76 protein-coding genes, 5 tRNA genes, 1 rRNA gene, 1 pseudogene and 1 riboswitch are annotated in these 83,401 nt (G+C 37.9%); of the genes and pseudogenes, 73 read left to right on the top strand and 10 right to left on the bottom strand.

What is annotated here, in order from left to right; genetic code table 11:
- Positions 1-92: 92 nt before the first annotated feature.
- From rrf to RWP19_RS03205, 3 genes are all read left to right on the top strand, one after another.
- Positions 93-209: ribosomal RNA gene (gene rrf, locus RWP19_RS03215) — 5S ribosomal RNA — on the top strand.
- Positions 210-1,450: 1,241 nt separating this feature from the next.
- Positions 1,451-1,526 (top strand) — tRNA-Trp (locus RWP19_RS03210).
- 113 nt (positions 1,527-1,639) lie between these two features.
- A tRNA-Arg gene (locus RWP19_RS03205) sits at positions 1,640-1,716 on the top strand.
- A 148-nt stretch (positions 1,717-1,864) separates the two neighbouring features.
- Here the strand turns inward: RWP19_RS03205 and RWP19_RS03200 are convergent.
- Positions 1,865-2,308, bottom strand: coding sequence for a hypothetical protein (locus RWP19_RS03200; RefSeq protein WP_314356437.1), 444 nt, complete (start codon positions 2,306-2,308; stop codon positions 1,865-1,867).
- Between the two features lie 12 nt (positions 2,309-2,320).
- On the bottom strand, positions 2,321-2,596 hold the full coding sequence (locus tag RWP19_RS03195) for a helix-turn-helix transcriptional regulator (RefSeq protein WP_314356436.1): 276 nt from the start codon (positions 2,594-2,596) through the stop codon (positions 2,321-2,323).
- A 141-nt stretch (positions 2,597-2,737) separates the two neighbouring features.
- A riboswitch (cobalamin riboswitch) is annotated at positions 2,738-2,910 on the top strand.
- Positions 2,911-3,385: 475 nt separating this feature from the next.
- Here RWP19_RS03195 and RWP19_RS03190 point away from each other — a divergent pair.
- The 6 genes from RWP19_RS03190 (at position 3,386) to RWP19_RS03165 (ending at position 10,898) form a co-directional block, all read left to right on the top strand.
- Positions 3,386-3,470, top strand: a tRNA-Leu gene (locus RWP19_RS03190).
- A gap of 173 nt (positions 3,471-3,643) precedes the next feature.
- Positions 3,644-6,940 (top strand): transcription-repair coupling factor, encoded by a 3,297-nt coding sequence (mfd, locus tag RWP19_RS03185; RefSeq protein ID WP_314356435.1) that lies wholly within the window; start codon positions 3,644-3,646, stop codon positions 6,938-6,940.
- On the top strand, positions 6,937-8,544 hold the full coding sequence (locus RWP19_RS03180) for a polysaccharide biosynthesis protein (RefSeq protein ID WP_314356434.1): 1,608 nt from the start codon (positions 6,937-6,939) through the stop codon (positions 8,542-8,544). Before mfd ends, RWP19_RS03180 begins: the two co-directional genes overlap by 4 nt.
- On the top strand, positions 8,528-9,310 hold the full coding sequence (mazG, locus tag RWP19_RS03175; RefSeq protein ID WP_314356433.1) for a nucleoside triphosphate pyrophosphohydrolase: 783 nt from the start codon (positions 8,528-8,530) through the stop codon (positions 9,308-9,310). The genes RWP19_RS03180 and mazG overlap by 17 nt, the downstream gene beginning before the upstream one ends.
- 51 nt (positions 9,311-9,361) lie before the next feature.
- On the top strand, positions 9,362-9,661 hold the full coding sequence (locus RWP19_RS03170; RefSeq protein ID WP_005385694.1) for an HU family DNA-binding protein: 300 nt from the start codon (positions 9,362-9,364) through the stop codon (positions 9,659-9,661).
- A gap of 82 nt (positions 9,662-9,743) precedes the next feature.
- Positions 9,744-10,898, top strand: a complete 1,155-nt coding sequence (locus RWP19_RS03165) for an MGDG synthase family glycosyltransferase (RefSeq protein WP_314356432.1) — start codon at positions 9,744-9,746, stop codon at positions 10,896-10,898.
- Between the two features lie 180 nt (positions 10,899-11,078).
- On the opposite strand, the gene RWP19_RS03160 is transcribed toward RWP19_RS03165, so the two are convergent.
- Positions 11,079-11,399 (bottom strand): hypothetical protein, encoded by a 321-nt coding sequence (locus RWP19_RS03160; RefSeq protein WP_295208337.1) that lies wholly within the window; start codon positions 11,397-11,399, stop codon positions 11,079-11,081.
- A gap of 114 nt (positions 11,400-11,513) precedes the next feature.
- Between RWP19_RS03160 and RWP19_RS03155 the strand changes: the two genes are divergently transcribed.
- The 5 genes from RWP19_RS03155 (at position 11,514) to RWP19_RS03135 (ending at position 17,627) form a co-directional block, all read left to right on the top strand.
- Entirely contained in the window at positions 11,514-13,529 is a 2,016-nt protein-coding gene (locus tag RWP19_RS03155) for an ABC-F family ATP-binding cassette domain-containing protein (protein WP_314356431.1), read from the top strand.
- Between the two features lie 133 nt (positions 13,530-13,662).
- Positions 13,663-15,129, top strand: a complete 1,467-nt coding sequence (locus RWP19_RS03150) for a [FeFe] hydrogenase, group A (protein WP_314356430.1) — start codon at positions 13,663-13,665, stop codon at positions 15,127-15,129.
- A gap of 282 nt (positions 15,130-15,411) precedes the next feature.
- A complete protein-coding gene (locus RWP19_RS03145; protein ID WP_105089528.1) occupies positions 15,412-16,041 on the top strand; it encodes a DUF47 domain-containing protein in 630 nt (209 codons plus the stop codon).
- Positions 16,034-17,032, top strand: coding sequence for an inorganic phosphate transporter (locus tag RWP19_RS03140; RefSeq protein WP_295257386.1), 999 nt, complete (start codon positions 16,034-16,036; stop codon positions 17,030-17,032). Before RWP19_RS03145 ends, RWP19_RS03140 begins: the two co-directional genes overlap by 8 nt.
- Before the next feature lie 421 nt (positions 17,033-17,453).
- Positions 17,454-17,627: a hypothetical protein gene (locus RWP19_RS03135; RefSeq protein WP_295208326.1), complete on the top strand. Its 174-nt coding sequence runs from the start codon at positions 17,454-17,456 to the stop codon at positions 17,625-17,627.
- Positions 17,628-17,865: 238 nt separating this feature from the next.
- Here RWP19_RS03135 and RWP19_RS03130 read toward each other — a convergent pair whose 3' ends face one another.
- From RWP19_RS03130 to RWP19_RS03120, 3 genes are read right to left on the bottom strand one after another with little or no spacing between them, the layout of a single operon-like run.
- Positions 17,866-18,870 (bottom strand): ABC transporter substrate-binding protein, encoded by a 1,005-nt coding sequence (locus RWP19_RS03130; protein ID WP_314356429.1) that lies wholly within the window; start codon positions 18,868-18,870, stop codon positions 17,866-17,868.
- 20 nt (positions 18,871-18,890) lie between these two features.
- Complete coding sequence (locus RWP19_RS03125; protein WP_314356428.1) at positions 18,891-19,637, bottom strand: ABC transporter ATP-binding protein; 747 nt, start codon at positions 19,635-19,637, stop codon at positions 18,891-18,893.
- 26 nt (positions 19,638-19,663) lie between these two features.
- Positions 19,664-20,671: an iron ABC transporter permease gene (locus tag RWP19_RS03120; protein WP_314356427.1), complete on the bottom strand. Its 1,008-nt coding sequence runs from the start codon at positions 20,669-20,671 to the stop codon at positions 19,664-19,666.
- A gap of 358 nt (positions 20,672-21,029) precedes the next feature.
- On the opposite strand from RWP19_RS03120, the gene RWP19_RS03115 reads away from it, so the two are divergent.
- The 9 genes from RWP19_RS03115 (at position 21,030) to RWP19_RS03075 (ending at position 30,218) form a co-directional block, all read left to right on the top strand.
- Complete coding sequence (locus RWP19_RS03115) at positions 21,030-21,494, top strand: PTS sugar transporter subunit IIA (protein WP_314356426.1); 465 nt, start codon at positions 21,030-21,032, stop codon at positions 21,492-21,494.
- A 12-nt stretch (positions 21,495-21,506) separates the two neighbouring features.
- A complete protein-coding gene (locus RWP19_RS03110) occupies positions 21,507-21,782 on the top strand; it encodes a PTS sugar transporter subunit IIB (protein WP_295208311.1) in 276 nt (91 codons plus the stop codon).
- Positions 21,783-21,813: 31 nt separating this feature from the next.
- Positions 21,814-23,181 carry a PTS ascorbate transporter subunit IIC gene (locus RWP19_RS03105; RefSeq protein WP_314356425.1) on the top strand — a complete coding sequence of 456 codons (1,368 nt, stop codon included), beginning with the start codon at positions 21,814-21,816 and terminating at the stop codon, positions 23,179-23,181.
- A gap of 215 nt (positions 23,182-23,396) precedes the next feature.
- A complete protein-coding gene (locus tag RWP19_RS03100; RefSeq protein ID WP_314356424.1) occupies positions 23,397-24,395 on the top strand; it encodes a carbohydrate kinase family protein in 999 nt (332 codons plus the stop codon).
- Positions 24,396-24,399: 4 nt separating this feature from the next.
- On the top strand, positions 24,400-25,761 hold the full coding sequence (locus tag RWP19_RS03095) for a potassium transporter TrkG (RefSeq protein ID WP_314356423.1): 1,362 nt from the start codon (positions 24,400-24,402) through the stop codon (positions 25,759-25,761).
- A gap of 34 nt (positions 25,762-25,795) precedes the next feature.
- A complete protein-coding gene (locus RWP19_RS03090) occupies positions 25,796-26,446 on the top strand; it encodes a TrkA family potassium uptake protein (RefSeq protein WP_295208299.1) in 651 nt (216 codons plus the stop codon).
- A gap of 113 nt (positions 26,447-26,559) precedes the next feature.
- Positions 26,560-27,366: a hypothetical protein gene (locus tag RWP19_RS03085; protein ID WP_314356422.1), complete on the top strand. Its 807-nt coding sequence runs from the start codon at positions 26,560-26,562 to the stop codon at positions 27,364-27,366.
- Positions 27,367-27,379: 13 nt separating this feature from the next.
- Positions 27,380-28,480 carry an AAA family ATPase gene (locus RWP19_RS03080; protein ID WP_314356420.1) on the top strand — a complete coding sequence of 367 codons (1,101 nt, stop codon included), beginning with the start codon at positions 27,380-27,382 and terminating at the stop codon, positions 28,478-28,480.
- A 94-nt stretch (positions 28,481-28,574) separates the two neighbouring features.
- Positions 28,575-30,218 carry a VWA-like domain-containing protein gene (locus tag RWP19_RS03075; RefSeq protein ID WP_314356442.1) on the top strand — a complete coding sequence of 548 codons (1,644 nt, stop codon included), beginning with the start codon at positions 28,575-28,577 and terminating at the stop codon, positions 30,216-30,218.
- Positions 30,219-30,343: 125 nt separating this feature from the next.
- Here RWP19_RS03075 and RWP19_RS03070 read toward each other — a convergent pair whose 3' ends face one another.
- Entirely contained in the window at positions 30,344-31,021 is a 678-nt protein-coding gene (locus RWP19_RS03070) for a metal-dependent hydrolase (RefSeq protein WP_295208288.1), read from the bottom strand.
- A gap of 108 nt (positions 31,022-31,129) precedes the next feature.
- On the opposite strand from RWP19_RS03070, the gene moaC reads away from it, so the two are divergent.
- The 9 genes from moaC to RWP19_RS03025 all read left to right on the top strand — a co-directional run bounded on the left by moaC (position 31,130) and on the right by RWP19_RS03025 (position 39,740).
- The gene (moaC, locus tag RWP19_RS03065) at positions 31,130-31,642 is read left to right on the top strand and encodes a cyclic pyranopterin monophosphate synthase MoaC (RefSeq protein ID WP_295289008.1); all 513 of its coding nucleotides are present in this window, start codon (positions 31,130-31,132) and stop codon (positions 31,640-31,642) included.
- 28 nt (positions 31,643-31,670) lie between these two features.
- Positions 31,671-32,156, top strand: coding sequence for a tRNA (uridine(34)/cytosine(34)/5-carboxymethylaminomethyluridine(34)-2'-O)-methyltransferase TrmL (trmL, locus tag RWP19_RS03060; RefSeq protein WP_005385766.1), 486 nt, complete (start codon positions 31,671-31,673; stop codon positions 32,154-32,156).
- Positions 32,157-32,259: 103 nt separating this feature from the next.
- Complete coding sequence (locus tag RWP19_RS03055; protein ID WP_295208279.1) at positions 32,260-32,625, top strand: YlbF family regulator; 366 nt, start codon at positions 32,260-32,262, stop codon at positions 32,623-32,625.
- Positions 32,600-33,529, top strand: coding sequence for a UDP-N-acetylmuramate dehydrogenase (gene murB, locus RWP19_RS03050; RefSeq protein ID WP_295208276.1), 930 nt, complete (start codon positions 32,600-32,602; stop codon positions 33,527-33,529). Before RWP19_RS03055 ends, murB begins: the two co-directional genes overlap by 26 nt.
- A 235-nt stretch (positions 33,530-33,764) precedes the next feature.
- Positions 33,765-35,576, top strand: a complete 1,812-nt coding sequence (typA, locus tag RWP19_RS03045) for a translational GTPase TypA (RefSeq protein WP_314356419.1) — start codon at positions 33,765-33,767, stop codon at positions 35,574-35,576.
- 256 nt (positions 35,577-35,832) lie between these two features.
- Positions 35,833-36,555, top strand: coding sequence for a DUF4198 domain-containing protein (locus RWP19_RS03040; protein ID WP_295257412.1), 723 nt, complete (start codon positions 35,833-35,835; stop codon positions 36,553-36,555).
- Between the two features lie 166 nt (positions 36,556-36,721).
- Complete coding sequence (locus RWP19_RS03035; protein WP_314356418.1) at positions 36,722-38,968, top strand: autotransporter outer membrane beta-barrel domain-containing protein; 2,247 nt, start codon at positions 36,722-36,724, stop codon at positions 38,966-38,968.
- Between the two features lie 67 nt (positions 38,969-39,035).
- Positions 39,036-39,494, top strand: a complete 459-nt coding sequence (locus tag RWP19_RS03030) for a low molecular weight protein-tyrosine-phosphatase (protein ID WP_314356417.1) — start codon at positions 39,036-39,038, stop codon at positions 39,492-39,494.
- Positions 39,495-39,665: 171 nt separating this feature from the next.
- Positions 39,666-39,740 (top strand) — tRNA-Arg (locus tag RWP19_RS03025).
- A gap of 44 nt (positions 39,741-39,784) precedes the next feature.
- Here the strand turns inward: RWP19_RS03025 and RWP19_RS03020 are convergent.
- Positions 39,785-40,129 (bottom strand): annotated as a pseudogene (locus tag RWP19_RS03020) (hypothetical protein); the annotation flags it as partial.
- Positions 40,130-40,485: 356 nt separating this feature from the next.
- Here RWP19_RS03020 and RWP19_RS03015 point away from each other — a divergent pair.
- Both RWP19_RS03015 and RWP19_RS03010 read left to right on the top strand, forming a co-directional pair.
- The gene (locus RWP19_RS03015; protein WP_295207841.1) at positions 40,486-41,301 is read left to right on the top strand and encodes a class I SAM-dependent methyltransferase; all 816 of its coding nucleotides are present in this window, start codon (positions 40,486-40,488) and stop codon (positions 41,299-41,301) included.
- Between the two features lie 9 nt (positions 41,302-41,310).
- Positions 41,311-41,640, top strand: coding sequence for a nitrous oxide-stimulated promoter family protein (locus RWP19_RS03010; RefSeq protein WP_314356416.1), 330 nt, complete (start codon positions 41,311-41,313; stop codon positions 41,638-41,640).
- A gap of 50 nt (positions 41,641-41,690) precedes the next feature.
- On the opposite strand, the gene RWP19_RS03005 is transcribed toward RWP19_RS03010, so the two are convergent.
- The gene (locus RWP19_RS03005; RefSeq protein ID WP_295207835.1) at positions 41,691-41,969 is read right to left on the bottom strand and encodes a glutaredoxin; all 279 of its coding nucleotides are present in this window, start codon (positions 41,967-41,969) and stop codon (positions 41,691-41,693) included.
- Between the two features lie 193 nt (positions 41,970-42,162).
- Between RWP19_RS03005 and ilvB the strand changes: the two genes are divergently transcribed.
- From ilvB to RWP19_RS02940, 13 genes are all read left to right on the top strand, one after another.
- Positions 42,163-43,890, top strand: a complete 1,728-nt coding sequence (ilvB, locus tag RWP19_RS03000) for a biosynthetic-type acetolactate synthase large subunit (RefSeq protein WP_314356415.1) — start codon at positions 42,163-42,165, stop codon at positions 43,888-43,890.
- 8 nt (positions 43,891-43,898) lie between these two features.
- The gene (gene ilvN, locus RWP19_RS02995; protein ID WP_156719064.1) at positions 43,899-44,411 is read left to right on the top strand and encodes an acetolactate synthase small subunit; all 513 of its coding nucleotides are present in this window, start codon (positions 43,899-43,901) and stop codon (positions 44,409-44,411) included.
- A 162-nt stretch (positions 44,412-44,573) separates the two neighbouring features.
- Positions 44,574-45,161, top strand: coding sequence for a carbonic anhydrase (locus RWP19_RS02990; protein WP_314356414.1), 588 nt, complete (start codon positions 44,574-44,576; stop codon positions 45,159-45,161).
- 12 nt (positions 45,162-45,173) lie between these two features.
- Complete coding sequence (locus RWP19_RS02985; protein WP_314356413.1) at positions 45,174-46,496, top strand: metallophosphoesterase family protein; 1,323 nt, start codon at positions 45,174-45,176, stop codon at positions 46,494-46,496.
- 344 nt (positions 46,497-46,840) lie between these two features.
- Positions 46,841-48,028 (top strand): M20 family metallopeptidase, encoded by a 1,188-nt coding sequence (locus tag RWP19_RS02980; RefSeq protein WP_314356412.1) that lies wholly within the window; start codon positions 46,841-46,843, stop codon positions 48,026-48,028.
- Positions 48,029-48,047: 19 nt separating this feature from the next.
- Complete coding sequence (gene argF, locus RWP19_RS02975) at positions 48,048-49,058, top strand: ornithine carbamoyltransferase (RefSeq protein WP_314356411.1); 1,011 nt, start codon at positions 48,048-48,050, stop codon at positions 49,056-49,058.
- A gap of 122 nt (positions 49,059-49,180) precedes the next feature.
- On the top strand, positions 49,181-50,131 hold the full coding sequence (gene argC, locus RWP19_RS02970; protein ID WP_314356410.1) for an N-acetyl-gamma-glutamyl-phosphate reductase: 951 nt from the start codon (positions 49,181-49,183) through the stop codon (positions 50,129-50,131).
- A 10-nt stretch (positions 50,132-50,141) separates the two neighbouring features.
- The gene (gene argB, locus RWP19_RS02965; protein WP_314356409.1) at positions 50,142-50,999 is read left to right on the top strand and encodes an acetylglutamate kinase; all 858 of its coding nucleotides are present in this window, start codon (positions 50,142-50,144) and stop codon (positions 50,997-50,999) included.
- 90 nt (positions 51,000-51,089) lie between these two features.
- Positions 51,090-52,277: an aspartate aminotransferase family protein gene (locus RWP19_RS02960; protein WP_314356408.1), complete on the top strand. Its 1,188-nt coding sequence runs from the start codon at positions 51,090-51,092 to the stop codon at positions 52,275-52,277.
- 138 nt (positions 52,278-52,415) lie between these two features.
- A complete protein-coding gene (locus tag RWP19_RS02955) occupies positions 52,416-52,598 on the top strand; it encodes a hypothetical protein (RefSeq protein ID WP_005385822.1) in 183 nt (60 codons plus the stop codon).
- Between the two features lie 95 nt (positions 52,599-52,693).
- Positions 52,694-53,872, top strand: a complete 1,179-nt coding sequence (locus RWP19_RS02950) for an amidohydrolase (RefSeq protein WP_314356407.1) — start codon at positions 52,694-52,696, stop codon at positions 53,870-53,872.
- 263 nt (positions 53,873-54,135) lie between these two features.
- Entirely contained in the window at positions 54,136-55,491 is a 1,356-nt protein-coding gene (gene dcuC, locus RWP19_RS02945) for a C4-dicarboxylate transporter DcuC (RefSeq protein ID WP_314356406.1), read from the top strand.
- A gap of 234 nt (positions 55,492-55,725) precedes the next feature.
- Complete coding sequence (locus RWP19_RS02940) at positions 55,726-56,910, top strand: MFS transporter (protein ID WP_314356405.1); 1,185 nt, start codon at positions 55,726-55,728, stop codon at positions 56,908-56,910.
- A gap of 141 nt (positions 56,911-57,051) precedes the next feature.
- On the opposite strand, the gene RWP19_RS02935 is transcribed toward RWP19_RS02940, so the two are convergent.
- Complete coding sequence (locus RWP19_RS02935) at positions 57,052-58,038, bottom strand: GMP reductase (protein WP_314356404.1); 987 nt, start codon at positions 58,036-58,038, stop codon at positions 57,052-57,054.
- A gap of 186 nt (positions 58,039-58,224) precedes the next feature.
- Between RWP19_RS02935 and thiT the strand changes: the two genes are divergently transcribed.
- From thiT to RWP19_RS02805, 26 genes are all read left to right on the top strand, one after another.
- A complete protein-coding gene (gene thiT, locus RWP19_RS02930; protein ID WP_314356403.1) occupies positions 58,225-58,755 on the top strand; it encodes an energy-coupled thiamine transporter ThiT in 531 nt (176 codons plus the stop codon).
- Entirely contained in the window at positions 58,748-59,872 is a 1,125-nt protein-coding gene (gene mobB, locus RWP19_RS02925) for a molybdopterin-guanine dinucleotide biosynthesis protein B (RefSeq protein WP_314356402.1), read from the top strand. Before thiT ends, mobB begins: the two co-directional genes overlap by 8 nt.
- Positions 59,853-61,088, top strand: coding sequence for a molybdopterin molybdotransferase MoeA (locus tag RWP19_RS02920; RefSeq protein ID WP_314356400.1), 1,236 nt, complete (start codon positions 59,853-59,855; stop codon positions 61,086-61,088). The genes mobB and RWP19_RS02920 overlap by 20 nt, the downstream gene beginning before the upstream one ends.
- 131 nt (positions 61,089-61,219) lie before the next feature.
- Positions 61,220-62,287 carry a zeta toxin family protein gene (locus RWP19_RS02915; protein ID WP_314356399.1) on the top strand — a complete coding sequence of 356 codons (1,068 nt, stop codon included), beginning with the start codon at positions 61,220-61,222 and terminating at the stop codon, positions 62,285-62,287.
- A gap of 14 nt (positions 62,288-62,301) precedes the next feature.
- Positions 62,302-63,324, top strand: a complete 1,023-nt coding sequence (locus RWP19_RS02910) for a helix-turn-helix domain-containing protein (protein ID WP_314356398.1) — start codon at positions 62,302-62,304, stop codon at positions 63,322-63,324.
- 368 nt (positions 63,325-63,692) lie between these two features.
- Positions 63,693-63,959, top strand: coding sequence for a SemiSWEET family transporter (locus tag RWP19_RS02905; protein WP_295216247.1), 267 nt, complete (start codon positions 63,693-63,695; stop codon positions 63,957-63,959).
- 150 nt (positions 63,960-64,109) lie between these two features.
- On the top strand, positions 64,110-65,138 hold the full coding sequence (locus RWP19_RS02900) for an AraC family transcriptional regulator (protein WP_314356396.1): 1,029 nt from the start codon (positions 64,110-64,112) through the stop codon (positions 65,136-65,138).
- Between the two features lie 371 nt (positions 65,139-65,509).
- Entirely contained in the window at positions 65,510-66,412 is a 903-nt protein-coding gene (gene ttdA, locus RWP19_RS02895) for a L(+)-tartrate dehydratase subunit alpha (RefSeq protein WP_021148394.1), read from the top strand.
- Positions 66,412-67,023 carry a L(+)-tartrate dehydratase subunit beta gene (gene ttdB / locus RWP19_RS02890; protein WP_314356395.1) on the top strand — a complete coding sequence of 204 codons (612 nt, stop codon included), beginning with the start codon at positions 66,412-66,414 and terminating at the stop codon, positions 67,021-67,023. Before ttdA ends, ttdB begins: the two co-directional genes overlap by 1 nt.
- A gap of 282 nt (positions 67,024-67,305) precedes the next feature.
- On the top strand, positions 67,306-68,976 hold the full coding sequence (locus tag RWP19_RS02885; RefSeq protein ID WP_314356394.1) for a formate--tetrahydrofolate ligase: 1,671 nt from the start codon (positions 67,306-67,308) through the stop codon (positions 68,974-68,976).
- 150 nt (positions 68,977-69,126) lie between these two features.
- On the top strand, positions 69,127-69,744 hold the full coding sequence (locus RWP19_RS02880) for a cyclodeaminase/cyclohydrolase family protein (protein WP_314356393.1): 618 nt from the start codon (positions 69,127-69,129) through the stop codon (positions 69,742-69,744).
- Positions 69,745-69,979: 235 nt separating this feature from the next.
- Entirely contained in the window at positions 69,980-71,308 is a 1,329-nt protein-coding gene (locus RWP19_RS02875) for a nucleobase:cation symporter-2 family protein (RefSeq protein WP_295259262.1), read from the top strand.
- A 218-nt stretch (positions 71,309-71,526) separates the two neighbouring features.
- Positions 71,527-71,967 (top strand): MOSC domain-containing protein, encoded by a 441-nt coding sequence (locus tag RWP19_RS02870; protein ID WP_314356392.1) that lies wholly within the window; start codon positions 71,527-71,529, stop codon positions 71,965-71,967.
- 25 nt (positions 71,968-71,992) lie between these two features.
- A complete protein-coding gene (gene moaA / locus RWP19_RS02865; RefSeq protein ID WP_314356391.1) occupies positions 71,993-72,958 on the top strand; it encodes a GTP 3',8-cyclase MoaA in 966 nt (321 codons plus the stop codon).
- 1 nt (position 72,959) lies between these two features.
- Positions 72,960-73,262 carry a hypothetical protein gene (locus RWP19_RS02860; protein WP_295287052.1) on the top strand — a complete coding sequence of 101 codons (303 nt, stop codon included), beginning with the start codon at positions 72,960-72,962 and terminating at the stop codon, positions 73,260-73,262.
- Between the two features lie 74 nt (positions 73,263-73,336).
- A tRNA-Lys gene (locus RWP19_RS02855) sits at positions 73,337-73,412 on the top strand.
- Between the two features lie 88 nt (positions 73,413-73,500).
- A complete protein-coding gene (locus RWP19_RS02850) occupies positions 73,501-73,704 on the top strand; it encodes a helix-turn-helix domain-containing protein (RefSeq protein ID WP_314356390.1) in 204 nt (67 codons plus the stop codon).
- 276 nt (positions 73,705-73,980) lie between these two features.
- On the top strand, positions 73,981-74,922 hold the full coding sequence (locus tag RWP19_RS02845) for a Dyp-type peroxidase (protein WP_314356389.1): 942 nt from the start codon (positions 73,981-73,983) through the stop codon (positions 74,920-74,922).
- 181 nt (positions 74,923-75,103) lie between these two features.
- Positions 75,104-76,603 (top strand): threonine synthase, encoded by a 1,500-nt coding sequence (gene thrC, locus RWP19_RS02840; RefSeq protein ID WP_314356388.1) that lies wholly within the window; start codon positions 75,104-75,106, stop codon positions 76,601-76,603.
- 140 nt (positions 76,604-76,743) lie between these two features.
- Positions 76,744-77,631, top strand: coding sequence for a DMT family transporter (locus RWP19_RS02835; RefSeq protein WP_314356387.1), 888 nt, complete (start codon positions 76,744-76,746; stop codon positions 77,629-77,631).
- Between the two features lie 316 nt (positions 77,632-77,947).
- Positions 77,948-78,415, top strand: a complete 468-nt coding sequence (gene mscL / locus RWP19_RS02830) for a large conductance mechanosensitive channel protein MscL (protein ID WP_314356386.1) — start codon at positions 77,948-77,950, stop codon at positions 78,413-78,415.
- 179 nt (positions 78,416-78,594) lie between these two features.
- A complete protein-coding gene (locus RWP19_RS02825) occupies positions 78,595-79,644 on the top strand; it encodes a D-glycerate dehydrogenase (protein ID WP_295289372.1) in 1,050 nt (349 codons plus the stop codon).
- 82 nt (positions 79,645-79,726) lie between these two features.
- Complete coding sequence (locus RWP19_RS02820) at positions 79,727-81,415, top strand: glutamine--tRNA ligase/YqeY domain fusion protein (RefSeq protein WP_314356441.1); 1,689 nt, start codon at positions 79,727-79,729, stop codon at positions 81,413-81,415.
- Between the two features lie 128 nt (positions 81,416-81,543).
- On the top strand, positions 81,544-82,179 hold the full coding sequence (locus tag RWP19_RS02815) for a hypothetical protein (RefSeq protein WP_314356385.1): 636 nt from the start codon (positions 81,544-81,546) through the stop codon (positions 82,177-82,179).
- A 101-nt stretch (positions 82,180-82,280) separates the two neighbouring features.
- Positions 82,281-82,868 (top strand): DUF3793 family protein, encoded by a 588-nt coding sequence (locus tag RWP19_RS02810; RefSeq protein ID WP_314356384.1) that lies wholly within the window; start codon positions 82,281-82,283, stop codon positions 82,866-82,868.
- Positions 82,869-82,878: 10 nt separating this feature from the next.
- Positions 82,879-83,298: a flavodoxin gene (locus RWP19_RS02805; RefSeq protein WP_314356383.1), complete on the top strand. Its 420-nt coding sequence runs from the start codon at positions 82,879-82,881 to the stop codon at positions 83,296-83,298.
- Positions 83,299-83,401 lie beyond the last annotated feature (103 nt).

Here is an 83,401-nt window from a genome sequence, read left to right as displayed (position 1 = left end):
AGCTGACGACGAAAACAAATTAGTCTAGAATTTCTAGTGCAAACAAATATATATAACTTCTATGTGGTTTTCAGAGTACAAACTCTGACAGATTCAGTGGCGATGGCTATGAGGATCCACCTGTTCCCATCTCGAACACAGTAGTTAAGCTCATAAACGCCGAAAGTACTTGGCTGGAGACGGCCTGGGAGGATAGGAAGCCGCTGATTAAGCATAAAATAGAGGGTCAACCCTAAAGGATTGGCCCTCTATTTTTGTGCTCTAACGAGCACATTCTAATTCCTTCTAGAGCCGTCTCCAGCCAAGGTTGTACAGGTAATATCTATGTGTATTTAACAATACAGACGGCATGGGAAGCCTAGGGCAATAGGGCGTAAAGGAGCGCAGCGACGCGTACGTCCATTGCATCAGGTTCGACGAAGCCCTATAGTTAAGTTTGTACATTGGCATAATGTATTATATGTCGCCATGGGCGAGTGTGATAGGAAGCTGTGGCTAGTGGTAGGAGGCTAACTACATCTAAACGATACCGCGGTGCGTAGCACCTATGGTATCGAACCGTATAGTAGCTGAGAAATTTAGATTTATGTAAATAATAAATCAAAAAGCAATTGAGTAACTCCAAATTTATGTATTCCATAAATTCTATTATATACAATTATCTTTCATTTTCACCTTTAAATATTTATCCGTAAACGTTAGTTGTATTATTCAATAGGTATAGACTTCTTAGCGATATAAAAACAACAGTATAACTCAAATATTACTGTTTTAATGGATATATCTATACATAATACTTGATTGATCAAAACAGTACATAAGATATTCTTTAATAAAATTTCCTAATTCATCATTTTTATGTAATTAATAGTACTCTAATTATAAATTTTAATAATCAGTATCTACTACATATTTTATTCATGCATAGTTTTATCTAAAAATTATATATATGTCGATAAATATAGATGAATACTGATTTTACAGTTATCTTTGCAGTAATTAAATATGTACCAAAATTTACTCGTTTCATATATGTCTCATAATACTTTCACTATGTTTTCACATACAATTTATATACTAGCAATAGTTGATTGAGATCAACTAAGGAAATGGAGGTCTACTGCAAATAACTTTTACCTGTCCCTTTTACAAATAATACAAACAACACAACACAAAACAAAACAATACAACACATAAAACAACACTTAAATACACAACAATACTCTCCCTGTGTATAAACAAAACAATACATATACAAAACTCTCTAATTATATATACTATCTCCCGTATATATAAAGGTAAAAGTTAGGTAGACAGAAGAGCCCTTGAAAAAGGGCTCTTTTTCCTTTTAAATTCACTATTATTTCATTATTTATAGATGCTTTATTTCTTGACATAGTATCTAATTTTTGTTAAACTAATCAAGTATTAAGTACAGCTTGATAAACATAGGGGTATAGCTCAATTGGTAGAGTAGCGGTCTCCAAAACCGTTGGTTGTGGGTTCAAGTCCTACTGCCCCTGCCAAACTTTGGAGTGCGGCCTTCGGGTCGCATGTCCATAAAATTACTCAAAAAATATTAAAAAAATACTTGCATAGATGTAAGCATTATGTTAATATAAGTGAGTACCAAGTACATGACTCAGTAGCTCAGCTGGATAGAGCGTTTGACTACGAATCAAAAGGCCAGGGGTTCGAATCCCTTCTGGGTCACCAAATGAATGCATCACAGTAATGTGGTGCTTTTTTATTTATTTAAAATTGAAAACTATTTATCTATTAAAAAGACTCTACACATAATTGTGTAGAGTCTTTTGGTTTTGGAGTTTTAAATTTAATTAGACTTAAGCTAAAATAAATTCCTTTATTTTAACTGCCCTGCAGCAATAGCAAGATCTCTCCAATAGATAGCTTGCATATAACCATATGTATCTGGTTTTAAGGTAATTAATTTAGCTTTAGGGCGTTTTTCTTCGCGTAATACTTTGCCTGTACGGGCATCGATAATATTACGTTGTTCTTGAACCCATTGAATTGTGTCAGCATCTTGATCAAAGTAATAATGATTTATATACTCTGTCATATAATATTGAGCCCCTTGATGGCTATAGGTGCGACCGATAATTTCAAATTTATTACCTTCACCAGCGATAACTTTAACGCGTTGTTCTGCGTAATAGTTTTGACCATTCATACGATATAAGTAGGCATAACCTCTTGCATTCTCTAAGTCAGCAATATTGACTGCTTGAGAGGGCAGGATGCCTAAGATTGTGAAAGCTGCTGCAATTAATAAACTACGCTTCATTTATTCTCCTTATTACTTTGCATGGGGCTGATCAGACTCAGCCACTACATGGACAACTAATTCTTGATCGGAAGGAATCTGAGCTAAAACTACAGGCATTGGTGCACTCATAGCTGCGGCGATACCTTTGATTTGTCGCATCGCAACTGGTATTACAGTACCATCTTCTTGTAAGTTATTTTCTAAGGCTTCAATTTCTGTAACTGTTAAGCCTGCTTTTGTGGCGAAGTCTTCAACGGATACATCATTGGCTTCACGATATTCTTTAATGAAATCTCCGATATACATAGATTCCTCCTATTTTTAGATACCTTTATATTGTAATTAAAAATATCATATATAGCAATAGATGAATAGAAGATGAATTAATAAAATTACGAAAATAAATTGACTTAATACAGAAGTGGTGTTAATATTAACTCATAGAAAACATCATATTTGGGAATAGGTGCTGAGAAGCATAATAGAGAAGCTGGTTAAATGCCAGCACGGTCCCGCCACTGTATGGTCGAGCGAGTCTAAATTAAGTCACTGGGAAACTGGGAAGGCTAGATAAGCGATGACGCCGAGTCAGGAGAACTACCTATTCAACATTCACCATTTGACCTACGAGAGATAGGGAGGAGAAGTTAGTAGCTCCTTTTTACGTACCCGTAAAAAGGATTTTTTAGTTCTATACGATTTTTATCATAAATGATTTTAATTGTATTCAGAAGACCTTAATGTCGATGGCATGGTCGTGGTGAAAATACCTTTTGGTATTACCAGCATGACATGTGTTATGACTGTTAATATATTTTATGGTAAATGTAGGGCATGCATTTATTCATCATCATCCTAAAAAAGAGGCTGACCCAGGATTCTAGTAGTTCGGATTCTGGGTCAGTCTCTTTTTTGTTTTACTATTTAATTAACGTTACTATTTACATCACTATTTATGTCTAAGTGACAATATATAAGGCTAAATAGAAATGATTATGCAATAGATATTTATAGAGGATACATGAAATTTACGTTAATTCTAAAAAAATGATTGACGATGCATTCTATACATGATATTATTATTTCAGTTGAGACGCGGGAGTGGCGGAATTGGCAGACGCACCAGACTTAGGATCTGGCGCCTTACGGCGTGGGGGTTCAAGTCCCTTCTCCCGCACCAACTTTATTGCACCTTTTGAGGTGCTATTTTTTTTACCTAAAATTAGGTGTTTTTATGGATATAGTATTAAAGCTTTTACAATTAAGTACAAAATTAACTACTTCGTAATATGTTATAATAAATTGTTAGAACTATTTAATTAATATAATCATAGTAATACTATATGGTGCAGTATGGATAATACATTAACTAAGCTGCTTTCACAGAACCCATCCTTTGTGGATGGGCTAAACGCATTTCAGCGGAAAGGAAAGTCAGTCATATATGGTCTTAGTGGTTCTCAAAAGAGTTTCCTCTTAAACCAAGCTTTTGCTACTGGCCTTACAAGGCCTGTAGTTATCGTAGTCCATGATAAGGATCATAAAGAGATGTGGGAACGAGATTTAGCCTTTTTTTTGCCTAATATTCCAGTCCTATCATTTCCTATAACTGATCATGTGGACTTTACAACTGTAGCGCGCAGTCTTGAGGTCCAAGGTGCACAAATGCGTGCCTTAGCTTTGCTCGCATGGCAAGAACCTGCTGTAGTTATAGCGAACGCAGAAGAGGTTACACAGTATGTAGTAGCTCCACAATATTTAAAAGGTCAATCGTTACATTTTTCTTTGAATCATACGATTGAACGCGATACAGTTCTTGAACAGCTTGTCACAATTGGATATGAACGTGTAGACCAGGTGGAACAACGTGGTCATTTTGCCGTGCGCGGGGATATCTTAGATATTTATCCGGTTAATAGTGAACATCCGATTCGAATTGAGTTCTTTGGCGATGAAATCGATACATTGCGGTTCTTCTCTGTAGAGAACCAACGTTCCGTTGAACAAATTGATTCGTATACGGTGACACCTTTCTTCCTTGGTAAAAGTGATGCAGATTGCACCTTATTATCTTATGTGAAAGAAGGTACTCTTATTTACGATGAACCGGGTCGCATTCAGGAAGCATTAAAGAAGTTCCTCAAGGAGGACCCAACACATCGTAAAAATCATTGTGACTGGAGTGAATTGCAACGTACTGTAGAAGCGACGAATCAAGTGGCTTTCACATTTATGCAACAACGTTCTATCGGTTTAGCTGGATTTACCCCAATTGGTATTCAAGGCAAGACGATGACGAGCTTTGAGCGTCAAATTCCTTTATTAACGGATGAAATTAAGCAATGGCATCGTCTAAATCATCAAGTTGTATTGGTATTAAATAACCAACAACGACGAGAAGGTATTGAACGAGCTCTTGAAGGTGAAGGGATTGCCTTTGTTCATAGTGAGAAATGGATTGCAAAACCTAATACGGTTGTTATATTGCAAGGTTTATTGACAGATGGTTTTGAATTACCTAATAGCCATCTCGTAGTTGTTGTAGAAGGCAATATTTACGGACAACAAAAACGTAAGCTTCGCAACAAGCCTAAAAAGGGCCAAGAAATCAATTACTTTACGGACTTAACGCCAGGTGACTATGTGGTTCATAGCATGCATGGTATTGGTAAGTATATTGGACTTAAAACAATAGAAACAGAAGGCATCCATCGGGACTATATTGAGATTGCTTATGCGGGAACGGATAAACTATTCTTACCTGCCAACAATTTAGATCAATTACAGAAGTATATTGGCAATGAAGGTGATGTACCTCGTATTCATAAGATGGGGGGACGTGACTGGGCTAAAGTTGTTACAAAGGCAAAAAAATCCATTGATGATTTGGCGGATAAACTTGTTGAGATATATGCACAACGAGAAATTACAGAAGGCTTTGCATTCTTACCCGATCAACCATGGCAGCAGGAATTTGAAGACGCCTTCCCTTATGAAGAAACGGAAGACCAATTACAGGCTACAGCAGAAATCAAGGCATCCATGGAAAAACCTGTTCCTATGGATCGCTTGTTGGCAGGTGATGTAGGCTTTGGGAAAACAGAAGTGGCCATGCGTGCCATCTTTAAGGCTGTTATGAGTGGCAAACAGGTTGCGGTGCTCGTACCGACAACAGTTCTTGCACAGCAACACTTTCAAACCTTCTGGAACCGTTTTGCTCCATTTGGGGTCAAGGTAGATGTGCTCAATCGTTTTCGTAGTACAGCCGAGAAGAAACAAGTTCTAAAAGGTGTAGAGGACGGTTCTATCGATGTTCTCATCGGTACCCATTCACTCCTTAATAAAAAAGTAGTCTTTAAAGACTTAGGCATGCTTGTTGTTGATGAAGAACAACGCTTTGGAGTAGCACAAAAGGAAAAATGGAAAGAGTGGGCTAGTAATATTGATGTGCTCACCTTGAGTGCAACCCCAATTCCTCGAACCTTACATATGTCTCTTGTAGGTGTTCGGGAGATGTCTGTTATCAATACTCCACCAGAAGAACGGTTACCTGTTCAGACCTATGTGGTGGAATATGATATGAATCTCGTTGCTGATGCTATTAAACGCGAATTGGCACGGGGCGGACAGGTATACTTCGTATATAATCGTGTTGCATCTATTAATCATATGGGTGAATTATTAGAGGCGGCCTTACCTGGTTTACGCTATGCTATTGCTCATGGTCAGATGACGGGCCGTCAAATTGAAGAAATTATGACTGATTTCTATGAAGGTCATTATGATGTATTATTGTCTACAAGTATCATCGAAACAGGCCTAGATATTCCAAATGCCAATACTATTATTATTTATGATGCGGACCGATTAGGTTTATCTCAGCTATATCAAATGCGCGGCCGTGTAGGGCGTTCTCGTAGACGAGCCTATGCATACTTTATGTATCGCCCTGACAAAATGCTTTCAGAAGCAGCAGAAAAGCGCTTAAAAGCTATTGAAGAATTCACTGAGCTTGGTGCCGGGTTTAAATTGGCTATGCGAGACTTAGAAATTCGCGGTGCTGGTAATCTCTTAGGCTCACAGCAACATGGTAACATCGCCTCTGTCGGCTTTGGTATGTACGTAAGTATGTTAGAAGAAGCCATTGCGAAGGCTCAAAATAAAGAGGTAGAACGCGAGGTCTCTATTGATCCAGCCATCGATTTAGAAGTAGATGCCTTTATCGATGATGCGTATATCAAAGATAGTGCTCGTAAGATTTCTATATATCAACGATTGTTACATATTAAATCCAAAGAACAGCTTGATGATATGACGGACGAACTCATTGACCGGTTCGGTACGCCAACAGATCCGGTGGACCGCTTATTGCGTATTGCTCAAATCAAAGAACAAGCACGTTTACTGGGCATTAAAAGTATTGTTCGTAGAGAACAGCAGCTTACTATTCATTGGCATGATGATTCCAAGATGGGTGACTGGGATATGGGAGCTGTAAGGGAAGACTTATGGAAAAAGATGAAATTTGCGGATACTAAGCCAGCCACATTATATGTGAGTCTTAATGGCATGAAAGGTTCTATTTTGACCATTACGGAAGCGGTGATGAAGGCTCTTAGCTACAAATCATCGCCTAAGGGGGGCCTATGAATCGATTTTTAAAGGGCGCTATGATTTTAACCTTAGCTGGGATTATCGTTAAAATTATTGGGGCTTTCAGTAAAGTCCTTATTGCACGTGTTCTTGGTGGCGAAGGGATTGGCCTGTACATGATGGCTTATCCGATTTATCAAATTATTGTTAGTATTTCCGCTGCAGGTATTCCTGTTGCCATATCTATAATGATTGCGGAAAAGCTAGCTAATGATGATATGCGTGGTGTACAACAAGTATTTTCCGTATCGTTAAAGGTATTAACACTGTTAGGCTTTGTATTTAGTGTTGCTTTATACGGTAGTGCACAGTGGCTCATAGATTCTCATATTATTACAGATCCTCGTGCATTGCTTGCTATTCAACTATTATCACCAGCAATCTTTGTCGTTACAATTTTGAGTTGTTTTAGAGGTTACTTTCAAGGCTTCCAATACATGGTTCCTACTGGGACTAGCCAAGTCTTTGAACAAATATTCCGTGTATCCTCTATGGTAGGCTTAGCCTATTATTTCATTGATAGAGGGTTACACTTAGCGGCCGGTGGTGCAACTTTTGCTACCTTCCCAGGTGTATTAGTGGGATTACTCGTATTAATTTACTTTTACTATCGTCAACGTCGTGTACGAGCGCAAATGTTGGTACAGCAGAATCCGAATGCTGTTGGTGAAAGTAATAGTTCTGTAGTCAAACGACTATTTAGTTTGGCCATACCTGTTTCGATGGCCAATATTATGCTGCCTATGGTATCCCTTATTGATACATTCATCGTACCAAAGCGTTTGATGGATATTGGGTATTATCTCAATGAAGCGACTACACAATTTGGGTATCTTACAGGGATGGCTACATCGTTGATCGGGTTGCCCATTATTTTGACTACATCTCTAGCAGCTAGTCTTGTACCGGCAGTATCGGAAGCGCATGCCCAAGGTGATGTACATCGTATTGTGCAGCGCGCTGGGATAGCCATTAAAATTGCAAATATGTTTACTATTCCAGCCTGTATCGGGCTCTGTGTATTGGCGACACCTATATCTAAACTGATATATGCAACGCCTCATGCAGGTCCTGTTATTGCTGTTATTAGCTTGAGCATTATATTCTTAGGTTGGCAACAGATTACAGCAGGCATCTTACAAGGGTTAGGCAGAACTGTTATTCCTATGGTAGCCATTTTTATTGGTTTGTTGGCTAAGACCTTCTTAGACTATGAATTAACAGGTACTATTGAGCTAGGCATTAATGGTGCTGCATGGGCAACGAATTTGAATTTTGCCATTGCGGCGCTCATAAACTATATATTTGTAAAAAAATATGTAGGAACTGTACTTAATAAATTAGAGCTATTAAAAATTGTAGTATCTGCCATGGCTATGGGCGGTGCTACACAGGTAGTGTATGTGACTACCGTAGAGTTATTTGGCAATGGTGGTGCAGTGGCAGCATCTATTATTGTAGCTGTATTTGTATATGGTTTATCCTTATGGTTAACAAAGGCCGTTGTAAAAGCTGATATGTATTATTTTCCAGTTATAGGTAAGCGTTTACAAGCTCGCCGAAATAAGGAGGAGGCTAAACTATATGAAGAACAATACTAATAAACCAGTATCGGTACAGCCATTGGTAGATGTAGTAAAAGCTTTACGTGCTCCTAATGGTTGTCCATGGGATCAAAAACAGACTCATGAATCGTTGCGTCGATACTTCATTGAAGAAACTTATGAAGTAGTAGATGCTATCGACAATAAAGATATGCCTAATCTTCGTGAAGAACTAGGTGATGTATTATTACAAGTTGTCTTTCACAGTCAATTAGCTGAAGAAGCTGGTCAGTTTACATTAGAAGATGTAATTAATGATGTGACTCAGAAGATGATTCGCCGTCATCCTCATGTATTTAATCCTGAAAATAATGAAAAAACATACACTTGGGATGAATTAAAGGCACAAGAAAAGAAAAATATACAACATTCAGTATTAGATGGCGTATCTAAGGGGTTACCTGCTTTAGTGGCGGCGTATAAATTACAAGAAAAGGCTGCAAAGCTAGGATTTGACTGGGATGAGCTCGATCCGGTTTGGGCGAAAGTTTCCGAAGAAATGGATGAATTTAAGGAGGCTATTGCCCAAGAAGATAGAGAAAATATGGAAAAAGAAGCGGGGGACGTGCTTTTTTCCTTGATTAATCTATTAAGATGGTATAAAATAAGCGGTGAAAATGCACTAAATCGCACAAACACAAAGTTCCGACAGCGTTTTTTACATGTAGAAGCTTGTGTTAACCAAAGCGATCGCTCATGGGAAAACTTTTCATTGGCTGAGCTGGATGCTTTTTGGGAGGAGGCTAAAGTGCAGGAAAAGTAGCCTAGAGGTTTGCATGCTTCTTAGGTATAGTATTTTTAAGGAGGTTCTGTCATGAACAAAACAGAATTAATCGCAAGTGTTGCACAAAAAACTGAATTAACTAAAAAAGACGCTGAAAAAGCGGTAAAAGCTGTATTTGACACAGTTGCTGAAGAATTAGCTGCTGGGGGTAAAGTACAAGTTATCGGCTTCGGTACTTTCGAAGTTCGTGAACGCGCAGCTCGTGAAGGCCGTAACCCACAAAACGGTAAAACTATCACTATCGCAGCTTCCAAATCCCCTGCATTCAAAGCTGGTAAAGGTTTGAAAGAACAAGTTAACGCTGCAAAAGCTAAAAAACGTAAAAAATAATCCCTAATGGATTGTAAAGAGGCCTTTCGAGGTCTCTTTTTTTCGTCTATTTATGGTATAATGCACAGAGAAAGGGTGTACTATGAATAACGAAAGATCACGGAAGGTTCTCATCGTGTCCGCTTCTATTGGAACGGGACATATGCAGGCCGCCAGAGCCATAGAAGAATATTGGAAAGAGAAAGAACCACAAGCCTCAATTACACATGTGGACTTTCTTGATACAGAAACCATGTCTGTCGAGCATTTGATCAAGGGTACATATATCAAGATGATTGATGTATTTCCTATGTTATATGATATGATTTATCGCGTATCAAAAGGGGAAAAACGAGGTACGATTATGCAAACTGCATTATCATACCTATTGAAAAGCCGTATGCTTAAGTTGGTACAACAAGAAGAGCCAGATGTAATGGTATTTACTCATCCATTTCCTTGCGGTGCAGCATCTATATTAAAACGTCAAGGGCATATCGATGTACCTTTAGTGGCTATCATGACGGACTTTAGTAGTCATCAATTTTGGCTTTATCCACAAATTGATACATACTATGTAGCCACCGAATCGATGGTGGATGAAATGGTGGCGTCTGGTATCGATGCATCTCGTATTCATGTATCTGGTATTCCTGTGCGTCGTGCTTTCTTCCGTGATGCTATTGAAGACTATAGCTTAGAGGAACCTGTAAAAGTACTTGTTATGGGCGGTGGTCTTGGTTTAGGTTCTCTTGAAACTGCATTAAAACATTTAGATGAAGTAAATGGTATTGATGAAATTACAGTTGTAGCTGGTCAAAATACGTCTCTATATGAATCTTTAGTTACTCTTAGTGAATCTATGCGAACTAAGACAATTGTGTACGGATATACTACGAATATTTCAGAGCTTATGAAATCGTCTTCTTTGCTTGTGACGAAGCCTGGTGCATTAACATGTATGGAGGCGGTTACAATTGGTTTGCCTATGGTATTCTTTAATGCTATACCAGGGCAAGAAGAGGCTAATGCGGAGCTATTAGAACAACGTGGCTGTGCTCGTTGGGCCCGTGATATTCATAACTTGGAGGACGTTGTGACGGCGCTTCTAATTAATTCTCCACGACTTCAACAGATGTCTGAACGTGCTCGTGAATGGCATGTGGATGGTGCTGCTAATATCGTAAATAGTCTTATAGACATATTAGATGCTGAGACGCCAGTAGAAGTCGTGAAGGTAGAGGAATCCATTAGTTAATAGTCTAATATCTTTTGTTAATATTAATAGGTTAATATTAACTGAATAATGAGATAGTAACATCTATATGTGTATATAGTTAATGTCTATATGCCGTAGCGTTTATATATTTAAAGCATAATATATGTTCTATCGTAAAATTATAAAAGCGATGACCTGTATAAGGTCATCGCTTTTGTGTTACTGGTACTGTTCAATATGTTCTTGTCGAATTTTTTGAAGTGTTTCTAAGAATGTATTTGTACTTTCGGCACTGTCTAACAAGTCTTTTAATTGGTAAGAATCATCTAGGGTTACACTCCATTGGAAGGAGTCGTTATCGTCGTATACATTGAATACAATTGGTGTTTCTAAATCTTCCGGCAGATGACCATCGTCATCGGACACAGTTGCATAGGTGCCATCTTCCAAGAGCTCAGTAAATAATGTGTCATACCCATCGATATCGATAAGTTCAAAGTTGATAGTTTCATAAAAGTCTAAAACGATATCTGCTGCCATGTGAACCTCCTCATGAATATATAATGTTACGTTTATTCTACTGAGGAGGACCTGTTACTGTCAATGGTAATGTGTAGTATAATAAATAACAGAATGACATAATAGGAGCATACGATGAACGTTATTAGTTTACAAAATATAGAAAAATCATATGGCACACGACTGCTTTTTAAGGATGTAAATATTACTTTTACTACCGAAAAACGGCTAGGTCTTGTGGGAATCAATGGGACAGGTAAGTCTACTTTTTTAAAAATCTTAGCGGGTCAAATGGAAGCCGATAAGGGAACTATAGAGCGCAATGGGAAAGCGAGTATTCATTACTTGGCGCAAACCCCTGATTTTGATGCGGAGTCAACCTTGTTAGAGGCTGTACTCGATGGGGACCATCCACGGTTACAGATGGTTAAGGACTTTGAAAGGATTAGCCGTGAATATCGTCAAATGCAGGAGTCTGGTGGTGATGATGCCAAAATCTCCAAGAACTATATGAATGCTTTGGAGCGAATGGATCAACAAGATGGGTGGCAAGTGGAGCAAGAGGCGCGTATCATTCTATCTAAATTAGGATTTCCTGATGTGGAGCAAAAGGTAGCCTTATTATCAGGTGGTCAAAAGCGCCGTTTAGCACTGGGACAGGCCTTGTTATATCCATGCGATTTATTGTTGTTAGATGAACCGACTAACCATTTAGATGAGGATAGTATCGATTGGCTTGAGTCCTATTTAAGTGCTCGTCAAGGTGGTCTTTTAATCAGTACTCATGATAGATATTTCCTTGATTCTGTATGTAATGGGATTTTAGAATTATCTAATCGACGTATGTATCAATACGATGGTAATTATGAAGAGTTCATCGCATTAAAAGCGGAGCGCGAGGCTCGTGAAGCCGCTACAGAAGAAAAGCGTCGCCAGTTTTTAAAACGAGAAATCGAATGGGTACGCCGTGGTGCATTGGCGAGAACCACCAAACAAAAGGCTCGTCTAGATCGGTATGAAAAACTCAAGAATATGGAGAAAACTCGGCGCCCCGACCAAATGGACCCAATCTCCTTAAAAACACGGTTAGGGAAAACCATCTTTGATATTGAACATTTAGCATTCTACTTTGGCGAGAGACCTATGATTAAGGATTTTACCTATCACGTGGTGCGTCATGATCGTATTGGTATCGTAGGTCCTAATGGAGTTGGTAAGTCTACATTTATGAATATCCTTGATGGCATCTATGAGCCTACTAAGGGTACCATTGGTAAAGGTGAGACGGTTCGCATAGCTCATTTCAAACAAGAGCTACCAGAATTTGATGAAGATATGCGTGTTCTTGATTACATTCGGGAGGACCATTCCTATATGGTTCTTGGCGATGGTTCTACCTTGAGTGCTGGGCAGATTCTTGAGCGGTTCCTCTTTACTCCAGAACTTCATGGTGTACCTATTCGTAAATTGTCCGGTGGTGAGCGTCGTCGTTTGTATCTCTTAAAATTACTCATGAGTGCGCCTAATGTATTGTTGCTAGACGAACCGACAAATGACTTAGATATTCCTACACTAGAGGTCTTGGAGGACTTCCTTGATTCCTTTAGTGGTGTCATAATCACCGTATGTCATGATCGTTATTTTCTAGATCGCGTTGTAGATAAACTATTTGTCTTTAGTGGTGATGGTCAAATTGAAATTGTTCACGGCTCCTATTCGGATTATAAGGATGCTCTTGATGAAAGTTCAATCGGTAAACGACCTTTCTATATAGCAAATACGAATGCTGATTCTAGAGCTAATACTAATGATAACTCTAAAAAGGTCATAGTTGAAGAGGTTGATTCTACACAGCATCAGTCTGATATGAAATCTGTATCAGACGATATTACTAAAGTAGATAATGATGGGATTGATACTTTCAAAGGCATACCAAAAAAAGGTCTCAATAAAGCCGAAGCGGCGGAGTATGCAAAAATCATGGATGAATTGCCTAAGTTAGAGCATTTAGTGAAAGGCCTTGATGTCATGATTAGCCAAGTTGCTACGGATTATGAGAAGATGCAATCTTTGATGTCTGAGCGAGAAGAGACTCAGTCCCAAATAGATGCACTCACAGAGCGGTGGATGGAATTGGAAGAGCGTCTATAAATCCCCTGTATCATACTATTTTTTAATATCTGCTATGTAAACGAATTGCATGTATATTTATTGATAAAAATCACAATGTATAGTATAATTTCTACGATTAACGATAACAACGTTACCTAAGTAGGAGGAACTTATGAGTAAGTACCAATTTTTAGACCGTCGCGTACCAATTGAAGACGGAAATATTGCATTAGTACAAGATTTGTCTAAATGTAAAAACTGCTCCTTATGTCGTAAAGCTTGTGCTGTAGATATGGGTGTATTTGATTATTATGATTTAACAACTAATGGAGATCATCCAATTTGTATTCATTGCGGTCAATGTGCATCTATTTGTCCATTCGATTCCATCAATGAACGTTCTGAAATTGATGAAGTAAAAGCAGCTATTGCTGACCCTAATAAAATCGTCGTTTTCCAAACTGCACCTGCTGTACGTGTTGGCTTAGGTGAAGAGTTTGGACTTGATGCGGGTACATTCGTAGAAGGTAAAATGGTAGCTGCTCTTCGTAAATTGGGTGGCGACTATATTTTAGATACAAACTTTGGTGCTGACATGACTATCATGGAGGAAGCATCTGAATTGTTGGAACGCGTTATCAATAGTGATGCGGTATTGCCTCAATTCACATCTTGCTGTCCTGCTTGGGTTAAGTTTGCTGAAACCTTCTATCCAGAATTCTTGCCAAACTTGTCTACAGCTAAGAGTCCAATTGCAATGCAAGCGCCTACACAAAAAACATATTTTGCTGAAAAAATGGGCCTTGATGCAAAACAAATCGTTGCTGTTGCAGTAACACCTTGTACAGCTAAGAAATTCGAAATCCGTCGTGACGAAATGAATTCCTCTGCTGAATACTGGGATGTACCAGAAATGCGTGATACAGACTACTGTATTACTACACGTGAACTTGCAAAATGGTTACGTGCAGAAGAAATCAACTTTGATGAATTAGAAGATTCTACATTTGATCCATTGATGGGTGAAGCATCTGGTGGTGGTATCATCTTCGGTAATACTGGTGGTGTTATGGAATCTGCTATGCGTGCGGCTTACAAATTAGCAACTGGTGAAGATGCACCTCAAACATTGATCCCATTTGAAGCCATTCGCGGTATGGATGGTGCTCGTGAAGCAGACGTAGTGATTGGTGATAAAATATTACATGTAGCGGCTGTTCATGGTACAGGCAACTTGCGTAAATTTATCGAACACATGCGTGCAGAAAACATCCATTATGATTTCATTGAAGTAATGGCTTGCCGTGGTGGCTGTATCGGTGGTGGTGGTCAACCACGCGTTAAATTACCGATGGCTGATAAAGCTCGTGAAGCTCGTATTGCGTCCTTGTATACTCGCGATGCAGAGGTACAAGTGAAAGCAGCTTGTGATAATCCAGATATCCAAAAATTATATGCTGAGTTCTTCGATGGCAAACCTATGAGCCATAAAGCACATCACATGTTACATACGACATTTGTAAATCGCTCTGAAGACTTGGGTCCTAATGGTGCTTGTACACCTGCTACATGCCCAACATCTGTGCCTAACTTGAAAAAGGCCGCAGAAGCAGCTAAAGCTGCAGAAGCTAATAGCTAAATATAGCTTAAATGATATAGTGTAATACATAATGTAACTATAAAAAGCAGATAGTTGATAATTCATCAGCTATCTGCTTTTTACCTTGTATAGGGAATCTAATCATTTATCATTACCATATAATTTTAGTGTAGACATTTTCATGTTAGTGAATAGTATATATGCCATATACGCATAGGGGTTAGAATATAGAAAATGGTAAATTGTTTAGGAATTATTGTTAGTGTGCTATAATTAAATTATATTTATAGAAGCAATCGATACTGTTTCAGGAGGATCTTCATGGCTTTTAAATTAAAAGGAAAAGAAGAAAAATTTTTCAGTATTTTAGAAAATCATGCTGCTCTTACATATGAAAGCGCAGAGATGATGGAACGTGTGTTTAAAGGCGAAATTTCTAAAGAAGAGGCTTTTCTTGAAATTGATACAAAGGAAAAAGCTGCCGATGAATTAGTAACCGAAACTGTAGAACGTTTGCGTAAAACATTCATTACCCCTATGGATCGTGAAGATATTCAGCTTTTAATCGATCAATTGGATACTACTTTGGATAATATTAAAGAAATCATGGATAAAATGGTTATGTACCACGTTGGTAATCCAAGTGATGGTGCTATTCGTATGAGTGAAATCGTTGTGAAATGCGTTAAGCATATTAACAAATCTATTGGTTATATGGGTAGCCTTAAAAAGGATCATGTAAAGGTAGAAGGCCGTGTGCACCAAGTTTTGAAACTTGAGTCCGAAGCGGATAATATTTACCATGAAGAGATGGCTAAACTCTTCACTGAGTGTACAGATCCTATTGAAATTATCAAATGGAAGGAAATTCTTAGCGCCATGGAAGATGTAATTGATGGTTGTGAAGATTTGGTTGGTACATTCCGCCGGGTAGTATTGAAATATGCTTGATGCTCATTATTTAGTATGGCTAGTTGTATTTTTAGCAATAGCCTTCGACTATATCAATGGATTCCATGATACAGCGAATGCTATTGCCACATCTGTTTCGACACGTGCTATTGCGCCTAAAACAGCAATTTTGATGACTGCGGCGCTTAATTTCTTAGGTGCTATGGTTAGTACAGGTGTTGCTAAAACAATTGGTGGAGACATTGTAATGTCTGCATCTCTTATCAACAGTGCTATCATCTCAGCAGCTCTTATCGGTGCTATAACATGGAACTTACTTACATGGTACTGGGGTATTCCTAGTTCTTCATCTCACGCTCTTATCGGTGGTATCATCGGTGCTGTAGGTTGGTCCGTAGGGTTCGATGCTTTAAATGAGGCAGGGATTATAAAGATTTTCTTATCCCTCATTTTATCTCCCATTGTAGCCATGATTGGTGGCTATATTGTGATGAAAGTATTGTTGCTTATCTTTGGTAGATTTTCTCCAATCGTACTAAATGATAGATTTAGATCCATGCAAATTGTGTCTGCCATCATGATGGCTTTCTCTCATGGTTCTAATGATGCGCAAAAGGCGATGGGGATTATTACATTAACATTACTTAGTGGTGGTTTTATCGATACATTAGATGTACCATTATGGGTTAAACTTTGTTGTGCTACTGCTATGGCTATGGGGACAGCAGTGGGCGGTTGGAAGATTATCTCCACTATGGGGACTAAGATTTTCAAACTAGAAACTATCAATGGTTTTGCGGCTGATTTAAACTCTGCTATCACTATTTTTACAGCAACGTTCTTACATTTACCTGTAAGTACTACACATGTAGTAAGTGGTTCTTTACTAGGTGTAGGTTCTTCTAAACGTCTTAAAGCTGTTAATTGGGGTGTAGCAAGATCTATGGTGTTGGCTTGGTTTGTAACAATTCCACTATCTGGTATTGTAGCAGCTATTGCTTATGAAGTAGGTCACTTACTATTCGGTTAATATAATTTTACTATATATAGATAAAAAAGACTGCGAAAGCAGTCTTTTTTATTTTGTATTGTTCTATATTTTAAGTAGTGAATTATTCAAGTTAGTAAGTAAATTTTAAGGTTTTCATATTAATCAATCATAATTGGATGTACTCGAATGTATAGGAAATACACTAGATCTCTAATTCTATATTCTATAAAAGCGATTTATCTATATTTGGCAACGTTGATGTTGCAATTCAAGTCTAATATAGAAAGATACTTATAAATATGTGGTTTTCTTAATTATGCATTTTATTAATAAATGCGGTTTATTAATCGTTTAAAAGGTATTGCAAGATTATTTATAATGAATAACTATTGCATACTTATGTAGTGGAGGTTATACTATCGATAGAAGGAGTTGTTCTTGTGAAAAGTGAGGTATGTATATGGCATGGGGTGGAACTAGACGCGGTGCCGGGCGCCCACGTAACCCGATTAAACGTATTGGTAGAACTATTCGACTTAGTGATGAAGAGTTTCTTTCACTCAAACCATTAATTATGGCTATTAAGGCAAATAATGATAAACGCTATAGGCAACAATATAATCGAAATGGATAAAAAGGCATTGTCACAGCATATACAACTTAAAATTTATATTTAATTTACAATAACTCATTATTTAAATCTTTCAACTACAACACATCTCTACTCTCTAAAATAATATGCTGTGTGCAATACAAGCAGTACGAAGAAGGTCCCAATTTATAGAATTGGGACCTTTTTCGTATATTATATTACATATGTAGTTTTTGAATTATTACGTTGATTTAGGTGACTTTTAAATAGTTATATTGTCTTAGTCAATCTTTACACCGTGAATTTCTTCAGCCAAACGTTTTAGAGCATCCACTGTACGTACACCTGGTGTAATTTCAGAAAGTTTTACACGGATAAAGTGGTTTTCTTTAACAGCTGTAATGTCTTGAAGTTGAGGGTTAGATTTTATTTTTTCAATTTTTTGTTGGAAATCATCATCGTTGCGAATGGAGTTACCATAGTCAGCGATAATAATATAATCAGGATTTTGAGCAATTACAGTTTCCCAAGATCCTTTAGCCCATGTTTTATCTACACCTAAGCCGCTCATTACATTGTCAGCGCCAATGAGTTTTAAGATGTTAGTTGTGTAACCTTCAAAGGCAGTGAATGGTTGGCCATCTTCAGAGTCATAAATGAAGACCCGTTTATGAGGTAAGTCTTTTAGCTTATCTTGGATAGCAGCTAATGTTTTACGTTGACCTGTAACCCATTCTTCAGCTTTTGCTTTAACACCGAAGATTTCCCCTAACTTAATCATGTCATTAAAGTTAGTCTCCAAGTCAGCCTTTGTAGATAACATAGACTCTGGAAGCCAGATGTTAACTTTTTGTGCAATCATTTTGTCTGCAGGAATGGCGCGTTTGCTGAAGGAGTCAGGCCAGCCTGTTGCAAAGTCAGGTTTTACAGACATGAACACTTCGTAGGAAGGCCATTTATCAGATAATACCTTTACTTTGTTGTATGCATCTTGGAGCGGTGGATAGATTTCTTCTTCTTTGAAAGCTGTACCAACCATCTTATCTTCAAGACCTAGTTGTAGCATCATTTCTGTAGTTGCTTGCGACATAGATACGGCATGCGTCGGAGAGGATTTTACAGCAAAGTCAGTTTTAGTACCGTCAAATGTTTCACTCCACGTTACTGCATTGCCATTGTCAGCGGCGTTCTTAGTCGTATCAGACCCACACCCTGCAATAGCAAAGGTTGCACATGCCATAGCGACTAATAACAATTTTTTTGATTTTCTTAATTTCTGAAACATAGTAAGCCCTTTCTTTTAACTTAATAATATAAATGATAGCGCCCTTCATCCCAAGATGTTTTGAAAGGAACTTCAAATATGGGTTCAAGAATTTTAGGTGTTAATACCTCAGTAGGAGAACCCTCTCTTAGGATTGCTCCCTGGTTCATAACTACGACATGATCACAATATTGAGCAGCTAAATTCAAATCGTGTAGGACTACAATAGTTGTGCCTTTGAAAGCTCGCAATTGTTTCATTAGCGCCACCTTATACTTCATATCTAGATGGTTTGTTGGCTCATCTAAGAGGAGAATCTGAGGCTCTTGTGTTAAAGCTTTAGCAATGAATACACGTTGTTTTTCACCACCGGATAGGTGATGAATTTCTTCTTCCTTTAAATGAGTGATTCCAACTTCCTTCATATAGTGTTCTGCAATTTTTACATCTTCGGAGCTATAGGTACCGAAATGTTGTTTATATGGATAGCGTCCCATAAGGACGATGTCTTTTACGAGGAAGTCATCGATCATAGCATCTCTAGTTTGTGTTAAGACGGCTACTAGTTGGGCAAATTCACGCCCCTTATAAGATTCTAAGGGTTTTTCATTTAATATGATTGTATTATTAGTTGGTTGTAGTCGATATAGATGGCTAAGTAGTGTAGACTTACCACATCCATTTGGACCAATGATGGCTGTAATCTTATTCGTAGGAAAGGTGACAGAAATATTTTTTAATACTTTCTTTGTTCCATATGAAAATGACAGCTGATTAATTTGATACATAGTATCTCCTAAAGATATGATACATACTAACCATTATGTTTATAACGGTTCATAATAATCCAGATGAAGAGTGGTGCACCTAATAAGGATGTAAGGACACCAATAGGAATTTCTTCAGGACTATAGAGGGCTCTTGATAATACGTCGGACCAAATCATGACAATACTACCTATGAGGGCACTAAATAATAATGTATTCTTATGCTTAGGGCCGCCTATAATTCTTGCTAAATGAGGAATAATAAGACCAATAAATCCTACAACGCCTACCTTAGATACTAATATGGCAATCACAATAGAGGATATAACGACGATACTCAACTGCAATTGTTTTACAGATAAGCCCATTTGAGCTGCTTCGTGATTACCTAGTAGTAGCACATCTAAGTCTTGGTTAAATAGGTAGATATACAACATAAATAACGTAATAATTATTACTGTTAGAGGTAGGTCACTCCATTGGATACCTGCAAAGCTACCTAACAGCCAGAACATGGCACTACGAACTTGAGCCTCGTGTTTAGCTCCGTAGATAATCATCATCGTTAATGCTGAGAATATTCCAGTCATGCCCATACCGATGAGTATGAGTTTTACAGGGCTGTTGCTTTTACCAACACATAGTAATACCAAGATAATAGATAGTGCCGCACCTAGGGCCGCAAAGATAGGCGTATTATATGCGCCTAATAGGGGTAGACCTCCCATGATGATGGCAAAGACGGCACCTGTACTAGCACCCGATGAAACGCCTAGTACATAAGGATCTGCTAGAGCGTTCCTAGTTACTGTTTGCATTAATAAACCTACAAGGGATAGGCCTATACCTGTTAGTACTGAATAGATGAGTCTAGGCAAACGAATATCCGTAATAATTGTGTTTGTCATAGTCGTGGTGATATTTGGGTCCATCATAGCCATAAGTGCTGGAATGATTTGATCTAAAGAAATAAATGTAGATCCAAATTGCAAGGCCGTTACCAATGAAATACATAGTATTACACATAGTATTATTGCTTTTATAGAAGTTTGCATAAAATCTCCTTATTCTATTGTATAGGTAATATAACCTTATCTAAGTATAGAGAACTTTCTATATATATACAATATACATACGCGTATAGGTATTGATTATGATAAGTATAACTCTATAGAAAATCATGTTAGTATCGAGTTCGAAGTAAAATTTAAAATATGACTTTGTTACTAATAAAAATCTAGAACTAAGGATAAATATTCGTTCGTTAATTTTGGATAATCTATTAATAAAATGATAGAAAAAAATATTAAATTTATTTGTTTTTATTACGGTATTCCTATTTTGTTGTATGAAAAAACTGTAAGAATGGATATAATACAAGTATATACGTGAGTAAATTCAGGAGGTGTTAGCTTGTTACAAGATTTACTATCTGAGGATAATGTATCCTTTCATTATCCGGCAGAAACGTGGGAAGAGGTAATTCGTCACGGTGGTCAACTTATGGTTGATGCAGGGTTTACTGATCCATCTTATACGGAGGCTATGGTAGAGGTCGTACGTGAAATGGGGCCATATATTGTATTGGCACCAGGTCTCGCTATGCCACATGCTCGCCCAGAAAATGGTGCAAAACATGTAGGTACTGCACTGGTGACTTTGGAAAAACCGTTAAATTTTGGTAGTCCTGATAATGATCCTGTTTCTGTTGCATTGTTTTTGTGTGCACCTAACAAGGATGAACATATTCAGTTATTGACGGATATTGCTACCTTATTTGAAGATGATGAATTTTTAGATGCGGCAGCTGACTTTGAAAGTATCGAAGATGTACAAGAATTCTTGGCAGAGCATTTAGAAGATCAAGAATACGTTTAGTAGGAGGTAAGTATGATTTCTGTATTGACTGTATGCGGTAATGGGATTGGTTCTAGCTTAATGCTAAAAATGAAAATTGAAGAAATTTGTGCTGAAAATGGTATTGATGCACAAGTTGAATCTATTGATTTTAATGCCGCACAAGGTCGTAAAGCAGACCTTATTGTAACTGTAAAAGAATTGGCTGAACAATTTGAAGATAAGAATGTCGCTGTTGTTCGCAGCTATATTAATAAAAAGAAAATTACTGAAGATATTCTTGAAGCTTTAAAACAAGCAGCCCAATAAAATGTAACAACTATATATAGGAGGTAGTGCCATGGAAATGGTATTAGAGTTCTTACGTGATGTGCTGTCTCAACCAGCACTTTTGATTGGTATTATGTCATGCGTAGGTTTAATTGCCTTGAAACGTCCGTTTCATAAAGTAATGACCGGCACATTGAAACCTATTCTTGGATACTTGATGCTCGCGGCTGGTGCAGGAGTTATCGTTAATAATCTTGATCCACTTGGTAAGATGATTGAACATGGTTTCCATATTACTGGTGTAGTACCTAATAACGAAGCTATTGTGGCAGTAGCACAAAAAGTTCTTGGCGTTGAAACGATGTCTATTCTTGTTGTAGGCTTATTGATGAATTTATTAATTGCTCGTTTCACTAAGTTCAAGTATGTATTTCTTACAGGTCACCACAGCTTATTTATGGCTTGTTTAATGTCTGCCGTACTTGGTACCGCAGGCTTATCTGGTATGGAACTTATTCTTGTAGGCGGCTTCTTAATGGGTGCTTGGTCTGCTATTTCTCCAGCCATTGGTCAAAGTTATACTTCTAAAGTTACTGATGGTGATGAAATTGCACTTGGCCACTTTGGTAGTTTAGGGTACTACCTATCGGCATGGGTAGCAAAGTATGTAGGTAAGGCAGAAGACAGCACGGAAGATATTGAAATCCCTGAAAAATGGGGTTTCTTGCGTGACTCTACATTATCTACTGCATTGACTATGATTGTATTCTATTTGATTGCAGCCTTTGCTGCAGGTTCTGAATTTGTAGCTACATTGTCTGGTTCTATGAGTCCATACTTATTCGCCGTTATGAGTGCTATGAACTTTGCCGTAGGTGTAGCTATCGTATATTCTGGCGTTCGGATGATCTTGGGTGACTTGATTCCGGCCTTCCAAGGTATTGCTACAAAAATTATTCCTAATGCAATCCCAGCAGTTGACTGTGCAGTATTCTTTACATACGCGCCAACTGCAGTAGTATTAGGTTTTATTAGTTCCTTTATTGGCGGTATCATCGGCATGCTCATCCTTGGTGCTGTAGGTGGTGTATTGATTATTCCTGGTCTTGTACCTCATTTCTTCTGCGGTGCAACAGCAGGTATTTATGGTAATGCTACAGGCGGCCGTCGAGGTGCGGCAGTAGGTGCATTCCTTAATGGTTTGGCTATTACCTTCTTACCAGCATTGGCATTGCCTGTTCTTGGTCAATTAGGTTTTCAAAATACAACATTTGGTGATGCGGACTTTGCTGTTATTGGTCTCGTATTAGGTCACGCATTTGAATGGATTGGCATGGCTGGTATTTATGGTGTTGTTGCTATTGCTGCGTTAGTATTAATTATTCCAAACTTCATTAAAACAAAAGGCAAAGTTATTAACTATGTAGAAGAGGAATAATTAAAAATAAAAAATGAAAACTCTACATAATAACCCCAGACAATAGTCTGGGGTTTACTTTTTATACAACGAATTGTATTCTGTAATTAAAAGAATTCAAAAGACATATAATATATAAAGGTTAGATTGTATAGAACGAGTCCACTATAATTGGATAAGAGTAACTATAGTTATCGTATTGATTATGATGACAGTTAAAGGGGTAGGAGGTTAGTATGATTACATTTCCTCGAAAGAATATAGATATTGTTGGAATCGGTGCTAGTACACTTGATCGCTTTATCGTCGTGGACCATTATCCAACGGGGCGTGAGGTACAGCAGGTGATTTCCTCTATAGTCGATGGCGGTGGGCCTGTAGCAACCGCTTTGGCGGTTGCCGGTAAGTATGGTGCTCGTACGGTCATGATCGATAGTATAGGCGATGATATGGTGGGGCGTCATATTTTAGATGACTTTGAAAAATATAATGTTAATACAGATGCCATTCAAGTTGAACGTGGTGAAAAAAGTGGTGTCGCTACAATCTTAGTAAAACAGGATACAGGAGAACGTGCAGTATTCTTTGAACGTTCGACGGCAAGAGAACCGGAGTTCTTAGCTGTTCATAAACAATTAATTGAAGATTCCTTAATTTTGCACATAAATGGACGTCATAGAAAACTAATGCGTACAGCTATGGAGGTAGCAAAAGCGAAAGGTACAATTATTTCTCTTGATGGTGGTGCACAGCGCTATGACGAAGAGATGAAACTGATTACAGAGGAAAGTCATATTGTCATTGTAGCCCGTGATTACGCTGAAAAGTATACTGGTACTACCGATTTAGAAGAGGCTTGTCGTATTATTCATGATCGTGGTGCTCTCATTGCAGGGGTTACCGATGGTGCAAATGGTAGTTATTTTGTGTGGCCTGATGGTACACCATATCGTTGTGAACCTTTCATCCAAGAATCTATAATAGATACAACTGGAGCAGGGGATAGTTTTCATGGCGCATTTTTAGCTCGATTGGTTAAGTACATCTATAAAAAAATGGATACAGCACAAATGCATATGAATGGTCAGGAAATATTGATGCATTGTGCTCATACAGATTTAGAGCAAGTAGCTATTTTTGCGTCAGCTGTAGCTGCTTTAAATACACAAGGCATTGGTGGACGTAGCCCTTTACCAAGTTTAGAACAAGTACATCAGTTAATGGGATTGGAGTAGTAGCATGTGGCATGATGTTTCATATTCTCATGTACAACGGTACATGCAACAGAATCCTTATCGTCTATTGGCACTTAGCTTTTTAGTAGTTATGGCTATAGGCACGTTATTGCTCATGTTACCTATATCTAGTGCAGAGGGGCAAACAACATCTCTTGTAGACGCGGCTTTCACTGCAGTATCCTGTGTATCTGTAACAGGTCTAGCAACAGTAGATACCTATTATCACTGGTCCATGTTTGGTAAAATCGTGATGGTTATACTCATTCAATTAGGTGGTCTAGGGATTGTATCGTTTACAACAATCATTGCTTTATTACTAGGAAAACGAGTAGGTCTTAAAAGTCGAGTACTTTTGTCGGAAGACGTAGGACAAGATGGAATGACAGGGCTCTTACATATCACGAAAAAATTAACCATCTATACCTTTGTTGTTGAAATTATTGGAGGCATAATCTATACTATCCAGCTATACCCTTATATTGGTAATGCTGCCTTGTACACGGGGATTATGCAAGCCATTTCAATATTTTGTAATGCAGGCTTCGTATTTTTTGATAATAATTTACCTTATGAGATGGTAGGCGATATATTATTTAATATCAATACGATGGCCCTTATCATTATAGGTGGCTTTGGTTATTTATCGGCCTTTGATATATGGTCACATCGCAAGGTTTTTCGTTTTGTGGATCTTAAACTGCATACAAAAATTATGCTTGTAGGTACCGCCTTTCTTATTGTTTTAGGAGCGATTATTTTCCTTGGCGTAGAGTGGTCTAATCCACAAACATTTGGACCGTTACCTATTTGGAATAAAATCATGGCTTCTTTGTTTCAGTCTGTAACCCCCCGTACGGCAGGCATTGCGACGGTTGACTATAATGAACTACATCCAATCACCTTATTTGTTACCATTATGCTCATGTTTATAGGTGCTGGTCCAAACTCCACCGGTGGTGGGGTTAAGATTAGTACCGTAATGGTAGCCATACTCGCATCACGCACATTGTTTAATAACCGACCAGATACAGAGGTTTTTGAACGGCGTATATCATTAGTAACTGTGTTGAAAGCGAATGGAATCATCTTTTTATCCATTCTTCTCGTGTTGTTAGCCACATGTTACTTGGCTTGGGATGAGCCCTATGATTTTATTCGTTTACTCTTTGAGGTGACATCGGCTTTTGGTACAGTAGGTCTTTCAACGGGGATTACGCCTGATTTATCTGAAAGTAGTAAATGGGTATTGATGCTCGTTATGTTTACAGGTCGTGTAGGTGTTATGACTGTCATCGGCACATGGGCGCTTAGAACAGCACCAACTAAACCGATTGGTTATGCCGAAGAGAATGTATTAATATAATTGATGAAATGCTTAGCGTATCAGGAGATTTAGTATGAAATATAAAACAATTGCCGTTATTGGTCTTGGTCAATTTGGTACGACCATCGCAAAGATGTTGGCATCTATGAATCATGAAGTATTAGGCGTAGATATTAATCCAGAAATTGTGCAAAAGGTTTCTCCTTATGTGACACATGCAATTGTGGCTGACACAACTGATGAAGAGGCAATTAAAGCATTGGCTTTGAGCCAATTTGATATTGTTATCGTTGCTATCGGTGACAATATTCAGGCCAATCTTATGACATCTATGTTGTTAAAAGAAATGAATATGCCTCATGTGGTTTCCAAAGCTGAAAATGCTCTTCAAGGTAAGATGCTTAAGAGGATGGGCGTAGATATGGTTATCTATCCAGAATATGATGTAGCACAACGATTGGCACAATCATTAACACGAGATCATGTGATGGATTATTTACAGTTATCTAAAAATATAAGCCTCATCGAGGTAGATATGCCAACATTTATGGTTGGTACATGCTTAAAGGATTCTAATTTACGTGAGGCTTATAATCTTAATGCAGTTGGTATAAGACGAGGAGATGAATTAGAGGTACCACCAAATCCATCTACTGTACTTTCAGCAGCAGATAAATTATTAGTAATTGGGAATAATTCTGATTTAGATGCATTAACGGTGTAGTAAGTATACGAAAGAGATATAATTATATCGAAAAAATATGATACAATAAAAATAGAATTCAGTATAGGCCATACGTATTCGTATGGCCTTTTTAGATAGAAATGAAGGTTAGTATGACAGAAGAACAATACATAACGGCGCTGACCAATAACCCCCATGGAATTCGGAATATTCCAAACCCTACAGAAGCAATGCAACTTACCTGCGTAGCTCAAAATGGCATGTTGTTGCAATACATTAAAGAACCTACCGAAAAGGTTATTGAAACAGCGCTTTCACAATCACCACGAGCCATACAATTCGTGGAACATCCTACAGAAGAACTATTACAGGCCTTGGTGGAAAAAGATTGGGCTGTTTTAGAATATATCGATACCCCATCTGATGCAGTTGTTCAATGTGCACTCGATCAATCTGGGTGGGCTATTCGCTATATTGCAAATCCATCTGAAACACTGCAGTTAGAAGCTGTAAAGTCCAACTACGATGCGTTGCAATATATTAAGGAGCCTAGTGAAGCCGTACAATTGCAAGCGGTTAAAGAGAATTATTTGGCATTACGTTATATTGATGAGCCTAGCGTAGCCGTATTAGAAGCAGCAGTTAAACAAGATTCTCAAGCGATGCGACAAATTACAAAGCTTACAAAGGACTTGGCATTGCACCTATTTGGTGTAAGTGCTGCCACACTAGGGTATATACCAAATAATTTAGGTGTCACTGTGGACGAAATTAAATCGATCATTATTAGTGCCATCTCTAGTGATACAGCTGATGAAGACTATATTCGTGAATTGATTAACAACCAAGCTATCGGTGGTCGCCAATCTAAATGGCCTATAGACTTATTGTCACTTATAGACGCTTATGGAACTAGGGCTGTTAAGAAAATTGCAGTCAGTGAATATTTGAAGTATTAGAAATGGAGACACAATGAACTTTATAGATACAATGGCAAGTGTAGAATTAGTGCTTGCTGCTAATCAAGTACCTTTGCTCGTTGGTGAGACGGGCATTGGTAAAACATCTCTTGCGGCACGCGTAGCTACTGTGCATGACTGGGAATTGGTAACCATTGATGGAAATCTTTTAAAAGAAGGTGAAATTGGTGGTTTACCAACTGTAGAATCTGTAACACATACAGATGGTCGTGGTAACACACATTCTGTAAAGACTACAGTATATGCTGTACATCATACGTTGGAACATGTGGCTCAAGCTGTGGATAAAGGTCGTCAAGTATTACTGTTTATCGACGAAATTAACCGTGCTGAACATGCAGTACAACAGGAGTTAATGAATCTTATCTTGAATCGTGAAATCAATGGCTTCTCTTTAAGTGATCAAGTGCGTATCATCGCTGCTATGAACCCTGAGGATTCTTTTGACTACCAAACTATCGACATGGACCCGGCACAACAAAACCGTTTTGTATGGCTTTATATGAATGCTGATTATATGCAATGGATTGACTGGGCGATAGGTGCTGGTATTGAGGAAAAAGTTATCGAATTCATTTCTTCCTATCCAGAGTATTTAAATCAACGACATGAAGATGATATTGATGCTACACCACGCTCCTTTGAACGCGTATCTGGTCTGTATACGATTTATAAAAACCAAGAAGGTTCAGTCTATAGTCGCGATGTATTTATGAATGTTATCCGCGGTAACGTAGGTAAACTCATTGCCGAGGCATTTGTAAACTTTATTGAGTCAGACCAAGAACCACTTATTACCTTTGATGATGTATTGGCGGCGGTTCAAAAGCCAGGTGCTATTATGTCTATGGCTGAACAGGTTAAACGTGAAAGTCCAACACGTTTGTATGTAGCGGCTAAAAATATGTTGCATCGTTTAAACCGCAATAGCAATGCCGAAGAAGTTCATCACTTCATTGAATTCCTTACATTGTATCCAGGTGATCTACGCGTAGCAGTTATGAAAGACTTGCGTAACACATACGAACGTGTTTTCGCTTATGCCATTGAAGACGATCTATTTCTAGATACTTTCTTTGAAGCACAAAAGTAAGTTTATTTTGATACATAACAATAGTTTTACATAATGATGTATCTAGAAAATGAGGTAATTTATATAGTTTCGGAACAAAAAAGGAGGTGGAATGATGCAACGAAATTTAGATAAAGATGATATTCGCGACGCCTCTGATTTACTCACTCATATAGACGGGTGGGAGAAAATAGGTTCCTATGATGAGAAGGCTATCGAGGCTCTCGATCGTTGGCATGCAAAACGGGAGCGTATTCATCGTGAAGCAGAGGCCTTGTACACGCAAATCTATGCTGCCTACGAAGCATATGTAGATAGTTATGAAGCACAACATCATAGCATGGAGCCAGAACGTATAGCAGCGGATATGATGAATCATAATATGTCCGATAGTCATATAGGTACTATAGGACGTGCCTTAGATGAGATGCAAATTGAGGGTACCGATTTTGCGGTGATGCAACAAGCTGTGATGACACTTGCTTATGAGCAACGGCTGTGGAATATTCTACATGATGTAAATAGTTTGTTGCTAGAAGAGGACCAATTTTTTGGTTACTTCTATTTACAAATGGCTCATCGTATTCGTTTTGATATGACTAGTGCCTTTGGTATTAATTTAAAGCAAGGTGGCTATGTATTATATGTAAATCCATTTATCTTATTACGCCAACCACCAGATGTGATGAAGGATGGTATTAAGCGTGAAATTCTTCATATCATTTCTGCCCATTTGATGCGCGTAAAAACATTGAGTCAAAGCTTTAATAGAATAGCGGTCCACATGGCGATGGATATGGTAGTAAATGACTACCTAGAACATGTGGAGCGTGATGCAGTTACGGTAGCCAATGTAAATGAACGTTTTGGATTGATGCTCAAACGATTCCGTACCATTGAGTATTACGCCAAGGCCATTGATAAGGCGATAAAGGAAAAGCCTGAACTCTTTGTACCAGTAGATAATTTCGATACGGTAGTAGCTATGGAGTTTGACCCTCTAACTAGCCATGACATTTGGGATGAGTCGGATTCCATTGATACGGATACGATGGATCAAATTACAGAGCGTTACATCAACGAGGCCTCTAAGGGCGACATGGAAGGGTATGTGAAAAGCCTCATCGATACCTTCCAAAAAACACGTCGTGCATTGCCGTGGTATTTTTACCTTAAAAAATTAATGGGAAAGGTCGCCAGTGGGTACAAAAAAACGACGATGCGTCGTAATCGTCGTCAACCTGAGCGATTGGAGTTGTCTGGTACCTTGCGTCAACATAAGGCAAATGTATGGGTCGCTCTTGATATGAGTGGTAGTATTACCGATGCGGAGTTTACAAACGCATTAGAGCAAGTACTACAAATTGTACATGCCTATAATCATCGTATCACTGTTGTAGAGTGTGATAATGAGGTACGTCGTACCTATATGATGGAATCTGTAAAAGATGTAAAACCTCGCCTTGATGTGAGAGGGGCGACAGCTTTTTCTCCTGTATTCTCCTTAGCAAATCAAAATCGTGTAGATTTGATGGTGTATTTTACAGATGGTAAAGGAGAGGAACGATTACGAGAAGCGCCTAAGGGCTATAAGGTATTATGGGTGCTCACTGGTGAAAATCCTCAGTTATCCTTACATAATTCCTATGGTCTGGTGCGTGAACTCGGTTATGTAGGCGTAGATGAAACACAAGATATCGATGAGTTTGTGCGTATGTCTAGTCGTAGTGGCTTTTCTATGGCTAACCAAGAGGTTTAGGCTGCTTTATAAATGTGAGCACTGATATATTTTGGTTTAACCTAGAGAAGCGTTTATAATAGCATATAAAAATGACGCAATTCCTTAGAATTGCGTCATTTCTATGCCATCAATATTCTATTATATTAGCTATTAAGTTCGATAGAAGAACCTGGATCGATGATTAGCGCCGTTTGGTTATATTTACCTTCAACTAGGCTTGTGAATACGCCTGGTTCACGGTCGATAACAGGCCATGTTTTATAGTGAATTGGAATGGAGATACGAGCTTTTACATAGGAAGCAGCAAGCGCAGCATCTTCAACACCCATTGTGTAATTATCACCGATAGGAAGTAAAGCGTAGTCTATATCGCTAAAGCGGTTCAATAATTTCATATCGCCAAAGAGCGCTGTATCGCCAGCAAAGTATACGATATCACCGTAAAAGTCGACGATACAACCTGCTGCATGGCCACCTGGTACGCCAGCACCATGGAATGCAGGAACTATGCGAACAGAACCGAATTCAAAGTCAAATTTACCGCCTAAATGCATAGCGTGTGTACGACAACCAGCAGCTGCTGCCTTACCAGCTACCTCTGCAGTAGAGATAACAAGCGCATCATTTGCTTTAGCGATAAAATCTGTATCACCATAATGGTCATCGTGACCATGGCTAACAAAGATATATTGACATTTAATATCTTCTTTTTTAGCGGTATCCCATGTATTACCTGTTAAGAATGGGTCGAAAATCATGGACACATCACCACGTGTGAGCATAAAGCAAGCGTGGCCGAAATAAGTTAGTTTTGTTTTCATAGGAACACTTCCTTCCTTATACATATAAATCTTAAATCTATTGTATAATATAATAAATGAAAATAAAACTATTGATGATAATTTATGCAGAATTAGTAAGGATATAGTATGGATTTAACACATTTTGATCAAGAAGGTAATGCGTGGATGGTAGATGTATCCGATAAGGATATTACATCTCGTACGGCTGTTGCTGAAGGTTTTATAGCCATTAATGATGCTATTTATGATCGCATTACTGCAGGGACAATGAAAAAGGGGGATGTCCTTAGTGTAGCTCAATTAGCAGCTATTATGGGGGCTAAGCAAACGAGTAATCTCATTCCTCTTTGTCATCCATTAGCGCTCACAAAGGTTGAAGTTCACTGCTCTTTAGTAGATGGTGAAAGCCTCGCTTGCACCGATGAAAATCATAACAAGGCGGTTAAGGTGCGTGCTATCGTTAAAACTACTGGAAAAACGGGCGTTGAAATGGAGGCTCTTACAGCAGTTCAAGTAGGCCTACTCACCGTATACGATATGTGTAAGGCCATTGATAAAGGCATGATTATGGGCCCTACATACCTCGTAGAAAAAGAAGGTGGTAAAAGTGGACATTTTGTGCGTTCCTTTGTAGAATAATATAGATATAAAGAATAGGGGAACAAAAATGGAAATAGTACTTTATGAGCCAGAAATTCCTGGCAATACTGGAAATATAGCGCGTTTATGCGCCGCTAATCACATGACTCTACATCTTATAAAACCACTTGGCTTTTCTATCGACGATAAGCACGTAAAACGGGCTGGTCTCGATTATTGGCATTTGGTAGATGTACAGGTACATGAAAATATTCAAGAGTTGTATGCGAAATATCCTGATCGCAGATATTTTTATGCTACTACAAAGGCAAAGCATACCCACTCCGAGGTAAAGTATGAAATTGGGGATATGCTCGTATTTGGACCTGAATCAAGAGGCTTGCCTGAAAGCTTATTAGAAGGTGTTGAAGAAACATGCATTCGCATACCAATGGTAGATGAAGCGCGTTCTTTAAACTTATCTAATGCGGTAGCTATCATCGCGTATGAAGCTATGCGTCAACTTGATTATCCAGATCTTAAAGCCGAAGGCAATTGGATTCAACCTAAATAAAATACTTTCACCATAAAGTGATATAGTAAATATATGTGTTATAAAACCTACCTAATCTATATGAACGGTAGTGTCTTAACAGGTGTTGTTAGAGGAGGATATTATGAACTACGATAAAGCTCATGATTTAGCTCACGCTATGCGTGAATCCGAAGAGTACAAAGAGTTAATGGAGGCTCAAGAAGCTTTGAAGGCTGATGCCGTAGCAGCAGCATTGGTACGTACATTTATGGCTCAACAAATGCAATGGGAATACGCAAAGTTGTCTGGTGCACCAGAAGCTGATGAATTACAAAAAAAACAAGAGGAAATGATGCCTCAAATTCAAGAAAATGCTGCAGCGTCTGCTTATTTACAAGCACAAATGCGTTGGAGCCAAATCTCTAATGATATTTACAAAATCATTAGCGAACCAATCACTGAGGGGATGAAAGTGTTAGATCATGGCGAACAACAACCACAACATTGAGGCGTTAAAAACGGCCTTATTAAAAGAATTACCAAGTACACGTGTACGAGAGCAGGAGCTACTTTGTAATCATACGACATTTAAAATCGGTGGTCCTGCTGATTTATTTATTGAACCTACTACAATGGCTGAGTTGAGCTTTGCGCTTCGTACCATTCATGAATTAGAGGTGCCTGTAACTGTGATTGGTTGCGGCTCCAATATTTTGGTGAAAGACGGGGGCATTCGTGGCGCCGTTGTATCGGTTCGTCATATGACTCAAATCATGGACTGTAATGATAATGTGTTATGCATTGGTTCTGGGTATATGTTAAAAGATGCTTCTGAATTTGCCTGGGAAAATGGCCTATCTGGTCTTGAGTTTGCCATTGGCATTCCAGGAACTTTGGGCGGTGCTGTATTTATGAATGCAGGTGCTTATGACGGGGAAATGAGCCATGTAGTTACTTCAGTACTAGCTGTAGACTTCCAAGGTAATATTAAGGAGTACGATGCATCTCATTTAGATTTCGCTTATCGTCATAGCGTATTCCATGATAACCATGAGGTTATTGGTGAAGTCGTTATGACACTCAAACCAGGCGACGAGGATGTCATCAAGGCACGTATGGATGAGCTTACTGAAAAACGTGAATCTAAGCAACCATTGGAATTTGCTAGTGCAGGTTCTACTTTCAAGCGCCCACCAGGGTATTTTGCAGGTACATTAATTGAACAAACAGGCCTAAAGGGCTTGTCTGTAGGTGATGCACAAGTATCTCATAAGCATGCTGGCTTTGTCATCAATACAGGTAGTGCTAGTGCAAAGGATGTACTTGACTTAATTGGTGAAGTACAACGTCGTGTATATGATCAACATGGTGTTCATTTAGAACCAGAAGTGCGCCTAATTGGTGAAGATTAATTAAATAATAATGAAAGATTTCTTATGCCTTTTGTTCTAATTCAAAATCTTGATAGACTTAATTCAAGCTATTGGAAGCAAGAGGTATAAGAAATCTTTTTTATAGTGTTTTTGACTTTTTTCTATAGACTGCGTTATAATTAACTGTTGCCAATTTTGGGAATATACCTACATAGCTATTTTCACAAGGGCTATGTGATATAGAATATACTAAAAGAATTAAAGGGAGGATCTTATGATTCGCGAAAATCTTCGTAATGTAGCGATTATCGCCCACGTTGACCATGGTAAAACTACTTTGGTGGACGCGTTATTAAAACAAAGCCATGTGTTCCGTGAAAATGAAAAAGTAGCAGAACGTGTAATGGACTCCAACGACTTGGAACGTGAACGCGGTATTACTATTTTGTCTAAAAACACTGCTGTTATGCATGATGGCATTAAAATCAACATCGTTGATACTCCAGGCCATGCTGACTTCGGCGGCGAAGTAGAACGTGTACTTAACATGGTTGACGGCGTATTGCTTCTCGTAGATGCTTACGAAGGTCCAATGCCTCAAACAAAATACGTTTTGCGTAAAGCGTTAGAACAAAAATTGAAACCAATCGTAGTTATCAACAAAATCGACCGTCCTGACCAACGTATTAAAGAGGTTGAAGATGAAGTTCTTGAATTGTTCATGGAACTTGAAGCTGATGATGACCAACTAGATTTCCCTGTAGTATACGCATCTGCTCGTGCTGGTGTGGCTAAAACTAACTGGGATGACGAAGCTGTAAATATGGAACCATTGTTTGAAACATTGATCGAAGAAATTCCTGCACCACAAGGTGATTTGGAAGGTCCTCTTCAATTCATGGTTACTACACTTGATTACGATAACTTTATCGGTAAAATTGCGGTAGGCCGTATCGTTCGCGGTAAAATGAAACCTAACCAACAAGTGGCTATCATGACTGGTGAAAGCACTCGTAAAGCGAAAATCGGTCGTGTATATACATACAATGGCTTGAACCGTGTTGAAACTGACGAAGCTGAAATGGGCGATATCATTGCGTTCGCTGGTATCGACGATATCAATATCGGCGAAACTGTAGCAGATGCTGAAAATCCTGAAGCATTACCATCCATCTCCATCGACGAACCAACATTGTCCATGGTATTCTCCGTAAACAACTCTCCATTCGCTGGTCGCGAAGGTGAATTCGTTACATCTCGTCACTTGCGCGATCGTTTGTTCCGCGAAGTAGAAACTAACGTTTCTATGAAGGTAGAAGAAACTGATTCTGCAGATGCTTTCAAAGTATCTGGCCGTGGCGAATTGCATTTGGCTGTATTGATCGAAACTATGCGTCGTGAAGGATATGAATTACAAGTAGGTAAACCTCGCGTAATTTTCAAAACTATTAACGACAAATTGTGCGAACCATTAGAAGCCTTGACTATCGACGTACCTCAAGAATTCATGGGTACTGTAATGGAAAATCTTGGTCAACGTAAAGCTGAATTGACTAACATGGTTGAGTTAGCTGGTTACCTTCGTATGGAATTCGTAATTCCTGCTCGTGGTTTGATCGGTTTCCGTGCACAATTCTTAACAGCTACAAAAGGTAATGGTATCATGAACCATGTATTCCATGGTTATGCACCATACAAAGGTGAAATTCCTTCCCGTACACGCGGTGCCTTGGTAGCATTCGAAAATGGCGAAACTACACCATATGGTTTGAACTCTGTTCAAGACCGTGGTACATTGTTCGTTGGTCCTAACCAAGATGTGTACGCTGGTCAAGTTATCGGTGAAAACACGCGTGAACTTGATATGGACGTTAACCCATGTAAGAAAAAACATGTTACTAACATGCGTTCTAGCTCCTCTGATGAAGCGGTTCGTTTGACTCCACCTCGTATCTTCTCCTTGGAACAAGCTCTTGAGTGGATCAATGATGACGAACTTGTTGAAGTAACACCTGAAAGCATTCGTATGCGTAAAACAATCCTTGATCGTAACGCACGTGCAAAAGCAGCTAAAAATAAAAAATAATATCTATATAGATAGTGAATGACGCTCCGTTAGGAGCGTCGTTTTTTGTAATTAAAGAAGATATTCCTATTTATTATATGCATATGAAAAATAAATGATAATTTTATCAATTATGAAAAATTAGCATAAAAAGTTTTGTATATACTTAGTTTGCATATTGACTTGCTTATAGGGGTATTGGTATGTACAAAATATTCATATAGATGTAAAATAATAGCAAGTTTGTTGAAACTAGTTATTGATTATGGAGGTTCTTATGAATAAGAAAATTCTAGCTTCTTTATTTGCTGTAGGTTTAGCGGCAGGTAGTGTGTACTCTTCTGTTGATGCTCATGGTGTATTCTTTGCTAATCGTACAGATGAAAAGGTACTTGTATTAGGTGAGGGTCCTGTAGATAATGCTTATAGTGCAGATATGGTAAAAAATATTACTGGATATGATGTACAAGGCAAACAAATCCCAGTACAAGTTGTTAAGCATGAAAAAAATGTAGCTATTGTTCCACCAGCAAATCTTGGTGTAACTGTAACTAATTTCGATTATGGTTACTGGACTAAGACTAAAGATGGTAAAACAATTCATAAACCAATCACTGAAGTTCCTGGTGCGGTTAAGAGTACACATGCTATTAAATATGATATTCATTACTGGAATGCACAAGCAAAACCATTTGTAGATAAAAATGCATTTATTCAAATTGTACCTTCTGTTAATCCATTGACATTAAGAAAAGGTGATACATATGAAATCCAAGTGTTTAAAGATGGTAAACCATATGCGAATGCACCTCTTATCAAAGATTTAGTAAATGATTTAACTGGTGAAGCTAAAGCCGATGAAAATGGTAAAGCTACTGTAGCTGTTACAGCAGATGGCTTAAATGTAGTAGGTGTTGAAGTTGCATTTCCTACACAAAATAAAGGGGAACAAAATAAATACTTTAGTGCATTGTCCTTCCTTATTTCTCCTGAAGAATAATAATTAATAATTTTAGTACTTACCGAGTGTGTGAGTTAATAGAAGACCTCCTTAGTTGGACTAAGGGGGTCTTTTTGTGCTTTTTAGGTGTTATAAATTTTATGTGATTTAGTGAGAGTATTATAAGCATCGTGTATTATAAGCATGATATAAGAAGGAGAGCATTATGAAGATTAGACGTCATGTATCAGCCGTGATGACTGCATTAGTATTAACAGGTATATCCTATTCTGCAATGGCTACAGAGATTACTGTAACAAGCGATAAAGCAGAGGAATTGCTAGGCTTAACCATGGGGACATCGGTACAAACGCAACCTGAGGTTAAGCATATTGAAGATACTTTAATTGTTAATGTGCATGGTAAAAGTTTAACAGAGACTGGTAAAAGTAAGAATGTAACAGGTATCTACAATGGCTTTGGCTCACAACTAACAGTAGATAAAGATCTTATTGTACGTTTAAAAAATGATGCACCAGCTTCTAAAAGAGAGCTTGGTCATTATTATATGAGTGCTGTCTATGCTGGCTATGGTGGTAAGGTCCCACGCCTTAGTAAGGATAATCCAGATCGAGATTATGGGGATACAAATATTCATGTTAAAGGGAATGTAGATATTGATGCTATCGGTGTGGGCTTACAAGCTAATCAACGAGGTCATATTATCGTTGATGGTGGTGGCCGAATTATTACACATCCGGTAGAAACATCTGATACTTATTCTGTAGTAGCAGAAGAGGGGGATGTATACGTTAATGCAGGTTCCGATGGTAAACATCCAGGGACTAAAGATTTAGTTGCCGTTGGTAATGTAGGCTTAATCGATAAGGATTATGGTCGCGATCCAAACCATAATGAAGAACCGACGAATGTAGGTTTAGCTTTCACAACACCAACCTCTAGCCTCACAGGTGCTGTATTAAATGAATATGTTGAAAGTAATAAAAATCCGCATAATTCTGGTGCTGATATTTATTTACAAAATGGGGCCACTTGGAATAATGAGTGGATTGGTATGGAGCGTCCTACACCTAAAAGAGAACGTCCATCAGGGGATAACGAAGCCTATTTATATAAAGGTAGTAAAGTTCGCAATCTCGTAGGTGGTACGAGTCCAACGGCTGCAGGTAATATTCATCCTATTGATGCTCGTCCTATTACAATTCAGAACTATAGTGGTTATGTGAATGCTATTTATAAATCTGGCGTACCAGCAAGCGAAGCTGGAAAAGGGCAAATCATTGTTGAACATGCGGCGGATAATAGTCATATTACAATGAAAGGCGACCATTCCGGTAATACCATCGACGATGCAAGCTACAAAAAGGATATTCAAGCATTAGCTGAGAAATTACAATACACAGGCAATGATAAGAAGCTTAGCACAACAGTTCAAATCAATGAAGGTGTTACTACACCTGGTGCTGTTGCAGACCTAGGGGCAGATCATTTTGATTCTCAAGGTCATCTTATTGTAGATGATACAACAAAAGTTGTTCGTGCTAGTGAATCATCGCTCGTAGGTGGCACAAAATCTGCCCTTACTTCAACAGTTATGGCGTGGAAAAATAATACTAATGATTTACAACGTCGTTTAGGTGATCTTCGTCTAGCTAATACAGATAAAGGAGTATGGGCTAAATATATAGGTGGTAAATCTAAGATTACAGATGGTGCTGATGCACATATGACATACAATGGCGTACAAATCGGGTATGATCATAAAGCCTCCAATGGATGGATTTTCGGCGGTGCCCTAGATTACAGTACATCTAGTAACTCTTATGCCAACGGCAGTGGCGACGGTAAGCTTGGCGGTATAGCCTTATATGGTACAAAGCAACATGATGATGGTCGTTATATCGATATCATCGCTCGTGGTAATAGATTATCCAACGACTATAGCCTTAACTCAATTAGTGGCCAACGTTTGAATGGTAACTACCATACATACGGTACATCCTTGAGTGCTGAATATGGCAAACGTATTAAAAAACAAAATGGTTTCTATATCGATCCTAGTGTAGAATTTATTCTAGGTCGTTTAAATGGTGTATCCTATGATGCAACTATTGCAGGCGGCGGATCCATGCATGTGAAATCTGATGCTGTAAATTCTGCCGTAGGTAGACTTGGCATTGGTATTGGTAAAGAAACAGAAAAATCTAATATCTTTGCAAAACTAGCACTAGCTCATGAATTCTCTGGTAAGGTAAATACTACATATTCTGCACCAGGTAACCCAACAGTACAAACAACTGTAGATTTAAAGGATACATGGCTTGATGCGGAAATCGGCGCTTCTTGGAGCGTTCGTCCTAGCACATATCTATATGGTACATTCACTAAAAACTTTGGTGCTACTATAGATAATACATGGCGTATCGATGCAGGGGTTAGACATAACTTTTAATTGAATATTGCACTAATAGTCCTTATAGCGTATGCTATAAGGACTATTAGTATGTAAGGAGTATGGTATGGTAAAAATCTTATTCATCTGTCATGGTAATATTTGTCGTTCAACTATGGCTGAGTTTTATATGAAGTATATCGTTGCGAAAGCTGGACTTAGCGACTCTATTTATGTTGAGTCTGCCGCTACATCGCGTGAGGAGATAGGGAAAGATACTCATTATGGGACTAAGCAAAAGCTGGATGAAATGGGGATTCCTTATACACGTCGCAAGGCTCGTCAAGTGACCGTTGATGACTATCATAACTTCGATTACCTCGTTATTATGGATGAAAATAATGGACGTAATTTAAAACGAATTATTGGCGATGACTTTGATTCTAAGGTGTATAAGGCCATGTCTTTTGTTGGTGAAAGCCGTGATGTAAAGGATCCTTGGTATACGGGAAACTTTGACGAAACCTATGACGATATAAGTCGTAGCTGTGATGCTTTATTAGAGTTGATTAAAGAGAAAATATAAATATATAGACCTTACTATTAGATGGTGTAGAAATAGTGCTTGAGTTTAACTATAGTTATTCCGAACCTGAATTGGCTTAATAGTAAGGTTTTTTCTATATACAGACTATCTCGCTTTATACTTTATACTACCGAACCATAGCGTTATATGGTATAATTTTTAGGTATTCATGCGCCTATAGCTCAGGGGATAGAGCGCCGGTCTCCGGAACCGGGTGCGCAGGTTCGAATCCTGCTAGGCGCACCAAATAAAAGGCTTCTCGAAATTTCGAGAAGCCTTTTTATGTGTCTTATTTCTTCATTAGTTATATATACCATCTTTTTGTAATAGACAGTACCGTCAAATTCTATCCAACGGCTTGTTTTACCATTTAGTTTGCAAATTTGCATTCTGCCGGCCCAGCTGCCCATGCTACGGAATTGTTTTCCTTTAGAAAAACGTACCTCACGAATATCACTTAATTTAAATGTTCTTCTTACTAAGCCAATGCCTATAGAGACTTGATCATTCTTAAAGTAAAGAAGTTTATAACGCTCTTCAGGAGGCATAGATCTAATTATAGATAAGTTATAAATAGCAAAAACTACAGCAATAGCGATCAATAGAAACATAAGGATTATCATATATTTTCCCATACTTTCAAAGCCTCCTTTTCTTTATTATAATAAATATAAATAATATATGAAACAGCTATATTAACTCTAGTAATAAGAAAGAAACGAATAGAAATACATGCACGAACTATTCTACCTCTTTTGGCTGTTATTTATATTTGATAGTATTGAAATAACGTGTAAATGTGATTTGAGTAACACATTTTGTTTTGAGAATGATGTACAATAAGAATGTCCTTGTGAAAATCTGAACATCCTTGCTGGAACACTAGGCATATAGGACGTGATGAATAACATATAGATTATCTAATTAAGATTAATATAGTACTAAATTGTATCATTGCATAGTTTTGATGTAGTGATATAGAGGAGATAGAATGACAAATAGAATACAAGAACTCACCGTCGACGAAACTTGGCGTAATGAGCAAGATGCGTGGAATAATCGATCTAATTACTTTGTAGAAATGCATAATCGGGACGATCGTAAGGCGCAGGTTGCAGAGTTTTTATCCTTCTTGAAGGATGAAAATCTTTTGCCCCCTAAAAACGGTTGTACCCTTGATATTGGCTGTGGTGTATGTGACTATGCATTAGGATTGGCTCGTGAAGGCCATAAAGCAACAGGTATAGATTTATCTGATGGTATGATTCGTGGTGCTAAACAATTAGCAGAGGCAGAAGGTTTAGATCTTAGCTTGTATATTGCACCGTGGTCTGATGAAACTCGCCGTGAACTAAAATGGGATAAAACCTTTGATTTAACATATAGTATTTTTTGCCCTATCATGTTTGATGTAGAAAACATTCGCGCCATGCATGAATCAAGTAAGGACAAATGCTTGTGGATCGCTTTTAGTGAACGCAGCGATGAAACGGTAGATATGTTATCTGAACATTTCTTTGGTCGTGATTCATTCCCTTGGGATGGTAAGATGAAAGCATGTTTAGATGTTATTCATGAAATAGGGCATAATGTAAAAGTGACTTATAAAACAGTGCCTGAAACAGAGGTTATGAGCCTTGATAAAGCGGTTAATTACTTTGCTATGCGACTTCATAATAATACATGGGGCGATATAGAAGATATGAAAGTAGAAATTAGAAATCTCATTGAACCATTAGCCATTAATGGAGAAATTCATAATAAAACGGTTGATAAAGTGGCGTGGATATCTTGGTCTGTGAAATAGGAGAGCCGTATGACAGTTGATGAAAAACGTAAGTTAGAACTAAAAACTATGTACCAAATCATTGGCATCTATTGTCATAATAAGCACCATACGTCTAAAGGACATCTTTGTGAAGATTGTGAGCATGTTTGGGAATATGCAGAGCATCGAATTAATGCCTGCCCACATATGGAGAGTAAAACTTTTTGTAGTGTATGTAAAACTCATTGCTATGAACCTACGTATCGCGAAAAGATCCGTGAAATCATGCGCTATGGTGGACCTAGAATGTTATTGGTATCACCAATTCAAGTCATTAAACATATATATCTTGAGTGGAAGGACAAAAAAAGAGGCTAGCATTGCTAGCCTCTTTCTTAATGGTTTTATAACGATTTCATGTAATAATCCTATGCGATTGCTTTATCCAATACAGCTTTAATGAAAGCTTTTGTTTGGTCATAGCTTTCACCAGGTTGAGCCTCATATTGTTTGTCGAGGTCGAACCACAAGTTTGGATAGTATTCATATGGGTGAGTTTTGAAGAGCTCATGAGCGTCTTGATCTTCAACCCAGTTGATATGAATATCCGCATATGCAGGATTTTCTGCAACAAGTTCATCGATAGCACGGAATGCATTTGCACAATAAGGGCAACCGTTTAAGTGGAAACCTAAGATTTCTTTCATGGTTTTACAGTCCTTTCCAGACAAAAGTAATATATATTTCTATAATTTGAGATTTATTACATACTCATGTACCACAACATGTGGTACACTACTGAGTATAACACATCTATATAAGATATTCAATTTTTTAGATATATCGAATGAGAATATGGATAATGCGATATGCATGTTTTACATAGTTAAGGAGGCACCTATGATTTCAGGCGCAGCATATGTGGTGAAGGCCCTTCAAGAGGAGCAGGTAGATATACTATTCAACTATCCTGGGGCAGCAACCATCGATATCATGGATGAATTATATAAACAAGATAAGGTAAAAGTAATTTTGCCACGTCATGAGCAAGCATTGGCTCATGCAGCAGATGGTTATGCTCGTAGTACAGGTAAAGTAGGGGTGTGCATGGTAACCTCTGGACCAGGTGCTACAAACCTTGTGACAGGCATTGCTACAGCATACTCTGATAGTGTTCCTCTTGTTTGTATTACAGGTCAAGTAGACTTGGGCCTCATGGGCAATGACGCATTCCAAGAGGTGGATACGGTTGGTATTGTGCGCAATATCTGTAAATATGCTGTTACCGTTCGTGATCGTAAAGAGCTAGGGCGTATTTTGAAAGAAGCATTTTATATTGCCCGTACTGGTCGTCCTGGTCCTGTAGTGGTGGATGTTCCTAAAAATATTCAAAAGGCTATGGGCTCTGATGAGTATCCTACAGAGGTTAATATTCGTGGCTATAAACCAAATACAACAGTTCACGTAGGACAAGTAAAAAAAGCATGCTCTATTATCAGCAAGGCTAAACGACCACTATTCTTATTAGGTGGTGGCGTTAGCATTAGTGGTGCTAACGATCTCATGATGAAGCTAGTAGAAAAAACAGGCATTCCTGTTGTAACTACATTGATGGGTAAAGGTGCTATCGATAGTCGACATCCTTTATATCTCGGCAATATTGGTATTCATGGTGGCTATGCACCGAATGTGGCACTCACTGATTGTGATGTAATGATTTCTATTGGTACACGCTTTAACGATCGTATTACAGGCAAATTAAGTACCTTTGCACAAAATTGTAAGATTATCCATATTGATGTGGATGCAGCATCTATTTCTAAAAATATTAAGGTCGATATTCCAATCGTAGCAGATGCTAAATTAGCTATTGAAAAATTATTGGAATATATTGAACCTCATGATCTTGGTGAATGGCCTGCGCAATTACAACAACTTAAGGCTGACCGCCCTGTTACACAAGCTGGTGAAGAGGGCTTAACACCTCAAATTGTTATTGATTATATTAATAACCACTATGCACGTCCTATTGTTGCTACCGATGTAGGACAAAACCAATTATGGACCACACAATTCCTTGAACTTAAAGGACAACATCAAATGTTGACGTCTGGTGGTCTTGGTACGATGGGCTATGGCTTCCCAGCTGCCTTAGGCGCTCAAATCGGCAAGCCTGATAAACGAGTATTTGCTATCTGCGGTGATGGTGGCGTACAAATGAATATTCAAGAATTTGCTACAGCTATGCATTATCGCTTGCCAGTAACGCTTATTATTTTGAATAATGGTTTTCTCGGTAATGTACGCCAATGGCAACAATTATTCTATGATAAACGATATGCATGTACGAACTTATTAATGGATGAAAGTGCTATTGTGACGCGTGATATGATTGATAATGATAAATTCGAATACGTACCGGACTTTGTAAAATTAGCAGAAGCTTATGGTGCAAAGGCAATGCGTATCACGAAGGTAGAGGATATTGAAAAAGGGTTCCAATTGGCAGATACTTTCAAAGATGGTCCTACATTACTTGAGTTTATCATTCCAACGGAGCTCAATGTATTGCCAATGGTACCAGCTGGCAAATCTTTAAGCGATATGTTATTAAAGGATAAAAAATAGGAGGGGCTATGGAATTACATATGGAAAAACGCTGTATCTCAGCGTATGTAGAAAACCAAATCGGCGTATTGGCTAAAATTTCAGGCCTCTTCGCAGGTAAAAATTATAACCTTGATACATTGACTGTAGGAGAGACAGAAGATCATACCATGTCTCGTATGACCATTGAGCTCACATGCGACGATTTGACATACGAACAAATCATTAAACAGCTTAATCGCAGTGTAGAGGTGATTAAGGTTATCGACTTTACGGATATGCCGATTACAAAGAAAGAACTATTGTTTATTAAGGTCAACAGCTGCAAAGAAGCAGATAAACAAGAAATCTTCCGCATTGCTCAAACCTTTGACTTGTTGGTAGTCGATTATAACCGCAAATCTGTTCTCGTACAATGTGTTAAAACAGTATCTAAAAATAACGACATGATTGCACTGTTTAAAGATATGTTCGTCAACCGCATTGAAGTGGTGCGCGGTGGTAGCGTTGCTATTGAAGCGTTATCTACACCAGATAGATAAGACGTAGTTACAGCTATTATAAATCTATTTTTGAGAGTAATAGCGTTAATCTTGCTAGTGATTTAGAGCGTGTATAACTTGATATGATATAATATTTATATCGACCATTATTGATATAGAGACCTTGGTTGTATGCCAAGGTCTTTTTATATAGGAGGTACTATGAGTTTATTAGATGATATTTTAGCCCATAATAGAGAATATGTAGAAGATCAAAATACAGGTTATGTAGATATTGATACAAAATGTAGTAAGATGCCAAGCCGTGAGATGGCTATTGTGACATGCATGGATACACGCCTTGTTAACTTTTTAGAAGATTCTATGGATATCGGTCGTGGCGAAGCGAAAATCGTAAAGACTGCAGGTAACTGTATTACAGGTCCCTTTGATGGCGTTGTACGTAGCTTACTTGTATGTATCTATGAGCTAGGAGTTAACGAAATCTTTATCATTGGTCACCATGAATGTGGTATGGCAAAAACTACAGCAAAAAATTTAACAGAAAAAATGTTGGCTCGTGGTATTGCACCAGAAGCGATTCATATGGTCCGTAAAGAAATGGAACGCTGGGCAGATGGATTTACACACCCTGCAGAAAATGTAGAAGACACTGTAGACGAATTGCGTATGAATCCTTTGATTCCGAAAGACGTACCTATTCACGGTCTTATCTTCCATCCTAGAACAGGTGAAATTGAAGTCATCATCAATGGCTATACACAAATGAAACAATATTACGAAAAATAATTTTAGAACTATATGAATAAAAGTAAACCATTAAAAGCAGTTATAGCTATTGGAGCTTTGGTTGTATTAGCCATAGGTGGCTATGTATATAAAGATGCTATACATAGTCGTATAGCTCGGACCGCGGCTATCGTGAGTGGGCAAGAGATTAAGCCTCTTATCGATTCTGAAAGTCGTTATATTCGACAAATTGTAGCTCAAGATAATAGCACAAGCCGTACCATTATGTGGCAGTCTGATAGTAGTGAACCTGATGCGGTTATAGAATATCGCCAAGATGGGGCTGATACTATACAAACCATAAATGCTACTGATAAAGCTTTTACCGATGATGACAGTACCACTTATATTCATGAAGCTACAGTAACAGGTTTGACGCCTAATACTAAATATGAATATCGCGTTGGTTATGGTAGTGATCGCCGTAGTGATTGGTACTCCCTGGAAACGGCTGGTGCCAGTGTATATGATGTGCTCATCTATCCAGACTCTCAGTCGGGGGATTATTCTCAATGGGAAGAGATTGTAAAAGACTCAGCACATCGTACTCCTAAGGCTGCACTATATATTGGTATGGGCGATCTTGTAGATAATGGGGAACAAGCTTATCAATGGCGTACGTGGCTCAACTCTATACAACCATTGAGTACTCGTGTACCGTTAGCACCTATGATGGGTAACCATGAAATGTATACATTAGATTGGAAAATGCGCGAGCCTAAGGCTTACCTAAATTACTTTGATGTACCATCCAATGGAAATACAACCTTTGACCGTCATTATTATTCCTATGATTATGGTGATGTTCATTACGTTGTGTTAGATACGCAACTTTATGAAAGCAATCATGACGACAATCATGATGTACATCATCCTGATTTATATGACGTACAGGTTCAATGGTTACGCCAAGATTTAACTAATAATACTAAAAAGTGGACTGTCGTTCTTATGCATCGGGATCCATTCCAATATGCCTTTGACCGACCAGGTGCAAGTCGTGATATAGGATTCAACGAAGAGGGTGTATTGTTTATGCCTATCTTTGATGAGTTTAATGTAGATTTAGTGTTGTCAGCTCATTTACATTCTTATCGTAATAGAGGGCATGTACGTAACTTTGATCGAGATGCTTCAGGACCATTATATATCCTGACTGGTATTGCCGGAGATGCTCGTCGCCCTAAGTGGAAAGAACATCCTTTAGATGTATATGTGGCACCAGATCGAGATAAGAATAACTATATGACGATGACTGTTACACCGAATAAATTAATAGTAAAAGCTTTCTTACCAGACGGTACACAGCTAGATGAGTCGGTTATAGAGAAATAGAAGCACAAGAATATAAGAATATATAAGCAAAAGACACCTTCCTTGGAAGGTGTCTTTTTTGTGTGTTTATACAAATAGTTTTCTCTGATTTATAGATTAAATAGGTAAACATATAAATGATAATTATATATTTATTAGATATTTTATATGATAAATTAAGTTCATGTAAATTACAGTTTTAAGGACTATGATAAAAATTAATTTATACTATAACAAATAAAAATACAGAAAATTTGTATAAAACTTGAATAAAACGAGTGATAGTATTATAATACGTACATAGGTTATAAAAATACGCTAATAATGTATAAAATATACATACAGTGTATAAAGGAGATAGAGTAATGAATACATTACAAGCTTTGATCAAGAAATATGCCGCACAATATAAAGAACAAGTTGTAGCATGGCGTAGACATATTCATAGTTATCCAGAATTATCTGGGGATGAAAAAAATACATCCTTGTTCATTCAAAAGATTCTTGGTGAATTAGGTATTTCTTTTGTAAATGATGTTTCTGATTATGCCGTTATCGGTAAAATCGAAGGAGATCAACCTGGACCAGTCATAGCATTGCGTGCCGATATAGATGCATTGCCAATCCATGAAACAACAGGGTTGCCATTTACATCTCAAAATGAGGGCGTTATGCATGCTTGTGGTCATGATAGTCATATTGCAATCTTGCTAGGTGCAGCGGCTATCCTACAATCCATAAAAAATCAACTGCATGGCACTGTAAAGCTTGTGTTTCAACCTTCCGAAGAGGAAGCGTTATTCCCTGGTGCACAAGGCATTGTAGATAGTGGGATTCTCGATGATGTAGATGAAATTTATGGACTTCATGTATGGCCACAACTTCCAGTTGGTACTGTGGGACTTAAAAAAGGTAATTTGATGGCCGCATCGGATCACTTTTTCGTGCATATTAAAGGAAAATCGACCCATGGTGCTGAGCCTCATAATGGAATCGATGCCATTGTAGCTGCTGCAAATTGGATTGTTAATGTGGAATCCATAGTGGCTCGCGAAACTAATCCAATGGAAAACCTCGTATGTACCATTGGTGTGATTAATGGTGGCGACCGATATAATGTAGGCTGTGGCGATGTACATCTTGAAGGTACATGTCGTACCTATGCACCTGAAAAACGTGATTATATTGAACGACGTCTTGGTGAAAGCTTACAAGCTATCGACATGATGTTTAAAACAGTAAGTACTTTAGATTATAAACGCGGTCATGGAGCGACTATTAATGATTCAGATGCCATCGATTATGCTACATCCATTGTAGAAAAATATCTTGGCAAACAAGCGGTGGTACATCCTGAGTTTCCATCTATGGCTGCAGAGGACTTTTCCGCATATCTTCATAAATTTAAAGGGGCCTTCCTTTGGTTAGGTACAGGATTTGAAGGTAATCCAGCTTTACATAATGAGGCTTTCACCATTGATGAAAGCATCCTAGAACCAGGTATAACAATGATGGCTGCCATCGCTGCCGAATTTTTGCAAGATAAAAAGTAGTTTGGAATAAGAGGTTATTATGAAAAGTTTACAACATATATCATTTAAAACAATGCTTCAATATACACCAGAAGAAATTAAATATTTCTTGGACTTAGCTGCAAAATTAAAAGCCGATAAAAAAGCAGGCAAAGAAATCAAAACATTAGAAGGTAAAAACTTTGTTCTTATCTTTGAAAAAGATTCTACACGGACACGTTGTGCCTTTGAAGTAGGCGCTGCGGACCAAGGGGCTCATACTACATATCTTGGACCTACAGGTTCTCAAATGAATAAAAAAGAATCTTTGAAAGATACAGCTCGTGTTCTTGGTTCTATGTATGATGCTATTGAGTTCAGAGGTTTTGACCAAGCCGATGTAGATACACTAGCTGATTATTCTGGCGTACCTGTTTGGAATGGTCTTACCGACATGGACCACCCAACACAAACATTAGCGAATTTTTTGACACTTCAAGAAAATATCGACAAACCATTGAATGAAATCTCCTATGCTTATGTAGGTCACGGTCAATCTAATATGTGTAATGCCTTGATGAGTGGGGCCGCTAAAATGGGTATGGACTTTAGACTTATCGGTCCTAAACAATACTGGCCAGCCGGTCCATTCTATGAAGAATGTTTGAAAGTTGCAAAAGAAACAGGTGCTACCATTACATGTACAGATAACGTAGCTGAAGGTGTTAAAGGTTTAGATGTAATCTATACAGGTGTATGGGTAACTATGGGTGATACATACGATATGTGGGAAGAACGTATTAATACGTTTAAACCATTCCAAGTTAACGCTGAAATGATGGCATTAACTGGTAATCCAAATACCAAATTCTGTCACTGCTTGCCAGCATTCCACAATACAGAAACACAAGTAGGTAAAGATATCTTTGAACGGTTCGGCATGAATGGTATTGAGGTAACGGAAGAGGTATTTGAAGGTCCAAACTCCTTAGCCTTCCAAGAAGCAGAAAATCGTCTCCATACAATTAAGGCTGTTATGGTTGCTACATTTAGTGACTATCCTTTGAAATAATTTCATCTCCCTAGAAGGTGATGAATCGTATAGTTTGTTTCCTGTTTATAATCACTGAAAGTAATACCTGAGAATTGTATAAATAGGTGTGAGTCACCAATAGGTGAGAATTGAGGTTTATTATGGTACCCTATAAAGTATTTATTGTCGGTCATGAAGGTACAACAGGTTTAAGAATTCATGAACGGTTATCCGATAGAAAAGATATAGAGCTATTGGCCACAGCTGATGCGGATCGTAAAAATGTAGAGGCTATAAAAGAGGTAGCTAAAGAGGCAGATATTGTATTTCTCTGTTTGCCTGATGCGGCCTCTAAAGAAATTATGGACGCTATCGGTGAATTACCTTGTAAAGTAATTGATACATCGACAGCGTTTAGAACAGCTGATGATTGGGCCTATGGTTTCCCAGAACTAGGTGCAGATTATAAAACAGCCATCGCTAGAGAAAAACATATTGCCAATCCTGGTTGCCATGCAAGTGGTATGATTGCTTGTATAGCACCTCTTGTAAAAGCAGGTCTTGTACCAGCAGATTATCCATTCACTATCACATCCTTAACAGGCTATAGCGGTGGTGGTAAAAAGATGATTGGCCAATATGAAAGTGAACCAAAGGATTATTTCCTCTATGCACCGCGTCAATATGGCCTTAGTCAACAACATAAGCACTTGCCTGAGGTACAACATGTATGTGGCCTTAGTGAAGCACCTATTTTTATTCCTATCGTTGACGATTATTATTCTGGCATGGAAGTAACGGTAGGTATTCATAGTCGTTTATGTCAAAAGCCAATAAGTATTGATACAGTGCAACAGGCATTGGAAAACTTTTATAAAGATAGTCCGATCATTACTGTCGTACCATTTACCGAGAACAGTAATACAGGCATGTTAAATGCCAATCAATTGAGTAACACAGATAGCATGAAAATCTATGTGACTGGCAACGATGAACGCATTATGGTTCATGCTATTTTTGATAATTTAGGCAAAGGTGCATCTGGTGCTGCCGTTCAATGTATGAACATTGCTTTAGGTTTGCCTGAGGATACAGGCCTAGCACTAGGTTAGAGAGGAAACTATGAAGGACGTAACAAATGCAATGCGGGCGCATATCTTAACTGCGGCCGTTCCATATATTAAACAATATACAGATCAATATGTTGTCGTTAAATATGGCGGCAATGCGATGATTGATGAAGAATTAAAAAAATCTGTTATGAAGGATTTGCTATTACTTCAGTTAGTAGGGGTTAAAGTAGTCCTTGTCCATGGCGGTGGTCCAGCTATTAATAGTACATTGGATGCTATGCAAATTGAATCGCATTTTGCAAATGGCTTACGTGTAACCGATGAGTCGACAATGGATGTAGTACAAATGGTATTAGCTGGTAAGGTTAATAAAGGTCTCGTGGCAGACCTTACTGATCTTGGCGGTAAAGCAATAGGTCTTTGTGGTGTAGATGGTAATATGATTCAAGTTCATAAACAAAATGATGAGCTTGGGTACGTAGGCTCCATAGATACTATCGATACAAGTATTATCGATGATGTTATCAGTAGAGGTTATATTCCTGTCATTTCTTCCATTGGTATGGGGGCTGATGGTAAGACATATAATATCAATGCTGATACGGTAGCCGCAAAAATTGCCGGTGCTCTCAAGGCGGAAACAATGGTGGCTATGACTAACATTGATGGTGTATTAAAAGACGTGCATGATCCAGAGTCTTTAATTTCAAAAATTACAATGGCAGAGGCAGAGCAATTAAAAGCTGATGGAATAATTGCGGGAGGCATGATTCCTAAAGTAGATTGCTGTTTAGAGGCCATTGAAGCTGGGGCGCAAAAGGTATTTATCATAAATGGTGAGATTCCACATGCTATCCTTATCGAACTATTGACCAATGAAGGTCTTGGCACAATGTTTGTAAAGTAATATAGTAGATATAATGATGGTAATCATCTATTACCATTGTTACCTTTCATATAGATAGACGACGGCTAGGCCGTACGTTTGGAGGATATAATGAGTAATACAATCGATTTTGAACAACAAGATAAAGAATATATAGCCAATACGTATGGCCGGTTCAATGTATGTTTTGAAAAGGGTAAAGGTTCTCTTTTATGGGATGTAAATGGTAAAGAATACATCGATCTTGGATCTGGTATCGGCGTAACAGCTTTTGGTGTCGATGACGATGCTTGGACTGAAGCTGTTACTAAACAGGCTCATGCATTAAATCATATTTCTAATTTATACTATTCTTTGCCACAAATTGAATTGGCAAAACAATTGTGCGCTAAAACAGGTATGAAGAAGGTATTCTTCTCTAACTCTGGTGCAGAGTCTAATGAATGTGCCATCAAAGCAGCTCGTAAATATAGCCATGACAAATACGGTGAAGGTCGTCATGTCATCGTCACCTTGGTTAATAGCTTCCATGGTCGTACTATTACTACCTTGTCTGCTACAGGCCAAGATGTATTCCATCAACATTTCTTCCCATTTACAGAAGGCTTTATTCATACACCAGCCAATGATATTGATGCGGCCTTACAAGCTCTTTCCAATCCTGCCGTATGTGCTATTATGATGGAACCTATTCAAGGTGAAGGTGGGGTTATGCCTTTGGATAAAGAGTTCGTACAAGCAGTAACAAAATATGCTCATGAACACGATCAACTTGTGTTAATTGATGAAGTACAAACTGGTAATGGCCGTACCGGTAGTCTATATGCATACCAACAATTTGGCATTGAGCCAGATGTAGTATCTACTGCAAAAGGTTTAGCAGGTGGCCTTCCTATGGGGGCTACATTATTCAATGAAAAGATGCAATATGTGTTAAATGCTGGTGCTCATGCTACAACCTTTGGTGGCAATCCAATCTGTGCAGCTGCAGGTAATACCATTATTAGTCGTATGACTCCAGAATTCCTTGATTCTGTAAAAGCAAAAGGAGAGTATGTAAAAGCTACATTAGCTGGTAAACCTGGTATACTTGGTGTGAGCGGTATGGGGCTTATGCTTGGTATTGAAACTACAGTAGATCCAAAAGCAGTCATTCCGAAATGTCTTGAAAAAGGCGTTGTATGTTTGTCTGCGAAAAATAAGGTACGTCTTTTGCCAGCTCTTAATATTCCTCAAGATCAATTGGAAAAAGCGATTACTATTGTAGCTGAAGCTATTGAAGAGTTAGCGGCAAAATAATTGTTTGAATAACTTTTATAAAATTTAATTAAAATCATTACGTAATAACATAACTATTGAAATAAAACGATGAATATATAGACTTTAATTCTCATTCGTGTTAATCTAAAAGAAATAGTCTATATTGGAGGCGTAAATATGAATACAGAATCCTTACGTAACGAAGTATTGGTTCCTGCAGTAGCAAAAACATTAGATATTGCTACAAAAGCAAAACCTACAAAAGAAGAACTTTTCACTACAGCAAAGATTACTGCAGCTGTGGCAGTTGCAACCGCTGTTGTATCTTTAGCGGTACAAGCAGTGTTGCGCAACCGATAAGAAATTAAGAAAACGACATGGCGATGCCTGTCGTTTTCTTTTACTTTTACCTTGTTATTCCCCTTAATTAAGGGCTTTTATAAGGAGGCGATATCATGCATAGTCGCGATTTAATTGAACAATATAAAGGCTACGTACAAGATTGGCGTAGATATTTCCATAAACATCCAGAGCTCAGTAATGAAGAATTTGAAACAACAAAGACTTTGGCTAAAGAATTAGAATCTATGGGCGTAGAGGTTCACGTAGATACAGAGCGTGGCATCGGTTTGATTGGTATCATCCACGGTGATAAACCTGGTAAGGCTATCGCATTGCGTGCTGATATCGATGCACTACCTGTTCACGAACATAATACAGTGGACTATAAATCAGAAACGGAAGGCAAAATGCACGCCTGTGGTCACGATGGTCATATGGCGATTTTACTTGGTGCTGCCAAAATGTTAATGTCTATGAAAGACCGCATCGAAGGCGACGTATATTTAGCCTTTCAACCTGCTGAGGAGACAGGAGCGGGTGCACCAGATTTCATCAAATTTGGGGACTGGTACGATAAGGTGGAGGCTATTTTTGGTGGCCATGTATGGATCGACTTACCAGCAGGACTCATATCTGTAGAGGAAGGCCCTCGTATGGCTGCAAGTAGCCAGATTACTATTAATGTAAAAGGTAAACAAGGCCATGGTGCACAGCCACATCAAGCGATTGATGCCATTGTAGTAGCTAGTGCTATCGTCATGAACTTGCAAACTGTAGTGTCTCGTAATGTGAGTGCCTTAGATTCTCTTGTACTCACTATTGGTAACATTCACTCTGGATCTGAATGGAATGTTATTCCTGGTGAAGCTAAAATGGGGGGGACCATTCGATTCTTTGACCCAGACCAAGAAGAGTACTATGTTGAATCCATACGACGCGTAGTAGAGCATACTGCTGAAGCTTATGGAGCAACTGCTACATTAGAATATGTAAAAAAAGTACCGCCTACTATTAATGATCCTGCATCCAGCGAATTGGCGGAACGTGTCGTTATTGATACATTAGGTAAAGATAAATTATCTAAAATGCGTAAAGTAATGCCAGGAGAAGATTTTGCATGGTATTTACAAGATAAACCAGGATGCTTTGCCTTTATTGGTATTCAAAACCCTGAGATCGAGGCTACCTACGATCATCATAATAATCGATTTAATATGGATGATACTGTACTATCTGCGGCATCTGCCGTATATGCTGAATATGCCATTGCATGGTTGAAAGAGCATAAATAAAACTATTTAATTATATAAGTAATAACCTACGTACTGATCCGTCTAATAGATTAGATATTTGTATGTTTAATAATAAAATCAATTAGATATTTCCTTCTTAAAAGCACTGTTATCTTAAGGGTAATGGTGCTTTTTCATTGTATCTTTATTTATCTTTTGTGCATGATATAGGTATAATATAGGTATAACATGGGTTTAATACAAGTGTAGTATACATCTTATATAGGTCTAATATATATTCTCTAGTTGAGAGGTGCTTATTTATGAATATAGTTATATGTATCACCATTATTGCTATTACAGGTATATTGTTAATGAAGCGCTATCAACCACAGCCAGTTTTAATTGGTATGGGAATTCTCATGATGTTTATTGCTTATGAAGCAAATTGGATTGATGCTATACTCGTTGAGTCTCAATCTACAGGTGTCTTGGTATTTGATGCCATGGATATTGTGCGAATTACTACGTCCGAGAATATAGTAAATTTAGGCCTCATGATTATGACCTGTGCTGGTTATGCAAAATATATGGAGCATATTGGGGCAGGGACGAGATTGGCACATACATTTATACGTCCTTTATATCGTCTAAATCGCCCATATATTGTATTGGCCCTAATGTTTCTTCTTAATATGGGACTGTCTATTTGTGTACCTAATCCGTTGAGTCTTGCACTTCTTATGATGGTTACTATGTATCCCGTATTGCTTCGCCTTGGGGTGAGCCCAGTGGGGGCTGCAGCGGTTATTGCAACGGGGCATCTTATGGACGTAGGACCTGGTGCAGTATCTACCTTACTCATTGCAAAGACCTTGAATATGCCCGTGCCAAACTATTTTGTAGGCTATCAGTTGCGTCTTTATTTCTTAGTCGCCATTGTGACGGCTATAGCGCACTTTTTCTGGCAGAAATATCGTGATCGAGTGGAGGAACCTAAGGCTATAGATGCTTGTGAAAGTATTCCAGAGGCGCCAATAGGTCCTAAGCCGTATATGATATTCCCATTATTACCATTGTGTTTTATTTTGGGTTTTAGTCAATATGGCTTTCCTGGTGTGAAGATGAATGTTACCCTTGCTATGATGCTTGCCTTTGGTATTGCCTTGTTTGCTGAACTAATTCGTCATCGTAATCTGCGTACAGTTCTTAAAAGTACAACTATTTTCTTTGAAGGTATGGGAAACCAGTTCTCTTATGCAGTGACACTTATTATAGGGGGACAAATCTTTGCACAAGGACTAGTAAGTTTAGGTCTTATTGAATCCTTGGTTGGGGCACTTCAAACATTATCTCTTAACTCCATAGGACTTACCTCTGTGCTAGGGGGTGGTATGTTAGGCCTTAGCATGGTGACAGGTAGCAATGTAGCGCCATTATTTACTTTGGTTCCACTAGTACCTAATATCGTAGCTCATCTAGGCCTTGATCCGATTACTACTATGCTTGGTATGCAAAACGGTGCAAGCCTAGGCTTATTCCTTAGCCCTATTAGTCCTGTAATGGTCGGGGTAGCAGGCGTGGCGCATATTAAGTCAGTAGACTTACTTAAACGAACTGCTGTACCTGTTCTTGTGGCCTTACTTACTAGCTGTGTGGGGATATGTCTCCTTTACTAACTATCATCTAAAAGACTAATTAGTTATATTTAATCAGATATACTTTATATTGCTTTTTAAGTTTAGTTTAAAATTAGAAAACCCTCTTTACATGTATCGTAAAGAGGGTTATTATATTTCAATAATAAATCATATGTAATTAAAATGGTTTCTTGCAATGATGCAAGTTTTAGCGCATTGCGGATAAAAAGGGCCTTTCTTCGCCGGACGGTTCTAGAAGCCAGAAAGGATGTAATGAACACTCAAGTTTCTATTTCAACAGCAAATATTCGTGGTGCCTTTGGGGGATTTTTTATTCCCGGTATGTATACAGCTTTATGGGCAGGCTTTGTGCCATATTTAAAAGCAAAGCTTAGTATCGGTGAAGATGTATTGGGTTCCATGATTTTAGTGCTCGGTGTAGGTTCTTGTTTGTCCATGGCCATAGCTGGTAAGCTAGTAGAGAACTTTGGCTGCAAGAAAGTCGTTTTACTAGCTAGCTTTATTGGGATGTTATCTCTTGCGATTGTTACCATGTGTTCTACAATTGCTACGACCACAGCTGCTTTATTCTTCTTTGGTATTGGCGTCGGCTTAAGTGGTGCGTCTGCCAATTTACAAGCTATCTTGACAGAAAAGGTGAGTAAGAAACACTTAATGGGTGCCTATCACGGTGGATGGAGCTTAGGTGGCTTTGCTGGTGCCGGTGTTTTGCTGGTGCTCTTAAAAATATTGTCCTTACCTGTTAATGAAAGTATTTGGGGACTTCTTATCGTATTATTCATTGCCATGGTTGTGGTTAGTCAATTTATGTTGACCTTTGGTAGTGATCCAAATGCAAAGGTTGTTAAAAAATCTAAAAGCCCATTATCTTTCCATCCCATTGCCATTATCTTTGGTCTCTTGTCTTTTGTATCTTATTTAGTTGAAGGTGCAGTAGGTGATTGGAGTGCCTTATACTTATTCGAAGATAAAGGTATCATTATCGAAGAAGCTGTTATGGGCGTTATGCTCTTTAATGGTACTATGTGTATTGGTCGTTTGTTGGGAAATACAATTGGTAAACATTTAACCTCTAAACAAGTTGTTGTTGGCGGTTATTTGTTAGGCGCTATTGCAATGGGACTTATCGTATTCTTACCAGGTTATGGCTCTATGTATACCTACTTATTGCTTGGTATCTCCTTAGCTATGGTAGTACCAAATTTATTCTCTGCTATGGGGGAACAAAATGTTATTCCTATGACACAAGCTGTGGCAACATCTACTATGCTTGGGTATATGGGGATTTTGATGGGACCAGCATTGATTGGGTTCATTGCTCATGGCACAAGCCTTACAGTAGCATTTATCGTATTGACTATATTACTTGTAGTAAGTGCAGGTATAGGTAAATACGCCTATATGTTAATGGATAAATCAAAAGAAGCTGAAGCTTAAATAATAGCCCCAAAGACGGTATGTCTTTGGGGCTAATTTTATAAAATATGGCAATGTTATTACGAATATGTTGTAGATCATATTGATTACATACAAAAAAGCCACAGGATTTATCCTGTGGCTTTTACATGTAATATTATATTAGCGGTCACCATTGAAGATGGAATTTTTAACAAGTACATAGTCTACTTTGCGGATTGCTTGTAGAGTAGTACCACCAGCGTAAGAAATAGCAGATTGCAAATCTTGTTCCATTTCAACTAATGTATCAAAGATAGAACCTTTGGAATCGATGAAGATTTTTTTACCTTCTACGTTTTTGCGTTCCCCTTTTTGGAATTCAGACGCAGAACCAAAGTATTCTTTTACTGCTTTGCCGTCAACGATTTTTTCTTCCCCTGGGGATTCTTGATGCCCTGCAAAGAGGGAGCCAATCATAACCATAGTAGCGCCAAAGCGAATAGATTTAGCAATGTCACCATGATCACGGATACCACCGTCAGCGATGATAGGTTTAGTAGCTGCTTTGGCACACCAGCGTACAGCAGCCAATTGCCAACCACCAGTACCGAAGCCAGTTTTTAATTTAGTGATACAAACTTTACCAGGGCCAATACCAACTTTAGTAGCGTCAGCACCAGCATTTTCGAGTTCGCGAACTGCTTCTGGAGTACCTACGTTACCAGCGATAACAAAAGTTTTTGGTAAGTTCTTTTTGATGTATTGAATCATATCGATTACTGCATTGGAATGACCGTGAGCAATATCGATTGTGATGTATTCAGGTGTTAAATTTGCTTTTTTGAATTCGTCAACTAAAGCAAATTCTTCTGGTTTTACACCAATGGAAATAGAAGAATATAAGTTAAGGTCGTGCATGCGTTTTACAAAGTCCATACGGCGTTCTGGTTGAAAACGATGCATGATATAGAAATAACCTTCACGAGCTAATTTTTCTGCTAATTCTTCGTCGATAATAGTTTGCATATTTGCAGGAACTACTGGCAAGCGGAATGTGCGATTACCTAATTTTACATGTGTATCACATTCGCTACGGCTAGTTACGATACATTTATTAGGAATTAATTGCACGTCTTCATAATCAAAGATGTTCGTTGTGTTAATCATATTTTCTATATCTCCTTCGAGTATTACAAGTTGAACCTGTACCATTATACAAGAGAGTCGTAAAATTTTCAATACGTTCCGAATATTTTGTTTGGACTCAGGAAGGATGTGTAGTACAATACAAGTAGATTATATAAATACTATATATAGTTATATATACATATGGTAAATAGGAGGTTGAATAACATGAATCAGTCTAAAACTCGCATGCTCGCAGAGGCAGGGGTAGCAATTGCAATTGCACAAGTATTGTCATTTATTACAGTTTTCCATATGCCGCAAGGTGGTTCTATTAAGGCCGCAGCTTTAGTCCCACTTATGATCTATGCATACCGTTGGGGAGGAACAAGGGGCATCTTTGCCGGTGTTGTATATGGTATCTTACACTTTATTCTAGGATTTAAATCATCTGTACATTATTTAAGTATTTTATTAGATTATCTAGTAGCTTATGGTGCTATTGGTGTATGTGGGTATTTCAGGGATTCTATTTCTGGTCTTATCACAGGCTCTATTGTAGGTATTGCATTGCGCTGGATTGCTACTGTTGTGAGTGGTGCAGTTGTGTTTGCTAGCTATGCTCCCCAAGGTCAAAATCCGTGGATTTATTCCATGATTTATAATGCTACTTATATGATACCTGATGGTATATTAAATATTATTGTTTTGTTATTCATATATAAAGGTGTAAAACGAGGATTAGGACATCGTGAATAAGTTAGGTTTAATAATTTTAGCTGGTGGCTTGAGTTCTCGTATGGGACAGCCTAAGGCTTTATTACCTTGGGTTAATGGTGAAAGCCTCATATCTCATGCGTTGCGTAAAGGCTTAGATGCAGATGTAGCAGATATTCTTATCTCTATTGGTGATGATGAGCAATTACGTGATGCTATTCAGACACACATTATTGATACATTATCGAATGATGAAAAAGAAAAAGTTTCTATTGTTCGGGATATTGTTGAACGCTGTGGTCCGCTCGGTGGCCTTTATAGTGCACTAGCTGTTGGGCCCAGTTCTGCATATGCGGTGATGGCTGTAGATATGCCATTTATGTCTATGGATTTATATTATGATTGGCTATATCAAGTGAATCATAACAATTGGATTGCCATAGTTCCTACAGGAGGTACTGGCAAGCCAGAACCTATGGCAGGTATTTACAAACCGCATATTGCATCATTACTTCCAACTATTCTGGCTGGTGAGGATGTATCATTGCATCATGCCCTTGATATAATTGGTCATGTTGAAACTATTGATGCCGTAGATTATGGTTGGGAGTTAAGTAATGTAAATCATTATGATGACTATCAATGGGCTCGTGCTTTAGCAGAAAATGAGTTTCGTCGAGTTCCACTTATCAGTGTTGTAGCATCAAAACGCAAAACTGGTAAGACTACGGTTGTAACTCGTCTTGTATCTGAATTACAACAAGCGGGACTTTCTGTTGGTGTTGTAAAGAGTGATAAGCATGGTTTTCAAATGGATCATGAAGGGACCGATACAGACCTTTCTTATAGAGCGGGAGCTGATGCGGTGGCTATTGCTGGGCCTAATGAAACAGCGGTTCGGATACGGACGAAAGAACAATCTAATCTGTATGAAATATCACAGTTTATGCCTGTAGATATAGTTATACTAGAAACACGGTCCCAAGGTATTGCCCCAATTATAGAGGTAACACAAGAGGGACATACGGAAGAGCTTATCTCGGATGCAACGGACCGAGTAGCTACAATTGAAATTAGCAAGTTAGACCAAGACGTACCTGGATTAGTACGTCACATACAGGAAATGATGAGGAGTTTACATGGCCGTCGTTACTGTTGAAGAGGCCCTTCGATTATGGGATGAGGCCTTACAAACGCAAGTTCATAAAGTAGAAACGATTGATGTTAAGTTTGCTAAAGGATATGTGTTGGCAGAGGATATTATTGCACCCACAGATGTACCAGCCTTTCCGAAGTCTGCTATGGATGGTTATGCCATTTCCTTCAAAGCAGAGTGTAATGAGTATATTGTTGACGGTATTATAGGCGCCGGCGTTGTATGGAAACACCCTGTTGCACCAGGCCATGCAGTGCGTATTATGACAGGCGCACCTATACCAGATACATGTGATACTGTTATTATGCAAGAACAGGTGGTTGGTTCCGGAGAACCAGGTACAACAATCACAATTCAAGGTAAATACAAATGTGGCGATCATATCATCCCTCAAGGTGAGGAATGTAGTGCTGGCACTATTGTGATTCCTCGTGGAACAGAGGTAACCTCAACGGTACAAACTATTTTGACTGGTCTGGGGTTGACTGAGGTTGCTGTCAATGCAATGCCTCGTGTGCTAGTCCTTACCTCTGGTCATGAGGTGATTGAACCTGGTGAAAGTTTAACACCTGGTAAAATTTATAACTCTAATAGAGCTATGATTTGTGGACTCTTGGAGGATTTAGGGTTTCATAAGATTACGCACTATCATGTGAGTGATGCTCCAGAAGCACTTGATTCTGAAATTGACCATGTAATGAAACTCAGTGAAAATGCTGATGTTATCATCAGCTCTGGCGGTGTATCTGTAGGGCTGTTTGATACAATGCCTCTAATTTATGAAAAATTAGGAGCTAAATCCATTTATGAGCGCATTCAAATGCGTCCAGGTGCTGCATCCTATGGTGCTATGACACCAAACGGTCAAATCATCTTTGGTCTATCTGGTAATCCTGGGGCTGCATTTAATGGTTGGCATCTAATCGTAGCACCAACCTTAAAGCGTTATAAAGGCTTGGTAAACTGGACCACACCAGTAGTAGCCTGCGTAATGGATTCAGAAATCTTTAAGCGTAATGCTTTTGATCGTTATGTACAAGGTAAAGTCGTATTCGGCGGTGGTGCCCCACATTTTGTGGCTAATCGTCATTTTAATAGTAGTAGTATGTTAGGCCTATATACGGTGAATGCATTGGCATGTATTCCGCGTGGTGTACATGAAGTACATCCGGGCGATACCTTTGATGTGTATCTATTAGATTTGCTACCTGCTATCTGATATGTGTCACAGTTTATGCCTTAGAGTGGGTTTAATATTTCTGTTGACCGTAGTTAAATAAATATATCATAATGAATGCATCCCTTGGATTTCTATGGGATGCGTTTTTATATGCTTTAGAGGGCTAAACGATGAATATCATTGAGCAATATAATTTAACATTACAAATAGAAGTTCTAAAAGAACAAAGTGCAGAAACATTAGCGCGTCTCTGTAAGTTAGTTGAGAGAAGCGAAACTAGTGATTTTGTAGAGTGCGTAAAAGCATATTCTAATATCGTAAATACAGAGTTATATATAGCTACATCTATCAATGAGTTAGAGGCTCTAAAGTCAGATATGGTAGACCTTGAAAGCAATATTAAAGAGTCATTAGCACAAGCCTCTCAAAATGTAAGTGATGCAAAAGGTTTTGAATCGAATAGTGATGTATCCGATATTGAGTCCTATACTTCTAAAGACTTTGATAAGGCTTTAGAACGTACCATTGACTTGCTAACTTTTAATAAAAATATATCTAGTACGCCTCATGCTGTTATTTTGGGTGGTCAAAGTGGAGCTGGGAAAACTACAATTCATCGTGTAAAAATGATGGAGTCTAAGGGAGACTATATTGTCATTGATGGTGACACTTATCGTGCTCAGCATCCACATTTTAGAGAGCTACAAGAGAAATATGGTGTTGATAGTATAGATTACACAAAGGTCTTTGCTGGGAAGATGGTAGAGGCTATAATTGATAAATTAAGCTCTTTAAAATACAATTTAATTATTGAAGGTACATTGCGTTCAGCGTCAGTACCAATTAATACAGCTACATTATTAAAATCTAAAGGCTATACCGTAGACTTTTGTTTGATTGCTACTAAGCCAGAGTTATCCTATTTGACGACACAATTACGTTATCTAGAAATGCTTGTAGTAGATCCGTTGCAAGCTAGAGCGACACCTAAAGAGCATCATGATGGAATTGTAAAATCTTTGGTCGCTAATATTACTGAACTAGAACAGAGTGGAGTCTTTGAAAGTATTCAAGTGTATAAACGTGATTTAGAACAAGTATATAATTCAAAACTGTGTACTGAATCAATTGGAACTGTGGTAGATAAAATTTTATTTGGTCCTTGGACTCAAGATGAATCTGCCTTGTTAGAAGTGGGTAAATCACAGGAAAAGGAGTTAAGAGCGAAATTGCCTTAGGGAGTAAAAGTGTAATGGATTACTTCGACTATTCATATAAACATAATTACATAGAGTTTAGTAGTAATATATATAGAGTTGGCACATATCATTACAACTGGCATGGTGAGACAGAGATTCTTATTTTATTAAAAGGCCAAATGGAAATGAGTTGTAATGGTGAGGCATTTACGATGGAACCACTTGATGTGGTCATTATCTCTCCTCAAGTGGGACATGCCACATTAGCTTTGGAAGAGGATGTCATTGCCTTTGTCATTCATGTAGGGAAGGAATTTTACCAACAGTATGATCCAGATTTTGGCGCCTATCAATTTGTATTGCGTTCAGATAATAGTACTCGTCACAATCAATTCTTTACAACCTTACGGCATCATGCAGCTATGACGATGTTATTGATGACTAAAGGTGAAAGTCCGGTACATCGAATGTGGATAGAGCATCATTACTTAGCATTGGCTGGGGATGTATTTAGAGAGTTTGATCCCATTAAAAAGATTCATGAAAATGCTAGACCTGGTGATATAAAACCAGCAACGTTCGATAAAATGATTGCCTATATTGATGAGCATTATGAGCAGAAAATAGAGTTGGAAGATATTGCAAAAATTGGGGGCTATAATGTTGCCTATACATCTCAGTTCTTTAAAAAGCAAATGGGCATTTCTTTTGTTGAATATGTTTTGCGTTTGAGACTTCGAGAGGCTACTCTTTGTTTAATTAACACCGATGAGGCTGTAGCACGAATTGCGAGTGATTGTGGCTTTGCCGATGTTAAAGCTTTTAATGTGGCTTTTAAAAAGCATTTCCATATAACACCAACAGAGTATCGCAAACAAGTAAAGAATATTGGGCGTAAAATGATACTGCAAGACTGGAAGGAAATTATTTCTGTAGAAAATCAAGATGTTCTAAATCTACTTCACTCATTCTTATCCTATGAAGATGATTCACGAGCGAAGGATGAGTTAGAATTCATGAGTAAAAAGTTAGAATATTTGAAAGAGAAGTTAGCTGATGTTGTAAAAGACTTATAATTAATTCCGTATATTTTGATAGAATATATATCTTCATAGCCTGGGGCGCGTTAGCAAAATATTAACAAATATTTTTGATACATATATAAACGTTAGAATTGGGTGATTTTCTATATAAAAAATCATCAAATAGTTACCTAAAAAGCACTACTATTGATAAGTAGTGCTTTTTTGATACCTTTTATGGGGGAGGATTTATAGATTGTCGGGAGATCAAAATATAATAAATCAATAGAAAATCATCGTTTTATGTAAGTTTTACTAAAAAAACTACCTTTTAATTTGGATAGTTAGATTCCTTAAAATGAGTAGAATATACTTCATCAGGTATTACAAACAATCGTAAATTAATCATTTTGGAGGATATAATGAATCAAGTAAAATTTATGGAAAATGTAGGTAAAGTTGCAACAGTTACGGCTGTAGCTATGTATGTGTCTTACTTCCCACAAATCATGCATAATCTAGCGCATCCTGGTACTGGTGATTGGATCCAACCACTCGTAGCAGCTATTAACTGTACTTTGTGGGTGGTTTATGGTTTGTTCAAAGAACATAGAGATATCCCTGTTGCATTGGCTAATGCACCGGGCATTTTCTTCGGTTTAGCAGCAGCGATTACAGCAGTTATGTAATTAAAATGTAGAAATATTAAATCTATGATTTTGATGATATATAAATATAAAATTACTGTTGACCGTTGTTTAATATATATATCATAATGAATGCATCCCTTTGATTAATAAGGGATGCATTTTTGATTTTTCAGGGAGAGTTTTGCAACTATGGATTACTTTCACTATACCTATAAACATAACCATATAGATTTTAATAGTGATATATATAAGGTTAGTACCTATCATTACAACTGGCATAGAGGGGTAGAAATTTTAATTTTGTTAAAGGGACAAATAGACATGAGTTGTAACAGTGAGGTCTTTACAATGGAACCTCTTGATAGCATCATTATGTCTCCTCAAGTAGGACATGCTACGTTGGCTTTAGAGGAGGATACAACAGCTCTTGTTATTCATATAAGTAAGGAGTTTTTCCAACACTTTGATCCTAACTTTGGAATGTATCAATTTGTACTGCGTTCAAATGCAAGTAATCGGAATAATCCTTTCTTTACGTCATTACGGCATAATGCAGCACAAATGATGTTGTTAATGGTGAATGGTAAAAGTCCTGATTATCAATTATGGCTGGAACATCATTATTTGGCTTTGACTAGTGCTATATATCGTGAAATTGATGCGGTCAAGTCTATTCCTGTACATACAAAACCTGCGGATATGACCGTAGCCACCTTTGATAAAATGATTGCTTATATCGATGAAAACTATCAACAGAAGATTGAGCTAGAAGATATTGCAAAGATAGGTGGTTATAATGTGAACTACACATCTCAATTTTTTAAACGTCAGTTAGGTGTTTCTTTTCTTGAGTATGTATTACGCTTGAGATTGCGAGAGGCTACAGTCCGTCTGGTTAACTCTAATGATGGAGTCGCACATATTGCTAGCAGTTGTGGATTTGCAGATATTAAGGCCTTCAATGTGGCATTTAAGAAGCGGTTCCATACAACTCCATCTGAATATAGAAAGCAAGCAAAAGAAATGGGACGCAAGACAAAGTTACAGGATTGGAAGGAAATTATTTCTACTCAAGAAAAAGATATTATGAAGATCTTAGAAGCTTGTGGCCCCTATAAAGCGGATTCTCTATATAGTCTTGAATTAGAGAGTGCTAATCAAAAATTACAGGACGTTAAGGAACAACTGGAGATTGTTGTTAAAAAACTATCATCTTAATTTTTCAGCTTCAATATGGTGATGATATGGCTCCACTATGTACATAATTTGAAAAATATACAATCATTAGGTATAGGTGATTTTGTATATATGATAATCCTCTATAGATATATGGTTAAAGAGCATTACTTTTAGATAAGTAATACTCTTTTTAGTTTTATTATGGGTGAAATTGTATATTTTATAATGCTAAAAATTTTAGATTATAGGCATTTTATATAGTTTTGACGATATTTAATTATTTAAAATGAACTTGTAAATTGGATAGTTATATACTGAAAAAAGAGTAGAATAGAATCATCGAAAGGAGCTAAGGTTCCGAAACAGAAATAATCAAATCTTAAATATTGAAGTCTTTTTGGAGGTTTGCGATGAGTACGAAGGAACAACAAGTACAAGAAATGACAAATAAGATAGCTAATTTCATTTCTTATATGGCAAAGGTATTGCCTGATGATGTACAAGAAAAAATTCATGAATTGGCACAGGATGAAAAAAATCCTATGGCCAAATCTATTTATGAAACAATGCAACATAATATGGATTTAGCAGCTCAGCTTAATCGTCCTTCTTGTCAAGATACTGGTGTATTACAATTTTGGGTAAAGGTTGGATCTAATTATCCCTTACTAGGAGAATTAGAAGATATTCTAAGAGAAGCAACTTATAAGGCTACACAAGAGGCTCCATTACGATTGAACTGTGTAGAAACTTTTGATGAGTTTAATACTGGTAAAAATATTGGCCTCACTGCACCTTATATTCACTGGGATATCATTCCCGGCCGTGATGATGTAGAAATCTTCCCTTATATGGCTGGTGGCGGGTGTTCCTTGCCAGGGTCAGGTAAAACATTGATGCCAGGCGAAGGCTATGAAGGCGTTGCTAAGTTTGTTCTTGATTTGATGACAAGCTATGGATTGAATGCGTGTCCTCCACTATTGGTAGGTGTAGGGATTGCTACAACTATTGATACCGCTGCTGGATTATCTAAAAAAGCATTAATGCGCCCTGTATCTTCAAAAGCACCAAACGAAAAAGCGGCTTATATGGAACAATTGTTAGAAGATGGAATTAATAAGATTGGTATTGGACCTCAAGGTATGGGTGGGGATAAAACTGTTTTAGGTGTGAACATTGAACATGGTACACGTCATCCATCTGTTATTTCTTGTGCTGTTAGTGTAGGTTGTTGGAATCATCGTCGCGGCGATCTCGTATTTGACAAGGATGGTAATTGCACAGTTAAATCTCATAAAGGAGTGACATTATAATGGCTAAGAAAATATTAACTACACCTATTCAACAATCTGATTTAGCAGGCATTAAGCCAGGCGATGTGATTTATTTGACTGGGCATATTACAACCTGTCGTGATATGGGGCATCGTCGTGTGGTAGAAGAAGGTAAAACGTTACCGGTTGATGTTAAAGATGGGGCTATACTTCATGCAGGACCAATTATTCGTACTATAAGCGATAATGAATTTGAAGTTGTATCTGTAGGACCTACTACATCTATGCGTATGGAAAAATTTGAATATGAATTTGTTAAAAAGACAGGTGTACGTCTCATTGTAGGTAAAGGTGGCATGGGTCCTGAAACAGCACGTGCCTGCAAAGACTTTGGTGCACTACACTGTGTGTTCCCTGCAGGTAATGCCGTACTTGCTGCTACAGAAGTCGAAAAAGTGGAGTCTGCTAATTGGAGAGAATTAGGCATGTGTGAAACTTTATGGACTTTTAAGGTTAAAGAATTTGGTCCGCTCATCGTATCCATCGATGCGGAAGGTAATAACTACTTTGAAGAAAAGAAGATTGAATATAATAAGAAAAAAGATGAAGTGTTAGAAGAGATATATAAACGCGTTAATTTTATTAAATAGTTTAGTCTAATTGCTGAAAGGCCCTGATGTATATTTACATCAGGGCCATTTTGCTCACTTGTGTGTAATAAGTAATTTTTTGTTATATATACTTTCAATCATATATTAGACATATTACTTATTTTGTTAGTGATTACTATTAGACAATCAACAGACTTTCACATATAATAGATTAATGTAAGTGTACAAATATACATTCACAGTAGACATATATAAAAAATAGTATACATGTCTTATAGTTGTTATATAGGTTTAAAGTGGCCCTAGTGCCGAGGAGGCTTTATGTTAAGCGATATTGAGATTGCCCAACAGAATAAAATGGAGAAGATTCAGGTCATTGCTGATAAATGCGGATTAACATCTGATGATATTGAACAATATGGTCATTATAAAGCGAAGATTTCCTTTGATGCCATTCGTCGTTTAGGATCTAAACCAGATGGTAAACTTGTGCTCGTTACGGCCATTACACCAACACCAGCGGGGGAGGGCAAGTCTACAACGAGCATTGGTCTTGTACAAGGGTTACAAAAAATTGGTAAAAATGCTATCGCTACATTGCGTGAGCCATCATTAGGCCCTGTTTTTGGTATTAAAGGTGGCGCAGCAGGCGGCGGTTATGCCCAAGTTGTACCGATGGATGATATTAATCTTCACTTTACAGGTGATATGCACGCTATTACAGCAGCAAATAACTTGTTATCCGCTATGATTGATAATCATATTCATCAAGGCAATGAGTTGCAAATCGATTTGCGTCAGTTGTCTTGGACACGCGTGTTAGATATGAATGACCGTGCGCTTCGCAATGTGACCGTAGCACTTGGTGGTAAGGTATGTGGCTTCCCTCGAGAAGAGCACTTCATGATTACTGTTGCTTCTGAAATCATGGCTATTCTTTGCTTGGCTAAAGATCTAGAAGATTTAAAAGAACGCTTTGGTCGTATCGTTATCGGCTGTAATTTAGCAGGTGAGCCTGTTTATGTTCATCAGCTAGGTTGCCAAGGTGCGATGGCCCTTCTTATGAAAGATGCCATAAAGCCAAATTTAGTACAAACATTAGAACATACACCAGCTATCGTTCACGGTGGTCCATTTGCGAACATCGCTCATGGTTGTAACTCCATTGTAGCTACAAAGCTTGGTCTTAAATTAGGTGATATCGTAGTTACTGAAGCTGGTTTCGGTGCAGACTTAGGGGCTGAAAAGTTCCTCGACATTAAATGTCGTTACGGTGATATTTTCCCTGATACAATTGTAATCGTAGCTACATTGCGTGCTCTTAAAATGCATGGTGGTGTGCCTAAACAAGAACTTAGCAATGAAAATGTTGAAGCTGTTACAAAAGGTTTCAGCAATTTGCAAAAAGCCATCGAAAATATGCGTTACTTCAATGTGCCTGTATTGGTAGCAATTAATAAATTTGCTACCGATACCGATGCCGAGATTGCTGAATTGACTCGTCTCTGTGATGACTTTGGTGTACCTGTAGAGCTCAATGAATGTTGGGAAAAAGGCGGCGAAGGCGGCATTGATATGGCTAAAAAAGTCGTTGAATTGCTTGAAGGTTCTAAACCAATACCTAAATTTGTATATGATTTAGAAGATAGCTTAGAGGAAAAGGTAAATAAAATCGTTAAAACCATTTACGGTGGCGATGGCGTTATCTTTACAGATAAAGCTAAAAAGCAAATTAAACAATTAGCTGATTGGGGCCTTGATCGTTTACCTGTATGTATGGCAAAAACACAATACTCCTTATCTGATAATCCAGCTTTATTAGGTGCGCCGAAAGGATTTAATATCACTGTATCCGATATTCGTGTTGCTAATGGAGCAGGCTTTATCGTATGCCGTACCGGTGATGTAATGGTTATGCCTGGCCTTCCTAAACGTCCTGCCGCTCTTAATATGGATATCGAAGCAGACGGTACGATTAAAGGCTTATTCTAATATAAATTCTTTGTAGTAAACATTTTCTTAACTACCTATTGGTAGTGTCTGCTTTCATTAGTTTATATAGTGTGTTACCTGTATATTTTTATAGAAATGACAAAGCGATAACAAGGATAGCTTGTTATCGCTTTTACATGAGGTCTTGTTATGAATTTAATAGAACAACGTGTTGTAGATTTTGTAGCAGCTACTGCATCTAAAGAACCAACTCCAGGTGGTGGGGCTATTGCGGCCTTAACGGCTGCAACTGGTGCAGCATTAGCTGAAATGGTGGCGAATTTAACCTTTGGTAAAAAGGGATATGAAGATGTTCAATCTGAAATGAAAGATCTTCAAGCTAAAGCGGAATCTATTCGTAATCGCATGCTCGAATTATCTCAAGCTGATGCAGATGTATTTAATATCTTTATGAATGCCTTAGGTTTGCCAAAGAATACAGATGAAGAAAAGTCTAAACGTACTGCCGCTATTCAACAAGCTTATAAAGATGCTGCGATGGTTCCCTTTGAAGTCGGCGAGTTAGCCTATCAAATCTTTGATTTAGCAGAGTTAGCATCTAAAAAAGGTAATCAAAATCTTGTTACTGATGGTATTATTGCTGCAATCAATGCTCGTGCTGCAGTAAAGGCGGCATTCCTAAATGTACGCATTAATTTATCAGGTATTAAAGACGAAGCATTTGTAGCTGATATAACCACAAAAATGAATGCTATTGAAACAGGTTTAGATGATAAAGAAGCTGCAATTATAGCGTTATATGTATAGCTAGCTTAAAATAGCAGATTAAAATAATAAGATATATGACTGCATATACTAAAAAATAATACTCTGGAAAATTTCGAATGATTAAGGCTTTTAAAAATCTAATGTTCGGAAAAATCTTGAAAGAGAACTTATTATTTCTTTTAAAAATAATGAGTTCTCTTTTTTCTATTGTTAAAATCCGAACGATAGTGTAAAATAAATGGGTGTTATTTCGAGGTTTAATGTAGGAGACATTATGACAGATCAAAAACAAATGAATACGGTCGATAGTATGTTGCCAATACCACAGCTCTTTGCCTTTGGTTTACAACACGTACTGGCCATGTATGCAGGTGCCGTTGCTGTACCTATTATTGTGGCACAGGCCATGAACTTACCTATGGAAGATTTGATTCGATTAATTACAGCGGACTTATTTACCTGCGGTATCGCCACATTAATCCAAACATTAGGTTTTGGTAAAATTGGTGGACGTATTCCGATGATCCAAGGTGTTACCTTTGCTTCTGTTGGACCTATGGCCATGATTGGCGCTCAGCATGGTATGACTGCTATTTATGGTGCTATTATCGTAGCCGGTTTATTTACCTTCTTGATAGCTCCATTCTTTAGTCGTCTTATTCGCTTATTCCCACCTGTAGTTACAGGTACAATTATTACCATTATCGGTATTAACTTGATGCCAGTTGCTATTAATTGGATGGGAGGCGGTGTAGGTAATCCTCAATTTGGTAGTTTTACCAATATTGGACTAGGGTTCCTTACCTTCTTAATTGTCGTATTTGTTTATAAATTTGCCAAAGGATTCTTTAGTAATCTTTCTGTACTGATTGGTTTGATTGCAGGTACAGCGATTGCGTTTGCCATGGGTGTTACAAACTTTGATGAAGTTGGTCGTTCCCACTGGATTGCGTTTATTGAGCCCTTCTATTTCGGGTTACCAACCTTTGATTGGGCGTCTGTACTTTCCATGATTATCGTAATGCTCGTAGTTATGGTAGAAACAACTGGTGATAGTATCGCTATTGGTGAAATCGTAGATAAGCCAATTGGTCGTAAAGAACTTGCTTCTATTATTCGTGCTGATGGGGTGTCTACAATTATCGGTGGTATTCTTAATAGCTTCCCTTACACAGCATTCGCTCAAAATGTTGGCCTTATTGCCGTAACAGGTGTTAAGAGCCGCTTTGTTGTAGCTGCATCTGGTGTAATCTTAATTTTATTGGGGTTATTCCCTAAATTAGCGGCTATCGTAGCTAGTATTCCGAATGCCGTGTTGGGCGGTGCTGGTATTGCCATGTTCGGCATGATCGTTGCTAGTGGTATTCGTTCCTTAGGCAAGGTTAGCTTTGAAGGCAACCATAATTTAATGCTCGTAGCTATCAGTATTGGTGTAGCTATGATTCCAATTGCAGCGCCAAACTTTTATGCTAATTTCCCTGCGTGGGCACAAATTATTTTAAAATCTGGCATCACTTTCGGTAGTATTATGGCAATATTGCTTAATTTACTACTTAATGGTGTTAATCGTGGTGACGAAATTAAAGAAATGGGTCGCCGATAAAAATTACTAAAAAAGAACTCTGTTCCTTAGAGCAGAGTTCTTTTTTAGTGATTAAATTCACAGGAAATTTGTGTAAATACTATGCTATAATAAATAGATAATTGTAGAATAATTTTGTGATGCTTTCAGTAACATGAAAATTATAAAAATGACTGCAATTATATGTTGAAATAAAGTTGTGTATATATGGTATGTTCCCATAAGAAGGGAAGGGTTACATGGCAGAAGGAAAAATTATTGCTATCTCCATTAGTGAGAGAAAAGGGCAGAAGAAACATAATATTGAATCCGCTAATCTTATCGTAGATCATGGTATGGAAGGTGATGCGCACGCAGGCAATTGGCATCGTCAAATCAGCTTGCTTGGTATTGCAAGTATCGATCATATGCGTGCCCAAGGAGCGGATGTAAAACCTGGTGATTTTGCAGAAAATATCACTGTTGAAGGTATGGTGCTTTACGAATTGGCTGTAGGCACACAATTACAAATTGGTAAGGATGTAATTCTTGAAATTACTCAAATTGGTAAGGAATGTCATCATGGCTGTGAAATCATGAAACAAGTAGGATCTTGTATCATGCCTACACAAGGCATCTTTGGCAAAGTCCTTAAAAATGGTACGATTCACGTAGGTGATGAAGTATCTATTATCAAATAACTTAGTCGGATAAACGAGGTGTGTTATGAAAGACGCATGGGGCCGTACAATTGAATATGTACGTCTGTCATTGACAGATGCGTGTAATTTTTGTTGTCCCTATTGTCGACCTGCTGAAATTACACCTCAAAGTCAAACACAATTATTATCAGTTGATGAATGGATGACTATTTTAGGTGCTTTCCATCGCATCGGCGTAAAAGCAGTGCGTTTAACTGGTGGCGAGCCATTGCTATATCCTCATATCGAAGAGCTTTTAACTCGTATTAAGGATACTGGTTGGTTTGAGGATATATCTATGACTACTAATGGTAGCTTATTTGCATCTCGAGCACAACGATTGAAAAAGCTTGGTTTGAACCGAGTGAATATTAGTCTGGATTCTCTTGAAAGTGATGCCTTTGCTACTTGTGTAGGTAAAGAGGGGCAGCTAGACTCTGTATTAGATGGTATTCGCAGTGCTATTAGCGGGAACTTTAAATCGGTAAAGATTAATACTGTATTATCTCGCCATTGGTCTGATGATGAGGTTAAATCTTTGTTACAGTATGTAGAAAAATGGCCTGTGGTGTGGCGATTTATAGAATATATGCCATTCCAAGGCGATGCGTTCCATGGTCCAACCTTTGATGAATGGAAGGCTCAATTAGAACGTGTTAGTGGAGGATCTCTTACAGAGGTTCATTCTGTATATGGCTTTGGCCCTGCTACGTACTTAGCGTTACCAAGTGGAAAGGCTATAGGCTTTATCTTTTCTATGTCTCATAGCTACTGCGATACATGTAATCGCGTTCGTCTTACATCAGATGGGCAAATGCGTTTATGCTTGTTGCGTGATGACGAGGCTGATCTAGTGTCGCTTGTTCGTAATGGTGTGACAGAAGAGGATTTAGCTATGCATATTGAACGTGCGTTGCAACGTAAACAAGAACGTCATGATGGAATAGGGATGGAACAACCTGAACGTCCAATGTGGCGTATTGGAGGATAGTATGGGATTTTGGGATTTTCTGAAACCAAGATCTAAGGAGCATGTCGAGGCTTGCTGGCCGGGTGGAAAAATGCTTCAAGTTCATATGGAGTATGATACAGAAAAGACAGTATTTACTTATTTTGGTCGCTTTGGGCTTACATTTAACATTTCAAAATCTCAATTAACTGGGGCCATTGTTAAGGAGATAAGCCGTACTCATAGTGTCCTTCAAGTATATAGTGGTGTTGACTGTGTAGGTACTACAGATATATTGCCTACAGAGGCTTGTAATATTATGAAAGATTGGTTAGGCCAATATTGATGTATATGTTTTAGAGGAATGTAATAAATATTCTTTACATTCCTCTAAAATGGGCATATAATTAGTCATGTCATGGACCACTAGCTCAGCTGGCAGAGCACCTGACTCTTAATCAGGGTGTCCAGGGTTCGAACCCCTGGTGGTCCACCAAATAAACCCGCACTTTGGTGCGGGTTTTTCTTGTTATTGCCTTTGTTTTATCCGTCTATAATCTATTAGTAATATTAGGAGTACTGTAATGAAACTAGATGACGTCATGACTACACAAGAGGCTGGTGAAAGATGGAATGTACCAGCTGATTCTATCAAGCAATGCTGTTTAAAAAGATATGCAAATAAACAATTTACCGATGATGAAGCTAGAAAGTCGGGCAAAAATTGGCTTGTAACCCGTCAAGGAATGGAGCGTTTATATGGTGAAGAAGTGGATCGTTCTATATAATAAATATATTATATATGACATCATTTTGACATCATTTTATTAAAAAAAAGAATTGATGCCTTAGCGACTGCGATTGAAAATAATAAGCCGATTGAATAAATACCAAAAAATATATGATCAATTGATATTTTAAGCTTTTAAATGTCATCTTTTCTGAAGGTTTTCTAATAGCTGTGATGAGTTTATTGAGTATGGTATGTCTTATATCTTATAGACAATACGGGCTTAATAGCTTATGATTGCTATATAATAATTTTTCTTATTAGGAGGTAACGGATGGCAGTAGACATTTCTAGAACACAAGATGTGTATAAAGATGCTGGACAAAGTGTAAACTTTACAACATTATTATTAAATCGTAAAGATCGTGATGCAGAGCTAGAAGTAATTCAAGATATGGCGGACCGCATTCAAGCCATAAAACGTTCTGTAAGTATTCGTGCAAATGGTGAAGGTTTGGGCATTGCTTTTGGTTTCAGCCGTAAAGCATGGGATTATTTATTCCCTAATGCACCTGTACCAAAAGAGTTAGAAGACTTCCAAGGTATTAAAGGTGATAAACAAGACGTACCATCTGTAGCCGCTGATTTATTCTTACATGTACGTTCCAATGATGAGTCCGTTACATATACTGTAGTGGATCAAATTATGGAGTTCTTACGTCCTATTACATCTGTAGTAGATGAAACTCATGGCTTCCATTATGAACAAGGTCGTGCCATCATTGATTTTGTAGATGGTACTGAAAACCCTGTTGGTCAAGAAGCTGTAGAGTGGGGCGTTATTGGTGATGAAGATCCTGATTTCATTAATGGCTCTTATGCGTTTGCTCAAAAATATGAACACGATCTTGATGCGTGGCGTGCGCTTCCTACAGAAATGCAAGAAAAGTTTATTGGTCGTCGTAAATTCAGCGATATTGAGTTAGAAGATGATGAAAAAGATCCAGCAGCTCATAATGTAGTGGCTCAAGATAATCGCGATGATAAAGAACATAAAATCGTGCGCATGAATGTACCGTTTGCTCAACCGGGTCAAGGTGTACGTGGTACATACTTTATTGGCTATGCTCGTTACTGGGATGTAACAAAAACAATGCTTACTAATATGTTTACGCAAAATGATAAATTGCTTGATTATTCCAAACCTATTACAGGTATGCTCTTCTTCATTCCATCCCTTGATACATTGGATGCTATTGCAGAAGGCGAATTATAATCCGCATAGCTAGTTTATGCATGATTTATATGGTTTGTGATGCTCAGTTTTGTTAGCAGCATATAATTTGAGTGAAAATACCATATAAATTCTATAGAAGCGCTCCTTTTAGGGGCGCTTTTATGCTATAATAAATCTATTAAACTCGTAAAATCCATTGTAGTTATGAATGAGGTATTCTATGAATTATACTAGCACCCGCGGTACCGTTGCGGTAAATGAAACATATGCATTGTTGCACGGCTTAGCAGAGGATGGTGGTCTATATGTACCATCTTTATTCCCTACAAACTGCTTAACTTACAATGATGTAAAAGATAAAAACTATCAAGAGGTAGCAGCTGTTGTATTATCTAAGTTGTTCCCATGCTTCTCAGAATCTCATTTAAATGAAATGATTAATTCTGCGTACTCTGATTCTAACTTTAGCACTCGTGATATTGCACCGTTACATTCCTTATTAGAAAAGGTTTCTGTATTAGAATTATTCCACGGTCGTACACAAGCTTTCAAAGATATGGCATTGTCTTTATTTCCATATTTATTAGTAGCGGCAAAAGAAGCTGAAGGTGAGAAAAAAGAGGTTCTCATCTTAACGGCTACATCTGGTGATACAGGTAAAGCTGCCCTTGAGGGCTTTAAAGATGTACCTGGTACTCATATCCAAGTATTCTACCCAACTGATGGCGTAAGCCCAATGCAAGCGGAGCAAATGCAAAAGCAAGAAGGGGAGAATGTTAATGTCACTGCGATTCATGGTAACTTTGATGATGCGCAACAATTCTTGAAACGCTTATTCGTTGATAAGGCTACAGCAGAAGAGGTTGCTAGAAAAGGTGTTATGTTCTCTAGTGCGAACTCCATTAACATCGGTCGTCTAGCACCTCAAGTGGTTTACTATGTGAATGCCTATGCAGAACTTGTTGCACAAGGTGCTATTCATGAAGATGAAGCATTTAACGTTGTAGTGCCGACTGGTAACTTTGGTAATATCTTGGCTGCTTATTACGCTAAAAAAATGGGTATTCCTATTGGTAAATTGATTTGTGCATCTAACCAAAACAACGTGCTTACTGATTTCTTTGAAACTGGTACATATGATATGAATCGTCCGTTCTATACAACTATTTCTCCATCTATGGATATTCTTGAATCTTCTAACTTTGAACGTTTCTTATACTATATTTCTGGTGAAGATAGTGAACGTACCGCGGGGTGGATGAAAGATTTAAAAGCAACAGGTAAATTGTCTGTTAACGAAGAAGAATTCAGCCGTGTTAAAGCCAATTTTGCAGGTGCTTATGTTGATGACGAAGAGACGAAAGCTATTATTGAACAAGTATACAATTCTTATGGTTATGTAATGGATCCTCATACGGCGGTAGCTATGGGTGCTTATATGAAAGAATTGGAAAAACATCCTGAAGATGGTGCTCGTCATACAATTATCGCATCTACAGCACATCCATTTAAATTCCCTACAGCTATTTGTGAGGCATTAGATATCAAGGTTGGAGAGACTCCTTATGAAAGTTTAGATAATATCTCTGCTGTAACAGGTGTAGCGTTCCCTAAACAATTGGAAGCATTGAAATCTAAACCTTTGCGTTTCACCAAAGCAATTGATAAAGAAAATATGAAACAAGAAATATTGGATTTTGTAGATACATTCTCTAAATAATAGAATGCCGCCTTTCAGTAGAAGGGCGGCATATATTTGTTTTTTTATTCTGTATTTCCTGTATATCAGATTAAATAACTAGATAATAAAGGGACGTAACTATTTAGTTATACTATAGTAGAAATGTATAAGGAGGTAGTATGGCTAAGAAAGGCCTTATGTATGCACTATTGTCGGCACTCTTATTGGGTACGATGAATTTGTTTGTAAAGATGCTAGGCTCCAACATTCCATCTGGAGAAATTGCCTTTTTCCGTGGCTTGTTTGGGACTGTGGCGGTTCTCATCGTTATGTATATCCAAGGTATCCGATTCTCTAAAGAGGATAGAGGACATCTTATTATGCGTGGTTTATATGGCGGCTTTGGTATGGTGTGTAACTTTATAGCCTTGGTGCATTTAAAGTTATCTGATGCAACAATTTTATTCCAAACGTCAGGGATATTTGTTCTGATTTTTAGTGCTTTATTTCTTAAAGAACGAGTACCTAAAGGGGCTGGAAAGTGGCTTCTTTTGATCTTTGTAGCTGTTATGGTTATGGTAAATCCATTTAGCTTTACTGGGTTCACTTGGTTTGCCTTAGTAGCTATTTTAGGGGCTGCTTTATCTGCGGCTGCATATACAACGATTCGCCTTATATCTAAGCGAGGTAAGCATAGTAATTTCGAAATTATGGCGTATTTTATGATTACAGGTATGATTGCAGGGCTTGTTACAACTGATAAACTCGTTATGCCTCAAGGCACAGATTGGCTTATCATCTTGGCTATTGGTGGTATTAGTGTAGTAGCTCAGTTCTTTTTGACTGGCGCCTTTGTTACAACTAACGCTGTAGTAGCACAATTCTTGCAATATGTTGGTGTATTTATCAGTTCCTTCTATGGTTTCTTATTCTTTGGTGAAAGCTTATCTATTGAAACTATAGGCGCTGGTGTGGCGATGTTCGTATCTTCTGTTATGTTGGCTCGCCTCAAAGAACAAAGTGGACCATTACGAGAAGGGAAGGTCATAGAGGATAAAATTAAATAACTATCGAATGTATTATCTTTGTGTTTAGGCTAAAAGCGGTTTATTTATTGTTAACTTTAATTAATAAAACATGATGTAAAGAATATGATGTTTTATTATGTATGTTAAAAGTACTGTGAGCTTAATGAAATGTTTGGTGGTACGAAAAATACGCATGAATATTGATTTATTACAATAATAGATAGGGCTATGAAAAACTATATTAAATAAATTCGAAAAACTACATCGAAAATTATTGACATCTCTTCATCTTTCCTTTATGATTAGTACAGTTATTAACGCATTCTCAATTAAGTGTATCTAGGAGTAGTGAGAAATGAAAGAATTTTTGAACGATTTTAAAGCTTTTGCATTCAAAGGTAACATGATGGACCTAGCTATTGGTATGATTATTGGTGCTGCTTTTACTGCATTGGTTAACTCTGTTGTAAGCAACTTGTTCATGCCTATTATCAGTTTGTTCACAGGTGGAATTGATTTCAGCAACTTGTACTTACCATTAAATGCTGCATCTAAAGATGCATTTTTGGCTGGTGCTGATATTAATACAGCTCGTGCAGTTGGTTCTGTATTGCCATACGGTACATTCATTACTGATTTGATTCAATTCTTAATCTTGGCGTTTGTTGTGTTCTTGATGGTTCGCGCATTAGCTAAATTGATGAAAAGCGCGAAAGAAGAAGAAGCTGCTGAAGCACCTACAACAAAAGAATGTCAATTCTGCAAAACAGAAATTCACATTGATGCAGTTAAATGCCCTAACTGTACAGCAGATTTGAAATAATTCAAATTAAATCAAATTAAAAAGCTAAAAAAGGAGTAAGGTTTAAGCCTTACTCCTTTTTGTTGTATAGCATAGCTTTCTAGTATAAAATATACTTATAATATAACAAATTTATTTCGATACAAAATATTAGAATTATTAAATATATTAAATGAAATTTTGTTGGAAGGATCATAAATATGGAAAAAAAGCCTCTTGTTGTTGTAAATGGTTTAGTTCGTAAAGATGCTATTGCCTATTTAAAAGAGCATGTAGAAGTGCGTCAATGGACTGAAAAGACTGTTATGCCCCGTGAAATATTAAAGGAATGGCTCGTTGATGCGGATGGGTTGTGGTGTGTAAGACCTTTAGATGTAGACGGTGATTTAGTAAAAAATGCACCTAATTTAAAGGTCATTGCTCAGGCTGCTGTTGGTTATGACAATGTTAATATTGATGAATTAACAGCTGCAGGTATTCCTTATGGCAATACGCCAGGCGTTCTTAATGAGACCGTAGCAGAGCTTGCTTTTACCTTGATTGCAACTGCAAGTCGTCGTATTTTGGAAAATGCTAATTTTGTAAAAGAAGGACGTTGGGCACAAAGACCCTCTAATATTAAAGGGTTTGATTTGAGTCGTCGTACCCTTGGTATTATTGGCATGGGTGCTATTGGTGTATCCATTTCTCGTCGTGCTCGTGCCTTTGGTATGACCGTTGTATATCATAATCGTAATCAACGTATAGATGATAAGATTCATAAAACTACGTATATGGAGCTAGATGATCTCTTGTCTACTAGTGATGTAGTTTGTGTAATGGCTCCATTAACAGATGAAACCTATCACATGTGTAATGAAGAATTCTTTAAGAAAATGAAAAACACTGCATTATTTGTAAATGTAGGTCGTGGTCCTATCGTTGATACGGACGCTTTGATTAACGCTTTAAAAACAGGCGAAATTGATTATGCTGCGCTTGATGTGACAGACCCAGAACCATTGCCAGCAGATCATCCATTATTGGATGTTGAAAACTGTCTCGTTGTACCGCATATTGGTTCCTATACAGATCGCACGCGTTATGATATGTCTATTTTGACAGCTGATAATATTATCGCTGGTGTCCACGAAAAACCATTAAAAACTTGTGTGAATGAAGAAGTTAACTATAAAAAACCACAAATGGATCTAGAATCTGCCATCGAAGAGCTTAAAAAGGCTGGCGTTGATTTATCTAATTTCGACTAATATCACAAGACCTCAAAAGATATGCGGTATTATGCAAAATATGATAAAATAAAAGAATGTTTATCCTATGGAGGTTAGAATGTTGGAACATAAAGATATTGAACAAACTGTAGCTCCTGAAGAAGTTGTATCCGTTAACTTTATCGAAGCTATTATCAACAAAGATAATGAAACTGGTAAATATGGTGGACGTGTATTAACTCGTTTTCCACCAGAACCAAATGGCTACTTACATATTGGTCATGCCAAATCCATCTGCCTTAATTTTGGTATTGGTAAGCAATATAAGGGGTTAACAAATTTACGGTTTGATGATACGAACCCTGCAAAAGAAGATGTTGAATATGTAAACTCCATTATGGAAGATGTAAAATGGCTTGGTTTTGACTGGGCTGATGAACCACGTTATGCATCAGATTATTTTGATCAAATGTACGAATATGCTAAGAAATTAATTACTCTTGGCAAGGCATATGTAGATGATCAAACGGCAGAAGAAATCAAACAAAATCGAGGTGATTTCTCTACTCCAGGTGTTAACAGTCCATACCGTGAACGTAGTGTAGAAGAAAATTTAAAACTTTTCGAAGAAATGAAAGATGGTAAATATGCTGATGGTGAAAAAGTATTGCGTGCGAAAATCGATATGACGCATCCTAACATCGTTATGCGTGACCCTGTTATTTATCGTATTGTAAATGCAGAACATCATAATACAGGTAATGAGTGGAAAATCTATCCTATGTATGATTTTGCTCATCCTATTGAAGATGCTATTGAACGTATTACACATTCCATCTGTACCTTAGAATTCGAAGTTCACCGTCCATTGTACGATTGGGTACTAGAAGATTGGGATGACACTGAAATTCCACAACAAATTGAGTTTGCACGCTTGAATGTAACTAAAATGGTTATGTCCAAACGTAAATTGCGTGCTCTTGTAGAAGCAGGCCTCGTAGCTGGCTGGGATGATCCTCGTATGCCTACTATTTCAGGATTGCGTCGCCGAGGATATACTCCAGAGGCGATTCGTGATTTCTGTGACCGCATTGGTGTAGCTAAGGCGGATAGTGTTGTTGATATTGCTTTGCTTGAGTTCTGTATTCGAGAAGATTTGAAACTTAAAGCTACACGCCCTATGGTGGTTATTGATCCTGTGAAAGTTGTTATTACAAACTATCCAGAAGGTCAAACTGAACTTTGTACAGTTGAAAACAATCCAGAAAATGAAGAGTTGGGGAATCGTGAAGTTGTATTCGGTCGTGAAATCTACATTGAACGCAATGACTTTATGGAAGAGCCCGTTAAGAAATTTTTCCGCTTGGCACCAGGTAAAGAAGTGCGCTTAAAAGGTGCATACTTCATTACATGTACTGATGTTATTAAAGATGAAAATGGCAATATTATAGAAATACACTGTACATATGATCCAGAAACTAAGAGCGGCAGCGGTTGCACTCGTAAGGTAAAAGGTACATTGCACTGGGTTGAAGCATCTACTGCAGTAGATATTGAATCTCGCTTATATGATTACTTGTTAAAAGAAGACTCCGATGGTAAAGACTTCTTAGGAGACTTCAATCATGACTCCTTACAAGTATTCAAGAGTAAGGGGGAAGCATGTCTTGGTACAACTGTACCAGGTGATCATTTCCAATTTTTGCGCCAAGGTTATTTTGTAACTGATAAGGATAGCAAACCAGATCATATCGTAATGAACCGTATTGTTGGTTTGCGCGATAGTTGGGCTAAGGCACAAAAGAAATAATTTAGTCTGTCATATACATTGCTAAGATAATGATAAAGAACCGCTCCCCTAAGGGCGGTTCTTTACTACTGTGTTGTTACTATAAATGTTGAGAGTTTGTGACATTAATATTTCATTAGAGGAGACATATGAAAAAAATAGTATTACTTGCTACTGCAGCTGCTGTATTAGTATCTGTTCCAGTGATAGGTTCTGCAGCAAACATTAAGTCCGTTTTGAATAAAAGCCAAACAGTAGCATATCAAGGTATTAAATTGCCTGAAGGCGTTAGAATGTATCAAAATAATCCTAAAGCACTTTTTGCAGGCGATGCAAAAAAAGCTATTAAATCTGTATTTATTGAAGCAGGCGCTACATCAGCTAATGTATATACACTAAACCTTAAAAACGAAAATGAAATGAACTATGCTGTATTTGGTGATGTAGTATTAGGTAAACAATTAGCTGGTCAGCTTAGTGAAACTAAGCATGTCAATGCAGATCCATCTGCATTAGGCGCATTAGCATCTGCTATTAATAAGGGCGATAGCCCAATTCTTGGTAAATTCACAGTAGTGTCCCCATTATCTAAACAAGGTAATGCTTACGAAGGAACATTAAAATATAAAAGCATATCTAATAATAATTCTTATAATGAAGTTTTACATATTAGCCTTTTTGATGATAAGTATACTGGTCCGAATGCACGCTTTATAGCTATAGATGAAGCTAATGATGCTGCAATATTCCCTAAAGTTAAGACTTTGCTAACGGTAAAAAAATAAATAATTATTGAAAATATATATCAATTATTCTTGACAATTTTTCTCATCAAGAGTACTATTGGCATATAGGAATTATTCTCATTAGAGAAAGTTCTAACGATGTGCAACAGGCAGGTACTATTATGATGAATTCAATTGACCATATCATTGGATATCATTGTGCACCGGCAATTCGAGGTATCAAGCTTTCGAACTTGGTTTCTATTCCACGGGACATGAATGAACAAATCCAATTTGTATTGACAGAATATAATAAAGAGTTCAATGAAAAAGGATTGTTCTTCTTTGAATTATGTCGCTGTAAAGTGCGTAGACTATTATTGGTATTCCGTGAGAAACAATTACGAGACTATGTACGGCAACCTGCAGTAATGACATTTTTGAAAGCCTACGGTTATCATGATCGCATGAGTATTATGGAGATGCTTGAGCATCTTAGATATCGTATGGAAGCAAGTGTTGATTTTCCACATGAAATCGGCGTATTTCTAGGTTATCCGTTAAATGATGTGAAATATTTTATTTCTCGTCGAGGCAGTGGATATCGTATGTGTGGAGAGTGGAAAGTTTACCATGATGTGGTAGATGCAAAACGCTCTTTCTTATGTTACAAAGCATGTCGTGAATTTTGTCAAACTCAATTGATGTTGGGAAAAACATTTAGTTCATTGGTCGCAAGAACGGCCTAGGAGGTACAAGATGATTGGTGTAATTTATTGGTCCGGTACAGGCAATACAGAACAAATGGCTCAAGCAGTAGCTGAAGGTATCAAAGCTGCAGGTCAAGAAGTTGAAGTAAAATCTGTTTCTGAAGTATCCGTAGATGACGCAGCAGCTTACGAAAAACTAGCTCTTGGCTGTGCTGATATGGGTGCAGAACAATTAGAAGAAGGCGAATTTGAACCATTCTACACAGAATTAGAAGCTAAATTGGGTGGTAAAAAATTAGCTATCTTTGGCTCCTATGGTTGGGGTGGCACTTGGTTAGAAGACTGGGGCACTCGCATTAAAGATGCTGGCGGCGAATTAGTAGCTGATGGTGTAGCTATCTTGGGTGAACCTGATGATGATGGCAAAGCACAATGTGAAGAATTGGGTAAAACATTAGCAAACGCATAATTTACTCTTAACCATTAACATAAATCCTAACAGATAACAGTATATAAAGGCTGTAATAACGATATGTCGTTATTACAGCCTTTTTTGTATGCAATAAGGAGAT

It is taken from the genome of uncultured Veillonella sp., assembly GCF_963522475.1.
GTDB lineage: Bacteria > Bacillota > Negativicutes > Veillonellales > Veillonellaceae > Veillonella.
Note: the sequence above shows the minus strand (reverse complement) of the source record. Positions and strands in the feature narration are given on the sequence as shown.

What these genes read in the sequence shown, in the direction of transcription:
- RWP19_RS03200 (WP_314356437.1), bottom strand. Translation starts at nt 2,308, where the DNA reads ATGAAGCGTAGTTTATTAATTGCAGCAGCTTTCACAATCTTAGGCATC.
- RWP19_RS03195 (WP_314356436.1), bottom strand. Translation starts at nt 2,596, where the DNA reads ATGTATATCGGAGATTTCATTAAAGAATATCGTGAAGCCAATGATGTA.
- mfd (WP_314356435.1), top strand. Translation starts at nt 3,644, where the DNA reads ATGGATAATACATTAACTAAGCTGCTTTCACAGAACCCATCCTTTGTG.
- RWP19_RS03180 (WP_314356434.1), top strand. Translation starts at nt 6,937, where the DNA reads ATGAATCGATTTTTAAAGGGCGCTATGATTTTAACCTTAGCTGGGATT.
- mazG (WP_314356433.1), top strand. Translation starts at nt 8,528, where the DNA reads ATGAAGAACAATACTAATAAACCAGTATCGGTACAGCCATTGGTAGAT.
- RWP19_RS03170 (WP_005385694.1), top strand. Translation starts at nt 9,362, where the DNA reads ATGAACAAAACAGAATTAATCGCAAGTGTTGCACAAAAAACTGAATTA.
- RWP19_RS03165 (WP_314356432.1), top strand. Translation starts at nt 9,744, where the DNA reads ATGAATAACGAAAGATCACGGAAGGTTCTCATCGTGTCCGCTTCTATT.
- RWP19_RS03160 (WP_295208337.1), bottom strand. Translation starts at nt 11,399, where the DNA reads ATGGCAGCAGATATCGTTTTAGACTTTTATGAAACTATCAACTTTGAA.
- RWP19_RS03155 (WP_314356431.1), top strand. Translation starts at nt 11,514, where the DNA reads ATGAACGTTATTAGTTTACAAAATATAGAAAAATCATATGGCACACGA.
- RWP19_RS03150 (WP_314356430.1), top strand. Translation starts at nt 13,663, where the DNA reads ATGAGTAAGTACCAATTTTTAGACCGTCGCGTACCAATTGAAGACGGA.
- RWP19_RS03145 (WP_105089528.1), top strand. Translation starts at nt 15,412, where the DNA reads ATGGCTTTTAAATTAAAAGGAAAAGAAGAAAAATTTTTCAGTATTTTA.
- RWP19_RS03140 (WP_295257386.1), top strand. Translation starts at nt 16,034, where the DNA reads ATGCTTGATGCTCATTATTTAGTATGGCTAGTTGTATTTTTAGCAATA.
- RWP19_RS03135 (WP_295208326.1), top strand. Translation starts at nt 17,454, where the DNA reads ATGGCATGGGGTGGAACTAGACGCGGTGCCGGGCGCCCACGTAACCCG.
- RWP19_RS03130 (WP_314356429.1), bottom strand. Translation starts at nt 18,870, where the DNA reads ATGTTTCAGAAATTAAGAAAATCAAAAAAATTGTTATTAGTCGCTATG.
- RWP19_RS03125 (WP_314356428.1), bottom strand. Translation starts at nt 19,637, where the DNA reads ATGTATCAAATTAATCAGCTGTCATTTTCATATGGAACAAAGAAAGTA.
- RWP19_RS03120 (WP_314356427.1), bottom strand. Translation starts at nt 20,671, where the DNA reads ATGCAAACTTCTATAAAAGCAATAATACTATGTGTAATACTATGTATT.
- RWP19_RS03110 (WP_295208311.1), top strand. Translation starts at nt 21,507, where the DNA reads ATGATTTCTGTATTGACTGTATGCGGTAATGGGATTGGTTCTAGCTTA.
- RWP19_RS03105 (WP_314356425.1), top strand. Translation starts at nt 21,814, where the DNA reads ATGGAAATGGTATTAGAGTTCTTACGTGATGTGCTGTCTCAACCAGCA.
- RWP19_RS03100 (WP_314356424.1), top strand. Translation starts at nt 23,397, where the DNA reads ATGATTACATTTCCTCGAAAGAATATAGATATTGTTGGAATCGGTGCT.
- RWP19_RS03095 (WP_314356423.1), top strand. Translation starts at nt 24,400, where the DNA reads ATGTGGCATGATGTTTCATATTCTCATGTACAACGGTACATGCAACAG.
- RWP19_RS03090 (WP_295208299.1), top strand. Translation starts at nt 25,796, where the DNA reads ATGAAATATAAAACAATTGCCGTTATTGGTCTTGGTCAATTTGGTACG.
- RWP19_RS03085 (WP_314356422.1), top strand. Translation starts at nt 26,560, where the DNA reads ATGACAGAAGAACAATACATAACGGCGCTGACCAATAACCCCCATGGA.
- RWP19_RS03080 (WP_314356420.1), top strand. Translation starts at nt 27,380, where the DNA reads ATGAACTTTATAGATACAATGGCAAGTGTAGAATTAGTGCTTGCTGCT.
- RWP19_RS03075 (WP_314356442.1), top strand. Translation starts at nt 28,575, where the DNA reads ATGCAACGAAATTTAGATAAAGATGATATTCGCGACGCCTCTGATTTA.
- RWP19_RS03070 (WP_295208288.1), bottom strand. Translation starts at nt 31,021, where the DNA reads ATGAAAACAAAACTAACTTATTTCGGCCACGCTTGCTTTATGCTCACA.
- moaC (WP_295289008.1), top strand. Translation starts at nt 31,130, where the DNA reads ATGGATTTAACACATTTTGATCAAGAAGGTAATGCGTGGATGGTAGAT.
- trmL (WP_005385766.1), top strand. Translation starts at nt 31,671, where the DNA reads ATGGAAATAGTACTTTATGAGCCAGAAATTCCTGGCAATACTGGAAAT.
- RWP19_RS03055 (WP_295208279.1), top strand. Translation starts at nt 32,260, where the DNA reads ATGAACTACGATAAAGCTCATGATTTAGCTCACGCTATGCGTGAATCC.
- murB (WP_295208276.1), top strand. Translation starts at nt 32,600, where the DNA reads ATGGCGAACAACAACCACAACATTGAGGCGTTAAAAACGGCCTTATTA.
- typA (WP_314356419.1), top strand. Translation starts at nt 33,765, where the DNA reads ATGATTCGCGAAAATCTTCGTAATGTAGCGATTATCGCCCACGTTGAC.
- RWP19_RS03040 (WP_295257412.1), top strand. Translation starts at nt 35,833, where the DNA reads ATGAATAAGAAAATTCTAGCTTCTTTATTTGCTGTAGGTTTAGCGGCA.
- RWP19_RS03035 (WP_314356418.1), top strand. Translation starts at nt 36,722, where the DNA reads ATGAAGATTAGACGTCATGTATCAGCCGTGATGACTGCATTAGTATTA.
- RWP19_RS03030 (WP_314356417.1), top strand. Translation starts at nt 39,036, where the DNA reads ATGGTAAAAATCTTATTCATCTGTCATGGTAATATTTGTCGTTCAACT.
- RWP19_RS03015 (WP_295207841.1), top strand. Translation starts at nt 40,486, where the DNA reads ATGACAAATAGAATACAAGAACTCACCGTCGACGAAACTTGGCGTAAT.
- RWP19_RS03010 (WP_314356416.1), top strand. Translation starts at nt 41,311, where the DNA reads ATGACAGTTGATGAAAAACGTAAGTTAGAACTAAAAACTATGTACCAA.
- RWP19_RS03005 (WP_295207835.1), bottom strand. Translation starts at nt 41,969, where the DNA reads ATGAAAGAAATCTTAGGTTTCCACTTAAACGGTTGCCCTTATTGTGCA.
- ilvB (WP_314356415.1), top strand. Translation starts at nt 42,163, where the DNA reads ATGATTTCAGGCGCAGCATATGTGGTGAAGGCCCTTCAAGAGGAGCAG.
- ilvN (WP_156719064.1), top strand. Translation starts at nt 43,899, where the DNA reads ATGGAATTACATATGGAAAAACGCTGTATCTCAGCGTATGTAGAAAAC.
- RWP19_RS02990 (WP_314356414.1), top strand. Translation starts at nt 44,574, where the DNA reads ATGAGTTTATTAGATGATATTTTAGCCCATAATAGAGAATATGTAGAA.
- RWP19_RS02985 (WP_314356413.1), top strand. Translation starts at nt 45,174, where the DNA reads ATGAATAAAAGTAAACCATTAAAAGCAGTTATAGCTATTGGAGCTTTG.
- RWP19_RS02980 (WP_314356412.1), top strand. Translation starts at nt 46,841, where the DNA reads ATGAATACATTACAAGCTTTGATCAAGAAATATGCCGCACAATATAAA.
- argF (WP_314356411.1), top strand. Translation starts at nt 48,048, where the DNA reads ATGAAAAGTTTACAACATATATCATTTAAAACAATGCTTCAATATACA.
- argC (WP_314356410.1), top strand. Translation starts at nt 49,181, where the DNA reads ATGGTACCCTATAAAGTATTTATTGTCGGTCATGAAGGTACAACAGGT.
- argB (WP_314356409.1), top strand. Translation starts at nt 50,142, where the DNA reads ATGAAGGACGTAACAAATGCAATGCGGGCGCATATCTTAACTGCGGCC.
- RWP19_RS02960 (WP_314356408.1), top strand. Translation starts at nt 51,090, where the DNA reads ATGAGTAATACAATCGATTTTGAACAACAAGATAAAGAATATATAGCC.
- RWP19_RS02955 (WP_005385822.1), top strand. Translation starts at nt 52,416, where the DNA reads ATGAATACAGAATCCTTACGTAACGAAGTATTGGTTCCTGCAGTAGCA.
- RWP19_RS02950 (WP_314356407.1), top strand. Translation starts at nt 52,694, where the DNA reads ATGCATAGTCGCGATTTAATTGAACAATATAAAGGCTACGTACAAGAT.
- dcuC (WP_314356406.1), top strand. Translation starts at nt 54,136, where the DNA reads ATGAATATAGTTATATGTATCACCATTATTGCTATTACAGGTATATTG.
- RWP19_RS02940 (WP_314356405.1), top strand. Translation starts at nt 55,726, where the DNA reads ATGAACACTCAAGTTTCTATTTCAACAGCAAATATTCGTGGTGCCTTT.
- RWP19_RS02935 (WP_314356404.1), bottom strand. Translation starts at nt 58,038, where the DNA reads ATGATTAACACAACGAACATCTTTGATTATGAAGACGTGCAATTAATT.
- thiT (WP_314356403.1), top strand. Translation starts at nt 58,225, where the DNA reads ATGAATCAGTCTAAAACTCGCATGCTCGCAGAGGCAGGGGTAGCAATT.
- RWP19_RS02920 (WP_314356400.1), top strand. Translation starts at nt 59,853, where the DNA reads ATGGCCGTCGTTACTGTTGAAGAGGCCCTTCGATTATGGGATGAGGCC.
- RWP19_RS02915 (WP_314356399.1), top strand. Translation starts at nt 61,220, where the DNA reads ATGAATATCATTGAGCAATATAATTTAACATTACAAATAGAAGTTCTA.
- RWP19_RS02910 (WP_314356398.1), top strand. Translation starts at nt 62,302, where the DNA reads ATGGATTACTTCGACTATTCATATAAACATAATTACATAGAGTTTAGT.
- RWP19_RS02905 (WP_295216247.1), top strand. Translation starts at nt 63,693, where the DNA reads ATGAATCAAGTAAAATTTATGGAAAATGTAGGTAAAGTTGCAACAGTT.
- RWP19_RS02900 (WP_314356396.1), top strand. Translation starts at nt 64,110, where the DNA reads ATGGATTACTTTCACTATACCTATAAACATAACCATATAGATTTTAAT.
- ttdA (WP_021148394.1), top strand. Translation starts at nt 65,510, where the DNA reads ATGAGTACGAAGGAACAACAAGTACAAGAAATGACAAATAAGATAGCT.
- ttdB (WP_314356395.1), top strand. Translation starts at nt 66,412, where the DNA reads ATGGCTAAGAAAATATTAACTACACCTATTCAACAATCTGATTTAGCA.
- RWP19_RS02885 (WP_314356394.1), top strand. Translation starts at nt 67,306, where the DNA reads ATGTTAAGCGATATTGAGATTGCCCAACAGAATAAAATGGAGAAGATT.
- RWP19_RS02880 (WP_314356393.1), top strand. Translation starts at nt 69,127, where the DNA reads ATGAATTTAATAGAACAACGTGTTGTAGATTTTGTAGCAGCTACTGCA.
- RWP19_RS02875 (WP_295259262.1), top strand. Translation starts at nt 69,980, where the DNA reads ATGACAGATCAAAAACAAATGAATACGGTCGATAGTATGTTGCCAATA.
- RWP19_RS02870 (WP_314356392.1), top strand. Translation starts at nt 71,527, where the DNA reads ATGGCAGAAGGAAAAATTATTGCTATCTCCATTAGTGAGAGAAAAGGG.
- moaA (WP_314356391.1), top strand. Translation starts at nt 71,993, where the DNA reads ATGAAAGACGCATGGGGCCGTACAATTGAATATGTACGTCTGTCATTG.
- RWP19_RS02860 (WP_295287052.1), top strand. Translation starts at nt 72,960, where the DNA reads ATGGGATTTTGGGATTTTCTGAAACCAAGATCTAAGGAGCATGTCGAG.
- RWP19_RS02850 (WP_314356390.1), top strand. Translation starts at nt 73,501, where the DNA reads ATGAAACTAGATGACGTCATGACTACACAAGAGGCTGGTGAAAGATGG.
- RWP19_RS02845 (WP_314356389.1), top strand. Translation starts at nt 73,981, where the DNA reads ATGGCAGTAGACATTTCTAGAACACAAGATGTGTATAAAGATGCTGGA.
- thrC (WP_314356388.1), top strand. Translation starts at nt 75,104, where the DNA reads ATGAATTATACTAGCACCCGCGGTACCGTTGCGGTAAATGAAACATAT.
- RWP19_RS02835 (WP_314356387.1), top strand. Translation starts at nt 76,744, where the DNA reads ATGGCTAAGAAAGGCCTTATGTATGCACTATTGTCGGCACTCTTATTG.
- mscL (WP_314356386.1), top strand. Translation starts at nt 77,948, where the DNA reads ATGAAAGAATTTTTGAACGATTTTAAAGCTTTTGCATTCAAAGGTAAC.
- RWP19_RS02825 (WP_295289372.1), top strand. Translation starts at nt 78,595, where the DNA reads ATGGAAAAAAAGCCTCTTGTTGTTGTAAATGGTTTAGTTCGTAAAGAT.
- RWP19_RS02815 (WP_314356385.1), top strand. Translation starts at nt 81,544, where the DNA reads ATGAAAAAAATAGTATTACTTGCTACTGCAGCTGCTGTATTAGTATCT.
- RWP19_RS02805 (WP_314356383.1), top strand. Translation starts at nt 82,879, where the DNA reads ATGATTGGTGTAATTTATTGGTCCGGTACAGGCAATACAGAACAAATG.